This window comes from Polynucleobacter paludilacus (assembly GCF_018687595.1).
Classification (GTDB): Bacteria; Pseudomonadota; Gammaproteobacteria; order Burkholderiales; family Burkholderiaceae; genus Polynucleobacter; species Polynucleobacter paludilacus.
Window position 1 is genome coordinate 679,441 of record NZ_CP061298.1, and the last position, 114,700, is coordinate 794,140.

Annotated in this window: 119 protein-coding genes and 1 tRNA gene (1 of these 120 cut by a window edge); 74 read left to right on the forward strand and 46 right to left on the reverse strand. The window is 45.3% G+C overall.

All coding sequences use genetic code 11. The features are described 5' to 3' along the window. The first annotated feature begins 165 nt into the window (after nt 1-165). Nucleotides 166-609: a hypothetical protein gene (locus AOC06_RS03660; protein WP_215381305.1), complete on the forward strand. Its 444-nt coding sequence runs from the start codon at nt 166-168 to the stop codon at nt 607-609. A gap of 74 nt (nt 610-683) precedes the next feature. Further along, the gene (locus tag AOC06_RS03665; RefSeq protein ID WP_215381307.1) at nt 684-1,199 is read left to right on the forward strand and encodes a hypothetical protein; all 516 of its coding nucleotides are present in this window, start codon (nt 684-686) and stop codon (nt 1,197-1,199) included. A gap of 92 nt (nt 1,200-1,291) precedes the next feature. Here AOC06_RS03665 and AOC06_RS03670 read toward each other — a convergent pair whose 3' ends face one another. Both AOC06_RS03670 and AOC06_RS03675 read right to left on the reverse strand, forming a co-directional pair. After that, nucleotides 1,292-2,275 (reverse strand): tyrosine-type recombinase/integrase, encoded by a 984-nt coding sequence (locus AOC06_RS03670; protein WP_215381308.1) that lies wholly within the window; start codon nt 2,273-2,275, stop codon nt 1,292-1,294. 171 nt (nt 2,276-2,446) lie between these two features. Continuing rightward, nucleotides 2,447-2,533, reverse strand: a tRNA-Leu gene (locus tag AOC06_RS03675). A 154-nt stretch (nt 2,534-2,687) separates the two neighbouring features. On the opposite strand from AOC06_RS03675, the gene rnr reads away from it, so the two are divergent. Next, nucleotides 2,688-5,078 carry a ribonuclease R gene (rnr, locus tag AOC06_RS03680; protein WP_215381310.1) on the forward strand — a complete coding sequence of 797 codons (2,391 nt, stop codon included), beginning with the start codon at nt 2,688-2,690 and terminating at the stop codon, nt 5,076-5,078. A gap of 11 nt (nt 5,079-5,089) precedes the next feature. Beyond that, nucleotides 5,090-5,836 (forward strand): 23S rRNA (guanosine(2251)-2'-O)-methyltransferase RlmB, encoded by a 747-nt coding sequence (rlmB, locus tag AOC06_RS03685; RefSeq protein ID WP_215381312.1) that lies wholly within the window; start codon nt 5,090-5,092, stop codon nt 5,834-5,836. Here the strand turns inward: rlmB and tal are convergent. Then, on the reverse strand, nt 5,825-6,766 hold the full coding sequence (gene tal / locus AOC06_RS03690) for a transaldolase (protein WP_215381314.1): 942 nt from the start codon (nt 6,764-6,766) through the stop codon (nt 5,825-5,827). The genes rlmB and tal overlap by 12 nt on opposite strands. Before the next feature lie 122 nt (nt 6,767-6,888). On the opposite strand from tal, the gene rpiA reads away from it, so the two are divergent. Then, nucleotides 6,889-7,599, forward strand: coding sequence for a ribose-5-phosphate isomerase RpiA (gene rpiA, locus AOC06_RS03695; protein ID WP_215381315.1), 711 nt, complete (start codon nt 6,889-6,891; stop codon nt 7,597-7,599). Nucleotides 7,600-7,834: 235 nt separating this feature from the next. Here the strand turns inward: rpiA and AOC06_RS03700 are convergent, their stop codons facing one another. Together AOC06_RS03700 and argA are read right to left on the reverse strand one after the other, a co-directional pair. Then, nucleotides 7,835-8,107, reverse strand: coding sequence for an oxidative damage protection protein (locus AOC06_RS03700; RefSeq protein WP_215381317.1), 273 nt, complete (start codon nt 8,105-8,107; stop codon nt 7,835-7,837). Between the two features lie 12 nt (nt 8,108-8,119). Next, nucleotides 8,120-9,484 carry an amino-acid N-acetyltransferase gene (gene argA, locus AOC06_RS03705; protein ID WP_215381320.1) on the reverse strand — a complete coding sequence of 455 codons (1,365 nt, stop codon included), beginning with the start codon at nt 9,482-9,484 and terminating at the stop codon, nt 8,120-8,122. 77 nt (nt 9,485-9,561) lie between these two features. Between argA and hrpA the strand changes: the two genes are divergently transcribed. The 10 genes from hrpA (at nt 9,562) to xth (ending at nt 23,066) form a co-directional block, all read left to right on the forward strand. After that, on the forward strand, nt 9,562-13,509 hold the full coding sequence (hrpA, locus tag AOC06_RS03710) for an ATP-dependent RNA helicase HrpA (protein WP_215381322.1): 3,948 nt from the start codon (nt 9,562-9,564) through the stop codon (nt 13,507-13,509). 92 nt (nt 13,510-13,601) lie between these two features. After that, nucleotides 13,602-14,537 (forward strand): YVTN family beta-propeller repeat protein, encoded by a 936-nt coding sequence (locus AOC06_RS03715; protein WP_500797040.1) that lies wholly within the window; start codon nt 13,602-13,604, stop codon nt 14,535-14,537. A gap of 6 nt (nt 14,538-14,543) precedes the next feature. After that, nucleotides 14,544-15,326 carry a polysaccharide deacetylase family protein gene (locus AOC06_RS03720; protein ID WP_215381327.1) on the forward strand — a complete coding sequence of 261 codons (783 nt, stop codon included), beginning with the start codon at nt 14,544-14,546 and terminating at the stop codon, nt 15,324-15,326. Between the two features lie 3 nt (nt 15,327-15,329). After that, entirely contained in the window at nt 15,330-16,313 is a 984-nt protein-coding gene (locus AOC06_RS03725; protein WP_215381329.1) for a sterol desaturase family protein, read from the forward strand. Then, nucleotides 16,310-17,170, forward strand: coding sequence for an EI24 domain-containing protein (locus tag AOC06_RS03730; protein WP_215381331.1), 861 nt, complete (start codon nt 16,310-16,312; stop codon nt 17,168-17,170). Before AOC06_RS03725 ends, AOC06_RS03730 begins: the two co-directional genes overlap by 4 nt. Nucleotide 17,171: 1 nt before the next feature. Beyond that, nucleotides 17,172-18,041, forward strand: a complete 870-nt coding sequence (locus tag AOC06_RS03735; protein WP_215381332.1) for a competence/damage-inducible protein A — start codon at nt 17,172-17,174, stop codon at nt 18,039-18,041. A gap of 175 nt (nt 18,042-18,216) precedes the next feature. Beyond that, nucleotides 18,217-19,632: a type I glutamate--ammonia ligase gene (gene glnA, locus AOC06_RS03740; protein WP_215346899.1), complete on the forward strand. Its 1,416-nt coding sequence runs from the start codon at nt 18,217-18,219 to the stop codon at nt 19,630-19,632. A gap of 29 nt (nt 19,633-19,661) precedes the next feature. Next, on the forward strand, nt 19,662-20,780 hold the full coding sequence (gene glnL / locus AOC06_RS03745; RefSeq protein WP_439650694.1) for a nitrogen regulation protein NR(II): 1,119 nt from the start codon (nt 19,662-19,664) through the stop codon (nt 20,778-20,780). Then, the gene (gene ntrC, locus AOC06_RS03750; RefSeq protein WP_215381336.1) at nt 20,777-22,228 is read left to right on the forward strand and encodes a nitrogen regulation protein NR(I); all 1,452 of its coding nucleotides are present in this window, start codon (nt 20,777-20,779) and stop codon (nt 22,226-22,228) included. The genes glnL and ntrC overlap by 4 nt, the downstream gene beginning before the upstream one ends. Beyond that, on the forward strand, nt 22,221-23,066 hold the full coding sequence (gene xth / locus AOC06_RS03755; protein WP_215381338.1) for an exodeoxyribonuclease III: 846 nt from the start codon (nt 22,221-22,223) through the stop codon (nt 23,064-23,066). The genes ntrC and xth overlap by 8 nt, the downstream gene beginning before the upstream one ends. Before the next feature lie 18 nt (nt 23,067-23,084). On the opposite strand, the gene AOC06_RS03760 is transcribed toward xth, so the two are convergent. Genes AOC06_RS03760 through AOC06_RS03775 form a run of 4 tightly spaced genes read right to left on the reverse strand, consistent with a single transcriptional unit; the run spans nt 23,085 to nt 29,301 of the window. Then, a complete protein-coding gene (locus AOC06_RS03760) occupies nt 23,085-25,199 on the reverse strand; it encodes a M3 family metallopeptidase (protein WP_215381339.1) in 2,115 nt (704 codons plus the stop codon). A gap of 52 nt (nt 25,200-25,251) precedes the next feature. Further along, nucleotides 25,252-26,106, reverse strand: a complete 855-nt coding sequence (folD, locus tag AOC06_RS03765; RefSeq protein WP_215381343.1) for a bifunctional methylenetetrahydrofolate dehydrogenase/methenyltetrahydrofolate cyclohydrolase FolD — start codon at nt 26,104-26,106, stop codon at nt 25,252-25,254. Further along, the gene (locus AOC06_RS03770; RefSeq protein WP_215272349.1) at nt 26,106-26,750 is read right to left on the reverse strand and encodes a response regulator transcription factor; all 645 of its coding nucleotides are present in this window, start codon (nt 26,748-26,750) and stop codon (nt 26,106-26,108) included. Before AOC06_RS03770 ends, folD begins: the two co-directional genes overlap by 1 nt. Further along, nucleotides 26,719-29,301: a PAS domain-containing sensor histidine kinase gene (locus AOC06_RS03775; protein WP_215381346.1), complete on the reverse strand. Its 2,583-nt coding sequence runs from the start codon at nt 29,299-29,301 to the stop codon at nt 26,719-26,721. Before AOC06_RS03775 ends, AOC06_RS03770 begins: the two co-directional genes overlap by 32 nt. A 200-nt stretch (nt 29,302-29,501) precedes the next feature. On the opposite strand from AOC06_RS03775, the gene aceE reads away from it, so the two are divergent. The 3 genes from aceE to lpdA are packed head-to-tail and all read left to right on the forward strand — an operon-like array spanning nt 29,502 to nt 35,325. Then, on the forward strand, nt 29,502-32,198 hold the full coding sequence (aceE, locus tag AOC06_RS03780) for a pyruvate dehydrogenase (acetyl-transferring), homodimeric type (protein WP_215381348.1): 2,697 nt from the start codon (nt 29,502-29,504) through the stop codon (nt 32,196-32,198). 28 nt (nt 32,199-32,226) lie between these two features. Continuing rightward, nucleotides 32,227-33,531, forward strand: a complete 1,305-nt coding sequence (aceF, locus tag AOC06_RS03785) for a dihydrolipoyllysine-residue acetyltransferase (RefSeq protein ID WP_215381350.1) — start codon at nt 32,227-32,229, stop codon at nt 33,529-33,531. Between the two features lie 9 nt (nt 33,532-33,540). Beyond that, the gene (gene lpdA / locus AOC06_RS03790; RefSeq protein WP_215381352.1) at nt 33,541-35,325 is read left to right on the forward strand and encodes a dihydrolipoyl dehydrogenase; all 1,785 of its coding nucleotides are present in this window, start codon (nt 33,541-33,543) and stop codon (nt 35,323-35,325) included. A 2-nt stretch (nt 35,326-35,327) separates the two neighbouring features. On the opposite strand, the gene AOC06_RS03795 is transcribed toward lpdA, so the two are convergent. The 3 genes from AOC06_RS03795 to AOC06_RS03805 are packed head-to-tail and all read right to left on the reverse strand — an operon-like array spanning nt 35,328 to nt 36,318. Beyond that, entirely contained in the window at nt 35,328-35,576 is a 249-nt protein-coding gene (locus AOC06_RS03795) for a hypothetical protein (RefSeq protein ID WP_215306211.1), read from the reverse strand. Nucleotide 35,577: 1 nt separating this feature from the next. After that, the gene (locus AOC06_RS03800) at nt 35,578-35,814 is read right to left on the reverse strand and encodes a DUF1902 domain-containing protein (protein ID WP_215273167.1); all 237 of its coding nucleotides are present in this window, start codon (nt 35,812-35,814) and stop codon (nt 35,578-35,580) included. A 6-nt stretch (nt 35,815-35,820) separates the two neighbouring features. Beyond that, a complete protein-coding gene (locus tag AOC06_RS03805; RefSeq protein WP_215381354.1) occupies nt 35,821-36,318 on the reverse strand; it encodes a hypothetical protein in 498 nt (165 codons plus the stop codon). 138 nt (nt 36,319-36,456) lie between these two features. Between AOC06_RS03805 and AOC06_RS03810 the strand changes: the two genes are divergently transcribed. From AOC06_RS03810 to AOC06_RS03860, 11 genes are all read left to right on the forward strand, one after another. Further along, entirely contained in the window at nt 36,457-36,798 is a 342-nt protein-coding gene (locus AOC06_RS03810) for a hypothetical protein (RefSeq protein WP_215326576.1), read from the forward strand. A gap of 165 nt (nt 36,799-36,963) precedes the next feature. Further along, nucleotides 36,964-37,269, forward strand: coding sequence for a hypothetical protein (locus AOC06_RS03815; RefSeq protein ID WP_215381355.1), 306 nt, complete (start codon nt 36,964-36,966; stop codon nt 37,267-37,269). Nucleotides 37,270-37,368: 99 nt separating this feature from the next. Then, complete coding sequence (locus tag AOC06_RS03820; protein ID WP_215381357.1) at nt 37,369-38,994, forward strand: EAL and HDOD domain-containing protein; 1,626 nt, start codon at nt 37,369-37,371, stop codon at nt 38,992-38,994. A gap of 41 nt (nt 38,995-39,035) precedes the next feature. Then, on the forward strand, nt 39,036-39,404 hold the full coding sequence (locus AOC06_RS03825) for a hypothetical protein (RefSeq protein ID WP_215381360.1): 369 nt from the start codon (nt 39,036-39,038) through the stop codon (nt 39,402-39,404). An 11-nt stretch (nt 39,405-39,415) separates the two neighbouring features. Beyond that, a complete protein-coding gene (locus AOC06_RS03830; protein WP_215381362.1) occupies nt 39,416-39,679 on the forward strand; it encodes a hypothetical protein in 264 nt (87 codons plus the stop codon). A 128-nt stretch (nt 39,680-39,807) separates the two neighbouring features. Continuing rightward, nucleotides 39,808-40,236 (forward strand): hypothetical protein, encoded by a 429-nt coding sequence (locus tag AOC06_RS03835; protein WP_215381365.1) that lies wholly within the window; start codon nt 39,808-39,810, stop codon nt 40,234-40,236. Nucleotides 40,237-40,387: 151 nt separating this feature from the next. After that, on the forward strand, nt 40,388-41,698 hold the full coding sequence (locus AOC06_RS03840) for an EAL and HDOD domain-containing protein (RefSeq protein ID WP_215381367.1): 1,311 nt from the start codon (nt 40,388-40,390) through the stop codon (nt 41,696-41,698). 58 nt (nt 41,699-41,756) lie between these two features. Continuing rightward, nucleotides 41,757-42,407 carry a response regulator gene (locus AOC06_RS03845; RefSeq protein WP_215381369.1) on the forward strand — a complete coding sequence of 217 codons (651 nt, stop codon included), beginning with the start codon at nt 41,757-41,759 and terminating at the stop codon, nt 42,405-42,407. A gap of 138 nt (nt 42,408-42,545) precedes the next feature. Then, on the forward strand, nt 42,546-42,851 hold the full coding sequence (locus AOC06_RS03850; RefSeq protein ID WP_215273177.1) for a flagellar protein FliT: 306 nt from the start codon (nt 42,546-42,548) through the stop codon (nt 42,849-42,851). Between the two features lie 11 nt (nt 42,852-42,862). Continuing rightward, nucleotides 42,863-43,753 carry a flagellar hook-length control protein FliK gene (locus tag AOC06_RS03855; protein ID WP_215300250.1) on the forward strand — a complete coding sequence of 297 codons (891 nt, stop codon included), beginning with the start codon at nt 42,863-42,865 and terminating at the stop codon, nt 43,751-43,753. Next, nucleotides 43,743-44,018 (forward strand): EscU/YscU/HrcU family type III secretion system export apparatus switch protein, encoded by a 276-nt coding sequence (locus AOC06_RS03860; protein WP_215381371.1) that lies wholly within the window; start codon nt 43,743-43,745, stop codon nt 44,016-44,018. Before AOC06_RS03855 ends, AOC06_RS03860 begins: the two co-directional genes overlap by 11 nt. Nucleotides 44,019-44,034: 16 nt before the next feature. Here the strand turns inward: AOC06_RS03860 and fliE are convergent, their stop codons facing one another. Next, nucleotides 44,035-44,373, reverse strand: coding sequence for a flagellar hook-basal body complex protein FliE (gene fliE / locus AOC06_RS03865; RefSeq protein WP_439650687.1), 339 nt, complete (start codon nt 44,371-44,373; stop codon nt 44,035-44,037). A gap of 235 nt (nt 44,374-44,608) precedes the next feature. On the opposite strand from fliE, the gene fliF reads away from it, so the two are divergent. The 17 genes from fliF (at nt 44,609) to AOC06_RS03950 (ending at nt 59,525) form a co-directional block, all read left to right on the forward strand. Further along, complete coding sequence (gene fliF / locus AOC06_RS03870; RefSeq protein ID WP_255880051.1) at nt 44,609-46,249, forward strand: flagellar basal-body MS-ring/collar protein FliF; 1,641 nt, start codon at nt 44,609-44,611, stop codon at nt 46,247-46,249. Continuing rightward, on the forward strand, nt 46,236-47,240 hold the full coding sequence (fliG, locus tag AOC06_RS03875; RefSeq protein ID WP_215273180.1) for a flagellar motor switch protein FliG: 1,005 nt from the start codon (nt 46,236-46,238) through the stop codon (nt 47,238-47,240). The genes fliF and fliG overlap by 14 nt, the downstream gene beginning before the upstream one ends. Next, nucleotides 47,233-47,856, forward strand: coding sequence for a FliH/SctL family protein (locus AOC06_RS03880; protein ID WP_215326607.1), 624 nt, complete (start codon nt 47,233-47,235; stop codon nt 47,854-47,856). The genes fliG and AOC06_RS03880 overlap by 8 nt, the downstream gene beginning before the upstream one ends. Before the next feature lie 2 nt (nt 47,857-47,858). Next, on the forward strand, nt 47,859-49,301 hold the full coding sequence (gene fliI / locus AOC06_RS03885) for a flagellar protein export ATPase FliI (protein ID WP_215381373.1): 1,443 nt from the start codon (nt 47,859-47,861) through the stop codon (nt 49,299-49,301). Then, nucleotides 49,298-49,756: a flagellar export protein FliJ gene (gene fliJ / locus AOC06_RS03890; protein WP_215381375.1), complete on the forward strand. Its 459-nt coding sequence runs from the start codon at nt 49,298-49,300 to the stop codon at nt 49,754-49,756. The genes fliI and fliJ overlap by 4 nt, the downstream gene beginning before the upstream one ends. A 6-nt stretch (nt 49,757-49,762) precedes the next feature. After that, nucleotides 49,763-50,923 carry a flagellar hook-length control protein FliK gene (locus tag AOC06_RS03895; protein WP_215381377.1) on the forward strand — a complete coding sequence of 387 codons (1,161 nt, stop codon included), beginning with the start codon at nt 49,763-49,765 and terminating at the stop codon, nt 50,921-50,923. A gap of 12 nt (nt 50,924-50,935) precedes the next feature. Beyond that, a complete protein-coding gene (locus tag AOC06_RS03900) occupies nt 50,936-51,253 on the forward strand; it encodes a BLUF domain-containing protein (protein ID WP_215306193.1) in 318 nt (105 codons plus the stop codon). A gap of 120 nt (nt 51,254-51,373) precedes the next feature. Beyond that, complete coding sequence (locus AOC06_RS03905) at nt 51,374-51,787, forward strand: hypothetical protein (protein ID WP_215381379.1); 414 nt, start codon at nt 51,374-51,376, stop codon at nt 51,785-51,787. Between the two features lie 138 nt (nt 51,788-51,925). Then, complete coding sequence (locus tag AOC06_RS03910; RefSeq protein WP_215300269.1) at nt 51,926-52,432, forward strand: flagellar basal body-associated FliL family protein; 507 nt, start codon at nt 51,926-51,928, stop codon at nt 52,430-52,432. Between the two features lie 14 nt (nt 52,433-52,446). After that, on the forward strand, nt 52,447-53,457 hold the full coding sequence (gene fliM / locus AOC06_RS03915; RefSeq protein ID WP_215326627.1) for a flagellar motor switch protein FliM: 1,011 nt from the start codon (nt 52,447-52,449) through the stop codon (nt 53,455-53,457). A gap of 28 nt (nt 53,458-53,485) precedes the next feature. Beyond that, entirely contained in the window at nt 53,486-53,785 is a 300-nt protein-coding gene (gene fliN, locus AOC06_RS03920) for a flagellar motor switch protein FliN (RefSeq protein ID WP_439650695.1), read from the forward strand. A 14-nt stretch (nt 53,786-53,799) separates the two neighbouring features. Next, complete coding sequence (gene fliO, locus AOC06_RS03925; RefSeq protein WP_215381380.1) at nt 53,800-54,375, forward strand: flagellar biosynthetic protein FliO; 576 nt, start codon at nt 53,800-53,802, stop codon at nt 54,373-54,375. Further along, complete coding sequence (gene fliP, locus AOC06_RS03930) at nt 54,372-55,166, forward strand: flagellar type III secretion system pore protein FliP (protein ID WP_215381382.1); 795 nt, start codon at nt 54,372-54,374, stop codon at nt 55,164-55,166. The genes fliO and fliP overlap by 4 nt, the downstream gene beginning before the upstream one ends. A gap of 14 nt (nt 55,167-55,180) precedes the next feature. Continuing rightward, nucleotides 55,181-55,450 carry a flagellar biosynthesis protein FliQ gene (gene fliQ / locus AOC06_RS03935; RefSeq protein ID WP_215273192.1) on the forward strand — a complete coding sequence of 90 codons (270 nt, stop codon included), beginning with the start codon at nt 55,181-55,183 and terminating at the stop codon, nt 55,448-55,450. A gap of 24 nt (nt 55,451-55,474) precedes the next feature. Next, nucleotides 55,475-56,251: a flagellar biosynthetic protein FliR gene (gene fliR / locus AOC06_RS03940; RefSeq protein ID WP_215381384.1), complete on the forward strand. Its 777-nt coding sequence runs from the start codon at nt 55,475-55,477 to the stop codon at nt 56,249-56,251. 17 nt (nt 56,252-56,268) lie between these two features. After that, entirely contained in the window at nt 56,269-58,695 is a 2,427-nt protein-coding gene (locus AOC06_RS03945) for a tetratricopeptide repeat protein (protein ID WP_215381386.1), read from the forward strand. Nucleotides 58,696-58,700: 5 nt separating this feature from the next. Further along, entirely contained in the window at nt 58,701-59,525 is an 825-nt protein-coding gene (locus AOC06_RS03950) for a DUF5672 family protein (RefSeq protein ID WP_215381388.1), read from the forward strand. 68 nt (nt 59,526-59,593) lie between these two features. Here the strand turns inward: AOC06_RS03950 and AOC06_RS03955 are convergent, their stop codons facing one another. From AOC06_RS03955 to flgA, 7 genes are all read right to left on the reverse strand, one after another. Next, nucleotides 59,594-59,857 (reverse strand): hypothetical protein, encoded by a 264-nt coding sequence (locus AOC06_RS03955; protein ID WP_215381391.1) that lies wholly within the window; start codon nt 59,855-59,857, stop codon nt 59,594-59,596. A gap of 146 nt (nt 59,858-60,003) precedes the next feature. Further along, nucleotides 60,004-60,375, reverse strand: a complete 372-nt coding sequence (locus AOC06_RS03960; protein WP_215381394.1) for a hypothetical protein — start codon at nt 60,373-60,375, stop codon at nt 60,004-60,006. Nucleotides 60,376-60,477: 102 nt separating this feature from the next. Next, entirely contained in the window at nt 60,478-61,272 is a 795-nt protein-coding gene (locus AOC06_RS03965; RefSeq protein ID WP_215381397.1) for a flagellin N-terminal helical domain-containing protein, read from the reverse strand. Nucleotides 61,273-61,464: 192 nt separating this feature from the next. Next, nucleotides 61,465-62,268, reverse strand: coding sequence for a flagellin (locus AOC06_RS03970; protein ID WP_215381399.1), 804 nt, complete (start codon nt 62,266-62,268; stop codon nt 61,465-61,467). A gap of 245 nt (nt 62,269-62,513) precedes the next feature. Continuing rightward, complete coding sequence (locus AOC06_RS03975) at nt 62,514-63,311, reverse strand: flagellin N-terminal helical domain-containing protein (RefSeq protein ID WP_215381401.1); 798 nt, start codon at nt 63,309-63,311, stop codon at nt 62,514-62,516. Nucleotides 63,312-63,330: 19 nt separating this feature from the next. Beyond that, entirely contained in the window at nt 63,331-63,654 is a 324-nt protein-coding gene (gene flgM, locus AOC06_RS03980; protein WP_215273203.1) for a flagellar biosynthesis anti-sigma factor FlgM, read from the reverse strand. Nucleotides 63,655-63,759: 105 nt separating this feature from the next. After that, nucleotides 63,760-64,473: a flagellar basal body P-ring formation chaperone FlgA gene (gene flgA, locus AOC06_RS03985; protein WP_215306170.1), complete on the reverse strand. Its 714-nt coding sequence runs from the start codon at nt 64,471-64,473 to the stop codon at nt 63,760-63,762. 244 nt (nt 64,474-64,717) lie between these two features. On the opposite strand from flgA, the gene flgB reads away from it, so the two are divergent. From flgB to flgJ, 9 genes are read left to right on the forward strand one after another with little or no spacing between them, the layout of a single operon-like run. After that, on the forward strand, nt 64,718-65,167 hold the full coding sequence (gene flgB / locus AOC06_RS03990; protein ID WP_215273205.1) for a flagellar basal body rod protein FlgB: 450 nt from the start codon (nt 64,718-64,720) through the stop codon (nt 65,165-65,167). 23 nt (nt 65,168-65,190) lie between these two features. Continuing rightward, nucleotides 65,191-65,598 (forward strand): flagellar basal body rod protein FlgC, encoded by a 408-nt coding sequence (flgC, locus tag AOC06_RS03995; protein WP_215273206.1) that lies wholly within the window; start codon nt 65,191-65,193, stop codon nt 65,596-65,598. A 13-nt stretch (nt 65,599-65,611) separates the two neighbouring features. Beyond that, nucleotides 65,612-66,301, forward strand: coding sequence for a flagellar hook assembly protein FlgD (locus tag AOC06_RS04000; protein WP_215381403.1), 690 nt, complete (start codon nt 65,612-65,614; stop codon nt 66,299-66,301). Nucleotides 66,302-66,330: 29 nt separating this feature from the next. After that, nucleotides 66,331-67,533: a flagellar hook-basal body complex protein gene (locus AOC06_RS04005; protein WP_215381404.1), complete on the forward strand. Its 1,203-nt coding sequence runs from the start codon at nt 66,331-66,333 to the stop codon at nt 67,531-67,533. Nucleotides 67,534-67,539: 6 nt separating this feature from the next. Further along, the gene (gene flgF, locus AOC06_RS04010) at nt 67,540-68,280 is read left to right on the forward strand and encodes a flagellar basal-body rod protein FlgF (RefSeq protein ID WP_215278492.1); all 741 of its coding nucleotides are present in this window, start codon (nt 67,540-67,542) and stop codon (nt 68,278-68,280) included. A gap of 36 nt (nt 68,281-68,316) precedes the next feature. Beyond that, nucleotides 68,317-69,102, forward strand: a complete 786-nt coding sequence (gene flgG / locus AOC06_RS04015) for a flagellar basal-body rod protein FlgG (protein WP_215278493.1) — start codon at nt 68,317-68,319, stop codon at nt 69,100-69,102. Between the two features lie 20 nt (nt 69,103-69,122). After that, on the forward strand, nt 69,123-69,800 hold the full coding sequence (locus tag AOC06_RS04020) for a flagellar basal body L-ring protein FlgH (RefSeq protein ID WP_215381405.1): 678 nt from the start codon (nt 69,123-69,125) through the stop codon (nt 69,798-69,800). Between the two features lie 17 nt (nt 69,801-69,817). Further along, nucleotides 69,818-70,963: a flagellar basal body P-ring protein FlgI gene (locus AOC06_RS04025; RefSeq protein WP_439650688.1), complete on the forward strand. Its 1,146-nt coding sequence runs from the start codon at nt 69,818-69,820 to the stop codon at nt 70,961-70,963. 12 nt (nt 70,964-70,975) lie between these two features. Further along, on the forward strand, nt 70,976-72,085 hold the full coding sequence (flgJ, locus tag AOC06_RS04030) for a flagellar assembly peptidoglycan hydrolase FlgJ (protein WP_215381407.1): 1,110 nt from the start codon (nt 70,976-70,978) through the stop codon (nt 72,083-72,085). A 53-nt stretch (nt 72,086-72,138) separates the two neighbouring features. On the opposite strand, the gene AOC06_RS04035 is transcribed toward flgJ, so the two are convergent. From AOC06_RS04035 to AOC06_RS04085, 11 genes are all read right to left on the reverse strand, one after another. After that, the gene (locus AOC06_RS04035) at nt 72,139-72,945 is read right to left on the reverse strand and encodes a flagellar motor protein MotB (protein WP_215381410.1); all 807 of its coding nucleotides are present in this window, start codon (nt 72,943-72,945) and stop codon (nt 72,139-72,141) included. An 18-nt stretch (nt 72,946-72,963) separates the two neighbouring features. Next, complete coding sequence (locus AOC06_RS04040; RefSeq protein WP_215381412.1) at nt 72,964-73,704, reverse strand: flagellar motor protein; 741 nt, start codon at nt 73,702-73,704, stop codon at nt 72,964-72,966. Beyond that, nucleotides 73,686-74,417: an RNA polymerase sigma factor FliA gene (locus AOC06_RS04045; protein ID WP_215273216.1), complete on the reverse strand. Its 732-nt coding sequence runs from the start codon at nt 74,415-74,417 to the stop codon at nt 73,686-73,688. Before AOC06_RS04045 ends, AOC06_RS04040 begins: the two co-directional genes overlap by 19 nt. 11 nt (nt 74,418-74,428) lie before the next feature. Then, nucleotides 74,429-74,923, reverse strand: a complete 495-nt coding sequence (locus AOC06_RS04050) for a hypothetical protein (protein ID WP_215381415.1) — start codon at nt 74,921-74,923, stop codon at nt 74,429-74,431. Next, nucleotides 74,916-76,205: a flagellar biosynthesis GTPase FlhF gene (gene flhF, locus AOC06_RS04055; protein ID WP_215381418.1), complete on the reverse strand. Its 1,290-nt coding sequence runs from the start codon at nt 76,203-76,205 to the stop codon at nt 74,916-74,918. Before flhF ends, AOC06_RS04050 begins: the two co-directional genes overlap by 8 nt. After that, nucleotides 76,202-78,280 carry a flagellar biosynthesis protein FlhA gene (gene flhA / locus AOC06_RS04060; RefSeq protein WP_215381419.1) on the reverse strand — a complete coding sequence of 693 codons (2,079 nt, stop codon included), beginning with the start codon at nt 78,278-78,280 and terminating at the stop codon, nt 76,202-76,204. The genes flhF and flhA overlap by 4 nt, the downstream gene beginning before the upstream one ends. After that, nucleotides 78,277-79,458, reverse strand: a complete 1,182-nt coding sequence (gene flhB / locus AOC06_RS04065; RefSeq protein WP_215273220.1) for a flagellar biosynthesis protein FlhB — start codon at nt 79,456-79,458, stop codon at nt 78,277-78,279. Before flhB ends, flhA begins: the two co-directional genes overlap by 4 nt. A gap of 118 nt (nt 79,459-79,576) precedes the next feature. Further along, a complete protein-coding gene (locus tag AOC06_RS04070) occupies nt 79,577-81,583 on the reverse strand; it encodes an MCP four helix bundle domain-containing protein (protein WP_215381421.1) in 2,007 nt (668 codons plus the stop codon). A gap of 100 nt (nt 81,584-81,683) precedes the next feature. Further along, the gene (gene motB / locus AOC06_RS04075; protein WP_215326742.1) at nt 81,684-82,610 is read right to left on the reverse strand and encodes a flagellar motor protein MotB; all 927 of its coding nucleotides are present in this window, start codon (nt 82,608-82,610) and stop codon (nt 81,684-81,686) included. A gap of 24 nt (nt 82,611-82,634) precedes the next feature. Continuing rightward, nucleotides 82,635-83,498, reverse strand: coding sequence for a flagellar motor stator protein MotA (motA, locus tag AOC06_RS04080; RefSeq protein ID WP_215326749.1), 864 nt, complete (start codon nt 83,496-83,498; stop codon nt 82,635-82,637). Nucleotides 83,499-83,604: 106 nt separating this feature from the next. Beyond that, nucleotides 83,605-84,360, reverse strand: coding sequence for an SAM-dependent methyltransferase (locus AOC06_RS04085; protein WP_215332838.1), 756 nt, complete (start codon nt 84,358-84,360; stop codon nt 83,605-83,607). A gap of 143 nt (nt 84,361-84,503) precedes the next feature. Between AOC06_RS04085 and AOC06_RS04090 the strand changes: the two genes are divergently transcribed. Both AOC06_RS04090 and AOC06_RS04095 read left to right on the forward strand, forming a co-directional pair. Further along, entirely contained in the window at nt 84,504-85,112 is a 609-nt protein-coding gene (locus tag AOC06_RS04090) for a FlgO family outer membrane protein (protein ID WP_215381423.1), read from the forward strand. A gap of 21 nt (nt 85,113-85,133) precedes the next feature. Then, nucleotides 85,134-85,706: a FlgO family outer membrane protein gene (locus tag AOC06_RS04095; protein WP_215273226.1), complete on the forward strand. Its 573-nt coding sequence runs from the start codon at nt 85,134-85,136 to the stop codon at nt 85,704-85,706. A gap of 13 nt (nt 85,707-85,719) precedes the next feature. Here AOC06_RS04095 and AOC06_RS04100 read toward each other — a convergent pair whose 3' ends face one another. Continuing rightward, complete coding sequence (locus AOC06_RS04100; RefSeq protein ID WP_215381425.1) at nt 85,720-88,458, reverse strand: hybrid sensor histidine kinase/response regulator; 2,739 nt, start codon at nt 88,456-88,458, stop codon at nt 85,720-85,722. Nucleotides 88,459-88,660: 202 nt separating this feature from the next. Here AOC06_RS04100 and flhD point away from each other — a divergent pair, with 202 nt between their 5' ends. Next, entirely contained in the window at nt 88,661-88,993 is a 333-nt protein-coding gene (gene flhD, locus AOC06_RS04105; RefSeq protein ID WP_215381427.1) for a flagellar transcriptional regulator FlhD, read from the forward strand. A 20-nt stretch (nt 88,994-89,013) separates the two neighbouring features. Continuing rightward, entirely contained in the window at nt 89,014-89,577 is a 564-nt protein-coding gene (gene flhC, locus AOC06_RS04110; protein WP_215306138.1) for a flagellar transcriptional regulator FlhC, read from the forward strand. A gap of 388 nt (nt 89,578-89,965) precedes the next feature. On the opposite strand, the gene AOC06_RS04115 is transcribed toward flhC, so the two are convergent. Further along, a complete protein-coding gene (locus tag AOC06_RS04115; protein ID WP_215300294.1) occupies nt 89,966-90,514 on the reverse strand; it encodes a phasin family protein in 549 nt (182 codons plus the stop codon). Nucleotides 90,515-90,714: 200 nt separating this feature from the next. On the opposite strand from AOC06_RS04115, the gene AOC06_RS04120 reads away from it, so the two are divergent. Together AOC06_RS04120 and AOC06_RS04125 are read left to right on the forward strand one after the other, a co-directional pair. After that, nucleotides 90,715-91,602 carry a DMT family transporter gene (locus AOC06_RS04120; RefSeq protein WP_215381429.1) on the forward strand — a complete coding sequence of 296 codons (888 nt, stop codon included), beginning with the start codon at nt 90,715-90,717 and terminating at the stop codon, nt 91,600-91,602. Between the two features lie 103 nt (nt 91,603-91,705). Then, complete coding sequence (locus AOC06_RS04125) at nt 91,706-92,752, forward strand: serine hydrolase (protein WP_255880054.1); 1,047 nt, start codon at nt 91,706-91,708, stop codon at nt 92,750-92,752. 2 nt (nt 92,753-92,754) lie between these two features. Here the strand turns inward: AOC06_RS04125 and AOC06_RS04130 are convergent, their stop codons facing one another. The 11 genes from AOC06_RS04130 to AOC06_RS04180 form a co-directional block, all read right to left on the reverse strand. Then, nucleotides 92,755-93,567, reverse strand: a complete 813-nt coding sequence (locus AOC06_RS04130) for an IclR family transcriptional regulator (RefSeq protein ID WP_215381432.1) — start codon at nt 93,565-93,567, stop codon at nt 92,755-92,757. 91 nt (nt 93,568-93,658) lie between these two features. Then, nucleotides 93,659-94,693, reverse strand: a complete 1,035-nt coding sequence (locus AOC06_RS04135) for a quinone-dependent dihydroorotate dehydrogenase (RefSeq protein ID WP_215381435.1) — start codon at nt 94,691-94,693, stop codon at nt 93,659-93,661. 9 nt (nt 94,694-94,702) lie between these two features. Next, nucleotides 94,703-95,449: an arginyltransferase gene (locus AOC06_RS04140; protein WP_215381438.1), complete on the reverse strand. Its 747-nt coding sequence runs from the start codon at nt 95,447-95,449 to the stop codon at nt 94,703-94,705. Beyond that, complete coding sequence (gene aat / locus AOC06_RS04145; RefSeq protein ID WP_215381440.1) at nt 95,446-96,183, reverse strand: leucyl/phenylalanyl-tRNA--protein transferase; 738 nt, start codon at nt 96,181-96,183, stop codon at nt 95,446-95,448. Before aat ends, AOC06_RS04140 begins: the two co-directional genes overlap by 4 nt. A 12-nt stretch (nt 96,184-96,195) precedes the next feature. Further along, nucleotides 96,196-96,756 (reverse strand): NUDIX hydrolase, encoded by a 561-nt coding sequence (locus AOC06_RS04150; RefSeq protein ID WP_215381443.1) that lies wholly within the window; start codon nt 96,754-96,756, stop codon nt 96,196-96,198. Between the two features lie 9 nt (nt 96,757-96,765). Next, complete coding sequence (locus AOC06_RS04155) at nt 96,766-98,595, reverse strand: bifunctional chorismate-binding protein/class IV aminotransferase (protein WP_215381446.1); 1,830 nt, start codon at nt 98,593-98,595, stop codon at nt 96,766-96,768. A gap of 34 nt (nt 98,596-98,629) precedes the next feature. Next, entirely contained in the window at nt 98,630-99,205 is a 576-nt protein-coding gene (locus tag AOC06_RS04160) for a peptidylprolyl isomerase (RefSeq protein WP_439650696.1), read from the reverse strand. 51 nt (nt 99,206-99,256) lie between these two features. Next, nucleotides 99,257-100,570, reverse strand: a complete 1,314-nt coding sequence (locus AOC06_RS04165) for a replication-associated recombination protein A (RefSeq protein ID WP_215381450.1) — start codon at nt 100,568-100,570, stop codon at nt 99,257-99,259. Nucleotides 100,571-100,581: 11 nt separating this feature from the next. Continuing rightward, the gene (locus AOC06_RS04170) at nt 100,582-101,061 is read right to left on the reverse strand and encodes a DUF3429 domain-containing protein (RefSeq protein ID WP_215381452.1); all 480 of its coding nucleotides are present in this window, start codon (nt 101,059-101,061) and stop codon (nt 100,582-100,584) included. A 29-nt stretch (nt 101,062-101,090) separates the two neighbouring features. Further along, complete coding sequence (locus tag AOC06_RS04175) at nt 101,091-101,945, reverse strand: 3-hydroxybutyryl-CoA dehydrogenase (RefSeq protein ID WP_215381454.1); 855 nt, start codon at nt 101,943-101,945, stop codon at nt 101,091-101,093. 1 nt (nt 101,946) lies between these two features. Beyond that, a complete protein-coding gene (locus tag AOC06_RS04180; protein WP_215381802.1) occupies nt 101,947-102,654 on the reverse strand; it encodes a glutathione binding-like protein in 708 nt (235 codons plus the stop codon). A gap of 132 nt (nt 102,655-102,786) precedes the next feature. Between AOC06_RS04180 and yaaA the strand changes: the two genes are divergently transcribed. Then, a complete protein-coding gene (yaaA, locus tag AOC06_RS04185; protein ID WP_215381456.1) occupies nt 102,787-103,563 on the forward strand; it encodes a peroxide stress protein YaaA in 777 nt (258 codons plus the stop codon). A gap of 2 nt (nt 103,564-103,565) precedes the next feature. Further along, nucleotides 103,566-104,777, forward strand: a complete 1,212-nt coding sequence (locus AOC06_RS04190) for a DUF2863 family protein (RefSeq protein WP_215381457.1) — start codon at nt 103,566-103,568, stop codon at nt 104,775-104,777. A gap of 52 nt (nt 104,778-104,829) precedes the next feature. Here AOC06_RS04190 and AOC06_RS04195 read toward each other — a convergent pair whose 3' ends face one another. After that, nucleotides 104,830-105,207, reverse strand: coding sequence for a hypothetical protein (locus AOC06_RS04195; protein ID WP_215381459.1), 378 nt, complete (start codon nt 105,205-105,207; stop codon nt 104,830-104,832). Between the two features lie 14 nt (nt 105,208-105,221). Then, nucleotides 105,222-106,211: a malate dehydrogenase gene (locus tag AOC06_RS04200; protein ID WP_215381462.1), complete on the reverse strand. Its 990-nt coding sequence runs from the start codon at nt 106,209-106,211 to the stop codon at nt 105,222-105,224. 167 nt (nt 106,212-106,378) lie between these two features. On the opposite strand from AOC06_RS04200, the gene AOC06_RS04205 reads away from it, so the two are divergent. The 11 genes from AOC06_RS04205 to leuB form a co-directional block, all read left to right on the forward strand. Further along, nucleotides 106,379-107,116 carry a GntR family transcriptional regulator gene (locus AOC06_RS04205; RefSeq protein ID WP_215381465.1) on the forward strand — a complete coding sequence of 246 codons (738 nt, stop codon included), beginning with the start codon at nt 106,379-106,381 and terminating at the stop codon, nt 107,114-107,116. A 136-nt stretch (nt 107,117-107,252) separates the two neighbouring features. After that, nucleotides 107,253-107,672, forward strand: coding sequence for a succinate dehydrogenase, cytochrome b556 subunit (gene sdhC / locus AOC06_RS04210; RefSeq protein WP_215279053.1), 420 nt, complete (start codon nt 107,253-107,255; stop codon nt 107,670-107,672). 9 nt (nt 107,673-107,681) lie between these two features. Beyond that, nucleotides 107,682-108,047, forward strand: a complete 366-nt coding sequence (gene sdhD / locus AOC06_RS04215; RefSeq protein ID WP_215381468.1) for a succinate dehydrogenase, hydrophobic membrane anchor protein — start codon at nt 107,682-107,684, stop codon at nt 108,045-108,047. A 4-nt stretch (nt 108,048-108,051) separates the two neighbouring features. Further along, nucleotides 108,052-109,830, forward strand: a complete 1,779-nt coding sequence (sdhA, locus tag AOC06_RS04220) for a succinate dehydrogenase flavoprotein subunit (protein WP_215381470.1) — start codon at nt 108,052-108,054, stop codon at nt 109,828-109,830. 27 nt (nt 109,831-109,857) lie between these two features. Continuing rightward, complete coding sequence (locus AOC06_RS04225) at nt 109,858-110,562, forward strand: succinate dehydrogenase iron-sulfur subunit (protein WP_215381472.1); 705 nt, start codon at nt 109,858-109,860, stop codon at nt 110,560-110,562. A gap of 4 nt (nt 110,563-110,566) precedes the next feature. Beyond that, nucleotides 110,567-110,836: a succinate dehydrogenase assembly factor 2 gene (locus AOC06_RS04230; protein ID WP_215350902.1), complete on the forward strand. Its 270-nt coding sequence runs from the start codon at nt 110,567-110,569 to the stop codon at nt 110,834-110,836. Nucleotides 110,837-110,913: 77 nt separating this feature from the next. Further along, nucleotides 110,914-112,227: a citrate synthase gene (gltA, locus tag AOC06_RS04235; RefSeq protein WP_215381484.1), complete on the forward strand. Its 1,314-nt coding sequence runs from the start codon at nt 110,914-110,916 to the stop codon at nt 112,225-112,227. Between the two features lie 7 nt (nt 112,228-112,234). Next, on the forward strand, nt 112,235-113,644 hold the full coding sequence (gene leuC, locus AOC06_RS04240; protein WP_215335575.1) for a 3-isopropylmalate dehydratase large subunit: 1,410 nt from the start codon (nt 112,235-112,237) through the stop codon (nt 113,642-113,644). Nucleotides 113,645-113,651: 7 nt separating this feature from the next. Then, nucleotides 113,652-113,846 (forward strand): hypothetical protein, encoded by a 195-nt coding sequence (locus AOC06_RS04245; RefSeq protein ID WP_215381486.1) that lies wholly within the window; start codon nt 113,652-113,654, stop codon nt 113,844-113,846. 2 nt (nt 113,847-113,848) lie between these two features. Then, nucleotides 113,849-114,496 (forward strand): 3-isopropylmalate dehydratase small subunit, encoded by a 648-nt coding sequence (gene leuD, locus AOC06_RS04250; protein ID WP_215381488.1) that lies wholly within the window; start codon nt 113,849-113,851, stop codon nt 114,494-114,496. 23 nt (nt 114,497-114,519) lie between these two features. Further along, nucleotides 114,520-114,700, forward strand: partial view of a 3-isopropylmalate dehydrogenase gene (leuB, locus tag AOC06_RS04255; protein ID WP_215381490.1) — the start only. It continues 890 nt past the right edge of the window; only the first 181 of its 1,071 coding nucleotides appear in the window; it begins with the start codon at nt 114,520-114,522; the stop codon falls past the right edge of the window.

A 114,700-nucleotide genomic window follows, 5' to 3' on the forward strand; every position in this document is an offset into this window, starting at 1 on the left:
AGTCGATTAAGATACAAACCACCTTCGGGTGGTTTTTTATTACTCCTAGTCAGATTTGTTCTTGTAGTTGATATTTATAGTGGTTATTTTTTGTTTTGCTTACACGATTTGGAATAATGACAAGAGAAGGGCTATTGCTTTAATATGAAGGTGAAGAATATTCTATTGAGTGCTTTTTCGTTAGTGCTGTGTGCAAATATAAGTGCACAAACTTCTAAAGAAGAGTCCAATAATCCTGAGAAAGAAACCCAAGCAAAAGGCTCAGGCAATGTCACTCTGGTCTTCCAGCGCGAATCAAGCATCGTCCTTAAGGATGCAAAGATATTTGTTGATGGCACTCAGTATTGCGCCTTAGGAAGTGGCGATGAATGCACCGTTAAAACAAGTGCTGGAAGACACATCCTTAAAGTTGATGCAAGTATGACCACTGGAGAATTTTCCAAACCCTTTACCTTCGAAGACTCTAAAACTTACACATTTATCATTACTCGAAAAATGTCTTACACGGTGGGTGCAGTCTTTGGAATGCTCGGAACCATAGTTAATAAAGCAGCCAATCAAGACGAGAATGGAAGTGATGATGGAACCTTCACCATGGAATTAAAGTGAGACTGAAGATGAAACATCTACTAACCTTTTATTGGTTGGTAGTTTCTCTTTTTATTCTTGGGGGCTGCTCTGCAATGGTTGGCTCTAAGAATAAGGATTTTGTCCCCGGTCGCAGCGGTGCCACTGATCAGAAATCTACTTTGGTTATTTGTAGGCCACCTAATTTAAATCAGGTTTTTAATAGCGCCGGCATTACGATTAACAGTAGTCCAGTCACTGAGATTGGCTCAGGAGAGGCCTACTCGATAGATTTTATTAGACCAACTTATTTTTTAGTAACAATTTCTTTGCCAGTAACGGATGTAATTAAAAATTTATGGGAAAAGCAAAAAGAATTTAATCTAAGGCTGAATCCTAGCGTACCAACTCACTATGTAATTTTGTATGTAAGTAATGGTGATATTGATGCATCCCCCAATATGGCTGGCAATCCAGCAAAAGAAACTGTTTGGACAGTCACTACACATTGGTCAGCTAAAGAGGTTGATGCTATCACCTTCAGTAATAGCTGCCAAAAGACAAGGATGAATTATCTTGTCGTAAAGACATTGCCTCTTATCAACGATGTAGGCGAATCAAGCCGTAAATAATAGGTAGGACCTAAATATTTTTTATCGTGCTAGCCAATACTTTTTGGCTCCGTTTTGCACATTTCCGTCTTAATGACCCAGAAAACGGGCTGTTAATTCAATCGCTCGGCAATCTCTTGAGCTGTATCGCGGTAATAAACCTGAAGCTGATTGATATTTTTATGACCAATGATCTTGGCTAAAGAAAGAATGTCGACTTGTTTGGCTAGTTTTGTGCAAGCATTGGCTCTGGAATCATGAAAGTGCAGATCAGTAATGCCAGTCTTATTCATAGCTTTTCTAAACAAAGCATCTCTTTGTTTGTTGGTGATATCAAAACAAGTCTCAGTATCCTTGCTTAGCAGCTCCAAGATCCTTATGGCCTCTAATGTCAATGGTACTTCGCGCTTAGCTGATGCGGTCTTGCCTTCTCTTACGGCTGCGGTTCTGCCCTTAATGTCATCCCATCTCAAACCAAGAATTTCGCCAGCTCTCATGCCGGTTTCCATAGCAAAGAGCATGGCATAACCCACTCTGGAGGAGATCGTAGTAGGGGGTTTATCAGCTCCCAAAATATAAGTTAAGGATTCAATTTCTTTACTACTAAATAGGCGATCTCTGGACGGGCCATCTTTAGGACGTTTAAGATCTTTTAAAGGGTTCACTGTAAGCCATTGCCACTCCTTTATAGCCACGTTGATAGCGGATGATAGAAGAATCCATTCTCTTCTAACAGTGCCCTCTGAGACTGTTTTTAGCCTACTGTTGCGCCACTTACCAAAGTCATTGGCTGATAGGTCTCCTAACTTACTAGAATATAGGGGCTGCTCTTTAAAGCGCCGAATTAAATTGCGCTCCCAGATTACACCTTTATGTTTAGGAGACTCTTCTTCCGCGTATCGCTCCAGTAGTTTTCCAAAGGTGACAGATTTCACCTGCCCACGTTTACCAGATTCAATCTCATTCTCAACCATGGCTGCCCATGCTTGTGCTTCTGTTTTAGTGGGGAATACTTCGCTTGGTCTATGAGCTTTACCATCTACCCGCTTATTGATAATAGCCCGCCATTTATTTCCGAACCTTTTAATGCTTGCCATGATTGGCCTCTTAAATGTGTGTCACATGTGTGTCGGATGTGTGTCATGGTAGCGAGTAAATAAGAATAAAACAAGATAAATAAAGGGTTTGTGGGAATATTAAAAAACCCCGTGAAGTCTGGCTTGGAGGCCTATTCTACGGGGTTTAGAGGGTTAAAACGGGGGAAAGTTTGGTGCCCAGAAAGGGACTCGAACCCCCACAATCTTTCGATCGCCAGCACCTGAAGCTGGTGCGTCTACCAATTTCGCCATCTGGGCGTTCCTCTATTATAGGGGAAGCTTACTATCAGGTGTTTTGAGCTCCTTTTAGGCTTTTCCAAATAGGACACGCTGATTTGATACAGTTGGTCTAGTAAATAACAAAAATGGCTTTAAATCAGCTGTATTCGGCAAGTAATGCCAAAGGAAATCAATGCGTAAAGCAGATCATGTGGTACCTCGCGATGAGAATCGTTTAGGTACCGTTCAAGGCCACAGAGATGGTTTTGGTTTTGTAATCCCCGATGATGGCGGTGAGGATATCTTCCTCTCTGAAAAAGAGATGTCCCGCGTTATGCACGGTGACCGGGTCAATGTCAAAGTATTGGGCACCGATCGCAGAGGTCGACCAGAAGGTCAAATTGTTGAAGTCGTAGTGCATGCCAATAAGCTCGTCATTGGTCGTCTATTGAATGAAAACGGAGTGCTCATTGTTGCCCCGGAAGATAAGCGAATTGGCCATGACATTCTGATACCGCCGAAGGGTCAGGGTATTGCCAAACTCGGTCAGGTTGTTAGTGTTGAAATCATCGACTATCCAGATAGCTATCGCCAAGCGGTAGGGAGGGTGGTTGAGGTATTGGGTGAGATTGACGACCCTGGTATGGAAATTGAGATCGCCGTCCGCAAGTATGGCGTTCCTCATGAATTCTCTGCTGCGGCCATGAAAGAAGCAGCAGCATTGCCCGATACGGTTCAGCAAGCTGACCTAGAGGGTCGAGTCGATCTGCGTGACGTACCCTTAGTCACGATTGACGGTGCCGATGCCCGTGACTTTGACGATGCGGTCTATGCCGAGCCAGTGATGTACGGCAAGAGCAAGGCCTGGCGACTGATTGTGGCAATTGCAGACGTATCGCACTACGTTAAACCTGGCCACCCATTGGATGATGATGGGCTGCTACGAGCAACCTCGGTGTATTTTCCAAGACGCGTCATTCCGATGTTGCCAGAGAAGATCTCTAACGGTCTTTGCTCTCTAAATCCCGGCGTAGACCGACTCTGTATGGTCTGTGATTCCGTAGTGGATAACAACGGCATCGTATTGGCTTACCAGTTCTACCCAGCAGTGATGCATTCTGCGCAACGCTTTACCTATGACATCGTTTGGGAGGTTCTCTCAAACAGCAAAGGCCCAGAGGCAGCGCGTTTTGCTGAGTTCCGTCCTTTGCTCATGAATTTGTATTCTCTATATAAGATCTTGTTATCCGCTAGAGAAAAGCGTGGCGCGATTGAATTTGAGACTACCGAAACCCAGATCATTAGCAATGAGCTCGGCAAGATTATGCGCATTGAGCCCCGCACGCGGAACGATGCCCATCGCTTGATCGAAGAATGTATGTTGACGGCTAACGTCTGTGCTGCCGACTTTATCGAGAAGAATAAGCACCTTGGTCTATATCGGGTGCATGGTGAGCCATCTGAAGAGAAGCTCGTGACCTTGCGCCAAGTTCTCCGTACTTCAGGCCTATCATTGGGTGGCGGTGAAAAACCCAAGCCACGCGACTTTGCGAAGTTAATTAAAGAAGTTAAAGAGCGTCCTGATGCCAATATGTTGCAATCAGTGGTTTTGCGCTCGATGCAGCAGGCGATGTATCAACCCGATAACGAGGGCCACTTTGGCCTAGCTTATCCTGCGTATTCTCATTTCACGAGCCCGATTCGTCGTTACCCCGATCTATTAACCCATCGGGTGATCAAAGCGATTCTACAAAAGAAGCCCTACGTTCCAGTCCTACCGCCTAAAGTGCCTTTGAACTTGACCTTGCCCCGCAAAGGGAAGGCACGTCAGAATGCGGTAGATGCTAAAAAATCCCATACGGATGCAAAGACCGCAGCTGAGAAGGGTACCAAGTTACCCAAAGGCGCTAATGCGGCATTGCCGATTTGGGGTCAGCTGGGTGTGCACTGCTCATCGAATGAGCGCCGAGCTGATGAGGCATCCCGAGACGTAGAAGCATGGCTCAAGTGCTATTACATGCGCGATCACCTAGGTCAAGAATATGCTGGCACCGTTACTAGTGTGGCTAGCTTTGGTTTATTTATTCAGCTGGAGAATCTCTTTGTTGAGGGCATGGTCCACGTCACAGAATTGGGTGGGGATTATTTCCAATACGATGAGGCGCGCCAAGAATTGCGTGGTGAAAGAACCGGCATTCGTTATCGTTTAGGCGACAGAATGCATGTGTTAGTCAGCCGTGTAGATTTAGACGCCCGCAAAATTGAATTTAGCCTTATGAAGACGGTTGGCGCTGAGCCGGGTAACAATTTCAATCGACGCTCGATGGTCTTAGCAACTGAAACAGGCAGACCAAATAAAAAAGCCGCCTCAAAGAAATCACGGCCTCAGAGTAAAACACCCCAAAAACCGAGTGGCATTAACACCAATGCAGCTAAAACTGCTGGCAACCTAGGCGCCTCTCAATCCAAAGGGAAGTCGAACCGTAAGAATGGTAAAGCCAAGCCAGCCGGCACTGGACGGATACCCGGTAAAGCTGCCGGTAGCAAACCCCCAGTGCGCAATACCAAAGCGCGACGTAAATAAGTAGAGTCAATATGAAACAAATCTTAGTAGGATTTCATGCGGTGCAAGCTCGCTTGAGAGTGGACCCTGACAGCTTGAAGTCGGTTTATTTTGATCCCAGTCGGCGTGATCGTCGTATGGGAGATTTTCTGAAACAAGCCGAAGAGATCTTAGGTGAGCGTCTGCATGCTGCAGATGCAGAGCGTTTACATAAGCTGACAGGACACGATCGCCACCAAGGTGTCGTGGCTTTGGCAGAAAAGATGACAGTGGCTCGGACAATTACCGAAGTTGTTGAGGATGTCGAGGCGCAACAAGAGAAAGCACTCTTCTTAGTATTGGATGGCGTGACTGATCCCCATAACTTCGGCGCTTGCTTGCGTGTCGCTGATGGCGCTGGCGTTGATGCCGTGGTGATTCCAAAAGATCGGTCGGCCTCAATTAATGCCACGGTCAGCAAAGTCTCTAGCGGCGCATCAGAAGTAATGCCTGTCATTACTGTTACCAATCTGGTACGCAGTATGAAAGAGATGCAAGAAGCCGGTGTTTGGTTGATTGGTACGGACGATGAATCTGAAAAATCTATCTACGACATTGACCTAACAGGCCCCATTGGGATTGTGATGGGCGCTGAAGGTGAGGGCATGCGCCGACTCACTAAGGAAACCTGTGATGAGTTAGTGAGAATTCCGATGCAAGGCGTTGTAGAAAGCCTCAACGTTTCGGTAGCGAGTGGAGTTTGTCTATACGAGGCCCTGAGGCAGCGCTTAGCTCAGTAAGTTCTCTAGCTTTTCAGTATCAATACAGAAGTTCCGAATACCCTCAGCTAACTTCTCAGTAGCCATCGCATCATTATTGAGTTGCAGTCTAAAGCTAGACTCATCTAGCTTTAATTTGACTATCTCGCTTGAGGTATCACTTGAGCTAATCAATTTGCGCATAACCAGTTGCTCGCTATTTTGCAGTTCTGCCAAGAGCTCAGGGCTGATTGTGAGTAGATCGCAACCCGCTAATTCTAAAATCTGACTGGTATTGCGAAAACTCGCACCCATGATTTCAGTTTGAATGCCGAAGTGTTTGTAGTATTGATAGATCCGCTTCACAGATAGCACGCCAGGGTCATGAGCGCCGGTATGACTCTCATTCCACTCGCTCGCTAATTTCACTTTGAACCAATCGGTGATGCGACCCACAAATGGGGAGATCAATTGCACATTGGCGGAGCCACATGCGGCAGCCTGCACCAAAGAGAAGAGCAAAGTCATATTGCAATGAATGCCTTCAGCTTCTAAAGCCTTTGCTGCCTGTATACCTTCCCAAGTTCCTGCTAATTTAATCAGTACGCGATCACGCAGGATGCCATGGGATTCATAGAGGTTGATGAGATGTTTGGCTTTAGCAATCGTTGCAGCTGTATCAAAAGAGAGGCGTGCATCGACTTCAGTAGAGACTCGCCCAGGAACAATCTTCAGAATTTCCAGACCAAAGGCGACCAAAATATAGTCAACTAAGTCAGCAGGTTTCATACCAGGATGAGCGGCTTTAACCTGGTCGACCAATGCCTGATAATTGCTTTGTTGGGCAGCCTTCAGAATCAAAGAAGGATTCGTGGTCGCATCTTGTGGCATAAATTGCCGCATGCGCTCAAAATCCCCGGTATCGGCGACGACGGTCGTAAATGCTTTGAGTTGTTCTAAGGCGGATGGCATATTGGCGACTTCTTGTATGGTTTATTGGACTGCTTTATCGATATCATATGATATTAATAATGCATTCCTATGCAATCAGGTAGCCTAACCCAGCAATCACATTACTAAGGACCCTCAGAGTCATGACTCAAGATCAATTAAAGCAGTTAGTCGGCGAAGCTGCTCGTGATGAGGTTCTGAAGCTTCCTGCAGGGCAAATTCTGGGTGTGGGTACCGGTTCAACGGTGAACTACTTTATCGACGCTATCGCACCCCACAAAAGCCATTTCGCTGGTACGGTATCGAGTTCGAATGCCAGTACCGAGCGCCTCTTAAAGCATGGCTTCACGGTGCTGGATCCCAATGACGTCGTCCAATTACCGGTCTATGTAGATGGTGCTGACGAGATTGACCCTCAGGGCAATATGATCAAAGGCGGGGGCGGTGCTTTAACTAGAGAAAAGATCATTGCCTCAATGGCCAATCAGTTTCTGTGTATTTGCGACTCCTCAAAACAAGTTCCGGTATTGGGTCACTTTCCGCTCCCCATTGAAGTGATGCCCATGGCCTGCGCCATCGTGACCCGCGAGATGGAAAAGCTGGGTGGCAAGGTAGCGCTGAGATTGCAAAAGAGTGTTCGTGCAGATTTAAACCAAACCCCCAGCCAAGCATTCGTGACTGATAACGGTGGCTGGATTTTGGAAGTTACGGGGCTGAGCATTACCGATCCTGCAGCACTTGAGGCGCAGATTAATCAAATTGCTGGTGTGCTGACTGTTGGCATCTTTGCTAAAGAAAAAGCCGATGTCCTATTGGTTAGTAATGCCACTGGAATCAAGCGCATCGTTCTTTGAGTTTTTCCAACTCAGAAAAATAAAACCCGACGGGGTATGCCCATCGGGTTTAATTGCCACGTTCAATGTGACAGGAGCAAAAGAGAGTTTGATGTCTCTGATGCCCAATAAGCATAGAGATATGCTTACGTTAGCAGTCTAAATACATTTAGACCAATGTGAGCTACACACCTACTGTAACACCACACCTTCATCCTATGCCTCTAATAATTCTTCGTCAAGCCTAATTTGGAATTTATTCAGATGGTGGAATGAAACCCTGCGCTGCATCAGCGCCGCCTTCATAAAAGTACTTTTCTACCTGCTTGAGCAAGTATTGACGAGCTCGAGGGTCAGCCATATTGAGGCGGTTTTCGTTAATGAGCATGGTTTGATGCTTTAACCAAGCTGCCCAGGCCTCTTTAGAGACTTCATTCCAGAGCTTTTTGCCCAATTCACCAGGAAGTGGAGCGAAATCCATACCCTCAGCTTCTTTATTGAGTTTGATGCATTGAACCATGCGTGCCATGAAATACCTTTCTTATAAATCTTTAGTGAGAACCATGGACTTGCGATCCCAGTTATAAATCTGCTTTCTTTCTTCCGGCAGATCATCGACTGTGGCGCGTTTGAAGCCACGCTTGAGGAACCAGTGTTCCGTTCTCGTTGTGAGAACAAACAGTTTCTTAATATTTTCCTGCTTCGCTCGCATCTCAATGCGTTTGAGGAGGCGCTCACCGTCACCGGAGCCTTGTACATCTGGATCGACTGCGAGGCAGGCTAATTCACCTACGCCATTAGGGAAGGGGAAGAGGGCTGCGCAACCAAATAGCACGCGGTCATGTTCAATAACCGAGAAGCGCTGAATATCCCGCTCAATCACGTCTTGGCCGCGCGCTGCCAAGATGCCTTCCTCTTCTAATGGCATGGTCAGCTGCAAAATACCGCCTACATCATCTTGATTGGCTTCTCTGAGGTTCTCAATATCGGAAGAGGCAAGCATCATGCCAATACCGTCGTGCGTAAAGAGCTCTTCCAGGAGCGCGCCATCTTGATTGCAAGGTAAAAAGTGCACACGGCTAACACCGGAGCGTACCGCTCTACCGGAGATATTGAGTAGACCCCTGAGACCGATCTCGAGTTCTTTATGGGCAGACATGTAATCTTGTAGCTGAGGCAAAGAAAGCTCAGTGATCAGCTCACCATCAGCATCTCTTAAGCCGCTATAAGGGCTCAAGAATATCAGCTTGTCTGCTTTAAGTGCTGCAGCAGTAGAAGCCGCTACATCTTCATAAGCCAAATTAAATGCTTGACCTGTTGGCGAGAAGCCTAAAGGTGAGAGCAGCACAATCTTATTGCTATCGAGCGAGAGCGTAATTGAGGTGGAGTCAACCTTACGCACTAAGCCAGTATGAATGTAGTCAACCCCATCCACCACACCAACGGGCATCGCTGTAATAAAGTTCCCTGAGATAACGGAGATCCGTGAACCCGCCATTGGGGTATTGGGTAAGCCGCGACTGAATGCCGCTTCAATATCGAGTCGCAATTCACCAGCAGCTTCTTTAACGCACTCGAGTGCAGCTGCATCAGTAATACGGTAAGTATTTAATGCACTGGTACCAAACTTGCTCTTGATCTTTCTGAGTTTGAGCTGTTCTTCAATCTGAGGACGGATACCGTGAACAAGCACAATCCGCATGCCCATTGCGTGGAGCATGGCAATATCTTCAATAATGTTCTCAAGCCCGATTTCTTTGACGAGTTCGCCAGCAAAGGCGATGACAAAGGTCTTTTCACGGAAGCTATGAATGTAGGGTGCAACGTCACGCAGCCAGCCCACGAAGGGAAAGTTTGAGGTCGATTCTTCGCCGCTGGGGGCGAGGTTTGGTGCATTTGTGCTCATAGTGAGAAAATTATAGGGTGCAAGAGCCTAAAAACAAACAAAAACTCCCAGAAAGACCTAAAGTCGAGCCCATTGCTATGCCTGCGCCCAACACTGGCAAGCGCATGGAGATCAGCTTTCCGGAACAATTACCAGTCTCCGCCCAGCGCCAAGTCATTGCTGAGGCACTGTTAGCCCATCAGGTCGTGATTGTCTGCGGTGAGACAGGTTCGGGCAAAACCACTCAGTTACCCAAAATTTGCCTTGATATTGGTCGAGGCAGCATGAATGGTGGCAAATTGATTGGTCACACGCAACCAAGACGGATTGCAGCAACTGCGACTGCCAAGCGCATTGCTCAAGAGCTAGGAACGCCAATCGGAGTAGATGTAGGCTATCAAGTGCGGTTTGCCGATAAAACCAGTCCAGGGGCATCGATCAAGTTGATGACTGATGGCATCTTGCTCGCAGAAACTCAGCGCGATCCACAACTGCGCGCTTATGACACCCTCATCATTGACGAAGCCCACGAGCGCAGTCTGAATATTGATTTTCTCTTGGGCTATCTCAGGCAGTTATTGCCCAAGCGACCCGATCTCAAATTGATCATCACTTCAGCGACTATTGATGCCAATCGATTTGCTGAGCATTTTGCTCTAGGCGGCAAACCGGCTCCCGTGATCGAGGTTAGCGGCAGACTCTTTCCGGTAGAGCAACGCTATGCGCCTTTAGAGGTTAATGAAGGTAAAAAAGAGTCCAAAGAAGTTCTGGATATTCCTGATGCAGTAGCTCAAGCCATTAATCAAGTGTGGCGTGAGGGCGCTTCTGGTGCAGGCGATGTTTTAGTCTTTTTGCCCGGTGAGCGCGAGATTCGGGATTGCGCAGAAGTCTTGCGTAAGGATCATGTCCTGCAACAACGTTTTCATCCAGAGATTTTGAGTTTATTTGCCAGGCAGTCGGTAGCAGAGCAAGAGCGGGTCTTTAGTCCAGGTAATGGCAGGCGGATCATATTGACCACCAACGTCGCAGAAACCTCTTTAACGGTGCCCAATATTCGCTACGTGATTGATAGTGGCCTGGCCCGAGTCAAGCGCTACTCCTATCGAAATAAAGTAGAGCAACTCCAAGTGGAGCCCATCTCCCAAGCGGCAGCCAATCAACGAGCTGGTCGTTGCGGACGGGTATCGGATGGTATTTGTATTCGTCTCTATAGCGAGCAGGATTTTCAATCTCGTGACCGATTTACGGATCCTGAGATCCTGCGCAGTTCTTTAGCCGCAGTGCTGCTGCGCATGAGTGCCCTGAAGCTCGCGAAGATTAATGAGTTTCCCTTCTTAGATCGTCCCCTGGGCCGAGCAATTGCCGATGGTATTCAGCTTTTGGATGAGCTTGGTGCAATTGAGTATGAAGCCAATGAGGATGACCAAACCCGCTTCAAGCTCACTCCGATTGGTAAGCAGTTGGCGGACCTGCCTCTGGATCCGCGGATTGGCCGAATTCTGTTGGCAGCCAAAGACCAGCAGGCGCTGCGTGAAGTCACGATTATTGCTTCTGCACTGGCAACCCAAGATCCGCGAGAGCGGCCCCTTGAGCAAGCACAAGCTGCAGATCAAGCACACCTACAGTTTGCTGATGAGCGTTCGGAGTTTCTGAGTTTCATTAAATTGTGGGATTGGTATCAAGATGCGCTAACGCATAAACATAGCAATCGACAGTTGGAAAATTTGTGCCGCAGTAAATTTCTCTCACCACGGCGTTTACGAGAATGGCGCGACGTCTATGGGCAGCTTCATGTCATGTTAGGTGAAAAAGGCTGGAAAGAAAATACAAGCCCAGCAACGTATGAGCAAATCCATCTTGCCTTGCTCACTGGCCTATTGGGTTTTGTTGCCAAAAAAGAAGAAGATGAAAAATCTCAAGAGCGGGGTAGTAAAACCGGCGGCTATTTAGGGGCGCGAGGCATTCGGCCCTTCATTTGGCCAGGCTCAACGATCGGTAAAAAAGCAGGAGCATGGTTCTTAGCTGGCGAGATGCAAGAGACGACGCGGATGTATGCTCGTACGATCGCAAAGATAGAACCTCAGTGGATTGAAAAAGTCGCTGTGCATCGCTTAATCAAATCCTTGAGTGACCCCTTTTGGGATAACCGTCAGGGTGAGGTAATGGCCTTTGAGCGAGGCACTTTATATGGCCTACCAATCTATCATGGCCGTCGTGTCCGTTACGAGTCACATGACCCTGTGGCAGCGAGAGAGTTATTGATTCGTCAAGCTTTGGTTCAGGAGGAGCTCTTTGGGCGCATGGAAAGTGCCGCGCTAGAGCGAGAAATTCAGGCTGAGGCTAAGAGAAAATATCCCGATAGCTTTGGCTTCTTTTGGCATAACCACCAACTGATTAAAGAGATAGAGGCTTTAGAGCATCGCTCCCGACGCCCAGATGTATTAGTTGACGATGATTTGCTTTATGCCTTTTATGATTCGCGACTGCCTAAAACAGTACTCAATCGAGAAGGCATGAGGGCTTGGCTTAAAACCCCTGAAGCCGATAGTCAAATGCGTTTGGCTAAAGCAGACTTGATGCGCCATGAGGCAGCAGGCATTACCGTCGATCGCTATCCCAAAAAATGGCTAGTCGGTGGAAGCGAGCTCAGTCTGACCTATCATTTTGAGCCAGGTAGCCCTAAAGACGGCGTCACTTTAGTAGTGCCACTTACTTTACTCAATCAAGTTGATGGGCGTCGCTGCGAATGGCTAGTACCAGGGATGTGCGAAGAGAAAACCCAACTCTTGCTGAAGTCCTTGCCGCAAAAATTACGCCGTCATTTAGTTCCCTTACCAGCATATGCCCAATCCTTTCTGGAGCGTTGCCTTGACTTAGACCAATTTGGTGTCGGAGATTATGTAGAGCAGCTAATACGAGATATTCAGAAAGAGCGGGGCATTGAGATTGCACGGACCGATTTTCGTCCTGAGGCCTTGCCGCAACATTTGTTCATGAACTTCCGATTGATTGATGAGCATGGAAGGCAGTTAGAGCTCGATCGCAATCTTGTCAAGCTGCGCGCAGAGTTTGGTGGCATTGCGCGCGACGCATTTCAGGCCCTTGCTCAAGAGGGTGCTGTTACTGCCAAAGTAGAGACCTCCAAATCCGATTCAGAAAAACCCACGATCGAGATTAGTCAAGGCGGATACCGATCATGGGACTTTGGCGATCTTCCTGAAACGCTGGAGATCAAGAAGGGCAATAAACTGCTCTTTGGTTATCCGGCCCTAGTAGATCGAGGTGAGTCTTGTGATCTTGAAGTCTTTGATGATTTGCAAGAGGCGCAGAAAATCCACCATCAAGGTTTGCGCAGGCTATTCTCAATCGCCAATAAAGATACGCTTAAATCCTTACAGAAACAATTGCCAGGTCTTCGCGAACTAGGTTTGCTGTTTATCAATATTGGCTCCGTGGATGCACTGGTAGAACAAATTCTGAATGTAGCGATCGAGCGGGCCTTCATGAGTGAATCTTTGCCGACTAACGCCAAGCAATTTCAGGAGAGATTACAGGCTGGTAAACCAAGATTGGCTCTAATAGCCCAAGAGATTGCCAAGCATGCTTTAAATGCCTTACAGGCAAATCTGGATGTCCAGAAAAAAATAGCACAAGCAAAAGCATCATCAGCGAGTGCCTATGCTGATATTCATAATCAATTGCAGGGATTGATATTTCCCAAGTTTGTCTCTGACATTCCCTATGCGCAGTTGGTGCATTTACCGCGTTATCTCAAAGCGATTCAGATGCGGATTGATAAGTTGAGATCAAATCCGGCTCGTGATGCGCAGTGTCAAAAAGATTGGGAGTCTGTTGCAAGACCCTGGCAAAAACTCTTACAGGGCTCTAAAGGCTCGGCATTCTATGTCATGGCTGAACATCAAGGTCTGCAAGACTTTCGTTGGCAGTTAGAAGAGCTGAGGGTGGCTCTTTTTGCTCAAGAACTCAGGACACCCAGCCCCATGTCGCTCAAGCGACTCGAAAAGGTCCTGGCAAGCTTGAGGTAGTTGCTTACAATATAGGGATGCGCTTATCTTTGACGAATACGGTTCACAGTCTTGCACTTCCCTTATTTTTGATTCTTCAGATCCCATTGGGCATGAGTTCAGCCATGGCAGACCCAGCTCAACCCAAACTGGCCATCATCTTGAATTCAGCCGATGCTAGCGTGAGCTTGATTGATATGAATGCCCGTCAAGTGATTAAAACCGTGCCCGTTGGGAAAGAGCCGCATCACTTAATGATGACGCCTGATCAAAAGATCCTAATGATTGCCAATGCTGCTGGTAATGACGTTGTTCTGATGGATCCGACGAGTGGTGAAATTACTGGGCGCATTCCACACATCATTGATCCCTATCAGGTTGGATACTCTCCGAACCACAAATGGTTTGTTGCGAATGGCAATCGCCTGAATCGCGTAGATGTCTATGCAGCTGATGGCTCTAATCTCACTCTGGCCAAATCCTATAAGCTTGGTAAAACTCCAAGCCACGTTGCCTTTACATCGGATAGCAAAATTGCTTTTGTGAGCTTGCAAGATTCCAATGAACTTGCGGCAATTGATCTTGAGTCCCAAAACATCTTGTGGAAAATTTCGACTGGCAAAACACCCGCTGGATTGTGGATGACGCCTGGTGATCAATATCTGCTGATTGGTCTAACAGGTGAGGACAATGTGCAAGTGTTCGATTGGAAAACGCAAAAAGAAGTCAAGCGTATTACGACTGGTAAAGGCGCTCATAACTTCCGCCCCTTAGGCGACAAGAAACATGTGTTTGTGAGTAACCGAGTCGCCTCCAGTATTACCTTGCTGAATATGCAGACCTTAGAAAAAGAGGGTGAAATTACCGGCTTGCCTGCAGGACCAGACGATATGGAAATTACCCCAGATGGAAAAACCATGTGGGTGACCTTTCGTTTCGCTAAGCAGGTTGGTGTGATAGACCTTACTACCATGAAGCTGACTACTGTCATTCCAGTTGGTCGATCACCACACGGAGTCTTTTTCTATCCTCGTGCGGCTTGGGAGTAAAACAGCATGAGCAATCGTTCATTACTTGCTCTGATATTGTTTTCTTTACTGAGTTTTTCAGCGCTGGCTCAAACGAATGTAACAGCGGGTTCCTGCAATAAAACGGTCTACCTTACTTTTGATACCGGCAATATGTCGGTCGCAGAAACGGTGGCTGAGGTTTTGAGACGTCACAAGGTGAAGGCAACGTTCTTTTTGGCCAATGAGAAGACTTTTAGGGGCGATTACGCGCTAGATGATTCTTGGAAGTCTTTTTGGCAGACGATGGTGCAAGAGGGGCATCACTTTGGCAGTCACACTTACGATCACGACTACTTTGTTAAAGACGGTCCCCGCAATGAGGTATTTATTAAGCCCCAATTTGGTCCTGAGGCCGGTAAGACCATGTTGATGAGTGAGGCCAGTTTTTGTAAAGATATCCGCGAGGTTAATCAGCGCTTTGTTGAGTTGACTGGAGAGCCGATACAAAAAATTTGGCGTGCACCTGGTGGCAAGACCTCGCCCCGGCTCATTAGCATGGGTAATTTATGTGGTTATCAGCATATTGCCTGGGCGCCTGCAGGCTTTTTAGGCGACGAGCTCAATTCTGATCAATATCCGAATGCCATGCTGTTAGAAAAAGCAAGTCAGGGTATAAAGGATGGCGACATCACCATGGCGCATTTGGGAATTTGGTCTAGAAAAGACCCTTGGGCTCCTGCGGTTTTAGAGGCTCTGATTGAGAATCTTAAAAAGCGGGGTTTTTGTTTTGCAACCCTGCCCAAGACTAGCTCAAATCAGTCAAAATAGGGTATGGATCTGAGTCTAACCCTCGCCGCTGTTGCTAATGCTATTTCTGCTGCCTATGCCGCTATTCAAGAGCGCATTTTTTCAGGCGTAGTTGAGCCGTTACTCTATCAACTCGATCTGACTGGATGGTCTGAGGACTTCTTTGATGGCATTGATTGGTTCCTATTTGGCTGTATTCAGATCGTGATGATTGTCGTGCTACTGCGGACCTGGGAGCGCTTGAACCCTGCAGAGCCTCAGGAGAAATTTTCCAAAGCAAGCAAGGCCGATGTGGTTTATTCCTTATTTCATCGTCTTGGCATTTTCCATGGCTTGTTCTTTATTGCTTTGTCGGGATTCTTTTTCCAACTGGATTCTGTATTGCATGATTTTCGCTTCGCTCGACTCAATGTAGAGGATTGGTGGCCTGGTGTGACATCAGTGCCCATCATCAGTTTCTGCATTTATTTGATCTTGCTGGATTTGGTGGAGTATCTATACCATCGAGCAACCCATGCATTTAATTGGTGGTGGCAATTACATGCCTTGCATCATAGCCAAACGGTGATGACTGCATGGTCTGATAATCGCAATCACCTCTTGGATGATATTTTGCGAGCAGTTGTTTTCGCTTTCTTCGCACTCTCGTTTGGCGTCTCACCAGGCCAATTTATTTTTCTAGTCGTGATTAGCCAATTTATTCAAAGCTGGCAGCACGCGAATCTCAATATCGATTTAGGAATTGGTAAGTATTTATTGGTGTCACCCCTTTTCCACCGCATGCATCACTCCGTAGGCTACGGACATGAGGCGCTTGGTAAGCCAGGGGTATTGGGTGGTTGTAACTTTGGTGTTTTGTTTCCCTGGTGGGACATGCTCTTTAAGACCGCCGTGTTTAGTAAAGCGGTTTACCCTACGGGTGTGCGAGATCTTCAGCTTTCTCACAATATCCTGACCCAGCAGTGGCAAACGCTACGCTCTTCTGCAAGAGCAATATTCAAATCATGATTGCTGTCCAGCAGCTAGTCCGCGCATTCGGCTTAGCTTTAGTCGGCACTATGCACCCGCGTATGCTGTGGTTGAGTTTGCGCCCCTTTTTAATCATTTCTGTTTTTTGGGGTAGCCTAATCTGGCTCACTTGGACTCCTGCATTGGCAATACTCGGATCGTTTCTGACCAATTCTATTTTTACTAATTGGATACAAGAGGGACTGATTTGGGCGGGCTTTGATCATGCGCGCGCTTGGATTGCCCCGTTCTTTTTTGTGATGCTGGTGATCCCTCTGATCGCCATTAGCCTGTTGGTTTTGATTGCTTTCTCAACGGTGCCCACCATTGTCAATAATCTATGCAGACAATCACAATACAGTAGCCTGCAATGCAAGCAGGGTGGAGGCTTGATCGGAAGCTTAATCTACACTGTTTGGTCTACCTTCATTTGCTTGGCTCTAGTGATGCTGACCTTGCCAGTCTGGTGGATTCCACCTCTATTTGCGATCTTGCCCCCTTTGTTATGGGGCTGGTTAACGATGCGCCTAATGGCTTACGATGTGTTGGCTCGTCATGCGAGCAGCCAAGAGCGTGATACTTTGATTCAGCAATATCGCTGGTCTTTATTAGTCATGGGAATTGCTTGTGGAGTGTTAGGGGCAGTACCAACTTTCTTTTGGGCTACTTCAGCATTGGCTTTAGTCTTATTTCCGATTGTGAGTTTTGTGGCTTTGTGGATCTATTCCTTAATCTTTGTTTTTGCAGGTTTATGGTTTTCTCATTTCCTATTGGATGCGCTTCAGAATTTAAGAGAAGATGAGCTCAATCAAGCCCTTGTTGTAGAGACTCGTGTACTGGATAGTGGAGAGCAGTGAGATGGTTGATGCTTTAAAAATAGTAGAGATTGAGTTGCCAAGCGATGCAGCAAAGAGCTCAAGACGGTTTGGCTTGATTGTGATTGGCGATGAAATTTTGTCAGGTAAGCGTCAAGACAAGCATATGAGCAAAATGATTGAGTTGCTTAGTGAGCGAGGTTTAAGCTTGTCATGGGCTCGTTATCTGCCTGATGATCCTGCTCAAATTACCGCATGTCTCAGAGACACTTTTGTGAGTGGTGACGTGGTGTTTAGCACTGGCGGTATTGGGGCAACACCCGATGACCATACGAGGCAGTGCGCAGCATTAGCACTAGGCACGAAAACGCAATTACATCCAAGCGCCCAAGAGCTGATAGCGGGACGCATTCAGGCGATGGCAGAAGGTGATCCCATTAACACCGATCTCAATACACCCGAGAACCAACATCGCTTCAAGATGGGCGAGTTCCCGATTGGGAGCGAGATCATCCCTAACCCCTATAACCAGATTCCGGGTTTTTGGATTAAAGAGCATTACTTTGTTCCGGGCTTTCCGGTGATGGCTGCCCCAATGATGGCTTGGTGTCTTGATCACTTTTACAAAGACTTATTTCATCAAGAGAATTGGTCTGAGCGAAGCTTCATAGTCCCCAAGGGGATTGAATCCACCTTGACCCCGCTGATGGAGCGGATCGAGGGGAGTTTTCCGGGCGTAAAAGTCTTTAGCCTTCCCTCTATTGGTGATCCTACTAGAGGGGGTGTGTTTGCAGAGCGTCATATCGAACTAGGCATTAAAGGTAATGCCGATTTGCTTCAAAGTGCTTGGCTGGCCCTCAGAACTGGTACACAATCTCTCGGCTATGAAATTCACGATCTCCACCCTTCATGATTGCACTAATTTGGTGCATTTATAGGCCCTAGAGCCTGATAGAGATCCTTTTTAGCACTTAAATAGTGCAATAATGCTATTCAACGCTAGCTTGCTTGAGTAAATTAGCTGCATCAAATAGGTGTTGTTGACCTACTTATTGAGATTCCGAAATTAGATAACACAGGAGAGTTGCATGACCAAGACCGTCGCCGATGTAATGAAGTTAGTTAAAGAAAAAGAATGTACTTTTGTTGATTTCCGTTTTGTTGATACCAAGGGTAAAGAACAGCACGTATCAGTACCTATTTCTGCATTTAACGAAGACAAATTTGAAAGCGGTCATGCATTTGACGGTTCCTCCATCGCAGGTTGGAAGGGGATTGAAGCTTCTGACATGTTGTTGATGCCAGATCCAACAGCTGCATACATCGACCCATTCTATGAAGAGTCCACTTTGGTTTTGACTTGCGACGTGATCGAGCCATCTGATGGCAAAGGTTATGACCGCGATCCACGCTCCATTGCCAAACGCGCTGAAGCGTATTTAAAGAGCAGTGGTCTAGGTGATGCTGCTTACTTTGGTCCTGAGCCAGAGTTCTTTGTATTTGATGGCGTTCAGTGGAATGTCGATATGCAAGGTTGCTCAGTCAAGATTATTTCTGAAGAGGCTCCATGGTCGTCCGGTCTTGACCTTGAAGGTGGCAATACCGGACATCGTCCAGGTAAAAAGGGCGGTTATTTCCCAGTTGCTCCAGTAGATAGCTTCCAAGATATGCGTTCAGAGATGTGCTTGATTCTCGAATCTTTAGGTATTCCAGTTGAAGTGCATCACCATGAAGTGGCTGGCCAAGGCCAAAACGAATTGGGTACCAAGTTCAGCACATTGGTACAACGCGCTGATTGGACCATCTGGCAAAAGTATGTTGTGCAAAACGTTGCTCATGCTTATGGCAAGACAGCAACGTTTATGCCAAAGCCAGTCGTTGGCGATAACGGTTCCGGTATGCACGTTCACCAATCCGTTTGGAAGAATGGTGAGAACTTGTTTGCTGGTAACGGCTACTCAGGTTTGTCCGAGTTTGCTCTGTACTACATCGGCGGCATCATCAAACACGCCCGTGCCCTGAATGCGATCACCAACCCAGGCACCAACTCCTACAAGCGTTTGGTACCAGGCTTTGAGGCGCCAGTGAAGTTGGCTTACTCAGCTCGCAACCGTTCTGCGTCGATCCGTATTCCTTATGTTTCAAATCCTAAGGGTCGTCGTATTGAAACTCGCTTCCCAGATCCATTGGCTAACCCATACTTGGCGTTCTCTGCCTTGTTGATGGCCGGTTTGGATGGTGTACAGAACAAGATTCACCCAGGTGAAGCGGCTGACAAGAACTTGTATGATTTGCCACCAGAAGAGGATGCAAAGATTCCAACTGTATGCCATAGCTTAGATCAAGCTTTGGAGTGCTTGGACAAGGATCGCGAATTCTTGACCCGTGGTGGTGTGTTTACCAATTCGATGTTGGATGCTTACATTGCATTGAAGATGGAAGAGGTCACACGTTTCCGTATGACTACCCATCCAGTCGAATTTGAAATGTATTACTCCCTGTAAGAGAAGGAAAGAACTTGAGCGCAGGTTTATTGCGCAATTCGTTCAAGGGAGCAGCTTCGGCTGCTCCTTTTTTTCCGACATTGCTCGATCAAATTCCTAATGCCATCGTGATTTTCGAGGCAGATAGTCAGCAGCTGGTATATGTAAATCCTGCTGCAGAGTCTGCTTTGGATCTTTCACGTAAATCGCTGGAAGGCCAAAACTTCCAAGATTTGTTTGGCGATAACCTGCAACTCAAGGAAATGATCTCTGAAGTTAGGCGCGGTCAAGTTCCAGCTCAACGTCAGGAACTTTTGCTCCATTCTTTACCAGGTAGCATTCATCAAGAGACAATACCCGCCCATGTTGTGATTGCTCTGATGGATGACTCTGAATTCATGTTGATGGAGTGGTTTCCGATTGATCAGCAGTTGCGAACGGAGAGAGATGAGCGGGTAACGCAGCAGGTCGAAGCGAATAAAGAACTCATGCGCAATTTAGCTCATGAAATCAAAAATCCGCTTGGTGGCATTCGGGGCGCTGCTCAGCTTTTAGAGTTCGAGTTACCTGAAAAAGGCTTGCGTGAATATACCCAGGTCATCATCAAAGAGTCAGATCGTTTACAGACCTTAGTTGACCGCCTTTTAGCGCCGCATCGTAAAGCACATGTGATGGAGTATTTCAATGTTCATGAGGCTTTAGAGCGTGTGCGCAGCCTAGTGTTGGCCGAGTTTCCCAAGGGCTTGAAGATCGTGCGTAATTACGATACTAGCCTGCCAGATCTCTTGGGTGATCGTGAACAGTTGATTCAGGCGGTACTCAATATTGCTCATAATGCGGCTCAAGCACTCAGTAATGAAATTGAGGCAGGGGTTGCGCAAATTGAACTCCGCACTCGAGTGGCCCGCTCGGTAACAATTGCTAAACAGCGCTACAAACTCGCCATGGATCTAGATGTGATTGATAACGGTCCTGGGATACCAGCTGATATTCGTGAGCGGATTTTTTTCCCACTCGTTTCTGGACGAGAGGGTGGTAGTGGCCTAGGGCTGACCCTGGCGCAAACCTTTGTTCAGCAACACCAAGGTTCAATTGCTTGTGAGAGTAAGCCAGGCTATACCCATTTTCATATTCAAATACCGTATCGCAGGCAGGAGAAATCAGAATGAAACCAATTTGGATCGTCGATGATGATCAATCTATTCGTTGGGTTCTTGAAAAAGCCCTTACGCGGGAAGACATTCCTCACCGTAGCTTTACCAACCCTAATGATGTCCTGAATGCACTAGAGAAGGATACACCCAGTGTCTTGATTTCAGATATTCGGATGCCGCGTGGGAACGGCTTAGACCTTCTCCAGCATGTGAAGGTGAGTCATCCTCATTTACCTGTCATTATCATGACGGCCTACTCAGACTTAGATTCTGCAGTTTCTGCATTTCAGAGCGGCGCCTTTGAATACCTCACTAAACCCTTTGATTTGGATAAAGCGCTTGAGCTGATTCGACGCGCTATTGAGCAGGGTGATCGCGCTCAGTCAGGCACCAAGGTTGCTGATGATTGGAGGCTAGACCAATCTGAAGTTATTGGCCAAGCACCAGCGATGCAAGAGGTATTCAGGGCGATTGGTAGGTTGGCACAGTCCCACGCTACGGTATTGATTATGGGTGAATCTGGCACTGGTAAAGAGTTGCTAGCCCAGGCTCTGCATAAACATAGCCCCAGAGCCAAAGGTGCTTTCATTACCTTCAGTAGCTCTGCAGTACCAAAAGAATTACTTGAATCAGAATTGTTCGGTCATGAAAGAGGAGCCTTTCCAGGTGCTCAGACTCTAAAACGCGGTCGGTTTGAGCTAGCAGAGGGCGGCACCTTATTCTTAGATGAAATTGGTGACCTCTCTGCTGATTTGCAAACCCGTTTGCTCAGAGCGCTTACTGATGGCCATTTCTATCGCACTGGTGGGCAAGATCCTATTAAAGCCAATGTGCGTATCATTGCCTCGACCCATCAGAACCTAGAGGCGCGAGTATCTGCTGGACTCTTCCGCGAAGATCTTTTGCATCGCTTAAATATCATCCGTTTGCGTATGCCACCCCTGAGAGAACGCTCTGAGGATATTCCTTTGTTAGCGCGGCACTTTATGCAAGCTTGTGCAAAGTCACTTGGCGTTGAAGCTAAAAAGCTATCGGATGAAGCCCTACAGCACATGACGAATATGTCTTTCTCGGGCAATGTGCGTCAATTGGAAAACCTCTGTCATTGGCTTACCGTCATGACACCCGCCAGCACAATTGGAGTCGGAGATCTTCCCAGCGATTTATTCACGGCTACTAATGAACCTGCCGTGATTGTGCAAGGCGAGTCTACATCAATTGCTCCTGCGCTGAATCGTTCCAATACCAGTGATTGGGAAAATGGCTTAGGCCGACTTGCGGTCAAGATGTTACAAGATGGCGATCAGTCGGTATTTGATGCCTTGACCTCACGTTTTGAGAAGGCTGTTCTCCAAGCGGCGCTTGAAGTAACCCGTGGTCGTCGGGTTGAGGCGGCTCAACGTTTAGGTATCGGCCGTAATACGATTACCCGTAAGTTGCAGGAATTGGGTATCGATGACTAGCTCCGTTCGCATCGCAGCTTGGAATGTCAATTCTTTGACGGTACGTTTGCAGCAGGTAATCCGTTGGTTGCAAGATCAAGAAAAAGCAAATGCGCCTATTGATGCGCTTTGTTTGCAAGAGCTCAAGCTTACGGATGAAAAATATCCCCATCGTGCGCTTGAAGATGCGGGCTATCTTAGTTTGGCGGCTGGGCAAAAGACCTATAACGGAGTTGCTATCCTTTTGCGTAAAGCAGCGCTAGCTCCTATTGCCAGTGATATCGATACGGCATTCTTAAAACCGATTCGCAATATTCCAGGTCATGTGGATGAGCAACAACGTATTCTGGCAGCAACTGTCTGCTTCAAAGGTATGCAGCCCATTCGGATGATCTCGGCTTATTTTCCGAATGGTCAGGCGCCGGGTAGTGAAAAATTCATTTATAAACTAAGCTGGCTTGAAGCACTACAGCAATGGCTAAAAGCAGAACTTGCTCAAAGTGAGCGCTTGGCTTTATTGGGTGACTTCAATATCGCTCCAACTGATGACGATGTCCATGATCCGAAAGCATGGGAAGGGCAGAACTTGGTTTCACCAGCAGAGCGGGGTGCTTTTCAATCTCTACTCAACTTAGGCTTGGTAGATTCATTTCGCATGTTTGAGCAAGCACCTAAAACCTATAGCTGGTGGGACTACCGCATGATGGGCTTTAGAAGAAATGCCGGTATGCGGATCGATCACATTTTGCTCAGCAAAGCCCTAGAGCAAAAATGCAGTGCTAGCAAGGTTGATAAACAACCCCGCGCATGGGAGCAACCCTCTGATCATGCTCCCGTCATTGCAGAAATTCAGGCTTAGTTAAAACCGCTCAGAGTTTTAAGCTAAGCCGCCATGACGCAGTAGAGCATCGATTTGCGGTTCTCGTCCTCGAAACGCCTTAAAGGATTCAGCAGCAGGTCGACTGCCGCCCACCTCTAAAATTTCTTGACGGTAGCGGGCTCCAGTCTCTGGATCTAAGACGCTTCCAGTTAGTTTCGCGGCGTCCTCAAACGCAGAATAGGCATCAGCTGAAAGTACTTCAGCCCATTTATAGCTGTAGTAACCAGCAGCATAGCCACCGGCAAAAATATGACTGAAGGTATTTGGCCAGCGAGAAATCTCGGGCTGAGGGATGACATTACATTGCCCTGCAATGATTCTAGAAAGATCCAAGACTGCCTGACCATGAGCTGATTTGGCATCAAAAGTAGAGTGCAATCGCCAATCGAGTAAGGAGAAGGTGATTTGACGTAAGGTTCCCAAGCCATTTTGGAAGTTCTTGGCCGCCAGGAGCTTGTCAAACAGTTCGCGCGGGAGTGGTTTTCCAGTCCCTGCATGAGCCGTCATCTTTTCTAAAACTTCCCATTCCCAGCAGAAATTTTCCATAAACTGACTAGGCAATTCGACGGCATCCCATTCAACACCATTGATGCCTGATACGCCTAAGGCACCTACTTGAGTCAGGAGGTGATGTAAGCCATGGCCACTCTCATGGAAGAGGGTAATCACATCGTCATGCGCAATAGTGGGCTGACGCAGTTGACCATCTACCGTGACTGGGGCTGGAAAGTTACACACCAAATAGGCAATCGGGGTTTGGATGTCACCATCAGGTAATTCGCGACGGCCTCGTGCATCATCCATCCATGCACCACCGCGCTTACCTGGACGAGCATATGGGTCGAGATAAAAGTGGGCCACAATATTTCTTTGGGTATTCCGAATCGCAAAAGATTGCACATCTTGATGCCATGTTGGTAAGTCAGCTGGCTCAATGGTGACTCCAAACAGGGTTTGAATAACCCTGAAAAGTCCTTCTAACACTTTGCTCAAAGGGAAGTATTGCTTTAGTTCATTTTCAGAGAAGGCGTAACGCGCTTGCTTCAGTTTTTCTGAGGCAAACGCAATGTCCCAGGGCTGTAGACCGTCATCAAGTTGAAGATGGTCTTTAGCAAACGAGAGCAATTCTTGCCAATCTCTTTCTGCAAAGGGCCTGGCACGTTGTGCAATATCACTCAGGAAGTGGTCTACCTCATCAACACTGCGCGCCATCTTTGGCGCCAGACTCAGGGCGGCGTAGTTTACAAAACCCAACATCTTCGCCTCTTCAGAGCGCAAGCGTAACTGATCCAACATATTTTGGGTGTTGTCCCACGCCATTTGACCCTGACCATACGCAGGCGCTAATTCTGAAGCACGGGTGATATAGGCTTGATACAAGAGCTTACGTAAAGCCCGATTCTCTGAATACTGCATTACTGGGTAATACGAAGGAAAGTGCAGCGTAAATGCCCAACCCGTTAACTGTTTTTGCTTGGCGGTATCTGCAGCAGCAGCTACGGCATCATCCGGAAGGCCGGCCAACTCAGATATGTCAGTAATCAGATGGACAAATCCATCGGTAGCATCTAAGACATGATCTGAAAATGCTTTGCCGAGTTGGGCTTGCTCATCCTGGATTTGAGAGAAGCGGGGCTTATCCACAGGACTGAGCTCAGCACCTCCCAAACGAAAATCTCTCAAAGAGTTCTCAATCACTTTTTTCTGGGCACGACTTAGATTAGAAAATTCCTTACTCTTGCTCAGTAACTTAAATTTTTCGTATAAGGCGAGGTTTTGCCCTAGGCTTGACATGAAGGCGGTCACCTTAGGTAGCATCTCTCCATATGCAACACGCAGTTCTGGTGAATCAGCAACACTATTTAAATGAGAGATTGCGCCCCAAGCGCGACTAAGTAATTCGGTTGCATCTTCCAATGGTTCGGCTAAGTCTAACCAAGTGCTAGGCGTATCTATAGCTACCGCATGATCTACTGCCAGCTCGGCTTGCTCAAGAAGATGGTTGATGGCAGGAGCAATATGCTCAGGCAAAATTGCTGAGTATTGCGGAATACCGGTACCAAAGGTAATAAGAGGGTTGTCTTGAAGATTTTGCGGGATCGATAGTTTCATCCCTCTAGCTTAATGTAAGCCAAGATTGTTTGTCCAAAAATAGGCAGGATATTTAGTGCTTAGGCGCTTTCTCAGCCGCCTCTAAGGTATTCATGAGCAACATCGTAATCGTCATGGGACCCACACCTCCTGGAACTGGAGTAATCCAGCCGGCAACATACTTGGCAGTATCAAAGTCAACGTCCCCACAAAGCTTGCCATCAGGAAGACGGTTAATGCCAACGTCAATGACAACAGCACCTGTTTTAATCATGTCACCCGAGACCATGTGAGGCTTGCCTGTAGCGACCACCAAGATATCAGCATCTTTAGTATGGTGTGCTAAATCTCGAGTTTTGCTATTACAAATCGTGACGGTTGCCCCGGCTTGTAAAAGCAGCATTGCCATGGGTTTACCAACAATATTTGAGGCTCCCACAATGACTGCGCGCGCACCACGAATTGGATAATCAATACTCTCGAGGATTTTCATACAACCGTAGGGAGTGCAGGGCTTGAACTCAGGCTTACCAACCATTAAAGCGCCGGCATTTGCGACATGGAAGCCATCGACATCTTTTTCGGGGGCGATTGCCTCGAGTACACGCTCAGCTGCAATGTGCTCAGGTAAGGGTAATTGCACCAAGATTCCATGAATTGCTGGGTCTGCATTGAGAGTGGCAATCCGAGCCAGTAATTCTTCTTCTCCCAGTTCAGCAGAATAACGCTCTAGTACAGAATGAAAGCCGACATCTTCGCAAGCTCTGACTTTATTGCGGACATAGACTTGACTAGCAGGGTTATCGCCAATCACGATCACTGCAAGTCCAGGCCGAACACCTTTCGCAGTCAGAATCGCGGCACGTGCAGCAATTTCTGCACGGAGTTTTTTCGAAAGGAGATTTCCGTCTAATAACTGCGCAGGCATTATGTATTTGGCTGAGGGTCGGATAAGGCTAAGCGGAGCAAATCAGCAACGGTGTTCACGTTGAGCTTCTCCATGATATTGGCCCGGTGTGCTTCTACAGTTTTAATGGAGATGCTTAAGTCATCCGCAATTTGTTTATTCAAACGACCAGCCACAATACGCTCAAGCACTTGTCTTTCGCGCCCAGTTAACTTGCTGAGCAAGCTTTGCGTAATTTTGCGGTGATTCGCTTGTGAGTAATCAACCCGTGCTTTAGCAAGCATGCGATCAACTAAGCTGCAAAGATCATTTTCTTTAAATGGCTTTTCAATAAAATCAACGGCACCACGTTTCATAGTAGACACAGCCATCGAGACATCGCCATGACCGGTGATGAAAGCGATTGGCATGGGATAGTTTTCACTGATCAAGCGCTCTTGCAATTCAAGGCCGGACATGCCTGGCATCCGGACATCCAAGATGGCACAAGAAATTGTCGATTTATCGGTGCTTTGTAAGGATTGCATAAAACGTTCAGCACTGGCGTGGCATCTGACCACATAACCATTACTTTCTAAAAGCCAAGTTAGGGAGTCACGGACAGCTTCATCGTCATCTACGACATAAACCACTTCAGCTTGGTTTGGTTTGGCTATTACGTTCATTTTCAGTTTCCCGGCTTTCGGAAGATTCTAAGGGTAGGAGTATTGTAAAGGTGCAGCCCGAGAGCTTGGTCCGCTCGGCATCCATCTGGTTTTTGGCCCAAAGTCGGCCATGGTGGGATTCAATAATCGAACGGCAAATATTGAGCCCCATGCCCATACCTTCAGCTTTGGTGCTGAAGAAAGGCTCAAACATGCGCTCAATGACCGCCTCTGAGATACCACCGCCAGTATCTGAGACCTGGATACGGAGCATGGCCGGGAAGGTACTAGTGTCTAAATCGGCGGTAATTTTGACCGGAGGGGCCGACCAGCGGGAAGACGAGGGATAAGCTTCACGCATGCTATCAAGGGCATTTTTCAGGAGATTGACCAAGACCTGGAGAACTAATACCGGATCGACAGGGACTTCGGGAAGATTCTCTGTAACTGAGGAGACGATCGATAGGCGATGTCGATTGGCCTCGATTTCTACGAGACCGACCGCATCATTAATAATGTCAGCGATCGAGCAGAGCTTACGTTGCAGCTCGCTGCGTTTAACAAAGCCACGAATACGTTGAATAATGGTGCCTGCTCGCACTGCTTGCTCAGATGCTTTTTCTAGTGCGGGCAAAATGTCGCGCGGGATATCCACCTCGGTTGAGCCTTGCAAACGTTTCGCAACCCCCATGCAGTAATTCGAGATCGCTGATAGGGGTTGATTTAATTCATGGGCTAAAGAGGAGGCCATTTCACCCATCGTCGTCAAGCGGCTAGTGAATTGCATCTTCTCTTCTTGCTGGCGAGTTAGCTCATCGGATTCTTTGCGAGCGGTGATGTCTGTAGCAATTAAGAGTTGAGCCAAGCTCTCATCAACCCAGGGAATGAAGCGTCGACGAACTTCATACCATTTCGACGAATCGCCAATGAGTTGAATTTCTTCGGATTCGGATTCTTGGTAGAGGGCGGATGGCGGGATGCCTGGATTCTGATCGGAAGATTCTTCAGTCAGCTCTTGCATTGCATGATGAGCCATTTGCCCACCCACTAGATCAAAGTGTCCCTTCGAGTCATCGCCAAAACGTTCCCGATAGAAGCGATTCGCAAATAGCAGAGCGCCTGTTTCGATTGACACCACAGATACTGCAGCATCTAAACCTTCAAGTACTGTAATAAAACGCTCTTGAGAGGCGGCTAATTTTTCCCGAACTTTAGTTGACTCAGTAATATCAATCACTGTGGTTACCCAGCCATTTTGAATGCCTTTCTCATTGACCAAAGGGGCGATAAAGGTTCTGGTGTCTATGGGTGATCCATCATGTCGAACAATGATGCCCCGAATTCCCTCTTTCATCTCATGGTAATGCTTGGGATTTAAGGCTAAATTCATCTGCTCCTCTTGAGCATCCTTTTTATCTTCAGGCCAGAAAGGGAATGGGGGCTTTAGGCCAATGAGATCTTTTTCTTCCCAGCCAGTCATTTCACAAAAGGCTTTATTGACATAGGTGATGCGCCCATCCATAGCATGACCCCGAATGCCCACTGGTGTGGAATCCTCCATTGCATTTCGGAAATTTGTCTCGGCTTTCAGGTTGGCCTCTGCTTCCTGACGCACTTGCATTTGTTTTAGCACTGACCACAAACTCCAAATCACGAAAGCACTCAGGCCTAAAACAACGCCAACGAGCATGCGGAAGGTGAGATTGGTTGGCGCTGGGTAAGTGTCAATTCGTAAAGTGAGATTAGGGCTGAGAACCCCAATATCAAGACTGGTTTGATTGCTAAATGCCCGTTTGGGTGTATCTCGATCTGAAGAAATAGCGAGCACGCGATCGTTATCCGTCATCAAGGTAAAGCGATACTGGGCTTTTAACTCCGCCGGAATCACATCGAGGATCCCTTGAGTGCTGTAGAGCGCTGCTATCACGCCGAGATTATCAAGACCATTTGAAATGGGCACTACCTGCCAAAAAATAATCCTTTTTTCTCGGACGATTGGATCTACCTGTTTGTCATCAAGCGCTACAAACTGGCTATAAGCAGGTTGGCCGGTTGCTTGACTGATATTGATCGTTTTGCGTAATGACTCTTTGACAAGGTTGATTTGCTCAGCACTTTGCCCGTCACCGAGTCCCAAGTCTTTCTTATTCCGGTTGGCCTGCGCCACCCATTGCACTTCATTATTTTTATTGAGCCAAAATAGCTTACGGATTTCATGTTCATCGCCCAATAAAGTCTCGGCTTGTTGCAATGCGTTGGCCCGAACCTTCATTTCATCATTGCTGGCGGCAAGTTCTCGGCTGATGGCCAGAAGGCTATCGGCATTACTATTAAAGCGCAGTTGTATGCGTTGCTTGGCGAAGACGAGTTCCCGAAATAGGGCCGCCTCTTGCTGATTTTTTTCTTGTAATTGCAGTGTTCCTAAGATGACACCCATCACGGCAGTGAATATCACGATGGCCATCAGTGGGGTGTAGACGAGTGGGGTGTAGACGAGCCTAAATCCCCGTATTTTTCGGATCCATCTCAGGGGCTTTAATAACCAATTTGATAGCGGCACTTGTTTTTTCATTTCTAAGTCATTTTGCCTCATCATCCTGTTGTATTTAATCCAGGATGCATCGCAGCATAATTCCATATTATGAGAAATATTATCATTATGTGGAAAATTACTTGTTCATGAAATAAACCCCTTCTAGAATCTCTAACATCAAAAGAGTGTTTAATAGATCAACAAAAAAGATATACAAAAAATATTAAAGGGAGACCATCATGGCTGCGATACCAGATCAAATCTTAGGTTCGAGTAAGGCATCTGACCAAGATCCTGTGGAGACTCAAGAGTGGCTCCAAGCGCTGGATGGTGTGATCCGCAATGAAGGTGTTGATCGTGCCGCCTTCTTAATTGATCAGCAAATTGCGCATGCTCGTGTCAATGGCGTTGAGCAAGCATTTCATGCAGAGACTCCCTACATTAATACCATTCCGGTTGAGCAGCAGGCCAGATTGCCTGGTGATCAGAACATTGAGCACCGGATTCGTTCTTACACACGCTGGAATGCGATGGCGATGGTGTTACGTGCCAATAAGGACACGAACGTTGGCGGCCATATTTCTTCATTCCAATCCGCGGCAACTTTATATGACATTGGCTTTAACCATTTCTGGCATGCACCATCCCCAGAGCATGGCGGTGATTTGATTTTTGTTCAAGGTCACTCAGCCCCTGGTGTCTATGCCCGTGCCTACATGTTGGGCCGCTTGACTGATGAGCAGCTGAACAACTTCCGCCAAGAGGTGGGTGGCAAGGGAATCTCAAGCTACCCACATCCTTGGTTGATGCCCGATTTTTGGCAGTTCCCAACGGTCTCAATGGGCTTAGGTCCCATCATGGCCATTTATCAAGCGCGCTTCATGCGCTACTTGCGTGATCGTGGTTTGGCAAAAACTGATGGTCGTAAAGTTTGGGCCTTTTTGGGTGATGGTGAAACCGATGAACCAGAGTCTCTTGGTGCAATTGGGATGGCCGGTCGCGAGAAACTCGACAACTTGATCTTTGTGATCAATTGCAACTTACAGCGCTTAGACGGACCTGTACGCGGGAATGGCAAAATTATTCAGGAGCTCGAGAGTGAGTTCCGTGGTGCTGGTTGGAACGTGATTAAGGTCGTTTGGGGCGGACAGTGGGACGCACTCTTTGCTCGAGATAAAAAGGGCATCTTGATGCAGCGCCTCGGCGAGATCGTTGATGGTCAGTATCAAACCATGAAATCGAAGAACGGCGCTTATGTTCGCGAGATCGTATTTAACACTCCTGAACTGAAAGCATTGGTCAGCGATTGGAGTGATGAAGAAATTTGGCAGCTCAATCGTGGAGGTCACGATCCTCATAAAGTCTATGCTGCCTTCCATGCGGCAGTCAATCACCAAGATGAGCCTACTGTGATCTTGGCGCATACGATTAAGGGTTACGGTATGGGCGGCTCAGGTGAGGCGATGAATATTGCGCACCAAGCTAAGAAAATGAATCCGGATGATGTGCGTCGCTTCCGCGATCGTTTTGAGATTCCAGTAAAGGATGCTGACCTCGAAGAAATTCCGCTGGTGAACTTTGCTGAAGGTAGCCCAGAATTAGAGTACATGAAGGCGCGTCGTCAGGAGTTGGGCGGATATCTGCCACAACGCCGCATGAAAGCAGAAAGTTTGCCAGTACCAAGCCTGGAAGTATTTGCACCTATGCTTGAGGCAACCACTGAAGGTCGAGAAATCTCAACGACGATGGCCTTTGTTCGTATTCTCAATACGATCGTACGCGACAAGACCATCGGCCAGCGAGTGGTTCCAATCGTGCCGGACGAATCTCGTACCTTTGGTATGGAGGGGATGTTCCGTCAGCTCGGTATTTGGAGTCAACTTGGACAACTGTACACACCCGAAGATCATGATCAATTGATGTTCTATAAGGAACATAAGACTGGCCAGATTTTGCAAGAGGGTATTAATGAAGCGGGTGGCATGTGTGATTGGATTGCTGCAGCGACCTCTTACTCAACCCATGGCGTGCCCATGTTGCCTTTCTATATTTTCTACTCCATGTTTGGTTTCCAGCGTATCGGTGACTTAGCTTGGGCAGCAGGTGATATGCGCAGTCGCGGTTTCTTGCTCGGCGGCACTGCGGGTAGAACCACTTTGAATGGCGAAGGCTTGCAGCATGAAGATGGCCATAGTCAAGTGTGGAGTGCTGCAGTACCTAACTGCGTTAGCTATGACCCTACATTCTCCTTCGAACTGGCCGTAGTGATTCAAGATGGTATGCGTCGCATGCTTGAGGCCCAAGAAGATGTGTATTACTACATCACCTTGATGAATGAAAACTACGCCCATCCTGCAATGCCTAAGGGCGCAGAGCAAGACATCATCAAGGGCATGTACAAACTCAAATCGGTTGGAGAACCTAACGCAAAACTGCGTGTACAACTTTTAGGCTCTGGCACGATCTTCCGCGAAGTGATCGAAGCTGCAGAAATCTTGCACAAAGAGTGGGGTGTTGCCTCTGATTTATGGGGATGCCCAAGCTTTACAGAATTAGCGCGTGATTGGAATGCAGTTCATCGTCATAACTTACTCAATCCAACCAGCGAACCAGCGCTTTCTCATGTTGAGAAATGTCTGAAGGGTACTGCTGGGCCTGTGATTGCAGCAACAGACTATGTTCGTGTATTTGCCGAACAGATCCGCCCAGCGATTCAGCATATCGGTCGTCAATATGAAGTCTTGGGTACGGATGGCTTTGGCCGTTCCGATACGCGCGAGAACTTACGTGATTTCTTCGAGGTAGATCGCCGTTGGGTGGTATTGACTGCCTTGCGTTCTTTAGTCGATGCTGGCCAGCTTGATCGCCAGAAATTAGCCGAAGCTATCAAGAAGTATGGCATTGATAGCGCTAAGCCAAACCCCATGACAGTCTGAACAAGACATTACATTACAGATCAAGACTATGAGCCAATTCATTGAAGTCAAGGTCCCCGATATTGGGGATTACAAAGATGTCCCAGTTATCGAAGTGCTAGTGAAGCCAGGCGATACGATTGAAAAAGAACAATCCATCGTCACTCTGGAGTCAGATAAGGCGACGATGGATGTCCCGTCATCACATGCTGGTGTAGTCAAGGAAGTCAAAGTCAAAGTCGGTGACAACATTTCTGAAGGAGCAATCGTAGTACTCCTGGAAGAGAGTGCTGGTAGCACTGCTGCACAAAGCGCCCCAGTTGCACCTGCAGCACCTGCTGTGGCAGCCCCACCTGCAAAAGTAGCTGCTGTAGAGCCACCCGTCAAATTGGCTCCGCCACCTCCACCTGTCAGCAATATTCCTGCGCCCATTGCTGACAATGTCGGGCATGCTAGTCCGTCCGTACGCAAGTTTGCGCGTGAGCTTGGTGTTACGGTTACCCAAGTGACTGGTTCAGGTCCAAAGGGTCGTATTACTCAAGAAGATGTGCAAGCCTTCGTCAAGGCTGCTATGAGTGGGGGCGGAACTCCTGCAGCTGCTTCTGGTGGTAGTTTGGGTGGCCTCAATATTATTCCTTGGCCAAAAGTCGACTTTACAAAGTTTGGTGAAGTTGAGCGCTTACCTCTCAATCGCATTAAGAAGCTGACTGCAGCCAATCTAGCGCGTAATTGGATCATGATTCCAGCGGTGACTTATCACGAGGATGCCGATATTACGGATCTTGAGGCATTTCGTGTATCGACCAACAAAGATAATGAGAAGCAGGGCCTCAAAATTACGATGTTGGCTTTCTTAATGAAAGCTGCTGTAGCAGCACTCAAGAAATACCCTGAGTTCAATAGCTCCTTAGATGGAGATGAGCTGGTGCTCAAGAAGTATTTCAATATCGCCTTTGCGGCAGATACCCCTCAAGGTCTGGTGGTTCCAGTGATTCGTGATGCAGATCAAAAAGGCATCTTTGAGATCGCTCGCGAAACTTCTGAACTTGCAGCCTTAGCCCGAGATGGCAAACTCAAGCCCGAGCAAATGCAGGGTGCCAGCTTCACCATCTCTTCTTTGGGTGGCATTGGCGGTACTTACTTTGCACCGATTGTGAATGCCCCAGAAGTCGCCATTTTGGGTGTGAGCAAGGCTGCTATGAAGCCCGTTTGGGATGGCAAGCAATTTGTGCCTCGTTTAATTTGCCCACTTTCACTCACTGCAGACCATCGCGTGATTGACGGTGCATTAGCAACACGATTCAATGTGTACATGGCCCAGTTGCTTTCTGACTTCCGTCGCGCCACTTTATAAGAGGGAATCATGTCAAAGCAAAACATCACGGTTCCTGATATTGGCGATTATTCCGATGTCCCTGTCATTGAAGTATTGGTCAAAGTGGGTGACGTAATCGAAAAAGAGCAGGCTCTTTTAGTGTTGGAGTCCGACAAAGCCACCATAGAAGTGCCCGCTGACCAGGCTGGCAAAATTCTGAGTCTTGCAGTGAAGGTGGGCGATAAAGTGAGTAAGGGCAGCGTCATTGCTGAAATAGAGGCAAGCGGGGCAGTGGCTCCGGTATCTCCAGCATCGCCCCCTACACCAGCCCCAGTAACTCCAGCAAGCGCACCAGCCCCACAGTTAGTTCCAGCAGCCGGCCAATACAGCGGTAAGGTAGATCATGAGTGTGAACTTCTGGTACTAGGGGCAGGACCTGGCGGCTACAGTGCCGCCTTTCGTGCCGCCGATTTAGGTCTGAAAACCATCTTAGTAGAGCGTTATGCAACCCTCGGCGGTGTTTGCTTAAACGTGGGATGTATTCCCTCAAAGGCACTCTTACATACTGCTGCCGTAATGGATGAAGTAAAGACCATGGCAAAGCATGGCATTACTTTTGGTGACCCTAAGATTGAAATCGATCAACTCAGGGCGTATAAAGACTCCGTGATTGGAAAGCTTACGGGTGGCTTGGCTGGTATGGCGAAGGCACGTAAAGTGCAAGTTGTTCGTGGCCTAGGTCATTTTTTAGATGCGAATCATGTCGAAGTAGAGATGACTGATGGCGCAGGTCAAGACCTTAATGGCAAAAAAGAAGTGATTCGTTTTCAGAAAGCCATCATTGCGGCAGGTAGTCAGCCCGTGAGTTTGCCTTTCTTGCCGGTTGATCCCCGCATTGTTGACAGTACAGGTGCTTTGTTGCTCAAGAGTGTGCCAAAACGCATGTTGGTGATTGGCGGTGGAATCATTGGTCTTGAAATGGCTACGGTCTATAGCACTTTGGGTTCCAAAATCGATATCGCAGAGATGATGGATGGCTTGATGGCAGGCGCTGATCGTGATCTTGAAAAAGTGTGGGAGAAGTTCAACGCAGGGCGCTTTGAGAAGATTATGCTCAAAACGCGTGCTGCCAAAGCGGAAGTGAAACCTGATGGTATTCAAGTGACATTCGAAGGTGAGAATGCACCAGCAGAAGCTCAGACATACGATTTGGTTTTAGTGGCTGTTGGACGCACTCCGAACGGTAAGAAGATCGATGCAGGCGCGGCGGGTGTGCAAGTTGATGAGCGAGGATTCATCGCAGTCGATAAGCAAATGCGCACGAATGTAGCTCATATTTTTGCGATCGGCGATATTGTTGGTCAACCCATGTTGGCTCATAAGGCCGTACATGAGGGTCATGTTGCTGCTGAAGTGGCGGCTGGCCATAAATCTTATTTCGATGCTAAGCAAATCCCTTCGGTTGCCTATACCGACCCGGAAGTTGCTTGGGCCGGTCTGACTGAAGAGCAATGTAAAGCTCAAGGTATCGCTTATGAAAAAGGCTTATTCCCTTGGGCTGCTAGTGGAAGAGCGATTGCCAATGGTCGTGATGAGGGCTTTACCAAGTTATTGTTTGATGCCAGCACGCACCGCATTATTGGTGGCGGAATTGTCGGAACGCATGCAGGTGATCTCATTGGTGAGGTTTGTCTCGCGATTGAGATGGGTGCTGATGCAGTTGATATTGGTAAAACCATTCATCCGCATCCCACTTTAGGGGAGTCGGTTGGCTTGGCTGCAGAAGCTGCTGAGGGGCATTGCACCGACTTACCGCCTGTTAAGAAAAAGTAAAACTATTCAGCCTCTTCTTCGGGCTCTTTAAAGTGTTCTGGTAAGCCGGCTAGCATGAGTAAGATATTGGCCGCTTTAAAGGTGCGAACTTTGCTGTCCACGGGGATGTAGATGGTAGTGATAGGTGAGTACCAGAGATCATGATTACCTCGGTGTCCGGGCTTAACGAATTGGCAACCAGCAGCCTTCAGTAATTCAATAATCTGCTGAGTATTGGATGCTCCCATGGATTGGGTATATACAGTAGCCATGTTATTCGCTCATCGCTTGGGTTTTGACATACTTGCGAGCGATGATTTCGATAATAATTTCCTCATCTGTTTTGCGCTCGTTCAGAAGCAGTAACTCAGGTACCATCGATTGCAATTTAGTGGAAAGTGTTTCGATGCTTTCTGCTTCGGCAATAAAGCCTGGGATATCGTTTGAAGAAGCAATCCAAACGTTTTCTTCATAGTCCCACTCTGCGTAAACTAAGAGAATCTGCTTCATAAAGACCTACAGCGGTTTAATTTTGACAGTTTCACCCATCACTTTATTATTTTCAATCATCAATCCATTGTGATTAAGCATGGCGTTGTAGCGAGCAAGACTTTGCGCCCGCTCTTTTGCAAAAGCGCCATAACTCAATTTACCGATGTAGAGTTTTTGAACGGCATCTTCAAAGTTCTGATGCATTTCGTTTACCGCAGTGACCATCAGCGGAGTAGAGTGCTCTTCACGAAAATTACTGCCCAAATTAAAGCATGCATTTACATCAAGATTCCACTGTGAGATGGCTGCTTTTTCATGTTTTTTAGCTTTGGAACGATTATTCATCATGACCAAAGTTTGGTCGTTTGGATTGGAGAGCGCAACCTTACTGCGAATGATTTGCAAATCTGGTTTTTCATTCAGGTCGGCAAAGCAAGCTTGGCTAGGATCGCTTTCTTGGGCGTAGACCAAGCTTGTTGAGGAGAAGAGTGCAAGCGCTAAAAAAGCAGTTAATAGTTTCATTTTTTCTGTGTAAATAGTATTAAGATCAGTAACCGATTGATTTTAAATGCCTCTAATATCGTAAGCCTAGCAGATTTGACGTTCAGTAACGCGCGTGTGCTAAGATTTTTTTCATCCTTACTCTTTTAACCCAACCCAATGATTCAAAACTCCGACAGAGAGGCCACTCGCTCTTTATGCGTCAGCTTTAATCGCTACTTCAAAGAGGGTCGAAGCTTAAAGATGAGCTTATTGGGCATGATCGACCTCAGTAAAAAATCTCTTTCGCAGTTACGTGAGGTTGATTCCGAGAAAATCTTAGCCCCATTTAATGCCCAAATGAAAGTCATGATGCCAAGTGAGTTGAGGCGAATGACCATTGAAATTATCAGCTACCTCATTGTTGAACATATCAACCCTAAGCTGGATCCTGTGGATAAGTTTGAGCTTGGCGTGTACATCGATCGAGAAATTATTTCCCTTCGAGACTGGTCTCGCTAAGCTCTCACTTACTCCTTTTAGAAGTGCCCATTCTCATTACGACACTTTTTTTGCAAACTTCACTAATTTAAGCAGAAAAATAACCGTAAAGAGTGATGTTCTAGTCAATTTCCCTAGAGAAAATTTGTCTTTATCGCTTCAGAAAGCTGTAGAATGAAACCCATGATGAGTGAAATTTTAGTCCCCGTTATTTTTATCGTAGTCACGATTGCATTTATCGCAATCGCTGCTTTTGCTATTCGCCTAAATGATTCTTTTGATCTTTTAAATAACAGCCAAAAATCAATCCATTCGATCTTAAAAGAGACTCAAACTGAGACAAGAAGTAATACCGACTCGATCATGATCAGTCGCGATAAGTTGGCTGAAGCACTCGCCAAACTAGAGGAAATCGAAGCGATTGTCGCCGGTCTGAGTGCTGCTAACAGTCAGTTCAAGGCTCCCCCCAAAAAAGTCCCTGCTAATCAGTAATTTTGACCTACCGCTGAAGCGGGGGTTGTACCTATAGCAGCGTTCTGCGATTTATATTACAGTTCCATTACAGTCATATATTTGGAGCAGTAGAGGATCATGGGACTATTTAGTAAGTTCAAAAAGAAGAGTGAGCCAGAGTCAGTAGAGCTAGTCCTCCCGGATCGAATTGAGCCGGAGAACGCTTATTTTGGTCGCGAAGCGATTCTGGATAAAAACCAGATTCTGATGGGTTTTGAGCTATTTTTTAGAATGGGCACAGAGGCGGCGGCTGATAAAGCCAATGCGATCGCGCTTGCCAGGGCTGAAATGATTGCCGCTGGTGCCCTCCCTGAAGAAATTGCAGCCAAAGACTTGAATCCTGACTCATATTTGCCTGAAGACTGGGCTAATGAATCCGCTGCTGAAGCCGCTCAAGAGCTTGCGGCACCCGAAGAGGGTGAAGAGGCTCCTGTGGATGAGGCGAGTCCCGCGGAGGTCCAAGATGCTGCTGAAGAACTCGTTATCGATCCCACTGAAGTGCCGGCTCAAGAACCCGCTGAACCCTTTGTGAAGTTGAGCGAGATTATGCGTGCCTTGCGGGAAAAAGGGGTTGCAAACTCATTGGGTAGACACATTGGCTTTATTAAGGTCAATAAAGCAATCCTCCTCGATAAGAAGATCCGTTCCATTCCAGCCCTCAAGTTTGCCTTGGAAATCCCTCTTGCTTTGATGCGAGATGAAGAGGTCATTAAGGAATGCGAGGGATTGAATCGCGTTAAGTATCAGCTTTGCCTCACAGATTTTGATGAGCTATTTGAGGGCCATGCCGAAATTTTGCCCTTATGTAAGTTCGTCAAACTTGAGGTTAAAGAGGCCAATCGCGAGAACCTCAAGCAGATTATTGAGAAGTGCCATGAGTATGAGATTAAGGTGGTTGGGCTTGATATCAATACCAAGGAGCAGTTCCAGCTAGCAAAAGACATTGGCTTTGATCTATTTGAGGGCTACTTTTTCTGCCAGACTGATACTGAGGCAGCAAAGAGCCATGGTGAAAAACACCTTAAATTACTGAAATTGCTCACTTTATTGCTCTCTAACCCGGAGTTAGCTGCTTTGGATACCGCTCTGTCGGATAACCCCACCGTTGCCAAGCATCTGATTAAGATTGCAGAGATTGAAGGCAAAAGAAAGCAGCGAAAAGTAGAGAATGTCCGTGATGCAGTGGTACTTTCAGGCATTAAGCGAATCACCCGCTGGACCCAACTTTTGCTCTATGCAGATAATCATTCAGGCGCTCCTCTCGATTCCTTGCCGCTATTGCAGCTAGTTTGTGTTCGCGCCTTCTTTATGGAAAATGCTGCTGGCAGGCTTGGCGCTGGTGGTGGCTTGGGCTCAACCGATTTAGCCTTCTTGACAGGTGGTTTATCGCTGGTAGAGACACTCTTTGCAAAACCCAGCCGTGAAATCTTGGATCAATTTAGCTTGCCCCATGTTGTAGTAGATGCGATTTCAGATCGTTCAGGCTTCCTTGGGAAGCTCCTTGATATGGCCGAAGCTTCAGAGCAGGGCAATCAAGATAAGGTAGAAGCCCTGTGCGTTGGGGATTTGGAGCCATTGTCTTTGCAATCTGTGGCAGATGATTCTTTAACTGCGATCAGAACCTTCGTACAGCAAACCCAAGAGGAGCCTGACGAGGATGAGTGGCTAGATGCTGAGGTTGAGGAAAGCGCTCAAGAGGAATAAACTGCAATTTTGGTGTTGTTCTACATAAAAAGGGCGTAAAAATGGCAGGTTTTCGATCGTTGGCGGCAACTCTTGTCTTTGGCCTTGGTTCAGCAGCACCGGTATGTATCTTTGCTGCGGGCCCCGGCGGTATGGGTGGTGGTCCAGGGGGTAGGGGTGGCCCAAATCCTGCGGATGTTTACCCCATCGTGGTGCCTTATGGCGACTGCAGCAGCAATAATTGCAATAACTATAACCAGCCATTAACCCCTGTCACTGTCCCTACCGGCCCTAATGGCGCCACCCAGACTCAGGTAGGAACCACGACTTATTACACCCCTGGTGGAAGCTCAGTTACTAATGGTAATCAAACCATCTATTCCAACGGCACTAACTGTGTTGTGAATGGGAACCAAAAGGTCTGTAACTAGAAATTTTAGGTATGAACATACCAAAAGACTTGGATCCAGCAGATATTCAGGCTGTTATTGATCGTTTAGATCACTTAATTCATCAGCTTGGGCAACCTCTTTTGGGGGCTCGATTTAATGTCGAATTATTGATTAAGACCCCTGATTGCCCTAGTTCAGGTGTAGCTAAAACAAAGATTGATCATATAAATCAATCAATTAGCGAAGCAACTTCAATCTCTGCTCTAATCAGCCAAGAATTCAGTGAATTAAAAGAAATTTTAAATATTTCTTAAGTTTTCCTAAAGTTCTATTTTCCGCTGCCGTAAAAGGTATTAAGAGAACCCGATTAAAAGGGTATTTAATAGATTCGTATATGTTTATTACGGTTTAGAGGAGAAAAGCTTTAGTTAAAGGGGTCATTATGGATATGCAAATTAATTCAATTTCGTCATACAGTGGAGCGCAAGACCCCTCCACGCTAGCGCTGCGCGACCAGTATTTGGGTGCACTCTCTGCCGCTTTACGGTCAGGTGATGCCGTTTCAGCTCAACAAGCCCTCCTGGGTTTTGTTGGTACCGGTGGCATTGTTTCTCCTTCCACGCTCTATGAGAGGCTCAAGCAGGCCCTTCAAAGTGGCGATAAAACCCAAATGGATCAATTGGCTAGGGATGTCTTGAACGCCCAGGATTCTCAGGAGGCTCCTCAGGTGGCTAATCCTGCACCTCTCGCTGCGCCTGTAAGCACTTCTAGTAGTGACCCAAGACACCCTATGACTGCAGCAGCAGACCATACCGACCACGCTTTATTGGTAGCCCAGGGTTTGGGTTCCATCATCAATACTTCAGCCTAATTTAGCCCTATTTGATGAGGCCTAGAATAAAGGCCTTTTTCTAGAGCTGTTCCCTTGATCGTCAAGATCATCCTCATATTAAATTGTTGAAACTTCCCCTAAAATCTGATTTTTAGGGCGTTAAACACTTTTTCAAAAAAATAGAGTACTGATGATTCAAGCTGACACCACTCTCATGGACTCTGATTCTGCCGAAGTTTTTCTTGGTAGAAACCCGATCCTCGATAACCGTGGAAAAATTACTGCGTATGAGATGCTTTTCAAATCAAAGGAAAGCCTCGATAACCTGAGTCATGAATATGACTTGGCCGCTAGTAGCAACATCATCATTAATGCAATGAGCCATTTCGGTCTTGAGAGTGTATTGGGTGATTGCGATGGCTTCTTGCCAGTAAGCGCTAAGCTACTGGTGAGTAATACGATGAACTTATTGCCCCCTAAGCGGATGGTGCTCGAAATCATAGAGCAAGGACCATTAGATCCTGAGGTGATTTCCAGTCTTCAAGCATTGAAGCGGAAGGGCTTTCGGCTTGCTTTGTCAGACATTGATTTGCTCGATACAAACGATGAGCTCTTGCCCTTGCTGGACATTATCAAAATCAATCTGGCTTTGATTAAAGTTGATGGTGAGGCTGGCGTACTCCACTATTTTGCTCAGAAAGATCTCAAAGGTCTGGTTGCTGAAATCCGTAAAACAGTTCCGCAAGCCGCTATTTTGGCTTCACACGTTCAAAGCGAATCTGACTTTGAACAGTGCAAATCCCTCAAGCTGAATCTTTTTCAGGGCCACTATTTCTCACAGCCCACCTTGCTGAAAGGTAAAAAGCCTAAAGCAGAGCAAATGAGTTTGATGCAGTTGATTGGTTTGTTATTTAAAGACTCTGACATTGCCTCCATCGAGCCCTATTTCAAAAATAGCCCAGATTTAACTCTGGGCTTGCTGCGTTTAGTCAACTCAGTTGGCGTCGGCGGTCACATGCAGATCGCTAGTGTTCGTCAGGCCTTGGTGGTTTTAGGTCAAAAACAGCTCTTGCAATGGATGTTGTTATTGGTTTATACCCATGCGGGATCGAAATTGAATACGGATCTACAGCAAAGGGTTGTTAATCGCGCCAAGCTGCTTGAGCTTTTATCTCAACATGAGGCAATTGCAAAGCCAGGACTCAGCGACCAAGCCTTTATGGTGGGAATGCTATCTTTGGCCGACCATGTTGCAGATTTGTCACTAGATGAGATTCTCAAGCAGATCCCTTTAGCTGAGCCATTACAAAAGGCTTTGCTCTATCGGGAGGGATTATTTGGCCAGCTGCTAAGCCTGACTGAGGCGATTGAAAGCGTTGATTTTATTGAAATGGAAAACATTCGTCAGTCTTTGGGGATGAGTGCTGAAGACATCACTAAGCTCCAATTGCAGGCCATTCAGTGGAGTAATGCGCTAAGCAGCAAAATTAATAAGGCCTAGACCTAACTTTTTGTGTATATTGGCCAGGTTATTAAAAAAAGAGTTGGAACATTAGAGCATGACATTAATGAAATGTATTCGCCTGGCCATTGCTGACGATCATGCTTTGTTGAGAGAGAGTCTTTCCCAGGTTCTGGCCTCACACCCTGGCATTGAGATTGCCGCAGAATTGGCTTCTGGTGCCGAAGCAATCAAATATGTCGCGTCTAATCCCATTGATTGCCTCGTTCTTGATATGGACCTAGCGGACAAGACCGGTATCGAGGTGATCAAAACAATTCGTCGTGATAATAAAAAGTTACCGATTCTGGTGCTCTCTATGCATCCGGAAAATTTGTATGCGATTCGCGCACTAAAGGCCGGAGCTTCTGGATACATCACGAAGTCATCATCAACTCAAGAACTGGTTACCGCCATTCGACAGGTTGCATCTAATGCCAAGTATGTCAGCACTAATGTGGCTGAATTATTAGCTAGTCAAATGTATGAAAAGACCTTTGATGGCGAGCCTCACGAATCTCTCTCTGACCGCGAATATCAGTATCTGGTAATGACCGCTTCCGGGCTGACTCTAAGTCAAATTGCTGCCCAAATGAATTTATCCACTAAAACTATCAGCATGTTTCGCTCCCGTGCTTTAAAAAAGATGGGAATGAAGACCAATGCCGAACTGGCGCATTACGCCATTAAAAACAACATCGTCATTTAAATAGCGACGCTGTACTTTTTAAATTCAATTGGTAGCAGGGTTTTTGTGTCCTTTTATCGGCTTTGTTTTGCATAAAGCTCGGTATGATTTCGGTATAGAAATTTAGTCCCAAAGCCTTTTTTACCTATTCGAAAACTGATGTCTTCTCCCCGCGATATGCTCTCTCTTTATGAGGCTGTGACTGATATCAGCCAACAAATGCTGGAAGCTGCTCGCCGTAAAGATTGGAAGGGGTATGGTCAATTAGAGTTACTATGCAAGGGCTATATTCATCAGATTCCGAATCATGATGACAAAACACCGTTAAATGCCGAAGCCCTACAACGAAAGATAGCCTGCTTGAAGACCATCCTTTCCAATGACAAAGAAATCATGGATCTTTTGCAGCCCTGGATGTTGCGTTTATCGGATATCTTGCACAGCAGCGCTAACTCTAGACATTAAGTTTTGCAGCCATGGACATCAAGGCCATCCCTGGGGCGCTCATCAGCAATCCCATTCAAAATAGTGGCAGTGTAGGAACAAGCTTACTGATAGGGAAGCAATACGCCGGCAGCATTATTGGTTTTGATTCAGAAGGGCTGGCTTCGGTACAAATTGGTGATCAAGTATTTAGTATGCCATTGCCAGGCACTTATGACGCTCAAGAAGTGGTGCGCCTTCGTTATCTTGGAGGTGACCCTAGACCAAGCTTTCTTCTTTTGCGGCCAAGCGATGCAAGCGTTGCAGCGGCGCATGTTACTTTAAGCGAAACCGGAAAACTCATAAGCCAAATTTTGGAAGAGAGCGCAGTATTTGCGAGTTTGAGTGCAATTGAGCTTGCCGAAGTTAACCCGTTAATGGAGTCCATGAATAATCCGGAGTTAACGGCTTTGGAGTTACAAAATGCCCTAACCATGAGCGGTTTGTTCTATGAGTCGCACATTGCGAATTATCTCCAAGGCAAACGACCGATGGATGTCCTTAAACGTGAGCCACAGAATCGGTCTGGCTATAACCAGGCTCAAATGGTCGCAAAGCAATTGGAAACTCTCGAGAATCAAGAGACAGAATGGACAGGCATGATCTGGCCCGGCCAATATTTGCGCTGGATAGTCCATCCCGATACCCAGGGATCTGAGCTGGATGTTGATCAACCCTGTAGCAGTATTTTGGAACTTATCCTCCCCAAGCTGGGCAAACTGCGTTGCCGTATTAGCCTACAAAATGGTAAGAGTCAAATTGAGATTGAAAGTGAGCTTTGGAAATCAAAAGATCAATTAGAGGCAGCCATTCCGCTAATCCAAAAAAGTTTTAATGCATTGAAAATGAATTTGCAATCAGTGAGCGTAAAACATGTCGGATAACTCAAAGGCCAAGGCGTTACAACAGGCAGTTGCCCAGGTATATGAGCATGGTGACTTTGCTCCTCAACCACTAGAGGCTGGCAGAGGGATTGTTGCTGAGCAAATTATAGACACGGCTAAAGAGCATCAGCTCTTCACGCATGAATCTGCTGAGTTAGTGAACCTATTGCTGCAAGTTGACTTAGATGACCGCATACCCACGGAAATGTATCGGGCAATTGCTGAGGTATTGGCTTGGATTGAGGCTTTGGAGAGGCAGACTTAAGAAGCTTTCGAAGAAATTAAATCTGCATATTCATAATGTCGTGATAGGCGGAGACCAATTTATTCCGAACCTGCACGGTAGCCTGAAACGTAATGCTGGCTTTTTGGGTGGCAACCATGACATCGGATAAATTAACACTATCGTCACCGAGTGCAAAACTCTTACCCATTTCAGTAGCTTTCGCTTGGGTCTGATTGACTTGATCAAGTGAGGATTTTAGGGCTGAGGCAAAGTCAAGCTTATCTGACTTAGTCGATTCCTGAGGGCCCAGCTTATCCAAGCCTTTTGGCCCACTTAAACCATTTGTGGCTACAGCAGGATGATTTTCAGCCGCCGCTTTCAGTTGTGAAAGCATAGCTTGAATTCTGCCAGAATCGATTGCCCCAATACCCATAAGTCTCTCTTGTCCAAAAATGCTCAATGGAGGCTAATTTATCAGGGCAACCCTGATTTGGTTAGCCCAATAAGAAGGAAAAAAAGCCTCTATTCCTTCAATTGAAACAAAACCAAGGTGCAGATAATATGTCCACAGAAGCCCCCTCTATGGGAGGGCGGTTAAGGTATTTGAATTCGGTTTAGAGGAAGAGCGCGTGGAAAAGCTAATGGAGCGGTTTAATGCGGGTGGTGGCAATAGCGCAAAAATGCTATTGGCTTTTGGCATTGCTGCGGTGATTGCGGTGATGGCTGTCGTCATGATGTGGAGCATGGGCGGCAAATACAAAGTCGTATTTTCTAATTTCAGTGATAAGGATGGCGGCGCTATTGTTTCTGCTTTGGAGCAAATGAATGTTCCCTATAAATTAGCCGATGGCGGTGCATCGATCCTTGTTCCTGAAGATCAGGTCTATCAAACCCGTTTAAAGCTTTCAGCCATGGGTTTGCCTAAAGGTGGCAATGTTGGCTTTGAGCTGCTAGAGAACCAAAAATTTGGTGTTTCCCAGTTTGTTGAACAAGTGAACTATCAACGTGCTCTAGAGGGCGAACTAGAGAGAAGCATTCAATCGATTGCAGGTGTAGATAATGCCCGTGTCCACTTAGCAATTCCTAAGTCATCTGTCTTTGTCCGCGAAGACCAAAAACCTACCGCTTCAGTTCTGGTGAAAATGGCCTCCGGACGCTCATTAGAACAAAGACAAGTGAGCGCCATTGTCCATTTGGTTTCTAGTAGTGTTCCTAATTTGCCTTCCTCTGGCGTTGATATTGTTGATAACAACGGTAATCTTCTGTCTGATCAAGCCAAGAAGGGTGACAAGACCCTGGATGCAAGTCAGATGAAATATGTGGAAGCAATTCAGAACAACATTGCTAGCCACGTGCAGTCGATCATTGCACCGATTGTAGGCATTAAGAATGTGAAGGCGGAAGCACAGGCTGAGATTGATTTCAATAATCACGAGGAGGCCAATGAGATCTTCAAGCCAAATCAGGATCCTAAAACAGCTGTGGTTCGGAGTATGCAAACACGCGAAATTTCACAGCCAATTGGTGCGGCCAATCCAACCGGTTCAACTGCTGGCGGTATCCCTGGTGCCGCAAGTAATCAGCCGCCAGCCAATGCGAATGCACCAATCGTTGGTGCCAAGGATGCTGCAAACACTGGTGGTGCAGCTCCGGCGATGGGTAGCGAAAAACATTCGATTGCGAACTATGAAGTGAATAAGACAATCACGTTTGATCAAAAGTCGATGGGTGGGATTAAGAAGCTTTCTGTTGCAGTGGTTGTCAATAACAAACAAGAACTGGATAAAGACGGCAAAGTGGTTAGCAGGCCTCTAACAGATGATGAGAAGAATCAAATTTCGGATTTAGCTAAAAAGGCCATGGGCTTTGATGAGGCGAGGGGCGATAGTTTGACGGTAGTCAATACGCCTTTTAACGAAATCGGCGCAAATGACATTCCGGACTTGCCCATCTGGAAGGACCCAAGCTACATTGGTGGTGCTAAAGATATTGGCAAGTGGATTTTGAGTTTGATAGTAGTCTTCCTACTTTACAGTAAGGGCTTGAAGCCAATGATGGCAAAGTGGGCTGCAGGAGAGACCATGTTTCCTGGCAGGAAGGCTGCGGCCTTAGCGCTTGAAGAGGATTTAGACGAAGACACGGGCATGCCAGTGATCAAAAAATCTCCATACCAGAGGGATTTAGATAATGTGCAAAAATTAGCAAAAGATAATCCTAAGGTTGTCTCAGACGTCGTATCTAACTGGGTGAGTGGAAATGCCGGCTCCTAATAATGATGGTTTAACAAAAGCAGCTGTACTCATGCTCGCCTTGGGTGAGGAGGGTGCATCTGAGGTCATGAAATATATCAGTCCAAGGGACGTGCAACGACTGGGTGGTTTAATGGCGACGATGCGTCGTGTCGAGCAAAACGAAGTCGCTAATACGCTACGCGAGTTTTTTAGTGTGGCGGGCGAGGGCGCAGCCCTGAACTTCGATACCGATGAATTTACCCGTAACGTGCTCAGTAAAGCACTCGGCAACGATACCGCGAGTGGCCTATTCCAGCGGATTTTGGATAGTCGCGATTCAGAAGGTATCGAAAGTTTGAAGTGGATGGATGGCACTGCGGTCGCAGATCTCATTCGCTATGAACACCCTCAAATTATTGCCACCATTATTGTTCACTTAGAACCCGATCAGGCATCCCAGATTTTGACTCTCTTTAATGAGGATCTGCGTAAAGATGTAATGCTTCGTATTGCCACCCTGGAAGAAATTAAACCAGCCGCTCTTAAAGAGCTCAATGCCGTATTAGGCAAGCTGTTGGCTACAAATCAAGCTGGCGGCAAAAAAGTGATTGGTGGGATTCGTGCTGCGGCCGAGATTATGAACTTTATTACTGGCCCCCAAGAAGTTGTGCTGATGGATAACTTCAAAGAGTACGACATGGAGATGGCCCAAAAAATCATGGATGAAATGTTCGTCTTCGATGATATCTTGGGTATTGACGACAAAGGTATTCAGACAATTCTGCGCGATGTTCAATCTGAGGTATTGCTGACTGCTCTTAAAGGAACAGGCAATGAGCTGCGCGAGAAAATCTTCAAAAATATGTCTACTCGTGCGGCTGACATGATGCGCGATGATTTGGAAAACAAAGGCCCAGTCAAGCTCTCCGATGTTGAGGGTGCTCAAAAAGAAATCCTCGGGATCGTGCGGACCCTGTTCGAAGAAGGTCAGATTATGTTGAGCAATAAGGGCGATGAATCTTATGTCTAGACCAGCAGAAGGATTTCTCTTCGTTGATCTGGTCCCCCCTGGGTTCGGCAAGCCTCCTCCAAAAGAGATACCGCCGCCTTTACCTACGACTGAAGAAATTCAGGCCATTAAGGACAAGGCATTTGCAGATGGCCTCGAATCTGGCTATAAAGATGGCTATGCAAAAGGGAAGTCTCTGGCGGAGTCTGAAAACCTCATAGATAAACAGGTCTTGCAAAAACTGACTGAGCAATTTTCAACTGTCATTGCCAATAAAAGTATTGAAATTTGCGAAGATGTATTGAGTCTATCTTTAGCTATTGCCAAAGCCATGGTAAAGACTGAGGTTAAGGTCAATCCTGCAGTGATCTGTCCTTTGATCTTAGAAGGCACAAAGAAGTTGGTGGATATCAATCAATTACAGTTATTTCTAAATCCCTTTGATGCCAGCATAGTGAGGAAGTATCTGCAGGCTGAGCTTGAGGCTCATCAGTGGCAAATTATGGATGATCCAGAAATGGAGCAGGGTGGATGCCGACTGCAGACTGCTCAGAATTCTGTCGATGCTAGCAATGAATCCCGTTGGAAGGTGGTTACCGAGAGTTTGGGTAGAGTGACAGACTGGCATGAGGCTTAATCATGAAGCTTATCGACCAAGCAGCCAGAGATTTGCCGCTTGATGGTCTTTTATCATTATTTATTAATAACTGTAAAGATTCAGTTGATCAGTTAGATTCTCTTCGTTATGCCGGTCGTGTGATCAAAGTTACAGGTCTAGTCATTGAGGCTTTGGGGGTAGATTTACCGGTTGGTAGTATCTGCATTATCCCTCTGAACGATGGCAAAGAGATTGAAGCTGAGGTAGTTGGCTTTGATCAAAAGAAACTCTTTTTGATGCCTCAAGGCAGTATCGAAGGCATTGCACCTGATGCTAAGGTCTATCTCAAAAATAATCTAGCTAAATACGGCGAGTTGTATTTATCCAAGACCGATGATGAGCAGAAACAAAAACAAGTTAGCTCACATCTAAGTCAACTACCGGTTGGTGATCAATTATTAGGTAGGGTGCTCGATGCATCCGGCAATCCCTTGGATGGACTGGGCCCCTTAAAAGCCGATAGCTATAAGTCACTGCAATCGGAGCCGATTAATCCACTGAGACGAGCCCCAATTGACCATATCTTAGATGTGGGCGTGAGAGCAATTAATAGCCTACTCACTGTTGGTCGGGGCCAGCGGATGGGTTTATTTGCTGGATCTGGCGTCGGTAAAAGTATTTTGCTGGGCATGATGGCGCGCTATACCGATGCGGATGTGATTGTTGTAGGTCTGATCGGCGAACGTGGACGCGAGGTTAAGGAGTTCATCGAGTCTATTCTGGGTGAAGAGGGACTTAAAAGGTCTGTGGTTGTAGCTGCACCGGCCGACGAGTCCCCTCTGATGAGAATGCAAGGCGCTAATTATTCTTCAGCGATTGCAGAGTACTTTCGGGATCAGGGTAAACATGTTCTATTAATCATGGATTCATTAACCCGTTTCTCAATGGCTCAACGTGAAATAGCACTAGCTATTGGCGAACCTCCAGCTACCAAAGGTTATCCTCCTTCTGTATTTGCAAAGCTCCCAAAACTGGTTGAGCGGGCTGGTAACAGTGATGTTGGGGGCGGATCAATTACCGCTTTTTATACTGTCTTAACCGAAGGAGACGATCAGCAAGATCCGATAGCAGATGCTGCCCGCTCAATTTTGGATGGCCACATTGTTTTAGATAGAACCTTGGCAGAGGCAGGGCATTATCCAGCTATTAATGTTGAGCAATCGATTAGCCGGGTCATGCACAGCATTATTGATCCTGCGCATCAAGACAGTGCGCGCAAGATTAAACAATTGAACGCTAAGTACAGTCGAAATCTAGACCTAATCAACGTAGGCGCTTATGTTGGTGGTGCTGATAGCGTTTTAGATGAGGCGATTAAAAAACATACAGCAATTGAGCTCTTCTTAAAACAAGATCTTCACGTTAAGTCGACACTTGAAGAAAGTATTGAGGGCCTTCATCAAATTAATACGGCGCAGTTATGAGTCAATCGTCATTACAAGCGATGCGTCTGCTACTAAAAATGGCGCAACATGATTTGGATTTAGCCGCCGAACGGTTAGCTAAAGCCCATCGTACGACCAATGAAGCTAAACAACAAAAGGAGCAGCTACTTTTTTATAAACAGGAGTATGTGCTTCAGAATGCCGTCAGAATGTCACAAGGAATGACGGTTGTTGATTTGCAGAATTTCCAAAGTTTTTTAAAAAATATTGATACTGCTATTCAAAGTCAGGATCGGGCCATTGAGCAATACCATGCTATTTCTCATCAGCAGATGTTGCATTGGCAAGCTAGCCAAGCAAAAAAACGCAAGTATGAGATCTTGATTGAAAAAAATGAGAAGCAAGCTCGTTTGCTTGCTCTAAAGCAAGATCAGAAGTTAATGGATGAATTCTCGACAACCCAATTTCTTTTAGCTCCACAGCCATTTCATTAATTCATCATGAATCTCGATCCTAAAATTAGCGATGCTGGTCTTAGCTCGAGTACCAGCCTTTCAAGCCCTAATGCGACTGGCCAAAACAATCTCGACGGTCAGAGCGTTCAAAGTAGTACTTCGTTTGGGGCAGTCCTAACGAGTCAAGCAAACCTGTTTAAGAGCGTTAGCGGTAAAGATAGTTTGGACTTTGCCAAACTTCTGTCCCCCAATGTTACGCAAGCCTCACAAATGATTGACAAAGAAAAAAGTATGCATGAGGCTTTAGTCAGGGCTGACAGGGTTTTTCAAGGCAATGTCAATCAAATAGATCTGCAGAATTTAATTAAAGATAGCCTATCTTATAAGTTGGCAGCCACCAATCCAGTACAAGCCTATTCAAATGAAAAAAATGCGACGATAGTCAATCCTTTGTTAGTGCAAGTGACAATGGGATCTCAGCTCAGTAGCGCAAAAGGGGTATTTAGAAATGCTGAAGAACGATTTACTGTGACTGAAGCCCTTAAGAAAGAAGTAGATTTTGGGCATCGTCTCAATAGTGGCAAGGTAGGCTTCAAGAATGGTGAAGAAGCTACTGAGGACGACTTGCTAAACGACTTTTCAAAAGGAAGAAACCCGCAATCTAATCCGGATGAGAAAGAGGATTCTGTCGAAGTCGCCGTTCTTGAGGGAGTGAGTTTTGTTCTGCCTCATTCAAACATTCAATCTGGCGAAGAAATGAAGACCAATATTGATCTGCAGATGAAAATGCAATCCATCTTTGGCAGTCCACAGTGGATTGAAGAACTTGGGCAAAAAACTGTGATCTTATTTTCATCTGATAAACAAAATGCTGTCATTAATTTGAATTCAGATGAATTAGGCCCCTTAAGAATCCTGATTCATTTAGATGGTGACAAAGTCAATGTCACCTTTCTATCGAATGATTCTCAAGTATGTGACGCTATACAATCTGGATTTGAGGATTTGCGTGCCGCCTTGCTTAATGCGGGGGTGGAATTAAATCAAGCCCAAGTGAGTTCTAGCGCGAGCTATCAACAGACCCAAGCTGGACTTTTGCATCCTGCAACCAGTGACCAGACTATTGGGCCCACCAATCCTGGTAAAAAACTCGATTTAGACACTGATTTATTAACTTCCACTAAGATTGTCAGCTTCTACGCTTAATATTCGAAGTGTATGTATCAGCTTATCTACATTAGTTCTGCCACCCATCAGATCTCCAAAGCCGAGTTTGAGGAATTGGCTGCCCATGCGCTGAAGAAAAATACTGAGATGGGTATAACGGGTACTTTAGCTTTTAAGGACGGCAATTTTATGCAAGTCATTGAAGGTGAGCAGGAGGCCATTGCCCATCTTTTCGCACAAATTAAGGAAGATTCTCGCCATACCTTGGTCAGTATTATTCAAGAGGGGGGCATTAGTGCCAGAGAATATAGCGGCTGGATCAGTAGCTTTTATGATTCTGAGGAGGGGGAATGCGAGTCTGCCGCTTAAATGTTGATGGTAATTCGAGGAAATAGGGGGTATTTCTCCCTCTACTCTCCCTTTTGAAAACCCGGCGAGATGAGAAACTCATCCCCATCCAGATTGCAGGAATAGTATTAAGATAGTCATATGAACGCACAAATTGACCCATTATTGACCAATATCTCCAGTATTAACGGGGTTTCGGGCAATTCTGCGCCTTCCTCAGTTGTAAAACCCAAAACTAGCTTTTTATCCCACCTCACCGACCTAATGGGTAAGGCCATGGGTGCTGGTGCTGGTCTAGCGACCAGCGCAGCTCTTCCTGGTATTGCTGGATTGGGTTTATCGCAGGCTTCAGATAGGGCTGTACAGTCACTTTTTGGAAGTTTAGGCACCTTGGCAAGCGCCAATACTGGTCAAACTGCCTCAATCAAAATCGATGCCGATGCATGGCAAAGCCAGGCACTAAATGCTGGCTCAGCCCAGTTTCCGCTTAGTCAGTACCAAGCTGCAGGTGCTGCAAATAGCGGTTTTACCCCTTCATTGAGTTTCTTAGCCTAAACTTCTCCATTCCGAGAGAAAGTCATTAGGGCCCTAGGCCCTAATTTGCTATTAAGGGGTTAATTGCCCCTCTTTTCTTCGTATCTAGCTTCATGATTGGGTACCATAATTGTCGTTAAATCGACTATGGAGTAGTGAATGGCTATTGCACCAAAACCCAAGGCTGAAGAGCAAGAAGATGCGCCGCGAGCGCCTCGCAAGAAGTCCAATAAAGACTTTTTTATCAAAATTGCTGGTGGCGTACTCGCTTTGCTGATTGCTGGGGGCGGAGCTTACTACTACTTCGTTGTACGGGCTAGCGCTGCTCCTGAAGCTCCACCAGTTGTACAAATTTTTGTGCCACTTGAAGTATTTACAGTGAATTTAAAGCCTGAAAGTGGTGATACACAACAATATTTGCAAGCCATGATTACCTTGCAGGTCCCTAGCGAAAAAGATGCACAAGCTTTGAAAGACCGGATGCCTGAAGTGCGCAACCGTACCCTATTTATTCTCTCTGCAAAAACTTCCAGTGAGATTTCGACAGTTGATGGAAAAACAACCCTAATGAATGAAATTCTTGAGGCCATTAAAAAACCTTTTGCTGGATCAGAAGTTGAACAAAGTCTGACCGGTGGTTATTTCACCTCCTTCATCATTCAATAAATTAGAGCAGATAAATGGCAGATGACGCTCTCTCGGAAAATGAAATAGACGCACTCTTAAAAGATGTGGAAGAGGGTGAAGCTGCGCCTGCACCGGCAGCTGATACATCTAAACCTCAGTCTTTTAGTCTTGGCAATCAAGAGCGTATTGTGCGTGGGCGAATGCCTACGTTCGAGAATATTCACGAACGTTTTATTCGTTTGTTCCGTATCAGTATGTCGACTTTCTTGAGTCGCCTGGTTGAGATAAAGGCAACAGCTGTAGAGACTTGTAAATATAGCGAGTTTGTTGCTAAGCATAAAAATCCAACCAATATCAACTTACTGAAGATCAAGCCGCTCCGTGCGACTAATTTGATGATTATTGACCCTGAGTTGGTCTTGTTTGTAGTGGATAACCTCTTTGGTGGCGGCGGCCGTTTTAAGACTTCAGCGGTTGATCGTGAATTTACTCCTACTGAACTTCGAATCGTAGAGCGGATCCTTGAGGTCTTCTTTGAGCCTTATGCCGAAGCTTGGGCACCCGTGCATCCAATCGAGTATGAATATATTCGTTCCGAAATGAATATGCAGTTCGCAAATATTGCGATGATGAGTGAAGTTGTCGTAACAACGACATTTACCGTCGAGATTGAAGAAAAAAGCTATGAAATGGAAATTTGCATTCCATATTCAGCGCTAGAGCCCATTCGGGACTTGCTTACATCGCAAATGCAGGGTCGAGTTCAAGACGTTGATTTGAAGTGGATTGAGATGTTGCACGAAACAGTTCAATCAGTTGAGTTAGAAATTAAAGCGAATTTAGGCTCTAAAAAGCTTCTGCTTGAAGAGGTTGTAGACATGAAGATCGGCGACTTAATTCAGCTTGAATACAACCCATTTGTCATTGCAACTACTGACGATGTTCCGATATTTGAATGCCGTTATGGAATCTATAACAAGAAGCATGCCTTAAAAATTGAGAAATTTTTGCAATCTAACCTAAATGAATATGTAAGGACAACAGAAGATGAGCAACCAGAATGATCCAATAGATCCATCTCAGGCAGAAGTTATGCCAGAGATGGAGCAAGGGACTCAGAATGAGCCCATTCGTGAACTCGACTTTATTCGGGATATTCCTGTTCAGCTAACAGTAGAGCTTGGTCGTACCAAAATTACCATTAAGAATCTATTGCAGTTGGCACAAGGTTCTGTGGTTGAGCTTGATGGTTCCGCAGGCGATCTGATGGATATTTTGGTCAATGGCTATATTGTGGCTAAGGGCGAGGTCGTAGTGGTCAATGACAAGTTCGGCGTGCGCTTAACTGAAATCATTACCCCATTAGAGCGCATCAGAAAATTGAATAAATAATTTCTGAATTGATTTTGATTAAGCCCTTTCATTTTCTCCTGTTGCTTGCGATTACGCTGCCTAGTGCCGCTTTTGCTCAAATGAGCGCTGCGCCAGTGGTTGAAGGTTCTAGCCCAATGCGCGTGATTTTCGGGCTACTGCTGGTATTGGCGGTGATTGGTGCTTTTGCTTGGGTTATGAAGCGCATGAACTACGCCAAAATTGGTGGTCAGTCAGTCGCAAAAATTGTAGGTGGCGTAAATGTAGGTGCTCGTGAACGCGTAGTGGTGGTGGAAGTGGCTGGACATTGGATTGTGACAGGCGTTACCGCCGGTCAGATTAATAGTCTAGCCAGTTTCAAATTAAGTGAGCTGGAAAATACTGCTCCGACCCAAATCACAACCGGCGCGAATGCAATTTCTGAAAATGATCTGATTCCTGAGGCAGAATTGGCCGTAGAAGAGATTGTCGCAAGCAAGTCCTTTGCCAGTATTGCCAAAGAACGGTTTCGCTTTGAGCCCCGTAGCCACGAAGTAGATGCAGCAGATGCCCTCAGTTCTATGGCTAATCCTGCCTTAACTGCTTTATTTAAAAGATTACTCAAAAAATGAAGCTATTTTCATATCCCATTCAATTGATCAGTAAGCCTCTCAGTAAGAAACGCTGCGCGCAGTTCGCAGGAGTCTTCTTGGCTTTCTTCAGTCTGTCTTGCCTTGCTGCGGATAACTCAGCACTCAATGTTTTTTCTAGCACTGCTGGTGCGAATGGTGGCCAGAACTACAGCTTGAGTTTGCAAACGCTGATTTTATTAACGGCACTGTCGTTCTTGCCTACCGTGTTGCTGATGATGACCAGCTTTACACGGATCATTATTGTATTGTCCCTTTTACGCCAAGCGATTGGTGCGCAGTCATCACCGCCAAATCAAATTCTCTTGGGTCTGGCCCTATTTTTGACTTTCTTCATCATGAACCCCGTTTTAGATCGGATTTATGGAGAGGCCTATAAGCCCTTGACTGAGAATAAAATTACCATGCAGCAGGCTTTGGATCGCGGTACTACTCCCATCAAAGAATTCATGCTTAAGCAAACCCGTGAAGCAGATTTAGCGATGTTCCTTAATATGACGAATAAGAAGGTCGCTACAGCAAAAGATATTCCTTTGAGTGTTTTGGTTCCAAGCTTTATGACCAGTGAACTTAAAACCGGTTTCCAGATTGGTTTTAGTATCTTCATCCCATTTTTGGTCATCGATATGGTGGTTGCTAGCGTCTTGATGGCGATGGGTATGATGATGCTCCCGCCATCCATAGTTTCACTCCCATTTAAATTAATGCTATTTGTTCTAGTCGATGGCTGGCAGTTATTGCTCGGCTCTTTGGCCAATAGCTTTCTTCAGTAAGTTAGGAGCAGGCAATGACACCAGAATCAGTCATGAATATTGGCCGTGCGGCCATGGAAGTCACTCTAACTGTTGGCGCGCCACTCTTGCTGGTTTCGCTTATTGTGGGTTTGATTGTCAGTATTTTTCAAACTGTGACACAGATCAATGAAGCAACATTGACTTTCATTCCTAAGCTATTAGCCGTCTTGGTCACCCTAATGGTAGCTGGACCTTGGATGATGGCGGTGTTAGTGGATTACATGCACAAGACGCTCACTAGCTTTCCGTTCCTGAATAGTTAAGTTGCCTCAAACTCGTATACATCGATGATTACCTTCAACAGCCATATCTTTGAAGCCTGGGTCATCGCTTTAATGTTGCCCTTAACCCGTATTTTGGGCTTCATCGCCATTGCACCGTTCTTTTCTACTACTTCTTTTACGATCCCCGTCAAAGTCGCATTTGGCGTCATGCTCGCTCTGATTGTGATTCCAGCTGTTCCAGAAATTCCCCGCATTGATATTTTGTCATTTCAAGGCATTTTGATTGTGGCTGAGCAAGTCATCATTGGCTTGGCCATGGGCTTGGCTGCTCAAATTATCTTTACCGGGGTTGAGATGGCAGGGCAGTTGAGTGGTTTGATGATGGGTTTTGGCTTTGCCTCCTTCTTTGATCCTCAGTCCCAAACCAATACTCCTGCGATTGGTACGATGATGAATATTCTAGCCATGATGGTCTTCTTGAGCATCAATGGCCATTTAATTTTAGTATCTGGTCTACTGGAGAGCTTTCGTACCTTCCCGATCGGGGTTGAAGCTCATGGCATCGACATGATGCGAATTGCCTTATGGGGCTCTAAAATCTTTAGTATTGGTCTACAGTTAGCGCTACCAATGGTAGCCGCACTATTGATCACCAATATTGCCTTAGGCATCTTGACAAGAGCAGCTCCGCAGTTAAATATTTTTGGTATTGGTTTTCCAATCACCATTTGCGTCGGCTTTATTGTCTTTGCTCTGATGATGCCGTCGATGGCGCCTGCTTATCGTTACTTCATTGAGCAGGGCATAGCTACTTCCCAATCCATTATTCAGTTGAGATAAATATCATGGGACAGAATATGAGCGCTAACATCCTCATCAATAAGCTCAAAGAGGGTATTGCTTACCAAGAACGCGGTAAGTTTGAGGAGGCTCTAACATCGTATGAGAGCGTACTTAGACTCCAGCCTAGTAATTTTCATGCTTTGCAGCTGTCTGGAATGATTGCGGCTCAAATTCAAGACTTTCCGAAGGCATTAAAACTATTGAGTAAAGCAGTAGAGATTGATGATAGCAATGCGGATGTATTGAATAACCATGGGGTTGTGCTGAAAGAACTCAAAAACTATGAGCAGGCTCTAGTCAGCTTTGATAAAGCAATTCGCATCAACCCAGAACATTTTGAGGCGCACAATAATCGTGGAGTAGCCCTCAAAGAACTAAAGCAGGACGAGGCCGCACTTGGATGCTACGAACGTGCTATTGCGATAAAGCCGGACTACGTCCATTCCATCTTCAATCGCGGCACGATATTCCAAGATTTGGGTAAATATGAAGAGGCTTTAGAGTCCTTTAACAAAGCCATTGAACTCCAGCCAGATTACTTGGTTGCTTATATCAATAAAGCGAGTACTCTACAAAAGATGGGAAGGTTTGCAGAGTCTGTAAATTGCTTGGAAAAAGTCTCTGCGTCTAATCCTAATAATATTGACATGCTCAACAACATTGCTAATGTTTTGAAAGTCAGCGGTAATAGTCAGCAATCTTTGTTGTATTTTGATAAGTCGCTAGCAATCAAGCCTGATCATGTGCCCACATTAGTGAATTTTGGCATGGCATTGCATGAATCAAAACAATATCAAAAAGCCCTAGAGATCTTTTCCAAAGCGATTGAAATCGACCCAAAAGCAATTGACGCCTATAGCAGCAAGGCAGTGACTCTCCGAGAATTGGGTCAATTAGACGAGGCTTTAGTAGTTTTGGATCAGGCCCTCAAGATCGATGGCAGTCATGCTGAAAGTTACTGTAATCGAGGGGTTATGTTACAAGGCTTGGGTAAATTAGAAGATGCTTTAGCAGCATATGATCGCGCGCTTGCCATTAAGCCGAATTATCCAGAAGTACTCAGTAACAAAGGTATTATTTTTAAGGAAATGAGAAAATTTCCGGAGGCGATTGCGAGTTTCTTCATGGCGATTGCAATGCAGAACGATTTTCCAGATGCACACTCAAATCTTGGCCTCACTTTTCATGAAATTGAGCAGTACGACTCCGCCTTAAGTTATTTCGATAGAGCGATTGAGTTGAAGGAAAACTTTTCACAGGCTCATTACAACCGTGGTGTCACCCTCCAGAAAATAGAACGTATCGAAGAGGCTATTGCAAGCTATAAAACTGCAATTGCAATAGACCCTCACTTTGCTCAGCCCCATAATAATTTAGGGGTGATCCTTCACGAGCTACAGAATTTGGATCAGTCTCTTATTCATTACGACGCAGCTCTGAAAGATGATCCCAATCTGCCGGATCCTCTTTGGAATCGCTCCTTAGTCTATCTAACCTTAGGTCGCTACGAGGAAGGTTGGAGAGACTTTGAGAGCAGAAAAAAGGCCACTAAAGCTGGTGTGTTGCTCAATCGCCAATTTGATAGTCCATTATGGCTCGGCAAAGAATCTCTCGAGGGCAAAACTATATTGCTTGTTGCAGAGCAGGGTTTGGGCGATACGCTGCAATTTTGTAGATATGTCCCTATGGTTGCTGAGTTAGGGGCAAAAGTAGTGCTTGAAGTCCCTAAGCCACTAGAAAATCTCATGAAGGGTCTAGAGGGAGTCTCTAGAATCATCATCACTGGACAACCAGCTTTAGGTGGATATGATTTCCATTGCCCCCTGATGAGTCTACCGCTAGCCTTTGGAACCACTAAAGAAACCATCCCGAACACAACGCCTTACTTGAAGGCAATCCCAGAAAAAGTGCAGTATTGGAAAGAAAAATTAGGGCCTAAAACTAAGAAGAGAGTCGGGCTAGTATGGTCTGGTGGTTTCAGACCCGATCAACCAGAAGTCTGGGCTACTAATAAACGTAGAAATTTGCCCATTGAGAAGCTAGCAATCCTAAAAGATATTGATGCAGAATTTTATAGCCTCCAAAAAGGCGAGCCAGCTGAATCCGAACTCATCGATCTTCAGAAGAAGGGTTGGGATGGCCCGAACATTATTAACTATGTTGATGAGCTAAAGGATTTCACCGATACAGCAGCTCTCATTGAAAATCTCGATTTAGTGATTGCAGTTGATACATCCACTGCACACCTAGCAGCAGCACTAAACAAGCCAACCTGGATCCTCAATCGATACGATACATGCTGGAGATGGTTCCTAGAGCAAGAAGATAGTCCCTGGTATCCATCCGTCAGACTCTTTAGGCAGCAGCAGCAAGGTGGTTGGGATGGGGTTCTAAAATTAATCAGAATCGAATTGATTTCCAATACTTCAAAAAAGGAATAGACATAGTGCTTTCATTAAAGGATGTCACTATCTGTTCGGTTGATTGTATTACGCCAAAACTATCTGCAGAGGCAATCAATATCTCATCTCAAGCAATAAACTTTGGTGATGCAATTCTATTTTCAGATAAACGGATTGATGGAAAATTTAGGTCAATTGAAATCCCACAGATAAAATCTAAAAAGGAATACTCCCAGTTCGTCATTCAAAATTTAGTCGGGCAGATTAAAACTAATTTTGTCTTGGTAGTTCAGTGGGATGGTTATGTCACTTGTCCCAGTGCATGGACAAATGAATTTCTAGAGTACGACTATATAGGCGCTCGATGGCCTTGGCATAAAGATGGATTCACAGTTGGCAACGGAGGTTTTTCTTTAAGATCGACAAAGCTAATGAAGGCATTTCTAAGTCTTGAGCTAGCCATGGATTTTAATGTCAATGAGGATGAAATGATTTGCAGACAATTTCGACCTCAACTAGAGGGGCGTGGGATTAAGTTTGCAACAGATGCCATCGCGGATAAGTTTGCTTATGAGCGCTCCAATCCAGAGGTTGAAACATTTGGTTTTCATGGGTTGTTTAATATGTGGCGCCACTGTGATGACAAAGAGCTTATTAAGAAACTTCAAGGTTTAAATCCCAGTACATATCTTTCAGTGGAATATTTGGAGTTAATGTTGCAATATTTGCAGCAAAAGAAATTTAGAACCTATAAAGAATTATTTAATTTTTTATCTCTTCAGCTAGATGAGGCTATGCTACTCAATCATCTTAAAAATTATATAAAGGATACAGCCCTAATTAATCTAGTTGTAGACGCAGCAAAATAATTTTTTTTGGTGTGAATGCAGCGCATAATTTTTTATCAAGTACTTTTTATAACTTAATTAGTAAAATATTACACCGCAACAGTCCATTCTCTTGTATTCAGATCAGGATACTCTATGTGAAAGTATGGTATGTGCACAAGATTTACTCCCTGATTTTTTTTGTAATGATGAACTGCTGTCAATTTAGATCCACTACCAAAGAGAGTTTTTCTATAGTAAATCATTGCAGCAACATGGGTTGATTCTGCAATAGTTTGGGTACTTGGGTCACTGTTGCAAAGTTCGGGATTTTCCTTAATAATTTTTGCATAGCGAATTTTCCAGTTGATCATTTTTATATCCTACTTTTTATGTCATTTATAAATGAAGTTAATGAACTTATTGATTTTAATAAATAGGTCTCAATGTGTTTCAAACTTCTATTTTTGTATCTTCAAATTATGGTGAGATTATCAAAGTCCATGTAATTTGAACCTTCTTAAGTAGTAGACTCAGGTTTTTTATAATACGGCTCTGTTACCGTCTCCAAGCAAGCAATTACTATACTCAGATACTCTGTATTTTGAGTTTGAATTGCACTATTCATGACCTGGATACAGGTGCTATAGACTGACTTCAGTAGGGTTCTATGCTGGGAGCTTAACTTCTCGTTGAGGTTTTCCTGAATCCACTGTAGCCCCTCCGAGATCTCCAATAGTTTTTTATGCGTTAGAACAGCATCTAAATGACCGGATTGAATTTTCTTCAACTGCAGAATGACCGACTCAAACCATTTCTTTTCAAAGTCAGCGCCAACGAGATTATTGTCTATCTCAAGGTAAGTTTTAAGCGGGTTATTAGTAGTAAACATTGGGTATTCAAAATTGATAAAACCTAATTATGGTCTAGTTTTTAGGATCCTAAAATGAAAAATAGCTAGGATCAACCTAGCTATTGCTCTAGCTCTATTTGCCTATCGGAAGATTGTTAGAACCGCGGCTGCTTCCTGATTCATTTGGGTTACTAAGTAGTAATCAACCGACTGTTGGTTATTCAACTGTTGCAATTGAGCCTGTAACTTTGTGGGGTCAATGTTTGAAATCGAATCAACAACCTGCTGTAAGCCTGTCGACAATGAATTAGCTTCAGCAGTATATGCGGTGATGCCTGTAGAGGCAGCTGAAAGATTGGATTGCCCCGCGCTAATTAAAGCCAGTTGGCTTGCTAAAACCGTAACCGCAGAATAAGCACCAGCAATAGTGCTCACGTTTAGACCTGCAAGAGTGTTACCAATGCTAGTTAAGTCAGTACCTGAAACAGTAATCAAGCTCGCTGTTGTAATTCCAGAAAGTACCGAGAATCCAGTGGTGTTAATCAATACGTTTTGACCATTGACACTTGCATTTGTACCAATGTTGCCAATTTGGCCGGCTAATTGTACAAAGGTCAGGTTAAGGGCCTGCATGTCAGTCGTACTTAATGTTCCGCTAGACACTTGATTAGCAAGCGATTGCATCTGTTGTACTAGAGCAACGGCAGACGTTAATCCAGTTTGTCCAACGTTAATCACGTTTTGTACCTGACCCAAACTGGCTGCAGTGGCTTGATATTGACTAACCTGAGAGGATAAGCGCGTCGACTCTCCCTGGCTAGCTGGATTGAGCTGGGTCTTGCCAGTTGCAAGCGCCGTTTGAATGGCGTTAATGCCGGTATCAACAGTGTTTACGCCTGCTGCAAGTGTTGTGGCTAAATTAGTAATCTGAGTCATGGTGCATTTACCTCTTAGGTAATGTGGTTAATTTATAAAGCAATACAAGAAACATGAAAAGAATGGTATTGCGATCTGGGATTAACTAAAACCAAGAGTAAACAGATATTTAGCCCCTAATTCTGATTTAGAAGCCCAAAAATGACAAAAAGCCAGGAAAAACCTGGCTTTTTGCTTAAAACAGTGAACTTTTTATCTGAAGATGGCTAACATCGCCGCTGCTTCTTGGTTCATCTGGGTAATCAAGTAATAGTCAATGGCTTGTTGGTTATTCAGAGTCTGTAACTGAGCTTGCAACTGAGTTGGGTTTGCCTGGCTTAGTGAGTTGACCGTGGTTTGTAAGCCAGTAGCAAGTGCAGTAGCCTGACTGGCCTCTGCTGTCAAACCGCCCAAACTTGCTGAAAGTGATGATTGAGCTGAACTGATCGTTGTCAGTTGTGAAGTCAATACAGCCAAGCAACTTGACGCACTAGCTGCGCTAGAAATTGAAAGTCCAGTACATGCTATAGCAACTGCACTCATATTGCTACCAGTGACAGTGTAGAGAGAGGTCGTATCTACCCCACCCAATATTGCGATACCTGTGGTACCAGTTAATAAATTAATACCATTAACGTTCGCATTGTTTGCAGCAACAATAATTTGATTTGCTAACTGTGTAAAGGTAGTTTGTAAATTAGATAAGTCAGTAGCACTTAAAGTTTGTGTACTAGCTTGTGATGCTAGGGTTTGCAGCTGTTGTATCAATGCGGTTTGTGACTGTAAACCCGTAATTGCAACGTTTACCGCATTTTGTGCCTGTGTATTAGATTGTAAGTCTGCGTTGTAAGCATTGATTTGTGCAGTCAAACGGGTTACCTCACCAGTTTGTGCAGGATTCATAATCGATTGACCAGTCGCCAATTGATTTTGTACGCTATTAATCTGAGATGTTACGTTGTTAAGATTATTTGTAAGCGTTGTTGCTAAGTTAGTAATATTAATTGGCATTGCCATGATGTCTTTTCCTTTAGTTAAATGTAGACGAACCTATACATACAAGTGCGTGATACAAAAAAATATTTTTTTACGAAATGCAAAAAAATACCTAAAACAAAAAGCATCAGTGAGCGATACGTAGACCACATCAACAGTGCAATGCGCTAAATAATTAGCTTAATGTTACCCCCGCAGGAATAACTTGATATATGTAATCATTTACGGCTAGAGTTGAGAAAACTTTAGAAAATAACTAAAGATTATTAAAGATTTTTTGCTGCCAATGAATTGAGTTGGCTTGATAGGTTGTAATCAATGTTGTATTGTGAGTGCAGAGCAGTTAACTGTGCCTGTAGCTGTTTGACATCCACATGTGTAATGCTATTGACTTCTGTATTAATGGCGGTCACATCGCCAGTAAGGGCAGCCGCTTTTTTGGTTAAGGTCGTTGCAGCGTTTTGAAGCATGCTTTGCCCAGATTGTATTTGGGATAAAGCGCCCTGAATCTGGCTCACTGCTTTCGCAGCATTTTGGGGCGTATCAACCCCAACGCCGCTCAGAATACCGGCTGTAAGCATACCGTAAACATTGACTGAATTGATTCTCATTCTGGATTTAGCGTCACCAGTAATGTCAGTAGAGACATTGACTCCTGCTGTGCCACTCAGAAGATTGCTCCCTTTAAGTGCGGCAGACGTAGCATCTTTGCCAATTTTATTGACGAGAGCTTGGAAGCGGTTGTTATAGTTCGTTGAGTCGGAGCTAGCAAGTTGTTTGTCGCTTGCTTGCTCTGCAATCACTTCCATTTGTTTGAGTAGGGACTTAATGGAAGTTAAACCTGTCTCTGCTAATGCTACGACAGATTGGGCATTTTTGATGCTAGCTTCCGGAGTTGAATAACTACTGGCTTTTTTAGAAAGAGTTGCAACGGTTTTTTGCTGACTTACTGTTAGTACTTTTGTGCCAGTACTAATTTGTTGACCGATTGAAGTAATTTCAGCTGCAATCGTATTCGTTTGCGTTTGGTAATACGAGGCGATGCTTGAGATGCCGCTACTCATGATCGTTCACTGAAGACTCTTAGGTTTTACCGTTGGACTTGAGAAGTGAAATAGTGCTTTTGATTAATCCGTCGGCGACCTTATCGGTATCGACAGAAAATGTTCCAGCATCAATCTCATTGCGCAAAGTCTCTACTTTTTTGTTATCAAAAACAGGGCCACTTGAAGCAAGGGATTGAAGCGTTTGGACTTGAGTAGAAATGGTCGCTGTAGTGCTAACTGCTTTTGCGGTGACATTGGCCTGAACTTGAGTTTGAGTAGCGATCGCCTGTTTATTAGCGGACGCATCTGTCTTATCAACTGGGGAGTTGATGCCAGTGGAGATGGGATCGTTAATTTTCATGGTTTCTACTTTAATTCAAATTAAGCCAAGCATTACTAAGTACAACGACTTGTCTACAAACCCTTTTACGGCCTGGGTTACCAAAACTTGAGCTATTTCTTGAAATTACCGTACTGCTACCTCAATTTGGCCATTATTCTTGGCAATTCCAGAAACAATGGACCCATTTTGAACTCTTACCTTCACAACATCGCCTTCTGCGGCGTTGGTAAGAGCCTGTCCTTCAGTGCTAATAGTGAATCCTTGGCCAACAGTGCTAATTTTGACATTTTGCCCCTGCAATACAACGATAGGCATCTTGAGCATCTCTTGTTTCAGAATGGTGCCGCTTCCGAGTGAGACTTTAGCTAATTTGCCAGTTGCCATGGAAATATCGGTCATAAAGCCAGCGGGGAGGGTGGTTAAATCACCCGTTTGGAGCATCAGATCATTGGCAGTGAGCGTTTGATTCTGAGCCAAGGGCACTGCGGCAATTACGTAATGCCCTGTAATGCTGACGTTGGCCTCAACATAAATCTGCCAGGGATTGGGCTGGCCACAACGTATGCCCACCGTTGTTTTACCCCAAGGCCTTGTATTTGATGGAAAAAAAACCAAAGGGGCAGGGCATGACTCCAAACGCAGTGAGGGGTCGACCGGGGTTGAGCTGATTTCTACTTTGCCTGGTGAGCCTGCGCTTTGAATTTTCAGGAATTCCTTCACTTTTTGGTTCAGGATTTTCGTATCTTGCCAAGCTTGAGGAGTTGCTTGGGATTGCGCAGAGGCATTTGTACTTATAAAGGAAAAACCAAAGCAAAGGCTGATTAATAATATTTTCATATTAATCAATGACTTAAATAGATTTTTAAGGGAATCATACATATTCTTCCTCACTCCACTCGCTAATGACTGCCCAAAATGGGTAGAAATGCATTGTACGAAGCCAATTTTTAGCCTAATGGCTTAATTAGCGGAAGAATTACCCCTCTTATTAGTACTTCAACTTAGGCGCGCACAAATTACATTCATGAAATGCAATTTTTAAACCATCCCGAAGTGTTTTTTGAATATTGGGGAAAGAGCGATGACTAGTTTAGACCAGATGTTGGATTTCAATGCGACAGCACTAGCAGTCCGTGCTAAACGCCAAGAAGTATTGGCAGCCAATATCGCCAATGCGGATACGCCAGGCTTTAAGGCGCGAGATATTGATTTCAAATCAGCCATGCAAAAAGCATTGGAAGCCAATGGCTTGGACGCAGATGCGCAAAATGTAAGCAAAATGCCCAAGGGTACTGATTTGTTAACGACTTCCCCCCAGCACATCAAAGGCGATCCGCTATCCCAAGTGGCTGGTGAGGTCGATTCTAGCGGTTTACTGTATCGCTCCGTTGTGCAAGATAGTGCCGACGGCAATACCGTGGATCCTGATGTTGAACGCTCTGCTTTTGTGAGCAATTCCATTCACTATGAAGCCAGCGTGATGTTGATCAATGCCAGCATCAAAGAAATGAATACGGCGCTCCAACCCTAATGATTGATTAAGAGGATCTCAACATGTCATTGTTTAATGTATTTAATATCGCTAGCTCTTCATTAAGTGCTGAATCACAGCGCTTAAATGCGATCGCGAGTAATTTAGCCAATGCTGACTCTATTACCTCTGCAGATGGCACACCTTATAAGGCCAAGCAAGTAAGCTTTAAGCCAACCTCGATTGATGGTTCCAATTACAGTGGTGTGATGGTGGATAAGGTGACTGAAGACCAGTCGCCAGCTCGAACCATTCATGATCCAGGCAACCCTTTAGCGAACAAAGATGGCTATGTGACTATGCCGAACGTAAATGTGGCGCAAGAAATGGTCAATATGATTTCCACTACGCGCTCTTATCAAAATAGCGTTGAAGCAATGAATGCAACTAAGTCGCTTTTACAAAAAGCGCTCTCTATCGGTCAAGGTTAATTAGGAAAATCCCATGTCAAATATTTCAGTTGTTAATCAATCTACTACTGCTAATCCAGCCACTGGCTCTTTAGCTGGTGCCGCTGGTACTGCAGCATCTACAACCGGTGCGCAAATTCAAGATCAATTCATGAAGATGTTGGTCGCGCAAATGCAATATCAGGATCCTACGCATCCAATGGATAGTTCGCAGATGACTAGCCAACTTGCACAAATTAATACTGTAGATGGCATTAATCAATTAAATACGTCGATGACTGCGATGTCAGCAACCTTGCAGACTAGCCAGGCCTATCAGGCGGCCGGACTCATTGGCAAAACAGTGATGGCTCCTGGAAGCTCTTTCACTTTAAGTAATGGAACAGCATCTTTTGGTGTGCAATTGCCTAAGGGTGGTGCTAGCTCAGTGGCAGTCAATATTCTAAATAGCGCAGGTCAAGTGGTTGATAGTATGAATCTGGGATCTCAAGGTGCAGGTGTTATTCCTTTGTCTTGGAATGGTCAGGATGCATCCGGAAAAACTTTGCCAGATGGCGTCTATAACTTACAAGTGATTGCCAATACTGGTGGTGCTCCTGTTGCGGCAAATGGATTAACGGCTTCTAAAGTAAATGCCGTCTCTACTGCAGCTTCGGGTGGCGCTCAGTTGGTGCTCAGTAATAACACCACGACTGCATTAAGCAACGTGACACAGATTCAGTAATATCTCAACCGGATAAATTAGGAGCTTATATGGCATTTGAAACAGGTCTATCAGGTTTGCAGGCTGCTTCTGAGAACTTGAATGTTCTTGGACAAAATATTGCGAACGTCAACACATATGGCTATAAATCAGCTAGTACAGATTTTAGTAACGTGCTCTCTAGTCACCTGAATGCTGCCGATAGTGGCTCAGGTGTCCAGCTTGGTCAAGGCGCCATGATTTCTAATATCAAAGAATCATTTGCACAGGGTTCCATCACAGGCACAAGCTCGTCATTAGATGCTGCAATTACTGGCCCTGGTTTCTTTATTACATACGATACGATCCTCAAGCAAACCTCCTATACCCGGAACGGTAACTTTACGACTGATAATAAGGGTGTATTAATTAATGGCAATGGCCAGAATGTACTTGGATATACGGCTTCAGTTGGCGGTACCAATGGAACAGTGACTGCTGGCGGTACGCCTGCCCTCATCAATCTCACCACTTTAAATCTGAACCCCTATAACGCAGCTAATCTCACTCCCGAGGTTAATTCAGTACAGTTCTACACCCTGAACAATCAGGGCACTGCGACTGTAGGGGGTTTAACCCTGACAAATAATTCTGGACAGTATTTATCTGCATCACAAATTGTGAGTGCATTTGCGGGCCTTACTCCTGGATCAACAGGAGGAACTCCTCCAACGGGTTGTACTTTTTCTGGAACGCTTGGAAACTACACCTTAACTGCTGCTGCTGGATCTGACACTTTGACTGCCACAGGAACAATGACCAATGGCCAATCAACACCAACCATTCAGGCAACGGTATTTTCACCAATTGGTGATTTATCCCCTTCAATTGCTGTAACTACAAAAGCGATTAATACCGCCTACCTGACTGATTACAGTATTGATGCAGCTGGTGTCATCACTGGTAAGTATTCTGATGGCAGCACCTATAAGCTTGCTCAATTGGCTTTAGCGACTTTTCAGAGCAATACTGGCTTGAAATCATCAGGCAATGATTCCTGGATGGAAACGGCTGCATCAGGTAAGCCGACTGTTGGTTCAGCGGGCCTTCTCGGTGTCGGCACTATTACGGGCTCGTCGCTAGAGGCTTCTAATACAGATCAAACCGGTGATATGGTCAAGCTTTTAGCTGCCCAACAAGCTTATCAATCTAATGCACAAACCATTAAGGTAGAAGATCAAAACTTCCAAACCTTAATTGCCATGGGCGGTTAATAGATTATGGATAAGGTCGTCTACACCATAGCCAGCGGGCTTGATCAGCTGATGAACCAGCAGGCTACGAATGCCAATAATCTAGCCAATGTCTCCACTTATGGATTTAAGGCACAGATTGATACGATGAGATCAGTGGCTGTAAACGGTCCAGGCGCAGATACTCGTGCCTTTGCCGCTAGTGCGACAACGGGTACCGACTTTACTCCAGGCACCATTCAGCAAACTGGGCGACCTTTGGATGTTGCGATCGAAGGAAAAGGTTGGTTTGCGGTGCAGCGTCCTAGTGGTGGCGAGGGCTTGACCCGCAATGGCGCATTTAAGATTAGCGAAAATGGCATTTTGCAAACTGCTAATGGCTTGAACGTCTTGGGTGATGGTGGTCCGATTACGATTCCTCCCAATGTCACAGTTTCAATTGGTGAAGATGGGACGATTTCAAGCGTGGATGAATCCGTGAGTGGTCGCGCCTCAACTCCGATTGACAAACTAAAGTTGGTTAATCCCGAAGAGGCCAATTTAGTTCGTGGCGTAGATGGTCTTTTTAATAATAAAGATCTTTCGCCTACAACAGCCGATACCAATGTGAAGGTGGTGGGCAGCTCATTAGAAACCAGCAACGTTAGTGTTGTTAAAGCGATGGTCAACATGATTGCATTGGCAAGACAGTTTGATGTTCAGATGACGCTAGCTAAAAATGCTGAGAGCAATGATCAAACAGCAGCAAAAGTTTTTAATATCAGCTAACGCTACACCATTCAAAATATTACTTAAAGGAACATCATGTTACGTTCACTCTGGATCTCAAAGACTGGCCTAGAAGCACAACAAACTCAAATGGATGTGATATCGAATAACTTGGCTAACGTCAGTACGAATGGTTTTAAGAAATCGCGTGCTGTATTTGAAGATTTGCTCTATCAAAATATCCGTCAGCCAGGTGCCCAGTCTACTCAGCAGACCCAATTACCTACCGGTTTGCAAGTGGGCACAGGTGTCAAACCCGTCGCTACAGAGAAGATTTTTACCCAGGGTAATTTGCAGCAAACTAATAACAACAATGACTTAGCAATCAATGGCTCTGGTTTCTTCCAAATCACTATGCCAGACGGCTCTTTTGCTTATACGCGTGATGGCAGTTTTCAGGTGAGCAGCACTGGTCAAGTTGTGAACTCCAGCGGTTTCCCACTTTCACCAGCAATCACGGTTCCAGCTAACGCGCAATCATTAACTGTCGCATCTGATGGCGTTGTTTCTGTAACGCTTCCAAACTCTGTGGCAGTTTCTCAAATTGGCGCGATTCAATTGGCTACCTTCATCAATCCAGCTGGTTTACAGTCCAAGGGTGGCAATCTGTATGTCGAAACTGCTGCTTCAGGAACTCCTACAACTGTTACTCCTGGTTCAACTGGTTCGGGAACCATTTCACAGGGCTTTGTTGAAACTTCAAACGTGAACGTCGTTGAAGAAATGGTCAATATGATTCAAACTCAGCGCGCTTACGAAATTAACAGTAAGTCTATTACTACCTCCGATCAAATGCTGCAAAAACTTGCGCAGATGAGCTAAGTATTCTGATGCTAAATATTATGAACCAAATTAGTACCATCGTTATCAGTAGGTACAAGCCAATCGCTTGTATCCTCAGCTTTGCCTTATCGGCTTGCTCTGGCGTGGCTCCTGGAACCGTTACTAACAACGCTGGACAGCAGCAGCGCTTACCTAGTAAGGTAACTGCACCGGCAGGTTCGATATATAACAGTGCTACCTACAGCCCCATCTTTGAAGGCCTGAAGGCCCGCAGAGTGGGTGATACGTTAACAATTACTGTGACTGAGAGTACTTCGGCTACAAATGCGATCGACGATAAAAATGCTAAAACTGGTTCAGCTGCATCAACATCGACCAACTTGAATGGTGATAAGGTTCAGCCTACTTGGACTGTTTCAAACTCCAATGCGGCAGAGAATAATAATAGCGGTTCGAGAGCAGCAACATTTACGGGCTCCATTAGCGTTACTGTGAACGAAGTATTGCCCAATGGTTTCTTAGTAGTTGCGGGTGAGAAAGTCATTGGCTTTGATCAAGGGTCTCAGTTTGTGCGATTCTCAGGTGTTGTGAATCCCGCGATGATCACAACCGATAACTCGGTTGCTTCAAATACGGTGGCTGATGCTCGTATCGAGTTCAGAACCAATAACTATATGGATGCCTCTTATATTAGTAGTGCTGCTGTTCGCTTCCTGTATAGCATCATTCCTTTCTAACGATCTTGGGCCTTACTGTGCATTTATTTTTATACTCTCAATTACAGCGTCTTTTGCCAGCTTTCGTGCTGGCTTTAGGACTTAGTTGCGCTGCATTGTCACCAATTGCTCAAGCTGAGCGGCTGAAAGATTTGGCTGACTTTCAGGGAGTGCGTAATAACCAATTAATCGGCTATGGATTGGTAGTAGGCTTAGATGGTACTGGTGACCAAACTACTCAGACACCTTTTACACTTCAATCAACCCTCACAATGTTGCAGTCTCTCGGCATCATTTTGCCGCCAGGTTCCTTTACCCAAATTCAGTTGAAAAACGTCGCTGCTGTGATCGTGACAGCCAATTTACCGCCATTTGCTCAGGTGGGTCAATCTTTGGATGTGACTGTATCGGCGATGGGTAATGCCAAGACTCTCAGAGGTGGCACGCTGCTGATGTCTCCTTTAAAAGGTGCTGATGGTGTGGTTTATGCGATGGCTCAAGGTAACGTAGTGATTGGTGGTGCCTCAGCATCGGCTAATGGCAGCTCAGCTACTGTCAACCAGCTCAACGCTGGCCGAATTTCTGCTGGCGCTACTGTTGAACGCGTAGTTCCTTATGACTTAGCTCAAAATGCTTTCATTAACCTTCAGCTAAAAACATCTGACTTTTCAAACGCGAGCATGATTTCCGCTGCTATTAACAAAAAATTCAATAAGACGATTGCTTTTGCCCAAGATTCACGCGTCATTAATGTTCGCGCAACAGACGCAGAGCAGGGCGATCGTGTGAAATTCCTGGCTGCTTTAGAGTCTATTGATGTCACTCCAGCTAAAGGGGTGGCAAAAGTCATTCTGAATGCCAGAACAGGATCGATTGTTTTAAATCAATCGGTTCAGCTTGAAGAATGTGCGGTTGCTCATGGTAATTTGACGGTAGTCATCAGCACCACACCAGTCGTAAGTCAGCCTAACGCATTTGCTAGTGGCAGAACTGTGGAGACGGCTGTTTCTCAGGTTAGCTTGAATCAAGCACCGGGGAACGTGATTCAGCTAGCGCCAGGCGCCTCCTTATCTGATGTGGTGCGAGGCCTCAATGCTGTTGGAGCCACACCACAAGATCTCGTCGCTATTTTGCAAGCTATCAAGGCTGCTGGTTCTTTGCATGCTGAACTTGAAATTATCTAAGCTTGAATCTAGATGCCATTGCCGAATACCACCGTCTCTGCTGCTGATGTCAGTAATCAACTTGCACTAGATACCAAGTCATTAGGCAATCTCAAGCTTTCTGCTAGAGAGAATTCTCCAGAAGCGATTAAGGGTGTAGCTAAGCAGTTCGAAGCGATCTTTATCAATATGATGCTCAAGAGTATGCGTGATGCTACGCCCTCTGATAGTCTGACAGATAGTCAGGACCTGAAGCTCTATACCTCGATGTTTGACCAGCAAATCAGTCAAAAATTGGCTTCTGGGAAAGGGATAGGTTTGGCTGACATGTTAACCAAGCAACTATCTAAGGCTGCTGGCATTACAGCACCGAATAGCCCACAAACTCAGAAAGCGTTCTCTACAAACACCCCGGTAGCAATCAATCCAGCGTTAGATAGCAGTTTGCAAAAAGTGGGGCACTTCATTGCCTCAATTTTTGGTGCGGATAGTGAAGACATGAGTGATTTATCAACTCAGATTCTGAGTGTAGCTAAAACAAAACAGGGGGTGGCAGCTTATCAAAAAACCAGCAATGCTACTAATAGCGATAGTACTTGGTTAGATAAGGTAGGAAAATTAAAGGATGAAGTAGTAAGTTCCACGGATGATGCAGTGACATCCATTTCTGCCTCACTTAAAGATAGTGCGACTCACTTTTTGGATAAGTTTGCCTCCCATGCGCAAGAGGCAAGTCAAGCTACTGGTATGCCGGTCAACTATATGTTGGGACAAGCCGCCTTAGAAACAGGTTGGGGTAAGAAAGAAATTCATGCTGCAGACGGTAGCCCCAGCTTTAATCTGTTTGGCATTAAAGCTAACCCCGGTTGGAAGGGGAAAGTAGTCGACGCCACTACCACAGAATATATTGATGGTGTACCGCAAAAATTGGTGCAGAAGTTTAGGGCCTATGATTCTTATGCAGACTCGTTTAAAGATTTTGCCAATATGATTAGCACAAGTCCTAAATTCAAAGCAGTCATGCATAGTATTAGCGCTCCTTCAAGCTATGCCCATGCGATGGCGCAATCAGGTTACGCGACTGATCCAGGGTATGCAAGCAAACTTCACAAGCTGATTAAGATTGTCGGCGCCCTCAAATAAATCGTTTTAACTAGTTTATTCTCTTAGGAATCTGCTGAGAATAAAGTAATAACTTAATTGCTAGAGTTATCGCGCTGATTGCCTTCTTGGATCACAAAGATCGAAACCCGGCGATTTTTCGCTTTTCCTTCTGCGGTTTCATTGGATGCAGCAGGGCGTGATGATCCATAACCTGTAGCGCTTAAGCGGTTTTCTGCCAAACCCTCATCACTAAAAATTCTTAATACTGAAGTAGCTCTTAAGGCTGATAGGTCCCAATTAGAGCTAAACTCTTTCGTCTTAATGGGTTGGTTATCTGTATGGCCTTCAATTTCGATTGGGCGATCGCTATTTGCCAAAATCGGGGCAATTTCTTCTAGAGTGCTCACCGCAGCAAGATTGGCGATTTTGGCAGAGCCTGGTGTGAAAAGGAAACTATCTTGAATATCAATTCGGATACCGCGAGGTACTTGAGTTACGGTAATTTTTCCTTGGTCAATCAAGGGCTTTAATTTACGTATCAAGTCACTCTTGGTTCGACTCATACGCTCACGTGAACTAAGCATTTTGTCGTGTTTAATCTTCGCGATGGCAATAGGGTCAATGACTACTAAGGTTTGATCTTCTTTTCTTTTCTGATGATCATCGACTTCGCTGCCGTTCTTAAATTTCTTTTCAGTCTCGGTAAGTGAGTCAAACTGTACTGTTTTAAAGGCGCTCGAAATGGAGCTCGATACCGCGTTATATTTGTATTGGTTTACCGATGAGCTGGCATACATCACCACAAAGAAAGCAAAGAGTAGGGTAATGAAGTCGGCGTAAGACACCAGCCAGCGATCGTGGTGGATGTGTTCTTCCTTAATAATTTTGCGATGACGCATATCTGATAACTTGCTTTATTAGCTGAGGTAGCTGGCGAGACGATCTTCAACAACGATGGTGTGATCGCCATTAGCAATCGCAGCTAAAGCATCAATGAGCATCTCATAATTAGTGAGCTCATCTTGCAAGATAGTCTTGAGCTTATTCGCGATGGGAATAAAGACTAAATTGGCTAAGCCAACGCCATAAATGGTTGATACAAAAGCGACGGCAATACCGCTTCCCAGCAAACTTGGATCTGAAAGATTTTCCATGACATGGATGAGACCAATCACTGCAGCCAAAATGCCAATCGTTGGTGAATAGCCGCCTGCTGAATCCCATACCTTAATGGCATTGCGTTGAGAAATTTCATACTGATTGAGCTCAATCATGCCGATATCTTTAATGGTCTCTGGTTGAACACCATCAATCACTAAACGCAGTGACTTTTGAATGAATGGGTCGGTTGACTGGGTCATGAGAGGCTCTAAGGACAAAATACCATCCTTACGAACAAGGGAGCTCCATTCTAAGATTTCTTCTGCTACTTCACGACGTTGATTGATGGGCTCAATAAATACATAGCGTAATTTATGAAAAGCATTCATAAAGTTAAATAAGGTACTTTGCAATAAAACGGCGCCAAATGTTCCGCAAATCACAATAATGAATGCAGATGGTTGAATGAGAGAAGATAGTCTTCCACCATCAATTGATTGGCCAATGATGATGCCAAAAATAGCTAGGAGTAATCCTCCTACGCTGGCCCGGTCCATAACTGCTCCTTCATGGTTGCGCGTATCCGAGCAATGGCAATGCTATGCATTTGAGATACGCGAGATTCGGAAATACTTAAGACTGCGCCAATTTCTTTTAAATTGAGCTCTTGTTCGTAGTAAAGACCCATTAGAATCTTTTCCCGCTCGGGAAGATTCTCAATGGCTTCTTTTAAAGATTCTTTAAAGTTTCTAGAGAGCAGTCCATTAATAACGTCATTATTACTTTTAATAAATCGATCCAGGAAGTGATCTTCATCGTCGGATTTATGAACATCATCAAAATAGATGAGTTGATGGCCGCTACATTCATTGATGATTTGGAAATATTCATCAATACTAACTTTGAGCTTCTTGGCAATCTCTGAATCAGTAGGGGCTCTACCTAAAGATTGTTGTAAACCGGCGATGGCTTTTTCAACATCCCGCATTTGTTTACGAATATTGCGAGGCAGCCAATCTGAACTACGCAATTCATCCATAATCGCACCGTGCACACGTTGCGAGGCATAGGTTTTGAACTGTGCGCCTAGATTATCTTGGTACTTATTTGCCGCATCAATGAGGCCAATCATTCCAGCCTGAATCAGATCATCTACTTCTACGTTGGCAGGGAGTTTGGCTTTAATTTGATAAGCCATTTTCTTAACCATGTCGGCGTGTTCGCCCACGAGGTTATTTTGCTTATCGAGTTTTCCATCTGCCTTGTACATGGGGATTGATTTTATTGAGAGGTCAGGTTGCTATTATGAACTGAGAGACTCTCAATATAGGTATTTCCTAGCCCTATATAACCCAGCTTAACTAGTGAAATTTCCCTAAAATTGCTTGTTGCATGGGTCAGATTGCGATAAATTGTTTCCGCCAATGTATGGTTTTGAGTGGATATTAATAAGCCAATTTCATGGTTAATGGTTGTTTTGGCTAAGTGCTTAATGATTCCATAGGACTCTTTAATAGAGTTTGCAGACTGGCTAATGTACATGACTATTTTGTCTTCTGAGACGATATCCAGTGGAGCCTTATTGATCGTGGTATGAGTCAAATCAAGGAATGGAATGCGATTGCTATTCAATCTTTTCATGAACTCAGTAAAACCAATGCCATCAATTGGATTGAGAAGGGTCTCTAAGTCGTGGCCTGGCGCTGAACTTGCCTCATTCTCGCACCCCATGAGACGACGCAATCCCGACGCCTGGTCTTGGAATACATTAAGCATGGGTTTGGATTATCGGCTGAATGGAGCTGTTTTCTGGATGATTTGCAGTATCTGAAGCCATGCTGGAATCGGCATCCTCTTCGTCGCTTAGAAGCATTTCTAGTTCATTAGTTTTGTTTAACAAGGCAATATCTTCTGGAACGCGCTGACCATTGGTAATGTAAAGTACGCGCAACTTGTTTTGCATCACGGCATTTAAAATTCCGCCAAGAGAGATGGATTCATCAACCTTGGTAATAATGCAACCTTCAATCCCCTTGCTAGAGTAGGCTTGTGTTACGGCATTGAGACTCTCAGTAGTATTGTTGGCATTTAAGCACAATACTTTTTTGATTTTAGTCTGTGTAGCGCTGAGCATTTCCAGTTGCTTCTCAACCATCTTGTCTTTATGGCTAAGACCAGCCATATCAATCAGTACTAATTTCTTTTTACTTAACTTCTCTAGTGCAGTATCTAATTCAACCCCGTCTTTAGCAGTGAGCATCTCTACGCCTAGGATCTTGGCATAAATATGCAATTGTTCATTACCGCCAATCCGATAAGTATCGGTAGAAATCAGAGCAACACTGGCTTTACCGTGCTGCAAGGCAAAACGGGATGCAATTTTGGCAACGGTCGTGGTTTTGCCAACCCCAGTAGGTCCTAAGAAAGCGTAGACGCCTTTGCTATCGAGGATCTCAGCTTCATTTTCAATACATTGAATATTTTTACTTAATAAGTTCCGTGACCAGATGATGGCATCTTCAAGCGCTAAATCAGCAGGGAGCTTCTTCAAGACCCGCTTGGCAAGATCTTGGGTGAAGCCTGCCTCCAGCATGCGCTGGGTGAGTTGCCGTGCATTAGGGCTTTGATGCTGGGCTGACTCCCAGGAGATCGCGTTCAACTGCGACTGAAAACTATTCTTCATTTCACGCAGTTCGACCAATAATTGATTCATTTCTTGATTTTGATTGGCTGAATTTGACGTTGCCTGAACAACAGCAGGCGCTTTTACTGAAGTAGTCTCGCTTGTGGTGGAGGCTTCCTTTACATTCTGCTTGCTGTTAAAAATCTGGAGCATCTCTTGAGCACGTTTCATTTGCAACTGCTTATTTTCTAATTCAGTTTTTCCACTCGCTTTAGCTTCTTTTGGAGTGGCGTCAGCCTCACCTGCTGTGGCAGTAATTTCATGCCAGCCATTAATTTCACGGTGAGTCAGTATCGAAGCATCCGCTCCAAGTTCATCGCGAACCTGCTTCATTACATCGCGGGCTGTTTTGGCAACAAATCGTTTGGTGGTCATGCTATTTCTCCAATTAAATTAGTAACACGAATAATTTTGGTATCGGGTAATTCTTCATGTGATAAGACTCGTAAATTAGGGCTAAAGCGCCTTAAAAATTTAGCCAAGGTCAGACGCAAAGAGGAGGGGACTAGCAACACAGGCGAAAAGCCCATCTCTTCTTGTTTTTTAGCTGCTGCGCTGGCTTCTTTAGCTAAGGTTTGTGCAACACCAGGTTCAATGGCATTGCTGTCACTCTGGGTGTTTACAGCCTGCATCAAAATCCGCTCTAATTGAGTATCTAGTGAGATCACAGACATCTCATTGGTATTAGGGAATAGTTTTTGTGTAATAGCCCTGCCCAACTTAATTCTGACTTTGGCAGTCAGTTCGGCTGGATCTTGAGTTTGTTTAGAGTGTTCTAACAAAGTTTCCATGATCGTCTGCATATCCCGAATGGGAACGCCTTCACTCAGGAGGTTTTGCAGTACTTTTTGGACAACGGAAACACTGAGTAATTTGGGCACCAAATCTTCTACCAGTTTTGGTGAATCTTTACCCAATAAGCTGAGCAGCTGTTGTACTTCGAGATGTCCAAGCAATTCTGCTGCGTAAAGGCCAACGATGTGATTAAGGTGTGTGGCAACTACTGTGCTGGCGTCAACCACGGTATATCCATTATTTTGTGCATCTTCACGCTGATCATGATTGACCCATACGGCCGGTAATCCAAACGCAGGATCTTTCGTGATCTCTCCGCCAATTTCTTGGGTCACTGTGCCAGGATTAATGGCTAAATACTGGCCGATATGAGATTCACCTTGAGCTACCTCTACGCCTTTGAGCTTAATCGAGTAGCCATTAGGTTTGAGATCAAGGTTGTCGCAAATATGCACAGCAGGGGTCAAGAAACCAACTTCCTGTGCAAATTTCTTACGCAATGCTTTGATGCGTTTAATGAGATCACCGCCCTGTTTCATGTCAACCAAAGGCACAAGACGGAAACCTACTTCAAGGCCTAAAGCATCGACAGGAATGACATCAAGCCACGAGGCTTCCAGATTCTCTGAGGGAGTATCCTTTTTAAGCTGTTCTTCTGCTGCCACTTCTTTTTGATGCTTGGACTTCAAGCTGTAAGCGATCGCTGCCAATATGCCAGCTAGTAGCAAGAACGCCACATTAGGCATTCCAGGAATCAAGCCCATACCACCCATAATGATGGCGGTGATATTTAAGACTTTCGGATTGGAGAATAGTTGTTTTGTTAATTGAGTGCCTAGGTCTTGATGGTTAGCAACCCTCGAGATCACAATACCGGCAGCAACTGAAATTACCAAAGAAGGAATTTGGGCTACTAGACCGTCACCGATCGTTAACATGGTGTAGTTTTTGGCCGCTGTCGCTAGGGACAAGTCGTGCTGCAACATGCCCACAATCAAGCCGCCCACAATGTTAACGACAATGACCAAAATACCAGCAACAGCATCGCCTCTTACATATTTACTAGCACCATCCATCGCACCATAAAACTCTGCTTCTTGGGCAATATCGGTACGGCGTTGACGGGCCTGCTCTTGTCCAATCAGGCCTGAATTCAAATCCGCATCAATTGCCATTTGTTTCCCTGGCATAGCATCCAAGGTAAAGCGAGCTCCAACTTCAGCAATACGACCAGCACCTTTTGTCACAACAGTAAAGTTAATGATGGTCAAAATGATAAAGACCACAATACCCACAGCGTAGTTCCCGCCAATTAAGAAGTGGCCAAATGCTTCAATGACTTTGCCAGCTGCACTTGGGCCTGTGTGCCCCTCAGTCAGCACTAAACGGGTCGATGCCACGTTCAGCGAAAGTCGCAACATGGTGGTGATCAGCAAAACGGTTGGGAATGCTAGGAAATCAAGTGGCTTGGTAGTTTGAAGACCAATCAACAGCACCAATATAGAGAGTGCAATATTGAAGGTGAATAACAAATCGAGTGCGATTGCTGGCAAGGGCAGAATCATCATTGCCAAGAGCATGACAATAAATACTGGACCAGCTACTGTTTTAGCGTTCAGATTTTTGAGACGGTCAAATAGTTGATTAAAGTTCATGACAATAGCGCCGGTATATTGTGATTTTTAGCAGTGGAGTGTTCATAAAAATGGGGGTCTAGCTCATCAGGAACCTCCACATTGCTAGGTTCATTTGGATAAGCGCCGTCTCGGCCGTTGAATTGTTTGACTTGGAATACAAAAGCCAAAATTTCAGCAACGGCTAAATAAAGTGCTTCAGGAATTTCTTGATCAACCTCGGTATGAGCATAAAGCGCACGAGCTAGTTTTGGAGATTCAACTGTCAAAATCTCATGTTCTTTTGCAAGTTCTTTGATGCGTAAAGCCACGGCATCGCTGCCTTTGGCTAACACAATCGGGGCTGACATATCATCTTCGCTGTATTGAACAGCAACGGCATAGTGGGTTGGGTTGGTGATCACCACATCAGCATTTTGTACTTGAGTCATCATTCGGCGGCGAGACATTGCTCTTTGCTGTTGACGAATCTTTCCCCTAATTTCCGGGCTACCAGTACCTTCGCGCATCTCCTGCTTGATTTCTTCCTTGCTCATTTTTAATTTCTCAGCGTAGCGATGGAGTTGATAAGGGACATCAATCACGATGATGACGACGTAAGAAATCAATATGAGAAAAAAGGTTCGGAATAAAAAAATCCCGGTATGACTTAAGCCAGTTTCAATTGGTAATACTGCTAAGTTGATTAAATCAGGAAAGGCAAAAGAGATTGCCAAGTAAGAAATACTGCCGATCAGGGTGACCTTGAGGATAGATTTGACCAGTTCAACTAAAGAATTTTTATTGAATATATTGCTAAAACCGCTTACTGGATCGAGGCGGGTGATATTGGGAACCAGCAGTTTAGGGCTGATATTCCAACCGCCTACCAAGAGGGGGGCGATTAAAGACCCGATCAGCAAAAAAATCAGTAGCGGAATGAATGCATACGTGATGTCGCTGACCTGATCATAAATTCGGTCTAAGGCAGTTGATGTATCAAAGGCGAGATTGCTGTCAAATTTCAACCCATCCGACAGCAGACTTTTGAGGGCATTTTGTAGTGAGCCTGATAGGCTATAAATGCCTAGACCCGCTGCAAATAGAACAGCTCCTGAAGCTAATTCTTTAGAGCGTGGAACGTCACCTTCCTCGTACGCCTTGGCTATTCGCGCACTGGTAGCTGCTTCCGTTCTATCTAAATCGCTATCTGTTGCCACTGCTTACCTCAATACTAGGGTGTAATGGCTTATTTTCCGATAACGAAGGGGGGATGAATCCAAAGAATAGGGGGCAAAAGCCCAGCCTATTCTGATCTATTTATGGATGTGAAATTATTTAAAAAAGTTCCCAGTCAGGCTCTTTTGCGACCGAAGTTTCAGCAGCGGTTTGCTCTGCAAAAATATGCTCTTCAGCCTGCGCAAGTGCTTGAGCTTCTTTTTCAGCTATGAGGAGTTTTTCCTTATCCGAACTTAAGAAAAAAGCCTCAAAGCGCGTATTCAGACCATCAATTTGACCATCTAGGGCATCACATGATTTTAAGGACTGTTGCAAAAGATGGCTGTATTGTTGTCTTGCCGACTCGGCCTGGGCCAATGCGGTATTGACTGAAGCAACTTCAATATGTTGTTGCATGCTATTGGTCAGTAGGGCGCTAGAGTCTTCAGAAATGGCGTTGATGAAACGAATTGTCTCGGCTAACTTCGTTTTTAATTCTTCAATACTGTGGCTAACAGTACGTGCTTCATCATCAGAAATCGTGACATCTTTAAAAGAGCTAATAAAGCTCACGTAGTCATAGCCTTCTAGCGGAGCTGCTGGCTGAGTTATTTCCGGTAAGGGTTTTTTGACCTTCTTTACTTTTTTAGCTGCGTCTAAGGACTCGAGGGCATCTAAGGAGTAACAAATATCCTGAAGGGCGTTGGTGGCCTTTAGTGCCAGAGACTGAACATTTTTTGCTTTCTTACTATTCTTTTTCTGGAATGTATTGAAGACTTCAAGTTTAGCTTGTGACTGTGAGATCACTTTGCTCTGACTTTCTAGGGTGGACTCAAAGTTAATTTGCTGCTCATGTATCTCCGTGCAAATGGGAGCAAGAGCAAGCGTCTGCTCACGTAATTCGCTAATAGCAATCTCAACATCATCAACTAATTGGTTGATAGTACTGCCAATGATGGCGGTATGTTCGCAATCAAGCTTTACTTCAAGACGCTGACTGAGGTCTTTGTCAAGAAAGGCTGCTTTAAGGTTTTCTAATTCCACTTTGGTGGTTTCCATTGCGCGCTGTATTTCTTTGCGCTTTTTATCAGAATCTTGACCATGAGTCAGCGCAAGATCAATTGACGCATTGAGATCATCAGCAATCTTTTGATAGTCGCCTTGATGCTGGTCTAAGTTTCTACGACCCAGCATCTTGCCTTGCGACATAGCTTTATTAAGAATCTCGGTATCGAGCATAAATAACTTAAGCTCTTCTTGAATCGCTTTGATCGCTGCCAATGCACTGCTGTGGTCACCTTTGCGAGTTTTGATCACCGCATGAAGATCGCCGCTGGCGATATAGCCTGCCGCCCGAACGAGTTCGTCAGGCTCCGCACCCAACTGAGAATCTAACAGGCGCTTCGAAACAAATAATAAATAAGAAATTGAAAGAACAGAGCAGGCTGCTAAAAGTAAACCAAAGGTAACAAAGAAGTAAAAATATGCTTGACCATAAATGGCTTCCGATTTAGCAGCTTCATATTGGAGCGCAATCAGTGCTTTGGTATTTTGATCAAGGAGGTTTACCTTTTCTTCAGAGCTAACTAATTGAGATGCTAATACATAGTTCCCGGCACTGGCAGCGAGTGCAGCAGGCTTCAGTGTTTTGCTATACCAATGATCATAGGACTCTGTAAAAGAATCCAGCAGTACCTTTTCATCGGTAGCTTTCAGTGTGGCAGCAACTTTATTCGTTAAATCCTTGATAGCGAGATTATTTTTTTCGATGAGGGGAATTGCTAAAACAGTATTAGGATTTTTGGTTTTACTTGAAACTCCCGCAGCGGCTTTAATAGCGAGATCTGAGTTCTGAACCAGATCATTTACGGTATTCATATTCTTAATACTTAATATGCGCTTTTCGTACAAGGTATGCGCATTTTCTTTGGAAGCATACAAGCCGTAACCAGCCAATATCATCAGGATTGTGCTTGAGCATAGAACGATGGCGACAATTCCTAGAAAATTGTCTTTGATACTATTAATAGAGAAGCTGAAATGTGGCGCCTTGAGTCTAACCAAATTTAAATTGGGCAAAATTCGAGGAAATTGCGGCAAATTTGCAGTTAATTTAATTTTTGACATGGGCTGGAATTCGTATCTAAGTAGAGATCACTACAAGATAAGCCAAGGCCTAGACTTTCAAAGCCCTGAATAAACGACCTAATTGTGGGTAATTCAACCCTTATTTGGCGCCAACATCCTTAATAATGGCTTTCGCACCATCCGCATTAGGGGTGATGACAGGGGCAGCCTTTTCGATCCGATCTTGACTCTTTTTATTGAGCACAATGATTGAAATTCGGCGATTGATGGGATTTAGGGGGTTAGATTTATCGTAGAGCACTGCAGAGCCTAGGCCCACCACCTCAAGTACCTTTCCTTCATCCATGCCGCCTTGGATAAGTTCTCGTCTTGAAGCATTAGCGCGATCGGCCGATAGTTCCCAGTTGCTATACGAGGCCGGACCATCCGGATAGGGAACTGCGTCAGTATGACCAGAAAGACTGACTTTATTACCAATCCCATTTAAGGTGGAGCCAATCGCCCGCATGATCGCTCTAGCATAGGGCTCTAGCTCAGGGCTAGATAGGGCAAACATGGGGCGTTTCAAATCGTCAACGATCTGAATTCGCAAGCCTTGGTCAGTAATATCGATCAAAACCTGATTCTTGTAGTTTTTGAGTTGAGGCTTTTCTTGAATGGCTGACTCAATTTTAGCCTTGAGTTCTTTGAGGCCCGCTTCGTCTAAGAGTTTTTGTTTACCTTTGGATTGATCAGAGGGTCGAACTTGATATTGATCCTGCCCCTTCGATACCTCACCTTCTTTTCGGGTGAGGTCTTCTCCACCGCCGGGAATTACGCTACTTGTGCCGGATTTATTTTCACCTGAGGAGAATATTCTCTCAATTGGGGTCTTGAAGTAGCCCGCAATACCTTCTAGATCGCGCTTAGAAGTATCAGCTGCAAGTAACCAGAGTAACAAGAAAAAGGCCATCATGGCCGTTACGAAGTCGGCGTAAGCAATTTTCCAAGCGCCACCATGAGCGCCGCCAGCAACCTTACGTTTACGCTTTACAACAATGAGGGGTTTATCTTTATCTTGGGCCATAACACTTCAAGCGCTTGAAACTGCTTACTTGGTTCTAGCTTCCTTGATGTAATCCTCTAATTCTAAGAATCCAGGGCGCTCAGTTGAGAACAATACTTTACGACCGAATTCAACCGCAATAGTAGGTGCATAGCCATTCAAACTAGCAATCATGATCACTTTTGTGGTTTGCAACATCTTATTAACTTCAGCATGCTTTTGATCCAACAAGGAGGCGAGCGGTCCAACGAAGCCATAGCCCAATAAAATCCCTAAGAAGGTACCAACCAGCGCTTTTGCAACTAAAGCACCAAGCTCAGCTGGTGGAACGCTACCAACCGATTCCATGGTATGAACCACCCCCATCACGGCCGCAACAATACCAAAGGCAGGCATACCATCGGCCATGCGGGTAATGGCGTGTGAGACAACATGAGACTCGGCATCGTATGTTTCGATATCGTTATCCATGAGGTTTTCAATCTGGAAAGCATCCATATTGCCTGATAGCATGAGGCGTAAATAGTCGCAGATAAAATCAATCAAGTGATGTTGCTTAATCAGTTTTGGGTATTTACCGAAAATGACGCTGTTCTCAGGATTCTCAACATCTTTCTCAATTGCCATCATGCCGTCTTTACGGATTTTGGTGAGGATCTCGAACATCATTGCCAGCAAATCCATATACATCGATTTGGTGTACTGGGTACCTTGCAGCACAGTGGGGAGAGTCTTGACTGTGGCACGCAGTGTTTTGGAGTCATTGCCAACAACGAAGGCGCCCGCAGCACCACCAAAGATCATGAGTAATTCAATCGGCTGCAAAAGCGCATAGAGATGGCCGCCCGCTAATACGAAGCCACCAAAAATAGAAAATATCACTACGCCGTAGCCAATCAGAACAAACATTGATCCAACCTTTACACAATAATTGAAGAAGAATACTGGGACTACTGCGAGATCAAACCTGAGAATAAAGCCACTTTAAGTCATTATTCTTGAAACTATTGCCCGGTTACCGAGTTTGAATTTCATAAATAAAGCTTGTCTTATTACCTGTCTCAGATTGTAAAGTTCTTGTGGGCTCAATATCCGGAATGGGAAATTCATGACTAACCAGAATAGCCCCTGGCTTCATTTGCATTGAGCACTGCTCATACAGACTTGGCATCGCTGCAGGTGAGAGATAGGCAAAAATGAGATCAAAGTCCGAAAAATCCAGGGTTTTGTAATTGCCGAGCCTAAAACGGACTAGAGATTTTTGGAATTTAGACCGTAAATAGCTAATCAGCCAAGGTAAAGGGGCGATTTCCATGCCCAAAACAGTGCATTGGGGTCTCAAATGGGCTAATTTCAGGCTAAATCCACCCAAACCGCTGCCAATTTCCACAACAGATTGTTTTTGATCAGGGGGCAACATTTCTGCAACTAGTATGCAAACGGACTCGCTAGAGGGGTAATAAGGGACTTGGGTCAGAAAAACAGACCAATAAAGAGAGGCAAAGAGGACGAAGCCCACTAAATAGAAGAGGGGGTTGATGCGAAAAATGAGACCAAGCCAGACTGCTAGGGGGAAGATGAGCAGAATATAGGGCCACCAGACCTGCATTTTGAGGAGTTTAGCCAACCCTGCTGCAATTAAACCTTGTAACAAAAATAACAAGCCATTTGGCAAAGTCAGATGCAAGCCAAAATCCACGATAGTTTGTGCAATGAAAGTCAAAATCCCTGAAAAACACAGTATCAGGAGGGCAGTAAAGGCAGGAGGCATTCGAACAGTCAAAATAATCTACTCATTGCGCTAAGGAAAAGGGAATTATGTCCGTTAATAAAGATGATGACGTATGGTTTGCGATCTCTTTTTTTGCAGTCTACCCCTTTTTTATTTGTATTTCCTTTTATAGAAGATGTGCCATGAAACGAACTTCATTTGCATTACTTAGCCTTGCTAGCCTTTGTGTGGCAATCGTTTTTGGTATGTTCAGCTTCAGTTCGGTGGCAATGGCTGGCCTCTTTGATGACTCAGAATCAAACCCCTCCCGCTTATACGTTGCCGATTCGTTTAATGACGGGATTGTGCAAGTAGCTGAACAGCTGCAAAAAGGTTTGCCAACATCAATGAAAAGCAAAAATTTAATGATCGCGAACTTCGTTGCCCTAGGCAACTTAAACGATACTTCGCCTTTTGGGCAATTGGCTTCAGCCAATCTCATCCACGAAATGCGTATTCGGCATTGGTCAGTGATGGATCCCCTTTTTACTAGGGATATGTATATTGGATCTACCGGAGAGTTTGCTTTGAGTCGAGATGCTAAAAAGCTCCCAGGGGCTTTACCCTCGTTAGAAATCATTGCCGGTACTTATCAAATGACTTCAGATGCCGTGGTACTAAATGTGCGCTTAATTGATGCCCATACCAGCGGAGTGATTTCAACGGCTCAAGTCTATTTTCCAAGAACTCAGCAAATCAATGCACTCATTGAGAGGCCACCTGTAATGCCTCTTTTGAGCCTATCTAATTAATTACACAGTAAGATAGCTCACATGAAACGTCTGGCCTTACTTTGCTTATTGGTTCTTTCGGCCCTGTTGGTGGCATGCTCCTCTACGCCCAGTCGTTCCGACAATCAATGCCTTACGTTCGAAGATAAGCTACAGGCAAGTGACTTGAGCGCTCTGACGCAAGGTATGGCTATTGAATTAAGCAACGGCCTGCCTAAGTTTGATCCTAATTCTAATAATAACTATGGCGTACTTCTTGTCGCAGATTTTGTTAATGTCAATACCTTAAAGTCCGAGCCAAATGCGCTCGTGATGAGCGATATGATGCGAACCTACTTAGCCAATATTCCTGGAAGAAAAGTTGTCCAGGTTGAGTTCGGGAAAGATATTCGCTTGAGTGATTCGGGAGTTGTGTCGCTCACTAGAAATCTTGACTTGGCTAATAAGCAAAAAGTAGGGGCAAATCAGGTTGTGGTCGGAACTTATCTAAACCTGCAAAATAAATTAATCATCAATTTGCGTGCAATCGACCCTAGTAATCAAATTATCTCTTCGGCAGTAGTGCGTGAGATCAATTACACCTGTAGTTCAGGCAGGCTCAAAGTACAAAATTAATTGCCTTTCAAGCTTAATGCTCGGAAAGATTGCTAATTAAATTTCTCACTTCTGTTAGTGAGTTTTTGAAACTTTGATACAAATGGTGATCTTCATTAAGGGCTTCTGCTCCTTGGCTATCTGCCTCAATGCTAATCAGATACTCCGTTAGCAGCTCTGCCTTTGTAAATAGGTCTTCAGCACCAATCGCAGCTGCAGAACTTTTTAGATAGTGAATTTTCTGAGCGACCGATTGATGATCGCCGTCATTGATATGTTGACTAATATCAGCAAGAAAATCTTGGGTATCTTCCTTGAATAAGGTTGCGATTTTATACAGCACTTGATTTTCTTTGAGAGTGCTGACTACCTGTAAATTAAAACCTGGGAATGCTTGTGAGTAGTCAAATTGGATTTCACCCATGCTTTGGGTATTTTGATGTAATTTATTCCGCTTATTACGGATCACAATCCATTTTGCTAAGACCTCAATTAAGGAGGCGGGATCGATATTCTTCGAGACACACTCATTCATCCCGGCGCTTAGGCAGCGCTCTTTTTTCTCGGGGCTGACATCTGCACTAAGGCCGATAATGGGTAAATTGACCAGCCGTGCTTGTTGGCGGATTCTTTGAGTTGTCTCAATCCCATCCATGATCGGCATTTGAGTATCCATTAAAACGGCCGAGTACATTTTTCTACCGAGTAACTCTAGAGCCTGAATGCCGTCGCTTGCAATATCAACTTGCGCGCCAGCAATTTGAATAAATTCTTTTAGGGTCTGTTGAATGAGCAAATTGTCATCAACCAGTAATATTGTCGATTGCAATAGTGCCGGATTAAAGTTTGTCGACTGTATAAACCGTTTAATGGTGGCAATTAGCTCATTTGGTTTAAACGGTTTTGCAATAAACTCATTCATGCCGCTGGCTAAGCAAGCCGCACGTTCATCCGGAGTGATTCCGGCGCTAAGTCCAATGATAGGTAGATTTTTTAGATCATCCTGCTTGCGAATTTGAATGGCGGTTGATAAGCCATCCATTACTGGCATTTGCGTATCTATCAATATTGCTGCGTAGGTATTTTGTGCCAATAACTCTAGGGCCTCAAAACCATTATTGGCTACATCCACTTGGGCACCAGCTAGTTCCAGAAACTCTTTGAGCATTTCTTGAATCAAGCGGTTATCTTCTGCCACCAAAATAGGCATCTTATTTAATTGACCTTCGATGCTATCAAGACCAATACCAATTGTCTCCGGTAATGCATTCTCATCGCCAGATAAGTAGGGCAGTTTGAGCTGGAATGAGAAGTGGGATCCTACATTAGGCGCGCTATGAATTTCAATTCTAGATCCCATCAAAGACAGAATTTGATTGCAGATTACTAAGCCTAAACCTGAGCCACCATAGATCCTCGCAATGGATACGTTCGCTTGACTATAGGGCTTTAGTAGATCTTTAATTTCTTTTTCACTGATGCCGATACCGGTATCGGAGATGGTAAAGCGTAAGTAGGCATAGTACTTATCGATTTGGTTGCATTTCACAAAAAGATCAATCTTCCCCGACTTGGTAAATTTAATCGCATTACCAACCAAGTTAATCAATACTTGACGTATGCGATGCATATCCCCATTCAGAATTTTAGGAATCTTTGTTTCTGCGGCGCAATGGAAAAGGAGGCCCTTAGACTCTGTAGCATTCTTAAATAGTCCAGAAACGTCGTCAATCACATCACTAATATGAAAAGGCCGTGACTCGAGCTCAATCTTCCCGCTCTCTAACTTGGTGAGCTCTAAAGAGTGGTCGAGAGTTTTGATGAGTTTTTCGGTGGCATCATGAATCTTTCCTAAGTAGCCCTGCAATACTGTAGGATCGGTGTTTTGAATAGCCAATTGAGAGAGCCCATAAATGGCGCTCATTGGTGTTCTAATTTCATGAGAGACAGTAGCCAACAATTGTGTTTTTGAGCGATTTGCCTCCTCAGCAAAACGAACGGCTTCAATCAGGCGATTTTCTGCAATTTTCTGAGGGGTAATATTGACTAAGATCCAAATGATCTCTTCGGAGTCCTCACGTATTTGACAGCCAGAGGCATTGAACCAAACTACATTTTTATTTTTATCCAGTAACTTGACGGTTTCTCTAAAAATGTTTCCACGGTTGATATCAATGAGAGCTCTTTTGGCAATGGATAAAAAATCATGACGATTATTAAAGTGCCTATTAATGAGTTTCTCTTTAATTTCATTCTCATTCAGGTCCAGAACTTTTTTAATGTAACTGTTAGACCAAATGACCTTTTGCTGTTGGGTCAGCATTATGCCGATGAGCTCGCTCTGAAGAATGACGTCACGTTGCTGTTTTAGTTCACTAATGCGCATTTCCATTGCAACAGGCAGGGTTTCATCGGCTAACAAACCATTCCATATTGTTGAGCCATCTGCCTCTCGCTTTGGTGAAGCAATAATTTTCAGCACTCTTTCCCCGGATCTGAAATGATTGAATTTCACTAAAATAGACAAATCATTGAGTTGCTCAGATGAATGCAATAATTCTTGTTGAAATAGGGCTTGATCCTCGGAGGGAATTCTCTCTAGAAAGTTATTTCCATCAGCCATTAGGGCATCTCGGCTGAGTCCCGTCAGCTCAACGAGATTGCCAATTGACCCTGGAAAAGAGATTAAACCGAGCGAGTTTCGGCGTATTTCAATATATGACGATTGAGAGCCCTCTTTTTTGTCAGAGAAACGATAGTCGTCGTTATTCATATAGGGGGCTGTAAATCACAAAAATAGAGGGTTTATTGATCTTTATTCGCTCAGGCATGGTTGAAATCCAAGCATTTTTAGCGATTATGTCAGATTTTTACTTACAAAAAGTACATAAGTTGTCTTATTTAGCTTTTTTCTCAAACTGACAAACTACGCATCCGGAATACTTTTTTATTTCCAAACCGAATCGAGGTCATAAATGCAACTGATTGAAAAAGCACAAGAAGTCCTTCTTCAGGAAATTCGAGATGCCAACCTTAATTATTTAATGCTAGCTCAACAGATGATTCGGGGTGATAAGGCGCATGCCATTTTCCGCTTAGGCCTCAGCGCAGACATTGCAGACTTGCTTGGTACATTGAGCAATGCTCAAATAATTAAATTAGCCAGTGCAAATATGATGCTGACTCGTTTCCGCTTTGATGATGCTGTGATGTTGGGTATGTTGACAAGCAACCAAAAGGGTCAATCCCAGGCAATTGCGCATAGCTCCATTTTGATGGCCGGCCAGCAAGTCGAAGCCGTTTCTTAATCTTAGCCAGGGCGAATCGCATGAAAGTCAAAAGCATTGTTGATGAATCAGCACAATTACAGTTGGCTATCGAGCTCATTAAATTAGGTGCCCGTTTGCAGTTATTGGAATCTCAAACCGATTTGTCTCGCGAGCGTTTAACTAAGCTCTACAAAGAGATGCGCGGTTTTTCGCCACCGAAAGGGATGCTTCCATTTTCCACAGATTGGTTTTTAACTTGGCAACCCAATATTCATTCTTCATTGTTCTTGAATATCTATCATTTTTTAAAAGAACATGCAGGTCTGACAGGTATTCAGGCTTTGATTAAGTCCTATCAGCTCTATTTGGAGCAATATCACAGCATTGAGCAGACCGATGACCACCCAGCGAGTGATGAGCCCGTATTAAGCTTGATTCGTGCATGGACCTTAGTGCGATTTACGGATCAGAAACTGCTAAAAACTGAAGCATGTTCTTGCTGTAAAGGTAAATTTATTGTCGACGTATATGACTTGAATGAGGACTATCTTTGTAATCTTTGCCATGTCCCTTCAAGGGCTGGAAAGTATCAAAAGAATAAAAAAGAATTATTGGCAGCCTAAATCCGCAAGCTCGCAATGAAAAACTATTGCTACTGTTTGCTTTTTATCAGCATAGTGGCAAATGCCACGCAGATGGATGATTTACTGGGAAGAGGTTTCAGTACATCGGAAGTTTGTAGTCCAATCAATACCTCTGACCCAACAGTTTTTCTTAATCGACTTTCAACGGAATCCAGCCGAATTGCTAAGGCCCAACAATCGTGGCAAGGTAAGGCTTATCAATCAACCGGTCAGGCACAACAATACGCCCAAGAGCAGGTTACTGAGGCTTCAAAGTCCTTGCGCTACATTGACAATCTAAAAACTTTTTTTAATAGCAATTGCTTGCGCAAACATTAAACTAGGATAAATCCTAGTTAGGAGTTTGCTACTCATTGAATGACGCTAGTTATTTTTTGGCTTTACTAGCTTTATTGATTTCCGACATTACAGATTCCGAAGCCTTATTTAAGTTATTCTGCGCCAGCTCTACCGCATGCTTAACCGCTTTTTGACTGGTTTCGTATACCGTATTTGCAGAGGCAATGGCTTGTTTCATCGCTTGGACTGCAGCTTCTGATCCTGCGGGCGCATTTTTAGTCCAGCCCTCAACTAATGCATTGATTTTTTGTTGACTTGCCTGAAATTCTTTTTCGGCAGACTGAGTAAATGAAGCTTGGGTCTCATGGGCTAATTCATAGAGGTGACGGCTATAAGCCATCATTTTTTCAGCCATCGGCTTCACAGCTTCAGCTTGGTGAGTGAGTAGCTGTTGAATATCTTTAATTTCCATTGCTTTCTTGGCATTACTCATGCTGTCACTTAAACTTTGTTTGGCAATATGCATATTGAGCTCCACCAATTTCTCAATGCTTTGAAGGGCTTGATTGGTAAGGCCGCTGAGGGTTTCTAAATTGGCTTTTTGCGCGGCTGCCATTTGTTCTGGTGTTAAGTTCATTTCAATCCCTTTCATTGGATCTTTCAAGGATGACTATGCGTCCATTATTTAAATAAATCAATTGGGTGAAGATCCTATCCATTTATGATGCAATGCAATATTTTCCTTTGAATGCATTGCTCATGGGGTTCTGATATTAAATCAGCCTAAAATTGACTCTAATTACTAATTAACCATTACTTCCCATCTTTTAGGCCGGCATGGATTTCAAGCTCGATAGAGTCATAGCACCTGTTTTTGTCTTTCTCTGGAGCACCGGTTTCATCATTGCCAAACTAGCAATGCCATATGTTGAGCCAGCCACATTTTTGTTTTGGCGCTTCTGCGGTGTTTTGGTGGTCATGGCGCTACTAAATTGCGTGTGGAGAATAGTTTGGCCTAGCAAAGAGCAAATGAAGCATATTGCAATTGCGGGGGCTTTTTTACAGTTCGGCTATGTGTTCGGCGTCTGGTCGGCAGTCAGATTGGGTATGGGTGCCGGCCTCGTTTCCATTATGGTGGGTCTGCAACCTATTCTTACAGCATGGTTTGCCTCATGGATTTCTGAGAAGGTTCACCCAAAACAGTGGATCGGTCTTGTATTTGGTTTCTCGGGTGTAGCCTTAGTTGTGGCCGAAAAGATCGGTTTCGCTCATATCCCATTTACAAGCTACCTCTTTGCTTTGGGCGCCTTGTTTTCTATTACCTTTGGAACCTTATATCAGAAGAAGCATTGTCCGGTCTTTGATTTGCGTGCTGGATCGGCTATTCAGTTTGGAATCTCTGCCTTCCTAGCATTTTGGGTCATGTATTTCTTCGAGTCTTCTGAGATGGTTTGGAATTTTTCAGTTATCGCAGCCTTATTTTGGGCCGTTATTCCACTCTCGATTGGATCCATTAGTTTGTTATTTATGATGATTCGCAAGGGCGCCGCAACCAAAGTGACCAGTCTTTTATATCTGACACCACCAACAACTGCAGCGATTGCTTGGCTGATGTTTGATGAGCCATTTAATGTCTTGATGATCTTAGGGCTTGCTTTGACAATGACGGGCGTTGTTTTGGTCAATAGCGGTAAAGCAAACACAGTCCCATCTGTCGCAGAATAGGGCACAAAAACTCGAGTTTGCTTGACAGTTTCTTTATCATCATGGTTGTTGACAGTTTAGGAAGGTATTTGGGATGCATTTGAATCAATTTTGGCGAGTATGCTTGAGCAGCCTGTTCCTGGTTGTTATCACTTGCCATGCGCAAACCGCATCAACGTCTGGTACTAATAAAAAATCCAAAGTTAAGACCAAAACAGTTGCTACGGCTAGTAACAAAACCAGTAACTCACCCCCAGCTGCTCCTACAGCCAATTCAATTAAAACGAATTCAAAAACTGCTAAAAAACCAAGAGGTGTTAGGGTAACGGTTACCCGAAAAGCAGCCCCCGCCATAGAGGCAAGACCTTCCTTCGCCACTGCAATGGGTTTACGAGGTCAGCGCGACGAACTCAGCCTCAAGTCTAGTGTTGCGATCGTCGTCAATCAAAATACCAAGGAAGTGTATTTTGAGAAGAATCCTAATGTGAGCTTACCGATTGCTTCGATCACCAAGCTGATGACAGCGATGGTGGTATTAGACTCCCAGCTACCATTAGATGAAAACTTAACCATTAATGCCGACGATGCTTATATTTATAAGCATTCCCGTTTGGCTGAGGGCACGGTTTTGAGTCGTGAAGATGCCTTGCATCTGGCCTTAATGTCCTCCGAGAACCGCGCTGCTTACACCTTGGGTCGCAATTATCCAGGCGGTATCCCAGCTTTTGTTGATGCCATGAATCGCAAAGCCAAAGAGATTGGGATGGAGCATTCGCACTATGCAGATCCAACCGGCTTGCTTAGTGAGAATGTGTCTTCTGCTGAGGATTTGGTTCGGATGCTCAATGCGGCTTACCAATATAAAATGATTCGGGAGTTCTCTACCTGGCCCGACTTAACAATGGTGATTCGTAATCGGCCACAAAAATTCTTGAACACCAATCGTCTAGTGCGATCCGGTGATATGGATATTGGTCTGCAAAAAACGGGTTTTATTAATGCTGCCGGTAAATGTTTGGTGATGCAAGCACGTGTGAACAACACGCCACTTTTACTGGTCTTCTTAGATTCAGTAGGAACTCAGTCCCGCTTTGCTGATGCCGTTCGAGTTCGTGATTGGTACTCTCATATTCCACTTGGCGAAGTGCAGCCAATTCGTCGCTTGATGTAGGCCTAAGCTTCTTTGCTTGCGCCTTTAAAGCCAATGCCCTTTGAGATTTGCAGGGCCGTTTCTTGAAGCGCCTTAAGCCAGTCGGGCTGTATACGATCCGTTGGTGCGCTTAAAGAAAGTCCAGCCACTAATTTGCCTGTGTCATCAACAATCGCTGCTGCGACACAACTTACACCCAGTTCTAACTCTTCATTGTCCTTGGCGCTACCAAGATCGCGTACGCGAGTGAGTTCGGTTTCTAGGGTCTTTAAATCGGTAATGCTATTTTTGGTATGACCCGATAAACCAGTCCGAGTGACATAGGCCCTGACTTGGCTAGGATCATCATGCGATAGAAAGAGTTTGCCGACCGAGGTGAGGTGAAGCGGGGCACGACCGCCAATCGCTCGAACGACTTGCATACCCGAACGTTCGCTGTAGGCTCGATCAACATAGACGATTTCATCACCTTGGCGCACGGATAAATTGATGGTTTCGCCAGTGAGTTTATGCAATGCTCGCATCGGTCCTTGAGCTGCTTCTCTTACTGAAAGTCGAGCTTTGACAAGGTTGCCGAGCTCTAATAAACGCAGACCCAGCCGATATGTGCCGCCATCGCCCCGTTCAACCAGCCGACAGGCAACCATGTCATTCAAGATGCGATGCGCAGTAGAAGGGTGTAAGGCGGTTTTTTCTGCAAGGACTTTCAGGCTACTGGATTCTTCATGCTCCGCTAAGGCATCGAGCAGGTTCATCATGCGTTCCACTACTTGGATCGCAGTTTTACCGACTACATCAGTTTTTTTGGCGTTCGCTATGGGTTTATTCGTATCCATATGGCAATTGTAGCGATTCTCAATCAAATTGCATATTATGAAATATTAATGACAGTCCCCCTTTGGAGTTAAAAAAGGGCACCAGTAGCAATTAAATGCCTTTGAGAGCCATTGCACATTCTGATATTAATCTCGGGCCTCGATAGATCAGTCCGGTATAGATCTGAACTAGACTTGCTCCAAGGTGTACCTTTTCCAATGCATCACTTCCAGACATAATGCCGCCTACGCCAATAATGGGGAGCTCGCCTTGAAGTCGTGCCTTCAGTATTTTGAGTACATGATTAGATGGACTTTTCACTGGTGCACCCGATAAGCCTCCAGACTCATTGCTTGAAGGTAGGTCTTGCACAGCAGAGCGATCAATGGTTGTGTTGGTGGCAATGACTGCATCGATGCCAAATTCCATCAATAGGTCCGCAATCAAATGAATATCTGTTTCATCTAAATCAGGCGCGATCTTTAAGAAAAGAGGCTTGCGCACACCAAAACGATCACTTAATCGCTGTCGTGCAAAATCTAAACTACCAAGCAGATTGCGTAACATCGCTTCGCCCTGTAATTCACGAAGATTTTTAGTGTTTGGAGAGGAGATGTTGACGGTAATGTAGGAGGCAATTTCATAAACGGCATTCATGCCCAAGACATAATCATCGGCGGCTTGATCAATTGGGGTGATGGCATTCTTGCCAATATTTAAGCCAACAATGCCGCCACTTTGCCAATATGGGGATTGACGAACACGTTGCACACAAGCCTCTACACCATCGTTGTTGAAACCCATGCGATTGATGAGCGCGTTGGCCTCACTGATTCTAAACATGCGGGGTTTGGGATTGCCGGGCTGGGGAAGCGGGGTAACGGTACCAATCTCTAGGAAGCCAAAGCCTAGGCTAGCTAGTGCATCAATGTGTCTGCCATCTTTATCAAGACCAGCTGCTAGCCCAATGGGATTGGGTAAATGAAGGCCACAAAATTCACGTGGATCAGGGGCTGGTTTAGTAATGCAGTATTGCAAAAGCCCCCATTGTTGAGTCTTATCGAGTGAGGCGAGGGTGAGGTTATGAGCTTGCTCAGGTTCTAGAGCAAATAAGCAAGGCCGTAGGAGTCGGTAACTATCGAGCATGAAAGCGAATTATCCCTCAGTGAGAAACTGCCAATGGTCATCAATCAAACCTTCAATCGGTTTGTAATTGATCTTATAGGACATTTTTTCACTATCTTTGATGTAATACCCCAAGTAGAGATAGGGAAGCTTGAGTTCTAATGCCTGTTGAATCTGCCACAAAATACTATAGCTTCCGTAGCTGGCGCTGGGATCGCTCGTATCGTAGAAGGTATAGACCGAAGAAATGCCTTGATCAAGCAGATCAATCATGCTGACCATCCGTAATCGGCCAGGATGAGCGTCATTTGGCCCATCGCGAAACTCAACGATACGAGAATTCACACGACTCTGAATCAAAAACTGCATGTATTGATCTTGATCATCACGATCCATCTCACTGCCAGCGTGCCTGGTATTTTGATATTGTTGATAGAGTTCGTAATGCTCTGCTTGATAACCTAAATACAAAACATGGGCTTGTAATCCTTCATGTCTTTTAAGTGCTCGACGTTGACTGCGATTGGGCGTAAATTCATTAGTCAGAATGCGAGTTGCAATACAGGCCTTGCAGTAATCACAGTAAGGGCGATAGGTATATAGACCGCTGCGACGAAAACCGGCGTTGACTAACTCGCTGTAAACGTCCGCATGAATTAAGTGTGAGGGTGTAGCTACTTGAGAGCGAGCTGTCCGATTGGGAAGATAGCTGCACTCATAGGGAGCAGTGGCATAAAACTGCAAAGTGGTTAAGGGGAGTTCTTTGAGCTGCGTCATAGCCAGTGTTGAAGAATCTGTTTAGTAAAGTTCCATGGTAACTCTATCTTAGTTTGATTTAGCGAGGTCTGCAGTGATTGCAAGAAGGCCTTCCGTTCAATTGGGGCTGCGCCTAGTGAGCGTAGATGGGCAGTTTCTTGTTGGCAATCGATCATCGGGATGCCATTTTGGACACAAAAAGCGCTAAGGGCAGCTAGAGCAATCTTTGAGCCATCTGCTTGCCTGCTAAACATGGATTCACCAAAGACGGCCTTACCAAAGCAGACGCAGTAGAGACCGCCAACCAAGACTCCGGTGTCCATTACAGCAATGCTATGGGCTCGGCCTTGTTCAAAAAGTGCGGTGTATGCATCCACAATTTCATGAGTGATCCAGGTACCATCTTGGCCTTTACGTTCACTGGTTGCACAAGCGCGCATGATCGTCGAAAAGTCTTGATCAACGGTAATGGTTTTCGATTCATCAGCGATGAAGTGACGTAAAGTTTTCTTTAAAGAGCCGCTACATTTAAATTGATGTGGTATGAGCACCATGCGGGGATCAGGGGACCACCACAATACGGGTTGGTTATCTGAGTACCAAGGAAATATGCCCAGTTGATAAGCAGATTGCAATTGACCGGGGTATATACGCTCGCTAACGGCAAAGAGGCCTGGAACATTGGCATCTGGATCGCATGTTATTAATGGATCTGGGAATGGCTCGTTAGGACCCAGCCAAGGTATACGATTCATCAATCCGGAGGCTTATATTTTTTCACCACGAGCAATATCGCGGGTGTGAACCATCATTGCGTCAAGTTGATTTAAGCGTCCTGCAGCTCGATCAGCGAAATACCACTCCAGTGTTTGCTTGACAGTAGGAAAAGCTAAATCTTGCCAAGGAATATCTTTTTCTAAAAATAATGCCACTTCTAAACTTTCAACGCCAGCCTCAAACTCGGGGGTTCTCATTTGAGCCAAATAGAACAGATGAACTTGCTCGGCATGCACAACATCTAATAGAGAAAATAAGGGGCCAATATCTACAGTTGCACCGGCTTCTTCCATGGTTTCTCTGACAGCACCCCCACTACAGGTTTCACCGATTTCTAAAAAGCCTGCTGGTAGGGTCCAATATCCGTAACGTGGTTCGATAGCCCGACGACATAACAGGACTTTATCGCCATGCACTGGAATGCTACCGACTACATTGCGGGGATTTTCATAATGAACCATGCCACATTGCTCGCAAACAAAGCGCTCGCGAGAATCATCTGCAGGAATTCGCAGAACTAGGGGTGAGGCACAATCGGAGCAAAACTTCATGAAGTCTTTCTATAGATGCGCAGGAACTACGCCACGCAATGCATTGGTGATCACTATTTTATCTGCCTGGAGTACATCATCTATAGTTAGGTTCATCTCGCGGGCATTCCAGCTAGGGTCGCCAAGAATCTGGGCCCGCATTATCCCAGGAAGAAGTCCTGCGCTGACTGGAGGGGTAAGCCATGCTGTCGTATTGGGCTTTCGAATAAAGAGACTACTTCGACCTCCTTCAGTAACAAAGCCGTTTTCATTGAGGAAGAGGGCATCAAATCCCCCTTTTGCTTCTGCCAATTGCCATGCTCGGTCATACCAGGTCCGAGAGTGCGACTTATGCTGAAGTAAGACATTTTGTGATTGCATCACTGCATACCTTGGATCAGGTAGTAAATCACTTGCCCAAAAGAGTTTTACAGAATCAGAGAGAGGGCTCAGCTCTGAAATACTATGCGACAGCTCGCCGGTTGGACTTAAATCCAATCTGAAGCGGTGTTGCTGTGATAACGATGAACCCCACTTGTATACGTCGAACACTTTTGCAATGTATTGCTCAACCCCATTACGCTCAAACGGGATGCCTAGGTATTTTGCTGAATGTTGAAGTCGGTCAAAGTGTCGATCTAAAAGCTGTGCTGTGCCATGCTGGATGAGAATGGTTTCAAATAAGCCTACAGTGCTCGTGAGTTCAGTCAGAAAAGCAGATTTAATCTTACATTCTTCCCATTCCTCATCCGCCTTAGACTCAATGGTGATACCAGCACCAACACCCATAGTCAAAGTGGAAGCCTGTTCACGCTCTGAATGTGTAATTTCTAACGTGCGAATGGGTACGCTTAAGGCAAAGCGTTGATCGGGATCTAACCAACCAATTGCCCCACAATAGTAGCCACGTTCAGGCTCAAGTTGCTGAATCACTTCCATGCTCCGCTTTTTAGGCGCCCCTGTAACAGACCCACAGGGAAAAACAGCTCGTAGGATTTCTTCGAAAGAGACCCCCTTTTTTAGTGTGGCCTCTACCGTTGAGGTCATTTGCAAGACATCGCCATGTCTTGCTACCTCAAATAATTGAGAGACTTTAACCGAACCCGTTTGAGCTACTCGCCCCATATCATTGCGCAGCAAATCCACGATCATGACATTCTCAGCTTGATTCTTGGGATCCCGAGCAAGTTCAGACCCATTGCTATTGAGGGCACTTGCAGTTCCTTTCATTGGCATGGCCAGTAAGGTATCGCCATTTCGCTGAATGAACAGCTCGGGGGAGTGCGACAAAATAGAGCGCTTCTCGGATTGGATAAAGGCGCCATAACGCCCCGGCTGACGTTTACGCAGGCGATTGTAGAGAGCTAATTCTGAACCATAAGCTCGTCCCTTAAGGCGATAGGTGTGATTGATTTGGTATACATCGCCCGCCAAGATCCATTCTCGAATTTGATCTAAATCTGATGAAAATTGGGCAAAATCAATTGAGGTATTGAGATCTGATATGCCGGAGTAGGTTTCGTTTTCGGGCAGTCGATTGATGCTCGATACGAGGAACTCATCGACGGCTTCCTTAGATAGCTCGTCATACTTCACATAAGACCAAGCCTCAATCAGGGGATGATCATTTGCTGATAGCTTGAGCCCCTGAAAGTACAGGCCTAACTCATAGGCCAGGGCGATCACCAGATATTCTCCTCTGGCGGAGGCCTCAGCTAATTCTATGAAAACGCCTTCAAGAGCAGTCTGATTTTCTTTAGCTTGCTCGCTGGGATAAATGCACCAATAGTGAAGGGCGTCTTGATAGAGGCGACTAGTGGGATTGCTTGCGGTACTTTCTGAATCATCTAACAGAATCATGGCAAACAATCCCCAAGCGTAATAAACAGAGTGATTATTTCAATATGGTGGCTGATTCAATCGTCACTGTCTTGCTAGGTACATCGCCCATGCGACCCATGCGTGGTGCATTAGCGACCATAGTTGGAATTTGACGTATAGCATCAATCGTTTGAGTGCCGGAAATCACCTTGCCAAAAACGGTATAACCATTACCCATGGCATTCGGGTAGTCGAGTCCTTGATTGTCTTTGACGTTGATAAAAAACTGTGCTGTAGCAGAATCAGGATCCGATGTGCGTGCCATCGCAATGGTATAGACCTGATTTTTTAAGCCGTTTTGTGCTTCAGAGACAACCGGAGCATTGGTTGGTTTTTGTACTAGGTCAGGTGTAAATCCACCACCCTGAATCATGAAACCATCAATCACGCGATGAAAGATCGTACCATTATAAAAACCACTTTTTACGTAGTTTAGAAAGTTTGCCGTGGTCTTTGGTGCCTTATCTGCATCCAGCTCAACTACAAAGTTGCCCATTGTCGTTTTAAATTCAACCTTAGGCCCCGCTAAAGCGAGTTGGCTTGTGAAACAAGCAATAGTCAAAATAAAGCCAGCTAGTAAATTACGCATCATGTTTCCTTTGGGTGTTAGATAGGTGGATCGATCAATAGAGTTAGGAGTTTATGGTTTCTTTGCTTCAGTATCGAGTTGGCGTAAGAAAGCCATCTTCTCAGCAATTTGACTTTCTAAGCCACGATCAACGGGCTGATACCAATTGGGAGCAGCCATTCCCTCTGGTAGATAGCTTTCACCGGCAGCATAGCCGTGTGCTTCATCATGGGCATAGCGATAGGTTTTCCCGTGGCCGAGCTCTTGCATCAGTTGCGTAGGGGCATTGCGTAGGTGAATCGGTACTGGTCGAGTCGCATCTTTAGCAACAAACGCTTTTGCGGCATTAAAGGCTTTATAACTCGCATTACTTTTCGCAGCCACCGCTAAATACACAATTGCCTGCCCTAAAGCGAGTTCGCCTTCTGGGGAGCCGAGCCGTTCATAGGTGAGGGCGGCATCATTGGCCAACTGAATAGCCCTAGGGTCGGCCAAACCGATATCTTCCCAGGCCATGCGAATAATGCGTCTTGCAAGATAGCGAGGATCGGCGCCACCATCCATCATGCGGCAAAACCAATAGAGTGATGCATCGGGATCGGAGCCGCGAACAGACTTATGTAGGGCAGAGATTTGATCATAGAACTGATCGCCGCCTTTATCGAAGCGTCGAGTCTGCATACTGAGTGCATTGGTGATGAACTCATCATCGATTTTCTGAGTCTCTAAGTTGGATGCCGAGCTTGCATTCCGAATCTGCTCCAGCAAATTGAGCAAACGTCTAGCATCACCATCAGCATGAGCAACCAAGGTATCCAAAGCAGATTCTTCAAAGTCTATCTGCGGCATTGATGTTATCCGGGCTCGCTGAATCAGTTCTTTTAACTCAGGTGGAGATAGCGATTGCAAGACGTACACTTGCGCCCGAGATAACAGGGCTGAATTGACTTCAAATGAAGGATTCTCCGTTGTAGCGCCGATAAAAGTAAATAGACCTGACTCGACGTGAGGTAGCAATGCATCTTGTTGACTCTTGTTAAAGCGATGAATTTCATCTACAAACAAAATGGTTTGTCTGCCGTACTGCGCCATATTTTGTTCGGCACGTTCAATTGCTTCCCGAATTTCTTTGACACCCGCTAAGACAGCGGATAGTGCAATGAATTCTCGATCAAACGCTTTTGCGGATAAACGGGCTAAAGTGGTTTTGCCTACCCCAGGTGGACCCCATAAAATCATCGAGTGCGGTTTGCCTGAGGCAAAGGCGAGATTAAGTGGTTTACCTGGAGCCAATAAATGTGTCTGGCCAATGACCTCTTCAATACTTTGCGGACGCAATGCCTCAGCTAATGGCGGCGGTGGATTGCTTTCAAAAAGACCGCTCATGAGGATCTAAATCAACCTTGGATAAATAGGATAACTAATGCTGCCCAGGTTAAGCAAGCTGCAGCAACGTAGCTCAGGCGTGTGCGCATAGTCATAAAAGCTATACGTGCCGCATCATCATCAAAGTAGTAGGTATACGTATCTTGATCAATATTGCGCTGTATCACCAGAGTTGCCGCCAAAATAATGAGGCTGACAGGAATATAAATATGGAGTGCAACCCAAGCGATCAGAGCGGGGGTGATGCCCCAGATCCAGGCATTACGATCAATCCAGCGGTCACCGCTCGGTGGTTTACCAAGGGCATGTAGATTGGCGCCCCAATGCAATGCGCCCATAAAAGCCACAATGATGGCGCCATAGCTCGCAATCGATTCAGCGCTAAGGTAGTTCAGCGGAGCCGGTGCCAGTTGCACCATTAAGGCAAGGCCAATAAACGGGATCAAACCCGCATAGGCTAAATAGCGTACGACTGGCGGTAGTGGATTCACAAACTTTCCTTTAGATGTTGATATCAAGCTTACTGCTCATAGTGAAAGACGCCACGCCCGGTCTTGCGCCCAAGATAGCCAGCGGCAACCATTTCACGCAGAAGCGGACAGGGGCGATATTTTGAGTCACTAAAGTTTTCAAAAAAGACTTCCATGACCGCAAGACAAGTATCTAAACCAATGAGATCGGCCAAAGCGAGCGGACCAATGGGTTGGTTGCAGCCCAGCTTCATCCCAGCATCAATATCTTCAGGGCTTGCTAAACCTTCTTGTAAAACAAAGAAGGCTTCATTAATCATTGGAATCAAAATACGATTGACGACAAAGCCGGGTGAATTCTTCACAGTAATCGGCTCTTTACCCACGCGCTTAGCCATCTCAATGATGGCGCTATGGGTAGCATCGCTAGTTTGGAGTCCGCGTATCACCTCAACCAAAGCCATCAATGGGGGAGGGTTAAAGAAGTGCATCCCGATAAAGCGGGCGGGTTCTGAATTGAGTGCTGCGAGTTTAGTGATCGATAGTGAAGATGTATTGGTAGCAATGATGGTGTCTTTGCCAACGATTTCATCAATCTGTTGCAGAATTTTTTCTTTTACGGCTTGGTTCTCAGTCGCCGCCTCAATCACCAACCCTAGACCCTTGAGATCAGTATAAGAAGTGCTAGCTTTAATGCGTTTGAGTGCTTTATTTTTATCATCAGCGCTCAAGGTTTCTTTCTTGATTAAACGATCTAGACTTTTACTAATTTGGCTAAGGCCACGCTCTACTGCGGCCTCATTAATGTCGATCATCACAACATCTAGACCCGCCACTGCACACACTTGGGCAATGCCGTTACCCATTGTCCCGGCTCCAATAATGCCTACGGATTGAATAGTCATTTCACTTCCTTTTTTGGTACTGGCTCGCGCCGAATAAGAGGTCTCTGGCCTTGTCATCCGTTAGAGGCTTACGTAGATTCGTTAACACTTCAACACCCCGCCTAACCGCTGGTCTAGCAGAAATCTTTTCGAACCATTTCTTGAAGTGGGGGAACTCATCGATCTCAATCCCTTGATTTTTCCAATTACGAGTCCATGGAAAGATCGCCATGTCGGCAATGGAATACTCTTTACCAGCGATGAACGGGGTTTTGCTCAGTTGTTGATCTAGTACTCCGTATAAACGTTTTGCCTCATTGGTGTAGCGATTGATTGCGTACTCAATTTTTTCTGGGGCATAGATGCGAAAGTGATGGTTCTGTCCCAACATGGGGCCTAGTCCACCCATTTGGAACATTAACCATTGCAAGACCTCATACTTTGCACGCGTACTCTTTGGGAGAAATTTGCCCGTCTTAGCAGCGAGGTAAAGCAAGATCGCGCCTGACTCAAAAATGCTGATGGGTTTTCCATCGGGACCATTTGGGTCAACCATGGCCGGAATTTTATTGTTAGGGCTAATGTTTAAAAACTCAGGCTTAAACTGATCGCCTGCTCCGATATCAATTGGATGGGCAAGCCAGTCTTTCCCGAGACGGTAGCCACATTCCTCGAGCATGATGTGAACCTTGTGGCCATTTGGAGTGGCCCAACTATAGACATCAATCATTTGCTGGGCTGGTTTTTTACTCATATTGATATTCCTTGGTTGCTTTGAGCTCACGAATAGGGTAGTTTAGGCAGTAACGGGCACTTAGGTTGAGTAATCGCTAGAATGGTATAAATATTCTTAAATTGTGCCATGTTGATCGTCCTTTCCCCAGCAAAATCCCTTGATTACGAGACTCCCGCTAAAGTTAAGTCAAGTACCTTGCCTGAATTCGTTACCGAGTCAGCAAAGCTCATTGCCGACCTTAAAAAGCTTTCCCCTCAGGAGCTTGCCAAATTAATGGGTGTATCAGACCAACTAGCCGCCCTCAACGTTGGTCGTTATCGTGATTGGTCAAAGAAATTCACGCCGGAGAACAGTAAGCCTGCCATTTTTGCTTTTGATGGGGACGTCTATGATGGTTTTGATGTCAACAGCCTCAGCCCAAAGGCTATTGCGTTTGCACAGGACCACATACGGATTTTGTCGGGACTCTACGGTGCTTTGCGCCCTTTAGATCTGATGCAGCCTTATCGCTTAGAAATGGGAACCAACTTTGCGAATGCCAGAGGCAAAGATTTGTATGCTTTTTGGGGTAAGCGGGTAACTGAGGCACTCAAAAAGCTACTTGAGCAAGAAAAAGAGCCATGCTTACTGAATCTGGCTTCCGAGGAGTACTTCAAGGTAGTGCAGCCTAAAGATTTGGCTTGCAGGGTGATTTCACCTACCTTTCAAGATGCTAAGGACGGTAAGTACAAAATTATCTCTTTTTATGCCAAGCGTGCGCGAGGCTTAATGGCACGCTACGTAGTCGAAAATCGTCTTACCAAGCCGGCTGATCTAACAGGATTCAATTTAGATGGTTACAAGTACTGTGCCAGTGAGTCTAAACCCGATAAACCCGTCTTTCGACGTGCGGAGAAAAAATAAGCATGGCTATTCATCGCAGTAAAAGTTCACAAAGAAGTTCGCCTGAGACAGAACGTTTAGTGGCAGACTCTATTTCCTTGGCTGCCTCAGGGAGCCAAGTAGAAGATCGTTTTTGGGAAAACCGACTCGACGAAAGACTATTGCGCTTGCTAAAAAGTCAAAATCAAAATGTGATTGATGCTGCGCTTGATCAAACCTTCCGAATCAACACGATCGCATTTGAGGTCTTAGCAGATACTGCAGAAACTTTAGCTGAGTCCATCAGCATTCAACACGAAGGTCAGCAATGGGATGCCTTATTGCTAGCAATTCCCATTGTTGCGCATACGCGTTATCAAATTCCTTCTGGCCCATTACCCGCCAGTGTTGTAGAGGCTACCGCTCAGGCACTTCACAATACGGTGATTGCGCCAGACACGCGCTTGGCCATTGTTCCTTGGTTATATAGCATCGATCAAATGCCTCAGTCGCATTGTCAAACGCGCGTGTTAACAGAAACATTGGCTATGGCAGCAGTCACTGGCAGCGATATCAAGCTTGAGTTAAAGAATATGTCTGAAACCATTGCCGTGCTAGCCGATCCGCGCTTCATTGTGGCGGTAGCTGCCGCTCCAACTAGTTCAGCTTTATTTCGCTGGCAAGCTGAGGCTGCTCTGCGGCAAGAGCGGGGCGTGAGTCTCATTGGATGGCAGAATGCGATGCATGATCCGATCGCTTCTTTGTTGCCAGGATGTGAGTTTGAGCTTTTATTGCCAGAAGCATATTTTACCAACTGCCGTTTAGCTGATAAGCATGTTCGACCCTTAAGCATTCGTGCTGCAGTCAATTTCTTGGAGTCAACGATGGGTGTTTTACCCGCAGGACTCTCTTCAGTGGTTGGAGCCTTTGGTGAAGAGCAGGCAGATGAATATCGGATTTCTTTCAGTATCAAAGGGTCTCCTGAAATCAACTATGGTGTGATCTGGCCTTTATACGATCGAGAGAGTGTCGCTAATGATGCACTCAATGATTTGTCAGATGATGAAAGCCCGATTAAACGTATCTGTGATGCCTTGCGCGATGCTGGTGTAGAAGATGTCTTTCGTCATGCAATGCTCTTCGATCCTGAGCTCTGCGATGATTGCGGCGCACCGCTTTTCCCTGACCGCCTTGGTGAACAGGTTCATGCGGAGATGCCTGAGGATACGCCGTCACAACAACCACTATTTCATTAAACAAAAGGCCGAGAATTCTCGGCCTGTTGCATTCTCTTACGAAGTTGAAGCTTTACCGCCCTGGTGTGAAGGGCTCAGCCCCTGCAAAAAGATGCGGTAATTTTCCAGTGCGCATCTCGGCAGTTTGGCAGGAGTCTGCCAAGCGGGTGCCTGAGCGCATATTAAACAACATGGCTTTATTCTGTAAGACTACCAAATCAAAGCCGGAGTTTGTATTTTTGTAACGCAAGCTTCCGGGCAGAGATGTTTCTCGTCTCATCTCATAATTCTTAGAGTCCCAGGTTAAAACTAGATTTTCAGTGCCACCGGTCGTTTTAAATTGATGACTCTCTCCACAGCTCCAAGTGAAAGTTTCATCAGCAGCCAGGACAAAGCCACTTGATCCGAGTGCTGCAAGTGCTAACGTTACTTTAAGTAGTGTACTTTTCATTTTCTGGAACTTTCTTAAGAAAGCAAATGTTTAACACCAGCTTGCTCCTCAAGAAGCTCATTGAGGGTATGGTTCATGCGCTCGCGTGAGAACTCATCAATCTCTAGGCCTTCGACAATTTTGTACTCCCCATTTTCACAGATGACTGGAAAGCCGTAGATGACATCCTTAGGTATTCCATATTCACCATTGGAAGGAACGCCCATAGTGACCCATTTGCCATGTGTACCAAGCACCCAATCATGCATATGATCGATAGCTGCATTAGCTGCAGAGGCTGCAGAAGAAAGGCCGCGCGCTTCAATGATGGCTGCACCACGCTTACCGACTGTTGGAATATGAACTTCTTTATTCCAAACCGGATCATTGATCAGTTCTTTAACAGATTCGCCGCCAACAGTTGCAAAGCGGTGGTCAGGGTACATTGTTGGGCTGTGGTTACCCCAAACAACCAGTTTCTCGATATCGCCAACCGGTTTACCCATCTTGGCTGCGAGCTGGGAGAGTGCGCGATTGTGATCTAAGCGCAACATGGCTGTGAAATTCTTGGCTGGTAAATCGGGTGCGGATTTCATCGCAATGTAAGCATTGGTATTGGCTGGATTACCAACCACCAATACTTTAACTGTGCGCTTAGCAACCGCGTTGAGCGCTTTACCTTGTGCAGTGAAAATCTGGGCGTTGGCTGCGAGCAAATCTTTGCGTTCCATGCCAGGGCCACGTGGACGTGCGCCGACTAAAAAGGCAATATCTACATCTTTAAATGCGGTCATGGGATCAGAGTGCGCTGTCATGCCTACGAGCAATGGAAAGGCGCAATCTTCGAGCTCCATCATGACGCCTTGGAGGGCCTTTTGGGCTTTTTCATCCGGAATTTCGAGTAATTGCAATACCACTGGCTGATCTTTGCCGAGCACGTCGCCATTGGCGATGCGAAATAGAAGGGAATATCCAATTTGACCGGCTGCACCGGTCACGGCGACACGCATTGGGGCTTTTGCCATTACTTTTAACTCCAAAGGAAGGTTAATTGAGGGTTCATATCCATTCGAAAACTTTTCTATTATCCATTCAAGTGAATGAAGTTTAGATTTACACTGTCAAAGATGTCTTATATAAGACCTAGACACCCGGTGATTTTAGCGAATTCAAGTGTGAAATTGGAGATCTTGTGCCCGAGGTATTAACCGCAAGTGCGTCATTCAGCCCCCTATATCAGCAGATCAAGGCATTAATTCTGGCCAGTCTGCAGGCTGCAGAATGGTTGCCAGGCTCGCTGATTCCCAGTGAAATGGAGTTGGCGACCCGTTATTCAGTGAGCCAGGGGACGGTTCGCAAGGCGATTGATGAGTTAGCAGCCCAAAATCTTCTGGTCAGAAGACAGGGTAAGGGTACTTATGTGGCAACCCACCACGAAGAAGACTGGCAATATCGCTTCTTGCATTTGGTGCCGGATGAGGGGCAAAAGTTCCCTCTGATTAGTCAGTTTCTGGCTTGTAAAAAGGTGAAGGCCAGCGCAAAAGATGCGCAATTACTTAAATTGAAGACGGGTGATCCTCTAATAGAAGTGAATCGCGTTCAAAGCTTTGTTGGCAAACCCATTGTTTTTGAACAAATTTTACTTCCAGCGACCCGATTCAAAGAGCTTGATTTGGAGATGCTAAATTTGTGGTCTGGTCCCGTTTATGCGCTATACGAAACCCGCTTTGCAACCCATATGGTCAGAGCAGAAGAAAAAGTTAAGGCTATTGCTGCCGATGCGCTGCTGAGCACTCATCTTCATGTTCCGGTTGGGCACCCCGTCTTATTGGTTGAACGTCTGGCTTTTACCTATGGCAATAAACCTGTTGAAATCCGTAGGGCACGTTATGACACAACCCAGCAACATTACCAAAATATGCTTAACTAGATCACTAAAAAACTTAGTAAAAACCACTAAAACCTTAATTCCACCTAAAATACCTACACTTTCTGTGGTTTCCAATAGAATATGTTGCGACACAGCAAGACTGAACTGAACCTCCACCTAAATATCGAGATTGCCCATGGTTGATGCACAGCAGGACGTTAAAAAAGATAAGCCCGTATTTCGGAATATTGGCTTAGCCCAATTAATTCATTACCGACTCCCTTGGGCGGGTAAGGTGTCGATTCTTCATCGCATCAGCGGTGCTGTTTTATTTCTATTGCTCCCATTTATTTTGTATTTGCTTGATCAAAGTCTGGCATCTGAGCAAACCTATCAAGCATTTCAGGGTTTAACCAGCAATGTCTTGGTCAAACTCATTTGTTTGGGGCTGATTTGGTGCTTCTTGCATCACTTTTGTGCCGGCATTCGGTATTTGTTGCTTGATCTCGAGATCGGCATCAGTAAAACCGAATCTAATCGCTCTGCAATCATCGTTTTTTTCCTCGGCTTGGGTCTAACAGCAATCGTTGGGCTCAAAATGTTTGCCATCTACTAAGGAAACCTCATGCCTCAATATCAAATTGGACCTAAGCGCTTAGTCGTTGGTGCGCATTACGGCCTGAAAGAGTGGATCATTCAGCGCATTACGGCGATTGTGATGGTGGTGTTTACCGTTGTTCTCTTGGTTGACTATTGTGTGACTGGTGGTACTGGTTATGCGGCATGGTCAAGCCTCTTTAGCAATCAATTCATGAAGTTGCTTACCCTGTTGGCTTTGCTGAGCTTGTTCTATCACGCCTGGATTGGTATTCGGGATATCTGGATGGACTACGTTAAGCCGGTGAGTATTCGTTTGGGCTTGCAGGTATTAACCGTCTTGTATTTGGTGGCTTGCGCCGCTTACGCTGTACAAATTTTGTGGAAAGTGTAATTCGATGACCGAGATTAAAAAAGCTTTGCCACGTCGCCGCTTTGATGCAGTCATTGTCGGCGCAGGTGGTTCTGGCATGCGTGCCTCATTACAACTTGCTGAAGCCGGTTTGAATGTTGCCGTCTTGACTAAAGTATTTCCAACTCGCTCCCATACCGTAGCAGCGCAGGGCGGTATTGGCGCAGCGCTTGGCAATATGAACGAAGACAATTGGCACTATCACTTCTACGACACCATCAAAGGTTCTGACTGGTTGGGCGACCAAGATGTCATCGAATTTATGTGTCGCGAGGCGCCAAAAGTAGTTTATGAGTTAGAGCACTTTGGTATGCCGTTTGACCGCAATCCAGATGGCACTATTTATCAGCGTCCATTTGGTGGTCATACTGCCAACTATGGTGAGAAAGCGGTGCAACGCGCTTGTGCAGCGGCAGATCGAACCGGTCATGCCATGTTGCACACCTTGTATCAACGTAACGTGCGTGCAAAAACCAATTTCTTTGTTGAGTGGTTGGCTCTCGATTTGATCCGCAATGACGAGGGCGATGTGGTTGGTGTTACCGCTCTCGAAATGGAAACCGGTCAGGTCTATATCTTGGAAGCTAAGGTAGTGATGCTGGCTACTGGTGGTGCAGGTCGTATTTGGGCAGCTTCAACCAATGCCTTTATTAATACTGGTGATGGTATGGGTCTGGCTGCACGCGCAGGTATTCCATTAGAGGATATGGAGTTTTGGCAATTCCATCCAACTGGTGTAGCGGGCGCTGGTGTTCTATTGACCGAAGGTTGTCGTGGTGAAGGTGCCATTTTGCGTAATAAGCATGGTGAGCGCTTCATGGAGCGTTATGCGCCAACCTATAAAGATTTAGCGCCACGCGATTTCGTATCCCGTTGTATGGATCAAGAAATTAAAGAAGGTCGTGGATGTGGTCCTAATGGTGATTATGTCGAACTCGATTTGACTCACCTTGGTGCAGACACCATCATGAAGCGTTTGCCATCGGTTTATGAGATTGGTATTAACTTTGCTAACGTAGACGTTACCAAACAAAATATTCCTGTGGTGCCAACCATCCACTATCAAATGGGTGGTATTCCAACCAATATTAATGGTCAAGTTGTTGTGCCAAAGAACGGCAAGCCAAACGAGATCGTGCATGGTCTCTACGCGATCGGTGAATGCTCTTGTGTATCCGTGCATGGCGCGAACCGTCTCGGTACGAACTCATTGCTGGATCTCTTGGTCTTTGGTCGCGCCGCTGGCAACCACATTGTCGCTGCTGATTTGAAAAAACAAGAGTTCAAACCATTGCCTGCAAATGCCGGTGAGCAGACGCTTGCACGTATTGCGAAGTTGGATAACTCCAGCTCTGGTGAGTATGCACAAGATGTAGCCAACGACATCCGCAAGACTATGCAAACCTATGCTGGTGTTTTCCGCAACCAAGAGTTAATGGATGAAGGTCTTCGTCAGATGGCTCAGCTCACCGAGCGCGCAAACCATCTCTGGTTAAAAGACAAGTCGGAGATTTTTAATACCGCACGCATTGAAGCTCTGGAAGTGGCTAATTTGATTGAAACTGCCAATGCTACGATGACTTCTGCAGCTGCTCGCAAGGAAAGTCGCGGCGCTCATTCCCACGATGACCATCCTCATCGCGATGATGATCACTGGATGAAACACACCCTTTGGTACAGCGAAGGTAACCGCTTAGATTACAAACCCGTCGTGATGAAGCCCTTAACGGTTGAATCTGTTCCACCCAAAGAACGTACTTTCTAAGTTAGAGATCGATAAGAGAGATAAAAGATGAGTGATACCCGGATTTTTGAAATTTATCGTTACGACCCAGAGGTTGATGCAGCGCCTCGCATGCAACGCTATGAGCTGGAATTAAACGGCGAGCGCATGTTGTTAGATGCACTGATCTCCTTAAAGAAACAAGATGAGAGTATTTCTTATCGTCGTTCGTGCCGCGAGGGTGTTTGCGGATCCGATGCGATGAACATCAACGGTAAAAACGGTTTGGCCTGCTTAACCAATATGTTGACCTTGCCTAAGGTCATCACTCTGCGCCCATTACCTGGCTTGCCAGTGGTGCGTGACTTGATTGTCGATATGACCTTGTTCTTCAAGCAGTATCTCTCGATCAAGCCTTATTTGGTCAATGACAATCCGGCGCCTGAGAAAGAGCGCTTGCAGAGCCCAGAAGAGCGTGAAGAGCTCAATGGTTTGTATGAGTGCATTTTGTGCGCCTCATGCTCTACTTCTTGCCCATCTTTCTGGTGGAATCCCGATAAGTTTGTTGGTCCAGCTGGCTTGTTACAAGCCTATCGTTTTATTGCCGACAGCCGCGATGAAGACACTGCACAGCGCCTGGACAATTTGGAAGACCCATACCGCTTATTCCGTTGTCATACCATCATGAATTGCGTGGATGTATGTCCTAAACACCTGAATCCTACTAAGGCGATTGGCAAGATCAAAGAGTTAATGGTTCGTAGGACTGTCTAAGCTCATGAGTTTGAGTAATGCAGAGTTATATCGGTTAAAGAGCGATGCTCGCCGAGGATTGTTGGAAAACGATTTAATTCTGCAGCGATTTTTTGATCGTTATGCTGCTGATCTCAATGCAGAAGATGGTCAAGTGCTAAAACAGCTGCTGGCATTGGATGACAATGACTTAATGGACTTATTAATTGGTCGCAAGGATGAGTTGTCTGTTTTAAAAGAGATTTCTTTTTCTCCCGCTTATCAGAAGGTGATGATGCGATTGAGGGAAAAGTAGTTTTTATTTAAGCTGTACTTTATTTGCTGTATTTCGGAGTTTTGAATCTCAACAGATTGAAAGATTAGAGGCTAGACATGAATGAATCGAATATCAAAGCAAAACTATCATTTTCAGATGGTTCGCCAGACATTGATTTGCCAATTTATCAAGGCAGCGTCGGTCCTGATGTAATTGATATTCGCAAGCTGTATGGTCAGACTGGTAAGTTCACCTATGATTCTGGATTTTTGTCTACAGCCTCTTGTAATAGCAAGATAACCTATATCGATGGCGATAAAGGCGAGCTGCTATATCGCGGTTACCCCATTGAAGATTTGGCTGGTAAATGTGACTTCATGGAAGTTTGCTATTTGCTGATTAACGGCAACTTGCCAAACAAAGAACAAGATGCTGATTTCAAGGAAATGATCTCGCATCACACCATGGTGCATGAGCAGATGCAATTTTTCTTGCGCGGTTTCCGTCGCGATGCGCATCCAATGGCCGTCTTAACTGGCCTGGTTGGTGCGATGGCTGCTTTCTATCACGATCAGATCGACTATACCGATCCGAAGGCTCGCCAAATTGCTCAGATTCGTCTGATTGCTAAGATGCCGACTTTGGTTGCCATGGCTTATAAGTATTCTGTTGGTCAGCCCTTTATCTATCCTGATAACAGCTTGTCCTACACCGCAAACTTCATGCGCATGATGTTTGCCACTCCTTGCGAAGAATACAAGGTCAATCCCGTGTTGGTTCGCGCTTTAGATCGCATCTTTATTCTGCATGCTGATCATGAACAAAATGCCTCCACTTCCACCGTACGTCTTTGTGGTTCCTCGGGCACCAACCCCTTTGCAGCAATCTCTGCAGGTATTGCTTGTTTATGGGGGCCAGCACATGGTGGTGCGAATGAAGCTTGCTTGCAAATGCTCAATGAGATTCAGGCCAATGGTGGTGTCGATAAAATTCATGAGTTCATTGCGCAAGTGAAAGATAAGAATTCCGGTGTTCGCTTAATGGGCTTTGGTCACCGTGTTTATAAGAACTTTGATCCCCGTGCAAAACTGATGCGTGAAACTTGTTATGAGGTCTTGAAGGAGATGGGACTTGAAAATGACCCTTTATTCAAGTTAGCGATGACCTTGGAGAAGATCGCGTTAGAAGATGAATATTTCGTCAGCCGCAAACTGTATCCAAACGTCGATTTCTACTCAGGTATTGTGCAGCGCGCTCTTGGTGTGCCAACTGAAATGTTTACCTGCATCTTTGCATTAGCAAGAACCGTAGGCTGGATTGCCCAATGGGAAGAGATGATTACCGATCCTGAATATAAAATTGGTCGCCCACGTCAGCTCTATACCGGTGAAACATCACGCAAAGTGCCAGCTTTAGCAGATCGTAAATAAGGTTTTTATGTCACGTACGCTTTACGATAAATTATGGGATGACCATGTCATCTACTCCGAAGAGGATGGCACGGCGACGATCTACATCGATCGTCAGTTGTTACACGAAGTCACCAGTCCTCAGGCATTTGAAGGCTTAAACTTAGCGGGTCGTCCTGTTTGGCGTATTTCTGCCAACCTTGCGGTATCTGATCACAATGTGCCAACGACTGATCGTTCGCAAGGCATTAGCGATCCAATTTCTAAATTGCAGGTCGATACTCTCGATCAAAACTGCGATGCCTTCGGTATTACGCAATACAAAATGAATGACACTCGTCAGGGCATCGTTCATGTGATTGGACCAGAGCAGGGCGCCACCTTGCCTGGTATGACTGTTGTCTGCGGTGATTCTCATACCAGTACCCATGGTGCATTTGGTGCCTTAGCGTTTGGTATCGGCACTTCAGAGGTTGAGCACGTTCTGGCTACTCAAACCTTGCTCATGAAAAAGAGCAAGAATATGTTGGTGCGTGTCGACGGACGTTTACAACCCGGCAGCACTGCAAAAGATATCGTATTGGCTGTCATTGGCAAAATTGGAACAGCGGGCGGAACTGGTTACACAATCGAATTTGCTGGCGAAGCCATCCGCAACCTATCGATGGAAGGCCGGATGACCATCTGCAATATGGCGATTGAGGCTGGCGCTCGCGCCGGCCTGGTTGCTGTTGATGAAACGACTATCGACTATCTCCAAGGTCGTCCTTATGCACCAAAGGGCGAGGCTTTACGTCATGCTCTGCAGTATTGGCGCACCCTGCATTCTGATCCAGGCGCTCAATTTGATTCAGTGGTTGAGCTGCGTGCAGAAGAAATTGCTCCGCAAGTCACTTGGGGTACTTCGCCAGAAATGGTTTTACCCATCAGTGATCGCGTGCCTGATCCTGAGAAAGAGCGCGACCCTAATAAGCGTGATGCGATGGAGCGTGCCTTGCAGTATATGGACTTGACGCCAAACACACCGCTAAGCAATATCACCGTCGATAAAGTATTCATCGGCTCTTGTACTAATAGTCGCATCGAAGACCTGCGAGCTGCCGCAAAAGTGGTTGATCGAATCGGCAAAAAAATTGCACCGAATATTAAGCTTGCTCTCGTAGTTCCTGGATCCGGTTTGGTAAAAGCTCAAGCGGAGCGCGAGGGACTGGATCGGGTATTTAAGGCTGCAGGTTTTGAATGGCGTGAACCGGGTTGCTCGATGTGCCTCGCTATGAATGCAGATCGTCTCGAGCCTGGTGAGCGCTGCGCCTCCACCTCAAATCGTAATTTTGAAGGTCGCCAAGGCAATGGCGGTAGAACCCATTTAGTGAGCCCAGCGATGGCGGCCGCTGCTGCGATTGAAGGCCACTTTGTCGATATTCGGAAAATTTCCTAAGCTTGCTATGCGTAAAACTTCTCTCATTACTAGACTCATCTTGGTTGGCCTATTGGGCATGATCTTGACAGCTTGTGCAAACACCATGGAAGGTGTTGGCAAAGATCTGCAGAATATGGGGACTTCGATGGACCCCAAATCTTCAACTAATAATTCTTCCCAAACTAAAGGGAAAGATGTTGTTGTTACACCGGTTAAATAATTATGGATAAGTTCACCGTCTATCAGGGCTTAGTTGCTCCCTTGAATCGCGAGAACGTTGATACTGATGCGATCATCCCGAAGCAATTTTTGAAATCGATTAAGAAAACTGGCTTTGGCCAAAATCTGTTTGATGAGTGGCGTTATTTAGATCATGGCGAGCCAGGTCAAGATTGCACTAACCGTCCAATCAACCCCGACTTCGTTTTAAATCAATCTCGCTATCAAGGCGCTGGAATTTTGTTGGCCCGTAAAAACTTTGGCTGCGGAAGCTCGCGCGAACATGCGCCATGGGCTTTGTCTCAATTTGGCTTTAGAGCCATTATCGCCCCTAGTTTTGCGGACATTTTTTACAATAATTGCTTCAAAAACGGTCTATTACCGATTGTTCTTTCTGAAATTCAGGTCGATCATTTATTCAATGAAACTCAGGCCTTTAATGGTTACCAGCTGACAATTGACCTAGACAGTCAGCAAGTCATTTTGCCAGGCGGCACAAGCTATGCTTTTGAGGTCGCACCCTTCAGAAAATACTGCCTTCTCAATGGTTTGGACGATATTGGGCTAACTCTGCGCCATGCAGATAAAATTAAGGCTTACGAAGCTGAGCGCATTCTTAAAATGCCTTGGCTTGCCACCCAGTTGCCGTAGTGTCATTGAGTTAAAGGCGTTTCATGAAAATTGCAGTCCTACCAGGCGATGGTATCGGCCCGGAAATCGTTGCTGAAGCTGTTAAGGTTCTCAAGGCGCTAGTGCCCCAATTCATCTTGGAAGAGGCTCCAGTTGGTGGAGCTGCTTATGATCTGCATGGTCATCCATTACCTCCTGCTACCTTAGAGTTAGCCAAACAGGCTG

Excerpts from the sequence above, each read along its gene's own strand:
- AOC06_RS03665 (WP_215381307.1), top strand. The coding sequence starts at position 684 with ATGGTTGGCTCTAAGAATAAGGATTTTGTCCCCGGTCGCAGCGGTGCC.
- AOC06_RS03670 (WP_215381308.1), bottom strand. The coding sequence starts at position 2,275 with ATGGCAAGCATTAAAAGGTTCGGAAATAAATGGCGGGCTATTATCAAT.
- rnr (WP_215381310.1), top strand. The coding sequence starts at position 2,688 with ATGCGTAAAGCAGATCATGTGGTACCTCGCGATGAGAATCGTTTAGGT.
- rlmB (WP_215381312.1), top strand. The coding sequence starts at position 5,090 with ATGAAACAAATCTTAGTAGGATTTCATGCGGTGCAAGCTCGCTTGAGA.
- tal (WP_215381314.1), bottom strand. The coding sequence starts at position 6,766 with ATGCCATCCGCCTTAGAACAACTCAAAGCATTTACGACCGTCGTCGCC.
- rpiA (WP_215381315.1), top strand. The coding sequence starts at position 6,889 with ATGACTCAAGATCAATTAAAGCAGTTAGTCGGCGAAGCTGCTCGTGAT.
- AOC06_RS03700 (WP_215381317.1), bottom strand. The coding sequence starts at position 8,107 with ATGGCACGCATGGTTCAATGCATCAAACTCAATAAAGAAGCTGAGGGT.
- argA (WP_215381320.1), bottom strand. The coding sequence starts at position 9,484 with ATGAGCACAAATGCACCAAACCTCGCCCCCAGCGGCGAAGAATCGACC.
- hrpA (WP_215381322.1), top strand. The coding sequence starts at position 9,562 with ATGCCTGCGCCCAACACTGGCAAGCGCATGGAGATCAGCTTTCCGGAA.
- AOC06_RS03715 (WP_500797040.1), top strand. The coding sequence starts at position 13,602 with ATGAGTTCAGCCATGGCAGACCCAGCTCAACCCAAACTGGCCATCATC.
- AOC06_RS03720 (WP_215381327.1), top strand. The coding sequence starts at position 14,544 with ATGAGCAATCGTTCATTACTTGCTCTGATATTGTTTTCTTTACTGAGT.
- AOC06_RS03725 (WP_215381329.1), top strand. The coding sequence starts at position 15,330 with ATGGATCTGAGTCTAACCCTCGCCGCTGTTGCTAATGCTATTTCTGCT.
- AOC06_RS03730 (WP_215381331.1), top strand. The coding sequence starts at position 16,310 with ATGATTGCTGTCCAGCAGCTAGTCCGCGCATTCGGCTTAGCTTTAGTC.
- AOC06_RS03735 (WP_215381332.1), top strand. The coding sequence starts at position 17,172 with ATGGTTGATGCTTTAAAAATAGTAGAGATTGAGTTGCCAAGCGATGCA.
- glnA (WP_215346899.1), top strand. The coding sequence starts at position 18,217 with ATGACCAAGACCGTCGCCGATGTAATGAAGTTAGTTAAAGAAAAAGAA.
- ntrC (WP_215381336.1), top strand. The coding sequence starts at position 20,777 with ATGAAACCAATTTGGATCGTCGATGATGATCAATCTATTCGTTGGGTT.
- xth (WP_215381338.1), top strand. The coding sequence starts at position 22,221 with ATGACTAGCTCCGTTCGCATCGCAGCTTGGAATGTCAATTCTTTGACG.
- AOC06_RS03760 (WP_215381339.1), bottom strand. The coding sequence starts at position 25,199 with ATGAAACTATCGATCCCGCAAAATCTTCAAGACAACCCTCTTATTACC.
- folD (WP_215381343.1), bottom strand. The coding sequence starts at position 26,106 with ATGCCTGCGCAGTTATTAGACGGAAATCTCCTTTCGAAAAAACTCCGT.
- AOC06_RS03770 (WP_215272349.1), bottom strand. The coding sequence starts at position 26,750 with ATGAACGTAATAGCCAAACCAAACCAAGCTGAAGTGGTTTATGTCGTA.
- AOC06_RS03775 (WP_215381346.1), bottom strand. The coding sequence starts at position 29,301 with ATGAAAAAACAAGTGCCGCTATCAAATTGGTTATTAAAGCCCCTGAGA.
- aceE (WP_215381348.1), top strand. The coding sequence starts at position 29,502 with ATGGCTGCGATACCAGATCAAATCTTAGGTTCGAGTAAGGCATCTGAC.
- aceF (WP_215381350.1), top strand. The coding sequence starts at position 32,227 with ATGAGCCAATTCATTGAAGTCAAGGTCCCCGATATTGGGGATTACAAA.
- lpdA (WP_215381352.1), top strand. The coding sequence starts at position 33,541 with ATGTCAAAGCAAAACATCACGGTTCCTGATATTGGCGATTATTCCGAT.
- AOC06_RS03795 (WP_215306211.1), bottom strand. The coding sequence starts at position 35,576 with ATGGCTACTGTATATACCCAATCCATGGGAGCATCCAATACTCAGCAG.
- AOC06_RS03800 (WP_215273167.1), bottom strand. The coding sequence starts at position 35,814 with ATGAAGCAGATTCTCTTAGTTTACGCAGAGTGGGACTATGAAGAAAAC.
- AOC06_RS03805 (WP_215381354.1), bottom strand. The coding sequence starts at position 36,318 with ATGAAACTATTAACTGCTTTTTTAGCGCTTGCACTCTTCTCCTCAACA.
- AOC06_RS03810 (WP_215326576.1), top strand. The coding sequence starts at position 36,457 with ATGATTCAAAACTCCGACAGAGAGGCCACTCGCTCTTTATGCGTCAGC.
- AOC06_RS03815 (WP_215381355.1), top strand. The coding sequence starts at position 36,964 with ATGAGTGAAATTTTAGTCCCCGTTATTTTTATCGTAGTCACGATTGCA.
- AOC06_RS03820 (WP_215381357.1), top strand. The coding sequence starts at position 37,369 with ATGGGACTATTTAGTAAGTTCAAAAAGAAGAGTGAGCCAGAGTCAGTA.
- AOC06_RS03825 (WP_215381360.1), top strand. The coding sequence starts at position 39,036 with ATGGCAGGTTTTCGATCGTTGGCGGCAACTCTTGTCTTTGGCCTTGGT.
- AOC06_RS03830 (WP_215381362.1), top strand. The coding sequence starts at position 39,416 with ATGAACATACCAAAAGACTTGGATCCAGCAGATATTCAGGCTGTTATT.
- AOC06_RS03835 (WP_215381365.1), top strand. The coding sequence starts at position 39,808 with ATGGATATGCAAATTAATTCAATTTCGTCATACAGTGGAGCGCAAGAC.
- AOC06_RS03840 (WP_215381367.1), top strand. The coding sequence starts at position 40,388 with ATGATTCAAGCTGACACCACTCTCATGGACTCTGATTCTGCCGAAGTT.
- AOC06_RS03845 (WP_215381369.1), top strand. The coding sequence starts at position 41,757 with ATGACATTAATGAAATGTATTCGCCTGGCCATTGCTGACGATCATGCT.
- AOC06_RS03850 (WP_215273177.1), top strand. The coding sequence starts at position 42,546 with ATGTCTTCTCCCCGCGATATGCTCTCTCTTTATGAGGCTGTGACTGAT.
- AOC06_RS03855 (WP_215300250.1), top strand. The coding sequence starts at position 42,863 with ATGGACATCAAGGCCATCCCTGGGGCGCTCATCAGCAATCCCATTCAA.
- AOC06_RS03860 (WP_215381371.1), top strand. The coding sequence starts at position 43,743 with ATGTCGGATAACTCAAAGGCCAAGGCGTTACAACAGGCAGTTGCCCAG.
- fliE (WP_439650687.1), bottom strand. The coding sequence starts at position 44,373 with ATGCTTTCACAACTGAAAGCGGCGGCTGAAAATCATCCTGCTGTAGCC.
- fliG (WP_215273180.1), top strand. The coding sequence starts at position 46,236 with ATGCCGGCTCCTAATAATGATGGTTTAACAAAAGCAGCTGTACTCATG.
- AOC06_RS03880 (WP_215326607.1), top strand. The coding sequence starts at position 47,233 with ATGTCTAGACCAGCAGAAGGATTTCTCTTCGTTGATCTGGTCCCCCCT.
- fliI (WP_215381373.1), top strand. The coding sequence starts at position 47,859 with ATGAAGCTTATCGACCAAGCAGCCAGAGATTTGCCGCTTGATGGTCTT.
- fliJ (WP_215381375.1), top strand. The coding sequence starts at position 49,298 with ATGAGTCAATCGTCATTACAAGCGATGCGTCTGCTACTAAAAATGGCG.
- AOC06_RS03895 (WP_215381377.1), top strand. The coding sequence starts at position 49,763 with ATGAATCTCGATCCTAAAATTAGCGATGCTGGTCTTAGCTCGAGTACC.
- AOC06_RS03900 (WP_215306193.1), top strand. The coding sequence starts at position 50,936 with ATGTATCAGCTTATCTACATTAGTTCTGCCACCCATCAGATCTCCAAA.
- AOC06_RS03905 (WP_215381379.1), top strand. The coding sequence starts at position 51,374 with ATGAACGCACAAATTGACCCATTATTGACCAATATCTCCAGTATTAAC.
- AOC06_RS03910 (WP_215300269.1), top strand. The coding sequence starts at position 51,926 with ATGGCTATTGCACCAAAACCCAAGGCTGAAGAGCAAGAAGATGCGCCG.
- fliM (WP_215326627.1), top strand. The coding sequence starts at position 52,447 with ATGGCAGATGACGCTCTCTCGGAAAATGAAATAGACGCACTCTTAAAA.
- fliN (WP_439650695.1), top strand. The coding sequence starts at position 53,486 with ATGCCAGAGATGGAGCAAGGGACTCAGAATGAGCCCATTCGTGAACTC.
- fliP (WP_215381382.1), top strand. The coding sequence starts at position 54,372 with ATGAAGCTATTTTCATATCCCATTCAATTGATCAGTAAGCCTCTCAGT.
- fliQ (WP_215273192.1), top strand. The coding sequence starts at position 55,181 with ATGACACCAGAATCAGTCATGAATATTGGCCGTGCGGCCATGGAAGTC.
- fliR (WP_215381384.1), top strand. The coding sequence starts at position 55,475 with ATGATTACCTTCAACAGCCATATCTTTGAAGCCTGGGTCATCGCTTTA.
- AOC06_RS03945 (WP_215381386.1), top strand. The coding sequence starts at position 56,269 with ATGAGCGCTAACATCCTCATCAATAAGCTCAAAGAGGGTATTGCTTAC.
- AOC06_RS03955 (WP_215381391.1), bottom strand. The coding sequence starts at position 59,857 with ATGATCAACTGGAAAATTCGCTATGCAAAAATTATTAAGGAAAATCCC.
- AOC06_RS03960 (WP_215381394.1), bottom strand. The coding sequence starts at position 60,375 with ATGTTTACTACTAATAACCCGCTTAAAACTTACCTTGAGATAGACAAT.
- AOC06_RS03965 (WP_215381397.1), bottom strand. The coding sequence starts at position 61,272 with ATGACTCAGATTACTAATTTAGCCACAACACTTGCAGCAGGCGTAAAC.
- AOC06_RS03970 (WP_215381399.1), bottom strand. The coding sequence starts at position 62,268 with ATGGCAATGCCAATTAATATTACTAACTTAGCAACAACGCTTACAAAT.
- AOC06_RS03975 (WP_215381401.1), bottom strand. The coding sequence starts at position 63,311 with ATGAGTAGCGGCATCTCAAGCATCGCCTCGTATTACCAAACGCAAACG.
- flgM (WP_215273203.1), bottom strand. The coding sequence starts at position 63,654 with ATGAAAATTAACGATCCCATCTCCACTGGCATCAACTCCCCAGTTGAT.
- flgA (WP_215306170.1), bottom strand. The coding sequence starts at position 64,473 with ATGAAAATATTATTAATCAGCCTTTGCTTTGGTTTTTCCTTTATAAGT.
- flgB (WP_215273205.1), top strand. The coding sequence starts at position 64,718 with ATGACTAGTTTAGACCAGATGTTGGATTTCAATGCGACAGCACTAGCA.
- flgC (WP_215273206.1), top strand. The coding sequence starts at position 65,191 with ATGTCATTGTTTAATGTATTTAATATCGCTAGCTCTTCATTAAGTGCT.
- AOC06_RS04000 (WP_215381403.1), top strand. The coding sequence starts at position 65,612 with ATGTCAAATATTTCAGTTGTTAATCAATCTACTACTGCTAATCCAGCC.
- AOC06_RS04005 (WP_215381404.1), top strand. The coding sequence starts at position 66,331 with ATGGCATTTGAAACAGGTCTATCAGGTTTGCAGGCTGCTTCTGAGAAC.
- flgF (WP_215278492.1), top strand. The coding sequence starts at position 67,540 with ATGGATAAGGTCGTCTACACCATAGCCAGCGGGCTTGATCAGCTGATG.
- flgG (WP_215278493.1), top strand. The coding sequence starts at position 68,317 with ATGTTACGTTCACTCTGGATCTCAAAGACTGGCCTAGAAGCACAACAA.
- AOC06_RS04020 (WP_215381405.1), top strand. The coding sequence starts at position 69,123 with ATGAACCAAATTAGTACCATCGTTATCAGTAGGTACAAGCCAATCGCT.
- flgJ (WP_215381407.1), top strand. The coding sequence starts at position 70,976 with ATGCCATTGCCGAATACCACCGTCTCTGCTGCTGATGTCAGTAATCAA.
- AOC06_RS04035 (WP_215381410.1), bottom strand. The coding sequence starts at position 72,945 with ATGCGTCATCGCAAAATTATTAAGGAAGAACACATCCACCACGATCGC.
- AOC06_RS04040 (WP_215381412.1), bottom strand. The coding sequence starts at position 73,704 with ATGGACCGGGCCAGCGTAGGAGGATTACTCCTAGCTATTTTTGGCATC.
- AOC06_RS04045 (WP_215273216.1), bottom strand. The coding sequence starts at position 74,417 with ATGTACAAGGCAGATGGAAAACTCGATAAGCAAAATAACCTCGTGGGC.
- AOC06_RS04050 (WP_215381415.1), bottom strand. The coding sequence starts at position 74,923 with ATGCTTAATGTATTCCAAGACCAGGCGTCGGGATTGCGTCGTCTCATG.
- flhF (WP_215381418.1), bottom strand. The coding sequence starts at position 76,205 with ATGACCACCAAACGATTTGTTGCCAAAACAGCCCGCGATGTAATGAAG.
- flhA (WP_215381419.1), bottom strand. The coding sequence starts at position 78,280 with ATGAACTTTAATCAACTATTTGACCGTCTCAAAAATCTGAACGCTAAA.
- AOC06_RS04070 (WP_215381421.1), bottom strand. The coding sequence starts at position 81,583 with ATGTCAAAAATTAAATTAACTGCAAATTTGCCGCAATTTCCTCGAATT.
- motB (WP_215326742.1), bottom strand. The coding sequence starts at position 82,610 with ATGGCCCAAGATAAAGATAAACCCCTCATTGTTGTAAAGCGTAAACGT.
- motA (WP_215326749.1), bottom strand. The coding sequence starts at position 83,498 with ATGTTTGTTCTGATTGGCTACGGCGTAGTGATATTTTCTATTTTTGGT.
- AOC06_RS04085 (WP_215332838.1), bottom strand. The coding sequence starts at position 84,360 with ATGCCTCCTGCCTTTACTGCCCTCCTGATACTGTGTTTTTCAGGGATT.
- AOC06_RS04090 (WP_215381423.1), top strand. The coding sequence starts at position 84,504 with ATGAAACGAACTTCATTTGCATTACTTAGCCTTGCTAGCCTTTGTGTG.
- AOC06_RS04095 (WP_215273226.1), top strand. The coding sequence starts at position 85,134 with ATGAAACGTCTGGCCTTACTTTGCTTATTGGTTCTTTCGGCCCTGTTG.
- AOC06_RS04100 (WP_215381425.1), bottom strand. The coding sequence starts at position 88,458 with ATGAATAACGACGACTATCGTTTCTCTGACAAAAAAGAGGGCTCTCAA.
- flhD (WP_215381427.1), top strand. The coding sequence starts at position 88,661 with ATGCAACTGATTGAAAAAGCACAAGAAGTCCTTCTTCAGGAAATTCGA.
- flhC (WP_215306138.1), top strand. The coding sequence starts at position 89,014 with ATGAAAGTCAAAAGCATTGTTGATGAATCAGCACAATTACAGTTGGCT.
- AOC06_RS04115 (WP_215300294.1), bottom strand. The coding sequence starts at position 90,514 with ATGAACTTAACACCAGAACAAATGGCAGCCGCGCAAAAAGCCAATTTA.
- AOC06_RS04120 (WP_215381429.1), top strand. The coding sequence starts at position 90,715 with ATGGATTTCAAGCTCGATAGAGTCATAGCACCTGTTTTTGTCTTTCTC.
- AOC06_RS04130 (WP_215381432.1), bottom strand. The coding sequence starts at position 93,567 with ATGGATACGAATAAACCCATAGCGAACGCCAAAAAAACTGATGTAGTC.
- AOC06_RS04135 (WP_215381435.1), bottom strand. The coding sequence starts at position 94,693 with ATGCTCGATAGTTACCGACTCCTACGGCCTTGCTTATTTGCTCTAGAA.
- AOC06_RS04140 (WP_215381438.1), bottom strand. The coding sequence starts at position 95,449 with ATGACGCAGCTCAAAGAACTCCCCTTAACCACTTTGCAGTTTTATGCC.
- aat (WP_215381440.1), bottom strand. The coding sequence starts at position 96,183 with ATGAATCGTATACCTTGGCTGGGTCCTAACGAGCCATTCCCAGATCCA.
- AOC06_RS04150 (WP_215381443.1), bottom strand. The coding sequence starts at position 96,756 with ATGAAGTTTTGCTCCGATTGTGCCTCACCCCTAGTTCTGCGAATTCCT.
- AOC06_RS04155 (WP_215381446.1), bottom strand. The coding sequence starts at position 98,595 with ATGATTCTGTTAGATGATTCAGAAAGTACCGCAAGCAATCCCACTAGT.
- AOC06_RS04160 (WP_439650696.1), bottom strand. The coding sequence starts at position 99,205 with ATGCGTAATTTACTAGCTGGCTTTATTTTGACTATTGCTTGTTTCACA.
- AOC06_RS04165 (WP_215381450.1), bottom strand. The coding sequence starts at position 100,570 with ATGAGCGGTCTTTTTGAAAGCAATCCACCGCCGCCATTAGCTGAGGCA.
- AOC06_RS04175 (WP_215381454.1), bottom strand. The coding sequence starts at position 101,945 with ATGACTATTCAATCCGTAGGCATTATTGGAGCCGGGACAATGGGTAAC.
- AOC06_RS04180 (WP_215381802.1), bottom strand. The coding sequence starts at position 102,654 with ATGATTGATGTCTATAGTTGGGCCACTCCAAATGGCCACAAGGTTCAC.
- yaaA (WP_215381456.1), top strand. The coding sequence starts at position 102,787 with ATGTTGATCGTCCTTTCCCCAGCAAAATCCCTTGATTACGAGACTCCC.
- AOC06_RS04190 (WP_215381457.1), top strand. The coding sequence starts at position 103,566 with ATGGCTATTCATCGCAGTAAAAGTTCACAAAGAAGTTCGCCTGAGACA.
- AOC06_RS04195 (WP_215381459.1), bottom strand. The coding sequence starts at position 105,207 with ATGAAAAGTACACTACTTAAAGTAACGTTAGCACTTGCAGCACTCGGA.
- AOC06_RS04200 (WP_215381462.1), bottom strand. The coding sequence starts at position 106,211 with ATGGCAAAAGCCCCAATGCGTGTCGCCGTGACCGGTGCAGCCGGTCAA.
- sdhC (WP_215279053.1), top strand. The coding sequence starts at position 107,253 with ATGGTTGATGCACAGCAGGACGTTAAAAAAGATAAGCCCGTATTTCGG.
- sdhD (WP_215381468.1), top strand. The coding sequence starts at position 107,682 with ATGCCTCAATATCAAATTGGACCTAAGCGCTTAGTCGTTGGTGCGCAT.
- sdhA (WP_215381470.1), top strand. The coding sequence starts at position 108,052 with ATGACCGAGATTAAAAAAGCTTTGCCACGTCGCCGCTTTGATGCAGTC.
- AOC06_RS04225 (WP_215381472.1), top strand. The coding sequence starts at position 109,858 with ATGAGTGATACCCGGATTTTTGAAATTTATCGTTACGACCCAGAGGTT.
- AOC06_RS04230 (WP_215350902.1), top strand. The coding sequence starts at position 110,567 with ATGAGTTTGAGTAATGCAGAGTTATATCGGTTAAAGAGCGATGCTCGC.
- gltA (WP_215381484.1), top strand. The coding sequence starts at position 110,914 with ATGAATGAATCGAATATCAAAGCAAAACTATCATTTTCAGATGGTTCG.
- leuC (WP_215335575.1), top strand. The coding sequence starts at position 112,235 with ATGTCACGTACGCTTTACGATAAATTATGGGATGACCATGTCATCTAC.
- AOC06_RS04245 (WP_215381486.1), top strand. The coding sequence starts at position 113,652 with ATGCGTAAAACTTCTCTCATTACTAGACTCATCTTGGTTGGCCTATTG.
- leuD (WP_215381488.1), top strand. The coding sequence starts at position 113,849 with ATGGATAAGTTCACCGTCTATCAGGGCTTAGTTGCTCCCTTGAATCGC.